The sequence below is a fragment of the Brevundimonas vesicularis genome (assembly GCF_027105095.1).
GTDB lineage: Bacteria > Pseudomonadota > Alphaproteobacteria > Caulobacterales > Caulobacteraceae > Brevundimonas > Brevundimonas vesicularis_E.
The window spans coordinates 560,884-672,297 of record NZ_CP114278.1 but is presented as its reverse complement, the minus strand read 5'-3'; the positions used below and the strand labels follow the sequence as shown (position 1 = coordinate 672,297).

The following is a 111,414-nucleotide window of genomic DNA, read 5'->3' as shown; positions in this document are numbered from 1 at the left end:
GCGTGCCGGTCGTCTACGAGCTGGACTTCAGCGACGCCGCCAATGTCTTCGCCGCCACCAACATGGAGGTCATGCCCGAGGACGTGATCTATGTGCCCCTGGCCGGCGCCGCCGAGATGCGCAAGTTCTTCGAGGTCGTTCAGAGCCTGACCCGCGTCATCTATGACGTGTCGGTGACCAGCACGCTCAACAACTGACGTCATGGCCAGACGGCGGACGCTGCTTTCGGGACTGTTTTCACGCAAGTCCCCGGCTGCGCCCGCCGAGGACACGACAAACCCGTTCGAGCGGCCGACCGAGCTTGAGCCGGAAGAACCCGACGCCCTGAGCCTGGCCTTGGCGGAAATCGAAGCCGGGGCGCTGGAAATCTACGCCCAGGCCGGCCTTCCCACTCAGCCGGGCCACTATCGCCGCGATCCCGACACGGCGGACTGGATTTTCATCGCCCGCCAGATCGAGCCGTCAGAACGCTTCGCCTTGGCCCTGCGCTATCCGCCCGAACAGGGCTGGCGCTTCGCCCGGCTGGAGGATTTGGGCGCGCGTTCGGGCCGTGAAGATGTTCAGGCCGCTTCGCGTCTCATGGCTGATGTCGCGACCTTGCGGGCGTCTCGACGCACCGTCCTCACCCAAGATCATCTGCTGACCGTCCTGGAGCTAGGCGCCGCTTGGCGCGCCTTGCGCGATGCGCAGGCTTTTCGCACTTCCCGTCTGACCCTGTCCGTCCCAGAGCCCGCACGTCCAAAGGCGCTCAAGGGCGACAAGCCGCCGAAGCCGCGCTAGAGAGCCCGCCTCCCCGAACTGCAGGCCCCTCCATGTCCGACGCCCCCGAACAGCCTCCCGAATTCCAGCCCGTCGGTCGGATCATCGCCATGCCCGCAGACACCAACCCCGAGGGCGACATCTTCGGCGGCTGGCTGCTGGCCCAGATGGACCTCGCGGGCGCGACCCCGGCGTTCGAACTGGCCTGCGGGCGCTGCGCCACCGTGGCCCTGGACGGCATGGTTTTTCACCAGCCCGTCTCGGTCGGCGACGAGGTCAGCATCTACGCCCATGTCATCGGCTCGGGCCGCACATCCATCCGCGTCCAGGTCGAGGCGTGGAAGCGAGCGCGGGGCCAGCCCCAGGCCGCGTCGGTGCGCGTGACCCAGGGCGTCTTCACCTATGTGGCCATCGACGAGAACCGCAAACCTCGCCCTCTGCCCGGCAAGGCGTAAAGCGCGGCAAGGGGCGCAAATCTTGACCTTGCGCCGGGGCGGGCCTACGTCCCGGCCATGGCCATTCGACGCATCCTCACCATCGACAACGCCGCCGACCTGGCGATCCTGAAGCAGGTATCCAAGCCCGTCGCGGCCGTGGACGACGCCGTCCGCGCCCTGATGGATGATATGCTGGACACGATGTACGACGCGCCGGGCATCGGCCTGGCCGCCGTGCAGATCGGCGCTCTGGACCGGGTGATCGTCATGGACCTGGGCGACAAGGACGGCGTGGTCTGCGAGACCGAGGAAGAGGCGGCCGAGAACGCCGAGGCGCGCAAGAACCCGCGTTTCTTCGCCAACCCGGAAATCCTGTGGACCTCGGACGAGCTCTACACCTACGAAGAGGGCTGCCTGTCGATCCCCGAGTATTTCGACAAGGTGGAACGCCCGGCCCGCGTCCGCATTCGCTATCTGAACCGTGACGGTCAGTCGGTGGAGGAAGAGGCCGAGGGTCTCTACGCCGTCTGCATTCAGCACGAGATGGACCACCTTAACGGCGTGCTCTTCATCGACCATCTGTCGCGTCTCAAGCGGGACCGCGCCGTGACCAAGGTCAAGAAGGCCGCCCGCGACAGGATCGCCGCCTGATGACCAAGATCGTCCGCCCCGAACGTATAGAACGCGCCGCACGTCGTATCGCGCCGTCCATCCCGCGCGGCCGCTCGCTGATCATCGACTCCTCGGGCCGTCGTCGCCTGACGCGCAGCCAGAAGGTCGGCGTCGCCGGCGTCGCCACCCTGGCCGGTGTGGCCTTGCTGGGCGTTGTCGCGGGCCTTCTGCTCGACCGTCTGCTCGATTTCGACGACGCCCTGGACGCGGGCGGCGAATGGGACGAGGGCGGCGGCGTCTTCACCCGCTGGCAGTAGGCGGCCTAAACCACTTTCCTGGAGAGCATGATTCACGCTCCGGCCTGAACCGCATTGCGGTTCCGTCCGAAACGATCATGCTCTAAAGGCGTGCCCATGCGCCTTGCCTTCATGGGAACTCCCGACTTCGCCGTGCCCTCCCTGGCCGAGCTGATCGCTTCGGGTCACGAGATCGTCGCCGTCTATTCGCAGCCGCCACGCCCCAAGGGCCGGGGCCAGAAGCTGACGCCGTCGCCCGTTCACGCCTTCGCCGAGACCATGGGCCTGCCGGTCTTCACGCCCGAAAGCCTGAAGGACGCCGAAGCGATCGACACCTTCAGAAGCCTGGATCTCGATGCGGCCTGCGTCGTCGCCTACGGCCAGATCCTGAAGACCGAGGTGCTGGAGGCGCCACGCCTGGGCTGCCTGAACCTGCATGGCTCGCTGTTGCCGCGCTGGCGCGGGGCCGCCCCGATCCAGCGGGCCATCATGGCTGGCGACAAACAGACCGGCGTCCAGATCATGCAGATGAGCCTGGGTCTTGACGAAGGCCCCATCGTGCTCAGCGAACTGATGGACATTCTGCCCGACGACACGGCCGCTAGCCTGTCCGAACGGATGGCCCATGTCGGCGCGGGCCTGTGGCCCCGCGCGCTGGCCGCCATCGACCGGGGCGGGGTCACGCCGTCCGAACAGGTCGGAGAGCCGACCTACGCCAAGAAGATAACCCCGGCCGAGGCTAGGATCGACTGGAGCCGCCCCGCCGCCGAGGTGGACGCCCACATCCGCGGCCTGTCGCCCTTCCCCGGCGCCTGGTTCGAGGCCCCGTCAGAGGCTGGCCGCGTGCGGATCAAGGTGCTGCTGTCGGCCTTGGCGGACGGATCGGGCGCGCCCGGAACCGTGCTGGACGACGCCCTGACGGTGGCCTGCGGCGACGGCGCCGTGCGTCTGATCCGCGTTCAGCGCGAAGGCAAGGCGGCGCAATCGGCCGACGAGATGCTACGCGGCTTTGCCCTGCCGGCCGGGACCAGCCTAAGCTGAGAGGTTGAACTCGCGACCCAGGATCTCCCAAAGCGCCTTTGCGCTTTCAGAAGTCAGTTGGAAAGTTTGGCTCTGGCTGTTCGCTTTCGCTCTATCTGCTGATCCAAGTGTATCGATCTGCAAGAACGAGCGCCCATCGCGCCTGAACACGCCATAGTGGCCCACAACGTGAGTTGGGTGCAGCTTAAGCTCCCGCTCTCGATCTAGCGGTTGAAACTGGTCGATGACGGCCATGTGGAGTCCTGAGTGCCTAGGTATAAACTTACTATCGAATACGACGGCACGGCCTACAACGGCTTCCAGGCGCAGGACGGCCAGCCGACAGTTCAGGGCGCGCTGGAGGCGGCCATTTACGCCTTCTCCGGCGAACGAATCCGCATCGCCGCCGCCGGCCGCACCGACACCGGGGTCCATGCGACGGCCCAGGTCGTCCATGCCGATTTGGAACGTGACTGGCCGGTCGATACGGTGCTGAACGCCATGAACGCGCATCTTGTGCGCCAGGACGTCTGCGTCCTGTCGGCTGAACACGCGCCTGATCCCGACTGGCACGCCCGCTTCTCCGCCACCGGCAGGGGCTATCTGTACCGCATCCTGAACCGCCGCCCCCAGCCGGTGCTGGAACGGGACCGGGTCTGGCACGTCAAGAAGACCCTGGACGCCGAGGCCATGCACCACGCGGCCCAGGTCTTGGTCGGCCATCACGACTTCACCACCTTCCGCGACGTCGGCTGTCAGTCCAAATCGCCGGTCAAATCGCTGGACGTGGCGCGCGTGTCCCGCTTCGGCGAAGAGGTACATCTGGTGTTCCAGGCCCGCAGCTTCCTGCACCGCCAGGTTCGGTCCATGGCCGGCACACTTGTCGAGGTGGGGCTGGGTCGCTGGAGCGCCCGCGACGTCAAGGCCGCGCTGGAGGCGAAGGACCGCGCGCGGTGCGGTCCCGTCGCCCCCTCGGCAGGGCTCTATCTCAGCGGCGTGCGCTACGACTGAATCCGCCAGTCAGCCGCGCTGCTGCACCAGCACCTCGGCGATCTGGACCGCGTTCAGGGCCGCGCCCTTCCTCAGATTGTCGTTCGAGACGAACAGCGCCAAGCCGTGCTCGACGGTCGGATCGGGGCGCACACGCCCGACGAAGACCGGGTCCTGACCCGATGCTTCCAGCGGATTCGGCACGGCCGTCACCACCACGCCGGGCGCCTGGGCCAGCAGGTTCAGCGCTTGAGCCGCCGACAGCGGGCGCTCGAACTCGACATTGATCGACAGCGAATGGCCGGTGAAGACCGGCACCCGCACGCAGGTGCCTGAGACCGGCAGGCCGGGGATTTCCAGGATCTTGCGGCTCTCGTCGCGCAGCTTCAGCTCCTCGTCGGTATAGCCGTCTTCGCCCAACGTGTAGTTCAGGGCCACGACGTTGGCGGCGATCGGCACGACCCACTTCTCGGGCGCGCCGAAGTCCACGGCCCCGCCGTCGCGGGCCAGGGCCGCACCCTGCCCCACGGCAGCGCGCGACTGGTCCTCCAGCACGCGAATGCCCTCGATCCCGCCGCCCGAGACGGCCTGATAGGTGGAGACCGTCAGACGCTTCAGCCCCGCCGCGTCGTGCAGGGGCTTCAGCACCGGCATGGCGGCCATGGTGGTGCAGTTGGGGTTGGCGATCATCCCCTTGGGCAGGTGCGCCAAGGCGTGGGGGTTCACCTCGGCGACTACCAGCGGCACTTCGGGGTCAGAGCGCCAAGCCGAAGAGTTGTCGATCACCACCGCCCCGGCGGCCGCCACCTTGGGCGCCAGGGCCTTGGACGTCTCGCCCCCCGCCGAGAAGAAGACGATGTCCAGACCGGCATAATCCGCCGTCGCCGCATCCTCGACCACGATGTCGTTGTCACCGAAGCGGATGGTCTTGCCCGCCGACCGGGCCGAGGCGAACAGGCGCAGCGAAGCCAGCGGGAAGTTCCGCTCGGCCAACAGGCCGCGCATCATCTCGCCGACGAGGCCGGTTGCGCCGACGATGCCCACATGGGGCGGATTGGACGGGGAAAAGGACATGAAGGCGTCTCCTGGGAAGGGTGGAGGCGCGGGGTTCAGCCGGATCGACCGCCCCGCGCATCGACGGGGCTTGGGATCGGGGTTGTCGCTAGACCGTGCGCGCACCCGAAACCGCCCCGCCGAAGCCGGTGGTTTTCAGGGTCATCGCTTTGGTCAGGCGCTGCGTCACGGCGACGCTCTCTAAGGGTGAGAACCGGTCGTGTAAACGGCCGATCACGGAAACATCGACGGCGCAAGCATGATCGCGGGCTTGCCTGCGCAACAAAGCCGTCGATTTCACTTCCGTCTCGTCATCCTCAGCCTTGCCCCTAGGATGACGGAGCCGAACGGTCTCGTATCAGACCTTCGACAGGATCAGCGTACCGTTGGTGCCGCCGAAGCCGAAGCTGTTGGACATGACGTGGGTCAGTTCGCCGTCGTGGCGCTGGCGCAGGATCGGCATGCCTTCGAACGCCGGATCGAGATTTTCGATATGGGCGCTTTCGGCGGCGAAGCCGTTCTTCATCATCAGCAGGCAGTAGATGGCCTCTTGGGCGCCGGCTGCGCCGAGCGAGTGGCCGGTGAGCGACTTGGTCGACGAGATCATCGGCATCTGGTCGCCGAAGACGGCGCGCACGGCCTCCATCTCCTTGGCGTCGCCCACGGGCGTCGAGGTGCCGTGTGGATTCAGGTAGTCGATCGTCGGATTGCCGGCCTGTTCCAGCGCGATCTTCATGCAGCGCTGGGCGCCCTCGCCCGAGGGGGCGACCATGTCGTAGCCGTCGGCGTTGGCGCCATAGCCGGTGACTTCGGCATAGATGGTCGCGCCGCGCGCCTTGGCCCGCTCGTATTCTTCCAGCACCACGATGCCCGCGCCGCCGGCGATGACGAAGCCGTCGCGGTTGGCGTCATAGGCGCGGCTGGCGACCGACGGATTGTCGTTAAAGTCCGACGACATGGCGCCCATGGCGTCGAACATGTTGGACATGGACCAGTCGATGTCCTCGCAGCCGCCGGCGAAGACCACGTCCTGCTTGCCCCACTGGATCTGTTCGACACCGGCGCCGATGCAGTGGGCCGACGTCGCGCAGGCCGAGCTGATCGAATAGTTGATGCCGCGCATCTGGAACCAGGTCGACAGCACCGCCGACGGGCCCGACGCCATCGCCTTGGGCACCGCGAACGGGCCGATGCGCTTGGGCGCGCCCTTTTCGACCGTGATCGCGGCCGCCTGCAGGATCACCTGAGTCGAAGGGCCGCCCTCGCCGACGATCAGGCCGATCCGGTCATCCTTGATCTCATCCGCCGTCATGCCCGACGACTTCAGAGCCTCTTCGAAGGCGATGTGGCCCCAGGCGGTGCCGTTGGCCAGGAAGCGCGCGGCGCGACGGTCGACCAGTTCTTCCCACGGACCGATCTTGGGCGGCGCCCAGACCTGGCTGCGGAAGCCGTATTTGGCGTGGTCGGGGGCATGAACGACGCCCGAACGGGCTTCGCGCAGGGACTGGGTGACCTCCTCGGCGCCGTGGCCGATGGAAGAGACGATGCCCAGGCCGGTGACGACGACACGACGCATGGTGTTTCCTTCTTGATGCTTCCTGGTCCGAGGACCGTCCGCCTTGTTCGCGGTTATATAGGGGCGTTAACCGCCCGCCGCCTCATCCTTGGCGCCGAACAGGCCGACCCGCATGTCGTTGCAGGTGTAGATGACCTGGCCGTCGGCCTCCAGCACGCCGTCGGCGATGCCCATGACCAGCTTGCGGTTGATGACGCGTTTTAGGTTGATCTTATAGACCACCTTCTTGATGTCCGGGGTGACCTGGCCGGTGAACTTGACCTCGCCGACGCCCAGGGCGCGGCCGCGACCGGGACCGCCGATCCAGCCCAGATAGAAGCCGACCAGCTGCCACATGGCGTCCAGGCCCAGGCAGCCCGGCATGACGGGGTCGCCGATGAAGTGGCACTGGAAGAACCAGAGCTCGGGATGGATGTCGAGTTCGGCCTCGACATAGCCCTTGCCGTGCTCGCCGCCGTCCGCATTGATCGTGGTGATGCGGTCGAACATCAGCATCGGCGGGGCGGGCAGCTGGGCGTTGCCGGGACCGAACAGCTCGCCGCGGCCCGAGGCCAGCAGGGCCTCATGATCGAAGGACGAAGGATATTGGGACTGGGTCAAGGCGCTTCCGTTTCTTGATACGTTGCGCGCGGGTTACACGACCGCGCCGCTTCGCTCAACAGCGTGCGGTCAGTTGCGACCCGTGCCCGCGGGGCGATTGGCGTTGCACAGCGCCCGCTCCTGGGTGCCGAACACCGCCCGCTGGGCCACGAAACCCTCCAGTCGTCGCGCCCGGACCTTGCACCATCCCTCTTCGCATTCGTCCAGCATCACCAGGGCGCGCGGCGACAGGCGCGCGCGCACCGACGCCGTCTCGGATCGGCCCGACCGGATCGGCACTTCCTGGGCCGTGGTGTTGAAGACATAGCGCCGGCCCGATGACACCGTGCGGTGAATCCAGGCCACGGCGCCGTCCGGGTCGCAGATCTTGCGCCATTCGGTCGTCTCGGCGATCACCTGAACCGGCAGGCCGGCGGCCCGGTATTCCCACAGGATCGGATAATCCAGGCCCGGCCCCTGGCGCGCGCGGACGTGGGAGGACTTCAGCGAAATCCAGCGCGGCACCTCAAGCCCGGTGGGCGTCGGGCGGCCGTCGGGCATGGTCGCGCCGGCGCTGGCCATCACGCCGAGGCCGAGAACGGCTCCAACGAGGGCGATGCGGCGTCGCAGGCTTTGGAAGATGGCGGCGGCTTTGCTAGACACTGGATTGGAACGACCCGTCGCGCGGGCCTTGATCCGTCTGAATCGCCGCCCGCTAACCAAGGCCGAGAATGTCCCCCCGCAAGCTTAAGGTCGTATTAACCAGACGCCTGCCCGACGCGGTCGAAACGCGGATGCGCGAGCTGTTCGACGCCGAGCTGAACCTGAAGGATCAGCCGATGGACCGCGCCGCCTTGCAGGCCGCCGTCCAGCGCGCCGAGATTCTGGTGCCGACCATCACCGACGTCATCGACGCCGACCTGATCAATGGCGCAGGCGAGCAGTTGAAGATGATCGCCAACTTCGGCGCCGGTGTGGACCATATCGACGTCGAGGCGGCCGTGGCGCGCGGCGTCATCGTCACCAACACCCCCGGCGTCCTGACCGAGGACACCGCCGACCTGGCCATGAGCCTGATCCTGGCCGTCAGCCGCCGCATCGTCGAGGGCGCCCAGGTGGTGGCCGAGGGACGGTTCGAGGGCTGGACCCCGACCTGGATGTGCGGACGCAAACTGTGGGGCAAGCGGCTGGGCATCGTCGGCATGGGCCGGATCGGCCAGGCCCTGGCCCGGCGCGCCAAGGCCTTCGGGCTTCAGGTCCACTATCACAATCGCAAGCCCGTTCCCGCCCTGATCGAGGAAGAGCTGGGCGCGACCTACTGGGACGATCTGGACCAGATGCTGGCGCGGATGGACATCGTCTCGCTGAACTGTCCGGCGACGAAGGACACCCACCATCTGCTGTCGGCCGAACGCCTGACCCGGCTCCAGCCCCACGCCATCCTGATCAACACCGCCCGCGGCGAGCTGATCGACGAGGCGGCCCTGGCCCAAGCGGTGGCCATGCGCGCCCTTTCCGGCGTCGGCCTGGACGTGTTCGAGAACGAGCCCGCGATCCATCATGGCCTGTTGGGTCAGTCCAATGTCGTGCTCCTGCCCCACCTGGGTTCCGCCACCCTGGAAGCGCGCCAGGACATGGGCGACCGCGTCATCGCCAACGTCATGACCTATCAGAACGGCCACCGCCCGCCGGATCGGGTCATCCCCGCAATGCTTTAGGGCGCAGCCAGCAACCGCTCGGCCGCATCGGGATATTTTTGCGCCAGCCGCGCCGCCCAGTCGGCCTTGAGCGGCAGCGGCGCGCGCACCTCGCGAATGCGGCGCTCGACCAGGGCGGCGGCTTCGCGGTGCGCGGGCCAGTCCATCAGAAAACCCAGCGCCGTCTCGACGTCGGCATAGGTCGCGGCATGGGCCAGGGCGCGATCCAGCGCCTCCACATCGTCGAAGTCCGGCAGGCGCGCCAGATGGGCCCGCAGCAACGGCGCGGACAGGTCGCGTTCGAACATCGCCCAGCGCAGCTCCTGCGCCTCTTCCTTGCGGCCCTCGGCTTCCAGCAGGTCGATCGAGGTCGCCTCCCATGCCGGCGTCAGGACCGGCGGTCCGGCCTGCGGCAATCGCCCGAAGGTCCAGCGCCGGTTGCTCGCCGACGGTTTCAGCGCCGCCTCCAACGCGAGGCGCGCTTCTGGAATGCGATCAGCGACCAGCAGCCGCTTGGCCATCACCGCCGCAAAATCCGGCGAACCTCGCTCCTCCAGCGTCGTCATCGACAGCCACAGGTCCAGATCGCCCGCCCGGTCGGCCAGCCGTCGGACGACCGTCCGCATGCCGCGCGCGTTGGATGCGGTATCGAGATGACCCAGCAGCCTCTTGGCCAGGTCCGCCGTCAAATCATCGCCGCCCGCGCCGATCCAACGGGCGTATTCGAGCGGTTGCCGCGCCACCGCCTCCGCCAGCAGACCCACTGTGCTCTCGTCCGTCCGAACCGCAGCCTCGGCGATCCGCCACATGTCCGCGGCCGCCGTTTCGAACGCGTCGGCCAGTTCGCCCTTCTGATCCTTGACCCGCGTCGCCAGGCCGCGAAACAGATCGAACCAGCCGATCAATCGCTCCAACCCCATCGCCGGCGCAGCCTCGGCCAGGTCCTCGACGATTGCAGCCCGCAGAATCTCCAGATCGCGCAGCAGGTCCGGCCGCTTTCGCCACGACACGCGCGCGCGGCTGGCGGCGATGGTCGTCAATCGCTTGTCGATTTCCAGAGCCAGCAGATCCGGCCCCGCCTCGGCCGCCATCACCAGCCTGAGCCGCCGCTTCAGAATCGCATCCGCATCCGCCGCCTGCATCAGCAGTTCGCCCAGACGCTCAGCCCCTAAGCCGCTGAGATTTGCGGCGTTCAGCCGTTTGGGCGAGGCGGGACGTCGGGCCATCGGGCCTCCTTTTCACAAGTCTGTCGGACCGAACTCACACGGCTGTCGAAAACCGCTGGCAGGGGAGGAACCGTCGTAAACGCGCTTCGTTTCCGGCGTCCTGATCGAGGAAGTGTGCGTTGGACTCCTACTACTGCATCGTCAACCTGCCCGGCGTTCCGGTGCGGGACATCTGCGTCCTCGACGCGACTAACGACACGGCGGCCAATCAGGCGCTTGAGGCGATCGCCCGCAACTGGGTCGGGTTCGAGACCCTGTATCTCTATTGCGGCGAGCGTCTGGTGACGGTGCTAAGCAACCCGGCGCTGGGCTTTGCCCCGCCGCTGCCTGACTTGGATCTGACCGACATCCGTTTCGCGACAGCCGCCTGATCGTCAGGCGCCGCAGACCGGGCATTCCGGATCGGCGGCGACCCGGACGGTCCGCGCCGAGCCCGCCAGACCGTCATAAAGCATGAGCCGTCCCCTCAGGGCCTCGCCCGCGTCGGTGATCAGCTTGATGACCTCCAGCGCCGCCATTGACCCGATCACGCCGGTCAGGGCGCCCACCACGCCGACGCGCGCACAGGTTTCCGCATCCGGCGGAACCTCGGGCACCAAGCATTGATAGCAGGGCTTGCCCGCAAACACCCCGATCTGCCCGTTCCAGCGGCCCAGCGCCCCCGACACCAGCGGCTTGCCCGCCGCAACGCAGGCCGCATTGACCCACAGCCGGGTCTGGAAATCGTCGGTCCCATCCAGAACGATATCGAAGGCTCCGATCCGCGCAGCCGCATTCTCGGCAGTGATCCGCTCGGCGAAGGTTTCGACCGCGACATGCGGATTGAGGCCGACCAGCCGTTCCGCCGCCGCCTCGACCTTCGACCGGCCGACCTGCGCCGTCGAAAAGGCGATCTGCCGCTGCAGATTGGACAGGCCCACCCCATCGTCGTCGATCAGGCCCAGCGTCCCCACGCCCGCCGCCGCCAGATAGAGCGCCGCCGGCGACCCCACGCCGCCCGCGCCAACGATCAGCACCCGCGCGCGCTTCAGCGCCTGCTGCCCCGGCCCTCCAATTTCGGACAGGACCAGATGGCGCGCATAGCGTTCGACTTCGTCTTCGGAAAAGATCACCGCCCTATCTAGCGCCGCAGAGGTTCCGGCGCGAGGGGCGTGGCGCCTATCGCCTCAGGCGGCCATCCGCACGTGTTCGCACAACAGCAGCTTTTCCAGACCCGCGCTGGACAGATCGCTCAGGCGCCGGCCACGCAGAATGTCGGCGGCCTGTTGGGTGCTGAGGGCGCACAGGCGCGCGGGCTCTTGTACCCGTCGCTGCATGACCGGGCGATCATCCAGCACACGGATGTTGCAGTGGCGTGGGTCGTTCCAAAGACGCGACATCAGCCGATCTACGTCCGCGCGCGCACCCTCGATCATCTGTGCAGCCTCGCCTTCGTGGAACAGCATGGCGCTACCGATGTGATCCCGGCGATTGTTCCGCTCCGACACGCCCAGGATTTCAGCGAGCGCCTGAAGCGTGTGGTTCACGCCACCGATCACTTCACTCACGAAAACGACGCGATAAAGCAAAGCTTGGCCCTCGATATCAAAGATCCGCGAAATTGGATTGCGCCTTCTAGCCAATATTGGGGTCAAAATAAGACGGCGTTATCCATAGGCGCGACAGACTTGATGCCGACCGTCCGCCACGCCATCTGATCGTCATGACCCAGACCGCATCCAACTTCCCCGACTGGCACGGCACCACCATTCTGGCGGTGCGCAAGAACGGACGCACCGTGATCGCCGGCGACGGACAGGTCTCGATGGGCCCGACCATCGTCAAGGGCGCGGCGCGCAAGGTGCGGACCCTCGCGGGCGGCAAGGTTCTGGCGGGGTTCGCCGGCGCCACGGCCGACGCCTTCACCCTGATCGAGCGGTTGGAAGCCAAGCTGGAGCAATATCCCGATCAGCTGGCGCGCGCCTGCGTCGACCTCGCCAAGGATTGGCGTACCGACCGCTATCTGCGCCGGCTGGAGGCCATGCTACTTGTGGCGGACAAGTCGTCCATCTTCACCGTGACCGGCGTCGGCGATGTGCTGGAGCCGGAGTATGGCGTCGCCGCCGTGGGTTCGGGCGGCAACTACGCCCTGTCGGCCGCCCGCGCGCTGATCGAGGAAACGGAGTTGGACGCCGAACAGGTCGCCCGCAAGGCCATGAAGATCGCCGCCGAAATCTGCGTCTACACCAACGGCAATCTGACCGTGGAAACGCTCCAGGCCTGATTTGCCGGGTGGGTCAGATCACTTCGGCGATCAGACCGCGAGCCTTGGCCTCCTGGGCCTCGATATACCAGTTGGCGGGGGCGCGTTTCAGCACCTCCTCCATGGTCACCGACGATCCGCGTACCAGGTTCTCGAAGCCTTCGTTCTGGATGGCGATGGAGTGTTCCAGCTCATTCAGCATGGCGTGGACCGAAGCGATGCAGGTCGTCAACGGACCGCTGACGTGCAACTGCGTGTCCATCTTGCGCTCGTGGATCATCACCCGCGCGCCGCGCGTCAGATAGCGGTTCTCCACCGCAAAGAAGCTCATGAAGGTGGCGCCGGCGGAATAGATCGCCGCCTTGCCCAGAAAGACCAGTCGGCGCGACGGATTGATGTCGCTTTGAAAGCGCACATCCTCGCCCATCATGCGCGCCACTTCCGGATCACCGCCCAGGGTCGACAGTTCGATGACGGTCAGGCCGGTGTCGGGTGCTTCCGCCATCTGCTGACGGAACCTCTCGTACATGGCGTAATCGACCGCGCCGGCGAGCAGGATACGGGGCGTATCGAAAGCTTCGGCGGTCAGAACGCCGCTCGGCGCGACGTCCGACATCAAAGCTCGGCCGCTGAGGCGGCGTCGTCGCTGATGGGATAGCCTTGGGCGGTCGCCCACGATCGCGCCTCGCGGATCGAGAAGAAGGCTTGGTTCTGAACGCGCCGCGAACCGGCCTCGTCGATCAGTTCGCACTCCCACCACCGGATCGTGCGGCGATCGGAGGTGTTGCAAGTGCGCGGAACGAGAAGAGCGTGGGGCGTCATGCGCCATCAACGAAAAATCCGCATAGCAGTTCCGTCGGCATAAGGATTTCGTCTTTAAGAACAGACCATTGCGCGACACCGACGGACGCTTCTCGTAGGTCAGCTGTGGTGGAGAATTTGCGATCAAGGGCGCCTTGGCTTAAGCGCGCGCCATGACCGACGCCGCGCCTCCCCGCCCCCTCGCCCGCAACCCGCGCGGCTTCGCCGACAAGCGCGGCCGCGACCTGACCGCCGAGCGGCGCATCGTCGCGCGCGTGTCCGAGGTTTACGAGCGGTGGGGCTTCGAGCCGCTGGAGACGCCGGCCTTCGAATATGCCGATGCGCTGGGCAAGTTCCTGCCCGACGCCGACCGTCCCAACGAGGGCGTCTTCGCGCTTCAGGACGACGCCGGATCGGACGAGCCGGGCGACTGGATGGCGCTGCGCTACGACCACACCGCGCCCCTGGCCCGGTTCGCCGCCCAGACCTGGGAGACCCTGCCCAAGCCGTTCCGCCGCTATGCCTATGGCCCCGTCTGGCGCAATGAAAAGCCCGGCCCCGGCCGATTCCGCGAATTCTGGCAGTGCGACGCCGACACCGTCGGCTCGGACCGGCCCGAAGCCGACGCCGAGATCATCGCCATGGGCTGCGAAGGCCTGCGCGCCGCCGGGCTGGACACCGGCCAGGCCCAGATCCGCGTTTCGAACCGCAAGCTGTTCGACGGCCTGTTCGACGCCGGCGGCGTGACCGAGGCCGGTCAACGGCTGACGGCGCTTCGCGCCATCGACAAGTTCGACCGCCTGGGCTGGGAAGGCGTGGTCCAACTGCTGGGCGAAGGGCGTCTGGACGACTCGGGCGACTACACCAAGGGCGCCCAACTGCCCGCCAAGGTCACGGCCGCCATCGAGGCGTTTCTAGCCTCGGCCAACACGCCCGGCTTGTCGCGGGCCGAGACGCTGGACGCGGTCGCCCGCTCCGGCGACCTCGGCGCGGCGGGCGAGGCGGCGCTGAACGAGCTGGCCGCCATCGACCGGGCGCTGGCCGCCATGTCGGTCCGCCAGGACGCCGTGAAGTTCGATCCGACCATTGTGCGCGGCCTGGAATATTACACCGGTGCCGTCTTTGAGGCCGAGCTGCTGCTCGACACGGTTGACGACAAGGGTCTTCCCGTCCGCTTCGGCTCGATCGGCGGCGGCGGCCGCTATGACGATCTGGTCGCCCGCTTCACCGGTCAGAGCACGCCGGCGACCGGCTTCTCCTTCGGCGTCTCGCGCCTGGCCTCGGCCCTGCGCGCGGCGGGACGGGGCGCCGAGGATGCCGTGCGCGGCCCCGTGGTCGTCATCGTCTTCTCCGAGGACGACATGGCTCATTATCTGACCGCCGTCGCCGAACTGCGCGCCGCCGGAATCGCCGCCGAGCTTTATCTGGGTCGCGCCGGCATGAAGGCGCAGATGAAATACGCCGACCGACGCGGCGCCCCGGCTGTCGTCATTCTGGGCGGCGACGAAATCGCCGTCGGCGAGGTCACGATCAAGGATCTGGACGCCGGCCGCGCCGCCGCCGCCGCCATCACGGACAACGACGCCTGGAAGGCGGAACGCCCCGGCCAAATGAAGATACGCCGCGAAGGCCTGGTCGCCGCCATCAAGTCCATTATCGAATAAGCCTCGATAATGACGCGCCTCTGAAATGGGTTATCAGTGATAAGTCGAAGAAAGTTCGACTCTTGCCAAACCGGCCGTTGACGACCGACCGGCCCTTGCGTCAAATGACCTCACTCGAGGGCAAGCGTTGCTCAAGCGCGCAGCACTCGAAGGCGTTTCGGGGAGGAAACGTCCGCTCTTTAAAGAGCGCGAAAGCCCGCTGCGATGTATCCCCCGCAGCGGGCTTTTTCGCGTCTGAAGCCCAGACAAACTGCCCTGGAACCTCGACCAATTCTCGATGGGGCGTCGAGATCGAGCAGCCCGGTCTCGATATGAAAAAGGCCGGGGCGAACCCCGGCCTTTCCATTCTGGGACAAAAGTCGCCTTACCAGAGACGAACGCGTTCCTCGGGCGTCAGATAGTAATTCGTGCCCGGCTGAACGTCGAAGGCGTCGTACCAGGCGTCGACGTTGCGCAGCGGACCGATGACGCGGAACTGGGCGGCCGAGTGCGGGTCGGTGGCGACCTGCTGCTTCAGCGCCTCGTCGCGGTACTTCGACTGCCAGACCTGAGCCCAGCCATAGAAGAAGCGCTGGTCGCCGGTCGTTCCGTCGATCACGGGCGCCGGCTGGCCGTTCAGCGACAGGTGATAGGCCTCAAGACCGACGGCCACGCCAGACGCGTCGCCGATGTTCTCGCCCATCGTCAGGCCAGGGTTGATGTGATAGCCCGCGATCGGCTCGTAGGTCGCATATTGCGCGCCCAGACGCGCCGTCAGGGCCTCGAAGTTGGCCTTGTCTTCCGGCGTCCACCAGTTGCGCAGCACGCCGTCGCCATCGGACTTGGAGCCCTGGTCGTCGAAGCCGTGGCCGATCTCATGGCCGATCACGCCGCCGATGCCGCCATAGTTGACCGCCGCATCGCCGTTCGGATCGAAGAAGGGCGGCTGCAGGATCGCGGCCGGGAAGACGATCTCGTTGTTGGCCGAGTTGTAGTAGGCGTTAACGGTCTGCGGGGTCATGCCCCACTCCGACTTGTCGACCGGCTCGTTCAGACGGGCCAGATCATAGTTCCACTCGAACAGGCCGCGGCGCTCGGCGTTGCCGACCAGGTCGTTCGCGCGGATATCCAGACCGGAGTAGTCACGCCACTTGTCGGGATAGCCGATCTTGACGGTGAATTTGCGCAGCTTCTCCTGCGCCGCCGCCTTCGTCTCAGTCCCCATCCAGGTCAGGTTGTCGATCCGGTGCGACAGGGCGGTGCGCAGATTGGCGACCAACTCTTCCATCTTGGCCTTGGATTCGGCCGGGAAATACTGGGCGACGTAGAGCCGGCCCGTAGCCTCGCCCAGCGACCCTTCGGCGAAGGAGATCGCGCGCTTTTCACGAGTCCTCTGCTCAGGCTGACCCGACAGGTCGCGCGAACGGAACGCCCATTGGGCATCTGCGAAGCGTTTCGACATGAGGGGCGCCATGTCGTCGGCGGTGTGGAAAGCCTGCCAGGCCTGCAGAAGTTCGACCGGCGTCTCAGCGTAGATGGCCGCAATCTTGGGCATGGCCGTATCCTGACGCACGATCAGGCGCGGCACGCCGCCCAGCTTGGCGGCGTCGTAATAGGCCTGCCAGTCAAAGCCCGGCGCGTCCTCGGCTAGTTTGGCGATGGTGAACTCGTTGTAGGTCCGGTCGCGGTTGCGGTTCTCGACCGGGGTCCAGTGGGCTTCAGCGATCTTGGTTTCGAGTTCGACGATCTCGGCGGCCGTGGTGAACGGCTTGTCCCACCCCGCCATAGCCAGGATTTGACCGACATAAGTCGTGTAAAGGTGCTTCTTGTCCGCGTAGCGGGCGTCCAGATAGTAGTCGCGGTTCGGAAGGCCGATGCCCGACTGGCCCGTCGAGACGACGTAGCGAGTGGGCTGTTTCGCATCGATGGTGATGCCGGTGCCGAAGAAGGACGAGCCGAAGCGGCCGACCGTCTGGCCCATATAGACGGCCATCTTGTCATGGCTGTCGGCGGCGCGGATCGCGGCCAGATAGGGTTGCAGCGGCTGGGCGTCCAACTGCTCGATCCGCGCCTCGTCGATGTAGGAGCGATAGGCGTCAGCGACCTTGGCCTCATCCGATCCGGGCGCCAGATCGGTGCGGTTGGCTAGGCCCAGCACCAGTTCCTTCATGCGGTTGTCCGACAGTTCGCGCAGCAGGGCGAACGAGCCGTAGCTGGTGCGGTCCGACGGAATGACCAGCTTTTCCAGCGCCTTGCCGTTGGCGTATTGGAAGAAGTCGTCGCCCGGCTTCACCGAGGTGTCGCGGCCGGCCATGTCGAAGCCCCAGGTTCCGTAGCGGGGCGCCTCTGTCCCCTGCCAGCCGGCCGCCGTCTCTTCGCCCGAGAACAGCGAAACGATGGTGCAAGCGTCGTCGATGCAGGCGTGGTCGTGACCGATATCCTGAGCCAGAACCGTGCTGGCGGGCAGAAGAAGGGCGCCGACGGCGGCCCCGATAAGCAGACGTTTCATCACTATGTCCCTGTTCCCACCCGGCATTTGGATGGCTCGGCGCGGACCCTAATCCCGCGAGGGGGGGTGTCGCCTTAAAAAAAGTTCATGATTCCGATGCGGCCTCTCGCCACAGCGCCGAGATCAGGGTCAGATACGTGGACGCAAGGAGGGCGGATGCACGGTCAGGGCGGCGACTATAAGGATCTGGTGGTCTTTCTGGCGGCCGCCGGCGTCATCGTGCCCCTGGTCAATCGGCTGAAGGTCAGCCCCGTCCTGGGCTTCCTCGCTGCGGGCGTTTTGCTGGGGCCGGACGGCCTGGGCCGGTTCGCGCAAAGCCTGTCCTGGCTGTCGTGGCTGACCATCGGCGATCCGGGCCAGCTGGCGCAGTTGTCGGAACTGGGCGTCGCCTTCCTGTTGTTCATGATCGGTCTGGAGCTGTCGTGGGAGCGGCTGCGCGCCATGCGCCGTCTCGTGTTCGGCCTGGGCCTGATGCAGGTCGTCGTCTGCACCGCCGTGCTGGCGGGCGGCTTCATGCTGATGGGCCAGACCCTGGCCAGCGCCGTGGTGCTGGGCATGGGGCTGGCCCTGTCCTCAACGGCCGTGGTCATGCCTGTGCTGGCCGAGCGGGGGCGGCTGAAGGGGACCGTCGGCCGTTCCACCTTCGCCATTCTGCTGGCCCAGGATTTGTCGGTGGCCCCGATCCTGATCACCGTCACCGTCCTGGCGGCCCTGGCCCAGCAGGGCGGCGCGCTGGATCCGGCCATCCTTGGGCGCGCCCTGTTCACCCTGGTTCCGGCCGCCATCGGCCTGGGTCTGATGGTGTTGCTGGGGCGGGTCGTGCTGCGGCCGATGTTCCGGTCGGTGGCCAAGGCGCGCAAGGCCGCTCAGGGCGGCGAACTGTTCGTCGCCGCCTCGCTGCTGGTGGTGGTCGGGGCCGGTCTCGCCGCCCAGGCCAGCGGCCTGTCGATGAGCATCGGCGCGCTTCTAGCCGGCGTGCTGCTGGCCGAGACCGAGTTCCGGCGCGAGGTCGAGGTTTCCATCGAACCGTTCAAGGGGCTTCTGCTGGGCGTCTTCTTCGTCGGCGTCGGGCTGGGTCTGGATCTGGACGCCATCGCCGCCGATCCGGTCGGCGTCTTCGGCCTGGCCCTGGCCCTGACGGTCGTGAAGACCGGCGTCATCTTCAGCCTGGCGCGTTTCTGGGGCCTGGGCGCCCGCCCGGCGCTGGAGACGGCGCTCGTTCTGGCTCCGGCGGGCGAGTTCGCCTTCGTGGTCTTCGCAACCGGCCTGGTCGAAGGCCTCGCGCCGCCGCAGCTGACCAACACCGTGGCCCTGTCGGCGACCGTCAGCATCTTTTCGATCCCCCTGCTCGCCCTGCTGGGCCAGAAGTTGGCGCGCAAGTCGTCCGCCGCAGGCCAGCCCGTCGAGCTTCCAAAGCTGGAGGCGGCCGACGGCGCTGTCATCATCGTCGGCTTCGGCCGCGTCGGCCGGTTGATCGGGGAAATGCTGAAGGCGCACGATCAGCCCTTCATCGCCCTGGACACCGATGCGGGCGCGGTCGCCGCCGGCCGTCGTGACGGATTCGATGTCTTCTATGGCGATGCGGGGCGGCGCGAGATGCTCCAGCACTGCGGCGTTCAGTCCACCCGCGCCCTGATCGTCACCATGGACGCGCCGACCAAGGTGGACGAAGTCGTCACCACGGCGCGGTCGATGCGCGACGACCTGATCCTGATCGCCCGCGCTCGTGACGATCAGCACGCCATTCGGCTGTATGGACTGGGCGTCACCGACGCCGTGCCGGAGACGACCGAGGCCAGTCTGCAGCTCGCCGAAAACACCCTGGTCGACTTGGGCGTGCCCATGGGGCTGGTGCTCGCCTCGGTCCACGAACGTCGCGATCAGTTTCGCAAGGCCTTCCAGTCGGCCATCCCGGTCGAACGTCGCAATCGCCCCAGCCGCGCGCTGCGCCACACGCTACGCCCGACGCGCGTTGATCCCGCGGCGGAGTAAAGGAAGCCCCTTACAGACCGTCGCCGGACCCATTTTCGTCATGGTTCCGTGATGCAAGCGCGCCTCTCCATGACTGCATCTGCGGAGCAGAAGCGCCCTTTCGGTTCGATCCAAGGGCTCAGATATTCATTCGAGGTCGCTGCCGGGCCCGCCCCGACCAGAGACCGAAAGTAGAGTAAAAGCCTGATTATATGACAGATACCGTCGCCTCCCTCGCTGTCGAGCCCCGCTTGAACCGCCGCCAGGCCGCCAAGATCCGCACGCGACAAAAGGTTCTGGACGCCGCCCGCTCGCTCTTCGCCGAGCGCGGCTATGAGCCCGCCACGATCCGCGACATCGCCAAGGGCGCGGGCATGTCCACCGGCGCCGTCTTCGCCAACTTCCAGGACAAGGCCGAGCTGTTCGAAGCGGTCCTGACCGAGGACATGACGCGTCTGGCCGAGGTGGTCGAGGCCGCGGCGCCCGAAGGCGAGCCCGTCCGCCAGCGCCTCGTCAGCGCGCTGAGCGCGGGCTATCACTCGTCGCTGGATCAACTGCCCCTGTTCCAGGCCATCGTGGCGCGCTCGTGGTTCCAGCCCCTGGCCGCCGAAATGCGAGCCCGTGCCGCGACCAAGAATCTGCTGCTCGCCATCAGCAACATCCTTCAGGATGCGGTGGCCAAGGGCGAACTGTCCAAGGACGCCGACAGCCGCCTGCTGGTCGAGCTGATCTGGGACGCCTATCTGTCGAACTATCGCCGCGCCGCCTATGACGAATGGGACGCGCAGGCCCTGTCGGACCACATGGGCAAGCAGATCGACGTGATCCTGGCCGGCGCCATCGCCGCCAAATAGGCCAGAGCAAAGCCGCTTTTCGAAAGGCCGGGTCTGCCAGCGCGGGCCCGGCCTTTTTCGTGAGCGTCAGGTCCGGCGTTTCAGGGTGACGTAGAAGGCGCCGTTTCCACCGTGCTTCTGGTGGGCGATGGTGAAGCCCGACACCACGCCGCGCAGTGCGGGCGAATGCATCCATTCCGCAAAGGCCGACCGGATCACCCCGCCGCCCATCCGACCCTGACCGGTGATGACCAGCACCGCCCGCATTCCGCGCGACTGGCAGGATATCAGGAAGCCTCGAAGCTGATCCTCAGCCTCGAACCGGCCGAACCCATGCAGGTCGATGCGCGCCTCGATGGGGTCGCGCTCGCGCGACAGCCGCTGCTTGCGGCGCGGCTCCAGATCCTCGGGCGCGGGCTTGGGCTTGTTCGGCGAGGGTCGCTTTTTCCGCCGGCGGCGCGAGAGCGGTGCGTTTGGGAGACGCCTTGATCAGGAGGCGCGGGCGCTCGATCGGCGTCACTACGATCTCGGGCGGAGTTTCGGCGCCGGGCGTGACGCGGGCGGCCTTGCGCGTCCTCGGCGTCACGACCGATCCGGCCACACGGGTCCAGATGCGACGGTCTTCGGGCGTCAGTCCGTTCTCATCACGGCTCGGGCCCTTTCGCCTCATGCCTCGCCGTCGTCCTCGATGGTGTCGCCTGGGCCGGGCTCATGCGCCAGCAAGTCACCGGGCTGGCAGTCCAGCTCGCGGCACAGGGCGTCCAGGGTGGAGAACCGAACCGCGCGGGCCTTGCCCGTCTTCAGGATCGACAGGTTCGCCACCGTCACCCCGACCCGGTCGGCGAGTTCGGTCAACGACATGCGGCGTTCCACGAGGACGCGGTCGAGCTGGACGCGGATGGCCATGCGGAACTCCTACTTCGAAACGGCTCAGATCGTCAGTTCGGATTCGCGACGCAGGCGCGCGCCCTCGCGGAACACCTCCGCCAGCACGAAGACGATGAGCACGGAAAAGATGGGGGTCAGCAGTTCGCCGAAGCCCTGCGGGTCCATCACGCCGGGCGCCAGACGCTTGGCGACGAAGCCTTGGGCCACCCAGACGCCGCCGGTCACGACCGCCAGGGTCAGGCCGATCTGGCGCAGACGGCGCACGTTATCGGGCTGGAAGGGGTCGCCCATGGTCAGGGTGCGGATGATGCGGCGCAGGCTGCGCAGGATCAGCATGAACCCGCCGAAGTAGGCGGTCGCGGCGCCCAAACCGAACAGCAGCAGGGTGCGCGTCAGCGGCAGTTGCTTGCCGCCGGAATCCCCGCTGACGGTGATGTTCACATTGTCCAGGGGAATGAAGATCGCGGCGATGACCAGCAGCAGCAGGACACCGGTTATCAGCCAGAGAAGGATATAGGCGACGTCCAGCACCACCTTCAGCACGCTGGACACCGAACCTGGGCCGAGCGCCTTGATCGGCGCGCCCAGCCAGCTCGGAACACTTGCCTCGCCTCGCTTCAGCAGATTTGGCGGCAGGGGCAGGCGCATGGTCTTTGTGATCTCAAGCCGGGGAAGGCGGGGCGATGGCCACGCGGGGTCCGGCGAACCCGCGCGCGGCGCTATACATCGCGGTCTTCATGCAGGTCGTCAAAGCTCCAGTGATCGAAAAGAGAGGGATCAAAGGGCTTGGAACAGGGTGACGACCAGGGCGGTGGGCAGGGCGGCGATCAGAACGGTGCTGACAAAAGCAGCGCCGACCTTGTCGAGCCACATCGAGGTGTTCATCGTATGCATTGTGGTTCTCCGTCTTTCTTGTTTAGGCGATTATCGCCGTTTGGATTTGTTAGCCGCATGATCGTTCCCGGTTTTCCGGAAGTCCTGAACGCTGCGACCTCGTTCCGGACGATCAATAGATAGGCCGTGCGGACGAAAAAGGCACGTTACATATCGTTTAACGATATTAAACTTTGGCAATAGACTGTTTCAGGAACGTGATCGACGATGAATCTCAAGATTATCAAAGGGATGCGGATCGTCGTGGCGACGCACAACGCCGGCAAGATTCCTGAAATCTCGGCGCTGCTGGGCGGAAATTACGAACTCGTCACCGCAGGCCAACTGAAACTGCCCGAACCCGACGAAACGGAGAGCACCTTCACCGGCAACGCCATGCTGAAGGCGCGCCACGCGGCGGAACTGTCGGGCGAGGTTTCGCTGGCCGACGATTCCGGCCTGTCGGTCGCGGCGCTGGATGGCGCGCCGGGCATCTTCTCTGCGCGCTGGGCCGGGCCGGGCAAGGATTTCGCCGTCGCCATGAAGAAGGTCGAGGAGCGGCTGGAAGAGATCGGCGCGACGGACCGAACCGCCTGGTTCACCTCGGCCCTGGCGGTCGCCTGGCCGGACGGCCCCTGCGTCGTGGTCCAGGGCGAGGTTCACGGCCAGCTGACCTTCCCCCCACGCGGGGATCGCGGATTCGGTTACGACCCGCTCTTCATTCCGACTGGCGGCGACCGGACCTTCGGCGAGATGGAGCCGGCGGCCAAGGACGCCATCAGCCACCGCACCGTCGCCTTCGCCAAGCTGAGAGCCGCCCTGATTGACTGATCCGCTTGATCCGGGATCGGACGTCGGCCTCTACGTCCATTGGCCCTATTGCGCGCGCATCTGCCCCTACTGTGATTTCAACGTCGTGCGCGATCGCGGGCGCACCGAGGAACAGGCCGGGCTGGTCGAGGCGATCCTGGCCGATCTGCGTGCCCAGAGGAATCTGACAGGCCCGCGACGGCTGGCCTCGATCTTCTTCGGCGGCGGCACGCCGTCGCTGATGGCGCCCGACGCCGTCGCGCGCATCGTGGCGGCGACCCGCGATCTGTTCCCGCCCGCCGGCGACATCGAGATTACGCTGGAGGCCAATCCCACGGACGCCGAGGCCGGCCGGTTCGCCGCCCTGGCCGACGCCGGGATCAACCGCTTGTCGATGGGGGTTCAGGCGCTGGACGACGCCGCCCTGCGTTTTCTGGGTCGCGAGCATTCGGCGGCCGAGGCCCTGCGCGCGGTCGATCTGGCCCGCCGCGCCTTCGACCGCCTGTCCATCGACCTGATCTACGCCCGCCCGGACCAGAGGCCTGAAGATTGGGCCGCCGAATTGACGGCGGCGCTGGCGCTCGGGTTCGAACACGTCTCGCCCTATCAGCTGACCATAGAGCCGACGACCGCCTTTGGTCGGGCCTTCGCACGCGGAACCCTGACCCCGCCGGACGAGGACCGGGCCGCATCCCTCTACGAAACCACCCAGGATGTCCTCTCGGCCGCCGGCTTCGAAGCCTATGAGGTGTCCAACCATGCGCGCGGTCCCGCCGCCCGGTCGTCGCACAATCTGCATGTCTGGCGCGGCGGCGACTATCTGGGTGTCGGCCCCGGCGCCCATGGCCGGCTGACGCTGGACGGCGTCAGGACCGCGACCGTCGCCCACCGCCGCATCGCCGACTATGTGGCGGGCGTCTCGGGCCTCACGCCTTGGTCCGAGCGCGACGCCCAGACCCCAGTCGACGCCGCCGAAGAACGTTTGCTTCTGGCCTTGCGCACCACCGAAGGCGCGCCTGTCGCCCTGCTGTCAGCGCGCGGCCTGTCGCCTGAAGGCGCGCCGGTCGCGGACCTGATCGCCGACGGATTCCTGATGCTGAAGGCCGAGCGACTGATCGCCACCGAGCGCGGCCGCCCGGTGCTGGACGGCGTGCTGAAGGCGCTGCTGACCTAGGCCTTCTTCAGCCCCAGCATTCCCAGCCAGCCGCCGCTGGTCAGCAGAGCGACGTCCAGCAGGGCCAGCGGCAGCGGCGTCGAAACCGGCGCGGCGATGAAGCGCGAGCGCCAGTCCGGGCCGAACTTGGCCTTGTAGCTGCGCAGACCCTGGAAGCCATAGAGCGCCCCGCCCTCCTCGAACACCAGGGCGCCGACGCGAGCGAAGACCGGCGCGATGCGACGATCCTCCAGCCCAGCCAGCGGCGCCATGCCCAGGTCGAAGCTGGCCAAGCCCTCGGCCTTGGCCCACTGGGCGCAGCGAATGAACAGATAGTCCATCACCCCATGCGGCGCGTCCGGCCGATGGCGCATCAGATCCACCGCCGCTTCGTCCGGCGAGGTCAGCAGATTGGCGAAGGCGACGATGCGGCCGCCCTCCTTGACCACCGCCAGCGGCGTCAGGTCCAGATAGTCGACGTCGAAGCGCCCCAGGGAGAAGGATTTCTCCGACCCCTCGTGCATGGCGAGCCAGGCGTCCGAAATCTCGCGCAGTTCGTCCGCGATCGCTGCGGCCGAACCGGGCGGTAGAACCTCGAACAAGGAGCCTTCACGCTCGGCGCGATTGATGGCCGTGCGCAGATTCTGCTTGCCCTTGCCCTCCAAAGAAAACCGGTGGGCGTCGATCACGGCCGTCTCGCCGACCTTTCGCACCGCCAGCCCCATGGTCGCCAGATCACCCAGCACCTCCTCGCTGACCGAATAGAAGACCGCCGCCCCGCCATAGCTGTCGGCCATCTCGGTGAAGGACCACAGCAGCTCCAGCCGCTCGCTCTTCAGCCCTGCCGGTTCGCCCATGGCGATCCAGCGCCGGCCTCGCACGCGATAGGCCAGGAAGCTGGAACCCGATGGGCTGAACATCAGCGCCTTGTCGCCCAGCATGGCAAGCCAGGCCTCTGGTGTCGCCCTATTCGCCGCCTGCAACGCCTGGAGCGCGCGATCGATGTCAGCCTTGCTGGCCGGACCATGACTGTGGGCGCCCGGCGAACTCAACAGCGAGCGGCCGGCCACCACCAGCGTCAGGATCGCCAGAACCAGCCCGGCCCGCAGGAAACCCGACGCCTGACGATCGCTGAGGAAGCGCCACCACAGCTCGTCATTGTAGGCCACGTCGCGATAGGCGAAGAAGCCCAGCCACAGCATGGCCGCCACGACCGCCGTCAGCAGCAACAGCCAGCTGGGCCGCAGCGGCTCGCTGAGCCGCGAGCGCCGGTTGAAAGCCGTGCGGCACGGCGCCAGCAGGGCGGCGACGACCAGCAGATCCGTCGCCTGCTGCCAGTCCAAACCCTTCAGCACCGAAAACACCGCCCCGGCCGCCAGGACCAGCAGGGCCGCCCAATAGGCGCCGCGCCGACGCCGCCACAGACCGGCCGACAACAGCAGAAGAAGGAAACCGGCGATGCTGCCGACGAAGTGCGACAGGTCGATCAGGATCGGGGACACCACGCCGGTCAGCTGACGCAGTCGACCGTCGAACTCGGGCGTCACGGCAGAGGCCAGCATCAGCGCGCCTGCGCCGAAGGCCAGCACAGCAAAGATCTGAGGCGTCAGCTCGAAGGCCAGTCCCGCCAGTCGGCGGATCAGACCGGATGTATGCCGGGGGCGGCTGGACAAACGTGGCCTCTCGAATCGCGGATCGCCCGAACATAGACCAAGAATCGTCCAACCGGGGCGCTGCCAAGGTCATTTCGGGGCACACGAAACAATCCGTAACAGGGGGAGTATATAGGGGTGCGGGCGTCGGGCCCGTGCAACTGGGGATGACCCATGAATATCAAGACCGCTCTTCTGGTTGGCGCCGCCGCCGCTTTCATGACCGTCGCGCCGGCTCTGGCGCAAGAAGCCACGCCCGCTCCCGCCGCCGCGCCTGCCGCCGCTGCGTCCTCGCAGCAATCGCTGTCGCTGAACCCCGGATCGAGCGTTTCCGGTCCTGATGGCGAGCTGGGCAAGCTGGAAGGCGTTCAGAACAATGCCGAAGGCAAGCAGGAACTCACCGTTCGCGGCGCCGACGGCCAGCTTCGCGCCGTGCCGCTGAGCGGAATCCGCCAGGAAGGAACCGGCGTCGTGGTGGCGTACACCAAGGCCGAGTTCGACGCCGCCGCTCCGATCGCCGGCGCCCCGGCGGCTCCGGCGGCAACTCCCGCCCCGGCTTCTGATCCGATGGCCGAACCGACGGCTGAGCCCGCCGCCGAGCCCACGGACCCCACCACTGCGGAACCCGCTACGACGGAACCGGCTGCTCCCGCCCCGGACAGCGCCACGCCAGCTCCGACCGAGCCGCAATAAGACAGTCTTCCAAGGCTGGATGATCAAGGGCGGTCGGGTTTCCCGGCCGCCCTTTCGTCTGCCCGCAATCCAGCCCTGACAATGACGCAGCAAAAAGGGCGGCTCGCGAGAGCCGCCCTTTTCCTTATCGACCTACTGCCGGATCAAGCGCGACGCTTGACCAACCCCAACAGGAACAGCAGCAGGCAGGCGCCCAGGAACGCCACGATCAGGGTGACGAAGTTGAAGCCGCCAACCGGCGTACCGAAGACGTTTGCAGCGATGAAGCCGCCGATCAGAGCGCCGATGACGCCGACGATCAGGTTCGTCAGCAGGCCGTGATTGCGACCCATGACCTTTTCAGCCAGCCAGCCGGCGACGATGCCGATGACGAGCCAACCAATGATTCCGAGACCCATGCTGTGGTTCCTTCCTTTAAAAGCCAAGCTGTTGCAGTAAATGCGGCTCGGGCCATACGGTTGCGTCCTGGCTCCAACCTCGCCGCAATAAGGCCGAATTCGCCTCCGGCGCGATCCGGCACGACGATTGCCGTGGTCGACGCGTGTCGTCCCGCATCGGGACAGACGTTGAGACGAGGATCACCGTCATGGCCGACGACATCGACCTTCATCTGGGCCGCCGCCTGCGCCGCCGTCGCCGCCTGCTTGGCCTGACCCAGCAGCAGTTGGCTGTTCAGGTCGGCATCCGCTTTCAGCAAATCCAGAAGTACGAATGCGGCGCCAACCGCATCTCCGCCGCGCGCCTGTGGCAGTTGGCCGAGGCGCTCGAAACGCCCGTCGCCTATTTCTACGATGGCCTGGCCGAGGCGATTGAGGCCGACGCACCGACGCCCAAGGGCGGCGAGGTCTTTTCGCGCAAGGAAACGCTGGATCTGATCCAGGCCTACTATCAGTTGGACGAACGGCCCCGCCGGCGTTTGCTGGATCTGGCCAAATCCCTGCATGCGGACGACGCGGCCGCCGCCTGATCTGCGCGTCTCCCTGATCTGCACGTCTCAAGGGGCGCCCATGCCGGCGAAAGCGCGATAAGGGAGCGCCATGACCGAATACGAAGCCTTCGCCATCGAACTGGCGCGTGAAGCCGCGCGCGTGACCCTACCCTTCTTCCGCTCGGACATCGGGCATGAGGACAAGGGCGGCCCGGCCGGCTTCGATCCCGTCACGGAAGCCGACAAACAGGCCGAGGCCGCCATCCGCCGCCTGATCGCCGCCCGCTATCCCGACCACGGCGTCATCGGCGAGGAGTATGGCGAGGATCGGCCGGACGCCGAGCACGTCTGGGTGCTGGATCCCATCGACGGCACGCGCGCCTTCATTTCAGGCCTGCCGCTGTGGACCACGCTGATCGCCCTTCGCACGGCCGGCAAGCCGACCGTCGGCGTCATCGCCCAGCCCTATCTGGACGAAATCTTTATCGGCGGCCCGTCCGGCGCGCGCCTGTTGCGCGGCGACGTCGAGACGCCGCTGGCCGTGCGATCCTGCGAGAAGCTGACCCACGCCGTCATCTCGACCACGGACCCCGACATCTTCAACGGCGCGGAACTGGGCGCCTGGACCCAGGTGCGTGCGACCGCTCGCCTGGCGCGCCTGGGCTGCGACGCCTACGCCTACGCCATGGTGGCGGCGGGCAAGATGGATCTGGTCGCCGAGACCAGCCTGAAGCCCTGGGACTGGTCCGCCCTCGTGCCTGTCATCGAGGCGGCGGGCGGCAAGGTCGTGAACTGGCGCGGCGCAGCGCCGGACGACAGGGGCCAGGTCCTGGCCGTCGGCGACGCGCGCCTGATCGACCAGGCGCTGGTGACGCTGAAACGCGCGGCCGCCTGAATCTACGAGCTGGCGCATATTGACGCAGGTCGAGAGACGGCGTCAGGGTGCGGACGGTTGAGGGGACGGATTTCGATGGCTGGGCAGTCCAAACTGGTTGTCGGCGTCGACGCGCCCTGGGTCACGAGCTGGACCGGAGAAGAGATTACGGGCGCCGCACCATGCCGAACCGTCGGCGGTCGTCTCGCCCTGATGCAAGGCCAGCGCGCCCGGCGCCGGCAAGCCGCAATATTCAAAGAACCATCTGGTCCGACAACGTCTCACGGTCGCGCGCATGCTGTGCCCTATGTGCGGCGAGCCGACTGAGGAAGGCGATCGCTGGACCCAGATCGCCGCGCGACGATGCGCCGGTCAGCTCAGGGCGCGCGGCGGTCAGGTTCGCGCCGACATCGCCGACGACCGGGTCATGATCGACGCCGGCTCGATCGCGCCCCTGCACCGTCGCTGCGTCGACCGCTCGATGAAATACTGCCCGCACCTGCGCGCCAGCGACGACGTGATGGTCATGCGCTTCCCGCGCGAGTGGATCGTTCTTCCCCTTCTGGTGAAGGCCGAGACCGGACCCGGCGTCGCCGTCGCCTTCCTGCAGCTATGCGGCGTCACCCAGACGATCGACCGACGCTGGCGCGCCGAGGGGCTTACAGGAGTTTAACTGGTTCAATCCCGCGCCTGCGGTCCACAAATAGCGAGACGATTGCTTACGGAGCGGGACGAAGATGGATCGGCGCCTCATGTTGAAGGCCGCGCTGGGGGCTGCGGTGACACCTGCGATAGGCAGGGCAGCGTGGGCGGCCGAACCCGATCACGACGTCACTTTCCTGAACGATTTCGATGAGTTGTGGGAGACCCTGCGGGATCGCTACTGCTTCTTTTCCGACAAACGCACCGATTGGGATCACGTCCGAGCCTTGTATCGTCCGATGGCGCGATCGGCGGAGTCCGACGAAGCCTTCGCCGAGGTTCTACGTCGCACCCTGGCCGAACTCTACGATCCCCATACCTCGCTGGCGGACCCGCCCGCCGGTTCTCCAAGATTGCCGATTTCGGATCTGATCGCCGATTGGCGTAACGGCCAGGCCGTGGTGACCGCCATAGACGAAGACAGCGTGGCGTCTGAGGTCGGCCTTCGTCTCGGCGACGTGATCCTGACCGTGGACGACCGCCCGGTCGCGGCGGTGGCCCACGATCTGCTGCCGAAATGCCTGAGCCGGCCGGATCAGGCGGCCCAGGCCTATGCCCTGAACAGCGCCATCGCCGGCCGTCGCGGTCAGCCGCGTCGCTATCAGGTGGCGACCGGATCAGCCTCGCCGCGCGACCTGCTGCTTCCGATCCGCCAATCTGCACCCAAGCCGAATGTCGAATGGCGCAGGCTGGACGACCGCGTCGGTTATGTCGCCATTCGCAGCTTTGCTGACGACGCAGTGACCGAAAGCTTTGATCAGGCCCTGGCCGAGTTCCGCGACGCGCCTGGCCTGATCATCGACGTGCGTGACAACGGAGGGGGCGATACCGCCATCGCGCGCCCGATCATGGGCCGGTTCATCAGTGAGACGAAGCCCTACGCCCAGATGCGGCGGCGGCAGGGGCGAGGCCTCGGCGACTTCTGGACCGAGACGGTCGAGCCGCGCGGGCCCTTCACCTACGTCCGCCCTGTCGTGGTCCTGACGAACCACTGGAGCGGCAGCATGGCCGAGGGTTTTCCCATGGGCATGCGGGGGCTGGGTCGCGCCACGGTCGTCGGCACGCCCATGATGGGGCTGGGCGCGGCGGTCTTTCCCATCACCCTCGACCGCACCGGCGTCAAAGCCCAGTATTCCGCCGAACCCGTCTATGACGTGAAAGGCCAGCCCCGTTAGCTGATGCAGCCGGACGTGACTGTGCCCGAAGGCGAAGACATTCTGGCGGCGGGCCTTCGCGTTCTGGCCGCCGCGCCAGCCGCCTAGCTGACCGACGACATCTCCGCCGTCACGTCCGCAGTCCTCGCCGCCGGGTCCGTGACCGCGTCGGCCGCAGGCGCAACCAGATCGGCCATGGCGTCGAATTCGTTCAGGAAGACCGCGCGCAGGTCGTCGGCCTCCATGATGACCTCGTGCTTGGCGCCGGCGACCTCGACGTAGCGACCGCGCGGGATGCGTTTGGCGGCCCATTGGTTGGTCTGTTTCCACACCACGTCGTCGGCGCTGGCCTGGACGATCACGACCGGCGCCTTGACCGCCTTCAGGGCCTTGGGCTTCAGCGCGCGCTCGCCGGCGTCCAGCGCAAAGGCCAGCCAGCCATAGGTCGGACCGCCGATGGCCAGGTGCGGACAGGCGTAGAGCTGCTGACGCCACATCTCATAGCGGGTCTCGTCCGAGGTCAGGGCGTCTTCGGCGAAGTTGTGGTCGAACGGATCGTCGGGGTCGCCCAGGATATAGTCGCCCGCCTGGCCGTGGCGGATGTTCCAGCGCACCACCAGCTTGACCGACCACATCGACCGTTTGCCGGTCTTGATGCGCAGCATGGGGCTGGACAGGACTGCGCCGGCGAACCGGTCCTCGCCGCTCTCCAGCGACAACAGGTTCAGGCACGCGCCCATCGAATGGCCCACCATGATCCAGGGCTTGGGGCACTGGTCCTCATAGGCGTTCAGCAGGCGGTTGTAGTCGTCCAGAAACTCCTCGACCGCACGGGCGTGACCCTTCAGCCGGTCGGGCAGCAGGCGGGCCGACAGCCCTTGGCCCCGCCAGTCGTGGGTCAGCACGCACCAGCCGCGCGCCAGGAAGTTGCCGATCACCTCATAGTATTTCTCGATCGGCTCGGTGCGGCCGGGGCTGAGCACGACGGTGCCGAGCACCTTGTCCGCAGCGAGATGAGACGGCTTCCACAGCCCGGCGCGCAGGCGCATTCCGCCCGCGCCGCGAAACCAGTCGCCCTTTCCGCCGGGCGGCGGGGCGGCGCCGGGAACCCCCATCAGCGGGGCGTTGGCGGCGAAGGCTTGGGCGCGGTTCACTCGGGCTTCCTGAACTTCAAGGTCATGCGATCGCTCTCGCCGATCGCGTCATATTTGGATCGGTCGAAGGCGGGGTCCGCCGGTTCGCCGCGCGGCGCCGTCAGGCGCGTGGGCGCCAGGGTGTCGACGCCGAACGGGTGATCCTTGGTGTCTTCCGGATTGGCGTTGATCTCGGACGCCTCGACGAAGACGAAGCCCGCCTCAGCCGCCAACTGGCGCACGAAGGCTTCCTGCACATAACCGTTGGCCGCGACCGGGTCCTGATCCTGCGCAGGGGCTAGCCGGTGCTGTTCGATGCCCAGGATACCGCCGGGGCGCAGGGCGGCGAAGGCGTCGGCGAAGGCCTTCTCCGCAATGCCCGCCGCCATCCAGCCATGCAGGGTTCGCATGAACAGGCACATCTCGGCCGTGCCCGCCGCGATCACCGGGCCGGACCCCGCGCCGAAGACCGAAAACTGCGGTTCCCCATAGAGCTTCTTGTCGCTGGAGAACCGGGTGCGGAAGGCGGTGTTCAGCACGGCCTGCGCCGGATCGGCGGTCGGCCCCTCGGGGAACAGGGCGGCGACATAGGTTCCCGCCCCCTTTGCCAGATAGGGGGCCAGGATTTCGGTGTACCAGCCGCTGCCGGGCCAGAACTCCACCACCGTCATCTTGGGTTGGAGCCCGAAGAACCGCAGCGTCTCCATCGGGTGACGGAAGGCGTCGCGCGCCTTGTCCTGGGCCGAGCGCCACGACCCCTCGACCGCCCATTCCAGCGAGCCTTCCGGCGGCCCTGCGGGTGTGGGCGGCGCGGCGGGCGCCTTTGCGGCCTCGTCCTTGCGCCCGCAAGCCGCCACGCCGGTCAGCCCCAGCGCCGCAGCGCCGCTCAGCAGAAACCGACGCGACAATCCGCTCGCGCTCGCCAGACGATCAGCCATTCAAAACCTCCGCAGGACGCCGGGACCCGCGTCCGACGCACCCTGACGCCTTGGGCTTAATCGGGTTCGCAGGTCCGGTCAAAACGCAAGACAGCCTATTCGGGCTTGCGGAAACGCAGGGTCATCCGATCGCTCTCGCCGATGGCGTCGAAGGCGGCGCGTTCCTCGGGCGTCAGGGTGCGGCCCGACGGGTCGTTGCGCGCAGCCGACTGGCGGATCGGCGGCAGGGTCCAGACCCCGAACGGGTGATCGTGGTCGTCCTTGGCATTGGCGTTCAGTTCGCTGCGCGCCTCCAGCACGAAGCCGGCGTTGCGCGCCTCATGGATCACATAGCTTTCAGGCACATAGCCGGTGGAGGCGACGTCAGCGACATTCAGACCCTCCGCGCTGCGGTGCTGTTCGACGGCCAGCACGCCGCCGGGCTTCAAGGCCTTGAAGAAGGCCTGCAGATACGGCTGGGTCCGGTCGTTACGCGACCAGTTGTGGAAGGCGCGAGCCACCAGGATGAAGTCGGCGGTTCCGTCCGCCACGCCCATGCTTTCCAGCGGGCGATTGACCGGCACATAGCGACCGGCGGTTGCCGCCGCATAGGGCTCCAGAATGTGCCGCCACCAGCTGGCGCCGCCCGGCTCGATCTCCACAACCGTCATGCCCGGCGTCAGCCCCCAGAAGGTCAGGGATTCATACGGATGACGATAGACGTCGCGCGCCCGGTCGGCGGCGGGCCGGGTCTCGGCCGCGATGGCGGTCTGCAAGGCCGTGTCGTCGGAGAACGTCGGCATGGCGCTGGACAGGGCCGAACGCGGCGGTGTCCACGCGCCCTGGGTCTGGGGCGACTGTTGAGCCAGGGCGGGGGCGGCGGACAGCAGGACGGCGGCGAGGCCGTAGACGGCAAGGCGCATGATCGAGGGCTCCAGGTTCAGGTCGTTCTCCATAGGCAGGCGGGCCGCCCGCGCAAATGAACTTCGCGAGACACAGGCGGATTTGACGCAAGCAAAAATCGTCCGGACGGGACCCTTGACGCCGTTTCGTCGGTTCCCATCTCGGCTTCCGAGGACGCCGATTTCGGGTTCTCCAGACTGACGGCGCCGGTTTCGGGTCGTCGATCTGATCTCCTACCGTCCGGGCCAAAACGCCGGGCGGCTCAACCTTGCTGATCCTCAGGAGGATGCTGATGCGTACCTATGATTTCACCCCGCTGTACCGTTCGGCCGTCGGCTTCGACCGTCTGGCCAATCTGCTGGAAAACGCCTCGCGCGCGACCAGCCAGGACACGGGCTATCCCCCCTACAACATCGAGACCACGGGCGAGAACGCCTATCGCATCGAGATCGCCGTCGCCGGCTTCAGCCCCGACGAGCTGAACATCGAGGTGAAGGAAAACCTGCTCACCGTGACCGGCCGCAAGACCGCCAACGACGATACGGCGACGCAGAAGACCTATCTGCATCGCGGCCTGGCCGAGCGCGATTTCGAGCGCCGGTTCCAGCTGGCCGACTATGTCGTCGTCAACGACGCCAACCTGGTCAACGGCCTGCTGTCGATCTCGCTGAAGCGCGAGCTGCCCGAGGCGCTGAAGCCCCGCCGTATCGAGATCGGCGCCGGCCAGCCGCTGATCGAAGGCCAGGCCGAAAAGAAGGCTGAAGCGGCCTAAGCCGTTTCAAGGCGAACTATGAAAGGGCGGCGTTCGCGCCGCCCTTTTTTATGCCGCCAGGTGCGAGAAGGCGGCGACGACTTGTTCATAGGCCGGGCGTTTGAACGGCACGATCAGGTCGCAGGCGTCCGACAGCGGCCCCCAGCGCCAGGCGTCGAACTCGATCTCGTCGTCGGCCGCCAGATCGATCTCGGCCTCGTCGCCGGTGAAGCGGAAGGCGAACCACTGCTGCTTTTGACCCTTGAAACCGCGCCAGGCCTTGGCGTTGTTTATGGCTTCGGGCGGGAAGTCGTACAGGATCCAGTCGTCCGTCCGCGCCAGCAGTTCGATCGAGGTGACGCCGGTTTCCTCACGCAGTTCGCGGCGGGCGGCGGCTTCCAGATCCTCGCCCGCATCGACGCCGCCTTGCGGGAACTGCCAGTTATGCGGGCCGGGCGTGGCGTGCCGCTGGCCGTACCAGACCAGACCCTCGCGGTTGAACAGCACGACCCCCACATTGGGGCGATAGGCGTCGAGACTGGACACTAGCGTCCCGGCCGCATCGACATGGACGAGGCCGGCGCCAGTTGCAGGCCGCGTTGTTCCAGACCGGCGGTCCAGCGGGCGGCGGCTTCGACCGTCACCGGATAGCTGAAGCCGGTCCCCAGGGCCGAGCCGCGCAGCTTGGCCTGGGCTTCCAGACCGTTCAGGGCGGCGACAATGGCGGCGGGCGACTGGGTCCGGTCGATGACGCGGTCCGCGCTGGCCCGCGCCCAGGCGCCCGGTCGACGCTGGAACGAGCCGTCGTCCAGGAAGGCGACGCCGCGCTGGCGCAGGACGCTCAGGAAGGCGTTCATGCCGGTGTCCGACCCGGCGAACCGGTCGCCCAGGTAGTTGGTCACGCCGAAATAGCCCGTGGCGCGGCTCAGCAGCCAGTCCATCTTGGCGGTCACGTCATCGGCGCCGCCGTCGGCCAGCAGCGTATAGGGGCCGGGGTCGTTGTCGGGATAGCCGGTCGGCTCCATCGGCATTTCCAGCATGACCTCATGGCCCTGTGCGCGCGCCTGGTCGATCCAGCCCTGCAGATTGTCCGCATAGGGCACGAAGCTGAGCGTGACCTCCGGCGGCAACCGTTCGATGGCCGCGCGGGTGGTGACGGCGTTCAGGCCCAGGCCGCCGACGATCAGCGACACGCGCGGCTTTCCGTTCGGACGGAACGGGCGAGCATAAGCCTGGGCCGGCACGCGGCCGTCCGGCGCGATCATCGGCAGGGGACCGTTCGATCCGGGCTGCGACAGACCGGCGATGGGGGCCTTTGCCAGGGGCGAGGCGGCGTGGACCGGCGCCGTGATCGGCGCCCCCTGACCCGAGACGCTGCCGCCGTCCGGCAGGGTGATGACGGCGTCGCCGCCTGCCGCCGGATCGGCACCGCCCGCCAGATTTTGATACAGCCCCATCGCGCCCATGGAGAAGGCTTCGAAACCCGTCGGGGCCGGCGCTGGCGGTGCGGGCGCCTCGCGTTCCAGCGCGACATGGGCCGACGGTGTTCCCGCCTTGGGATCACCCAGCACCGTCAGGAACAGGGCGCTGGTGCTGAGCAGCAGCAAGCCCGCCAGACCCGCGGCAACCGGCGGTCTCTTCAGGGCGTCGACGACAGGCTTCAGGCTCGGGCCGTCCTTGGCGCGCGGGGCGGTCCCGGCGGTGGCGGCGAGTGCGGATTGGCGTTTGGCGAACATGGGCAAGAGTGGAACCGATCTGGAATCCTACGCCCGCATCATCGCGCGCCGTCGGTTAAGAAACCCTAACGGGCGGTTCACCATGATCGACGCGGTGATTTCTGGTAGCGGCTGTCACGGATCGTGCGTTGACGCGGGCGACTTCGCCCTTCCAGATGCCCATCTCCCCGCGCCGACCCCAAGCCGTCCCAGGATATTTGAAATGATGAGCCCCGCCGCCGACGACGCCCTGCGTGACGAAGTTCGACTGCTGGGCGGCATTCTGGGCGACATCATCCGCGACGAGGGCGGTCAGGCCCTGTTCAACCACGTCGAGGCGGTGCGTCAGGCCTCGATCGCCTATCACCGCGACCCGGCCTCACACCCTGCGAAGCGTCTGGAGAAGCTGCTGACCGCCATGTCGGTGGATCAGGCGGCCGGTCTGGCGCACGGCTTCGCCTTGTTCTCGCTGCTGGCCAATATCGCCGAGGACCGCTCGACCCGTCGTCGCGCCCAGAGCCAGGCCGTAGCCGGCGCCCGGCCCGACACGCCCGAAGGCGCGCTGAAGCGTCTGGACGATCAGGGCGTGGGCCGCGAGGCCGTGCGCGCCCTGCTGGATCAGTCGCTGATCTCGCCCGTCCTTACCGCCCACCCGTCCGAAGTCCGGCGCAAGAGCGTCATCGACCGCATCGCCGCCATCACCGACCTGCTGGACACCTGCGACAAGGCCGGCGACGCCTGCACCCTAGACGCCATCGCCGAACCGCTGCGCCGCCAGATCGTCATCCTTTGGGCCACGCGCCTGGTCCGCACCCAGGGGCTGGTGGTGCAGGACGAGATCGACACCGTGGTCTCCTTCCTGGACCGCATCTTCCTGCACGTCGCGCCCAAGCAGTTGTCGGCCTGGCGGCGGTTGCTGGAGGCGCCCGAGCTGAAGCCCTTCATGCGCGTCGGCACCTGGGTCGGCGGCGACCGCGACGGCAATCCGAACGTGGACGCCACGGTGATGGCCGCCGCCTTCCGCACCCAGGCGCGGGCCGTGCTGACCTTCTATCTGGACGAGGTCCACGCCCTGGGCGCCGAACTCAGCCTCGCGGCCGAACTGGCTCAGGTGTCGCCGGAACTCCAGGCCCTGGCCGACGCCGCCCACGATCCGTCGCCCCACCGCGCGGACGAGCCCTATCGCCGCGCCCTGACCGGCGTCTATGCCCGCCTGGCCGCCACCCACGAAAAGCTGGGCGACGCCCCTCCGCCCCGTCGCCCCGCGGTCCAGGCCGAACCCTATCCCGGCCCCGACGCCTTCGAGGCCGATCTGAAGACGCTGCACGACAGCCTGGTGTCGCACCACGGCGGCGTCTTCGCCGACGACCGGCTCAGCGATCTGATCACGGCGGTCGAGGTGTTCGGCTTCCATATGGCGACCCTGGACATGCGCCAGAACGCCGACGTCCATGAACGCGTCGTCGCCGACCTGCTGAAGGTTGCGGGCGTCCAGTCCGACTATCTGGCGCTGGACGAGGAAGGTCGCCTGAAGGTGCTGGCCGCCGAACTGGCCTCGTCGCGCCTGCTGTTCAGCCCCTATGCCGACTATGAGCCGGAAACGCTGAAGGAACGCGCCATCCTTCAGGCGGCCGCAACCGCGCTCGCCGCCTTCGGACCCCAGGCGATCCGCACCCACATCGTGTCCAAGACGGATGCGGCGTCCGACCTGCTGGAAATCTATCTGCTGCTCAAGGAGGTCGGTCTTTACCGACCCGAAGACCCCGCCGCCTGTCCCATCCAGGCCGCGCCTCTGTTCGAGACCATCGAAGACCTTCGGGCCGCGCGCCCCACCCTGGAGCGGCTGCTGCAGGAGCCCTCCGCCCTCGCCGTCGCCAAGGCGCGCGGGGTCCAGGAGGTGATGATCGGCTATTCGGATTCGAACAAGGACGGCTCCTATCTGACCTCGGGCTGGGAGTTGCACGAGGCCTCGCGCGCCCTGGTCGAGGTGACGCAGAAACACGGGCTGAAGCTGCAACTGTTCCACGGGCGCGGCGGCACGGTCGGGCGTGGCGGCGGCTCGGCCTTCGCTGGCGTCCTGGCCCAGCCCGAAGGCACGGTCCAAGGCCGCATCCGCACCACCGAGCAGGGCGAGGTCATCGCCAACAAATACGGCGAGCCGGAAATCGCGCTTCGCAATCTGGACGCCCTGACCTGCGGCGCCATGCTGGCCTCGCTGGGCAAGGGGACGGATCACGCCTTCACCGCCGAACACGGCGCGACCCTGTCGGACCTGTCGGCGCGTTCGATGGCCGCCTATCGCAAGCTGGTCTATGAGACCGACGGCTTCGTCGACTACTACCGCGCCGCCACTCCCATCGCCGAGATCGCCGATCTGAAGATCGGCTCGCGGCCCTCGTCGCGCACCGCCTCAACGCGGATCGAAGATCTGCGGGCCATTCCCTGGGTGTTCAGCTGGTCGCAGAGCCGGGTCATGCTGCCCGGCTGGTTCGGCTTCGGCTCGGCGGTCCAGGGCAAGGACATGGACGAGCTGAAGGCGATGGCCGAGGCCTGGCCCTTCTTCAAGACGCTGGTCCAGAACATGGAGATGGTCATGGCCAAGTCCGACATGACCATCGCCCGCCGCTACGCCACCCTTGTCCCCGACGCCTCTCTGGCTTCGCGCATCTATGGTGAAATCCGCGAGGAGTGGCAGCGCACCCACGACGCCATCCTGGCCATCACCGGCCATGACGCCCTGCTGGGCGGCCAGCCCGAGCTGGACCGGCTGATCCGGCTGCGCATGCCCTATGTCGAGCCGCTGAACCATGTCCAGATCGAACTGATCCGTCGCCGCCGCGCAGGCGACGACGACCCCCGCGTCCGCGAGGGCATCCTTCTGGCCATCAACGGCGTGGCGGCAGGCCTGCGAAACAGCGGCTGACTACAGCCACTTCGTCCGTTTGAACGTCACATACAGCGCCGCGCAGATGGCCGCGATCACGCCCAGGACCGCATAGTATCCGTATTCCCAGCGCAGCTCGGGCATGTGTTCGAAGTTCATGCCGTAGATGCCGGCGATGGCGGTCGGCACGGCCAGGATGGCGGCCCAGGCGGCCAGCTTGCGCGTGATCAGGCCCTGACGTTGCTGCTCCAGCAGATTGGCGACTTCGAACACCGATGACAGGATGTCGTTCAAGCCCCCCAGCCGGCTGTTCACCCGCCGCACGTGGTCGCCCACGTCGCGGAAATAGGGCCGCACGTCCGGATCGATACAGGGCAGGTCCAGAGACTGGAGCCGTCCCAGCACCTCTTCCATCGGCCCCAGAATGCGCCGGAACTTCAACAGTTCGCGGCGCAGGGTGAACAGCCGGCGGATTTCCAGGCGCGACAGAAAGGCGTCCAGCGTCCGCTGCTCCATCTCCAGAACACTGTCCTCGACATCGTCGACGATGGGCGCATAGGCGTCGACGATGAAATCCAGAATGCCGTGCAGGACGAAATCGGGGCCCTTCTTGAGCTGCAAGGGCGAGGCTTCCAGCTGTGTGCGTAAATGGTTGTGGGCGCGGGCCGAGCCATGACGGATGCTGACCACATGGTCGTCGCCGACGAAGGCGTGCGTTTCGCCATAAGCCAGCCGGTCATCGATCTTCATCGCCGTGCGCGCCACGACGAACAGCTCACGGCCATAGACCTCGACCTTGGGCATCTGGTGCGCCGCCAGGGCGTCCTCGACCGCCAGCGGATGCAGCTTGAACCGTTCCACTAGGACGTCGATCTCAGCGTCCGTCGGTTCATAGAGTCCGATCCAGACATACTCGCCCGGCTCCAGCGCCAGCCCCTCGGGCGTCAGCGGCGCCTCCCGCACGCGTTGGCCGTCACGATAGACGTAGGAGGCGACGACGGTCATGCGGGGTTCCGGAATCTGCGCAGGTCTCGACCTGCTCTAGGCCAGGTTTCCGCCAAACGAAACGGCCGGCGGATCACTCCGCCGGCCGTCAGGTTCACGAGTGCGCTCAAGTCGCGCGAAGTGCGGTAGCGCCTTTGATCAGGAAACCGGGAAGCCCCGGACCTTCAGCAGGGCCGCCACGTCCGGGTCGCGGCCGCGGAAGGCGCGATAGGCTTCGGCGCGGTCCGTGGTGTTGCCGGGGGCCAGCATGATCGACTTGAAGCGGCCGGCGATGTCCGGATTGAAGACGTCGCCCGACTCTTCGAAATAGGCCCAGGTGTCGGCGTCCATCGTCTCGGACCACAGATAGCTGTAGTAGCCCGCCGAATAGGCGTCCGACGTGAACAGGTGATTGAACTGCGGCAGGCGGTGCCGCATCACGATCTCCTTGGGCATGCCGATCCGCACCAGGCTGGCCTTTTCGAACGCGTCGATGTCGGTCGGCGGCACGGCCTGGGTGTGCAGGTCCATGTCGACGATGGCCGAGGACAGATAGCTGACCGTCGCATAGCCCTGGTTGAAGGTGGCGGCGGCCTCGATCTTGTTGACCAATTCGGCCGGCATGGCCGCGCCTGTCTGATAGTGCTTCAGATAGCCGTCCAAGATCGGGCGGCTCAGCACCCAGTGCTCGTGCACCTGCGACGGATATTCGACGAAGTCGCGCGGCGTGTTGCCGTACGACGGATAGGTCACCACCGACGACAGATAGTGCAGGGCGTGGCCGAACTCGTGGAACAGGGTCTCGGCGTCATCCAGCGAGATCAGAACGGGCTCGCCCGGCTCCGGCTTGGTGAAGTTGTTGTTGTTCGAGGCCAGAATGACCTTGGAGCCGTCCAGCTGCGAGAAGGACCGATAGGTGGTCATCCAGGCGCCCGAACGCTTGCCCGGACGGGCGTAGTCGTCGGTGTAGTACAGACCGATCAGGCGACCATCGCGGCTCTTGTCATAGACCTCATAGGCTTCGACGTCGGGCTCGAACGTCGGCACCGATCCCTTTGGCAGCTTCTTGAACTGGAAGCCGTACAGGCGCTCGGCCATAGCAAACGAGCCGGCGCGGACCGCGTTCAGCTCGAAGTAGGGCTTCAGCTGGTTATGATCCAGGTCGTACTTGGCCTTGCGCACCTTCTCGGCGAAGTAGAGGTAGTCCCACGGCTCGATGTCGAAGCCGGCGATCGCCTTCATGTCGGCGACTTCCTCGGCGACGCGGGCCTTGGCCGGCGCCCAGACGCGGTCCATCAGGGCCTGAGCATTGGCCGGGGTCTTGGCCATCGTGTCCTGCATGCGCAGTTCGGCGTGGTTGCGATAGCCCAACAGCTCGGCGCGCTGGTCGCGCAGCTTCACGATCTCGGCGATGGTCGAGTTGGTGTCGTTGGCGTCGCCGTTGTCGCCGCGATTGACGAACTTCTTCCAGACCTGCTCGCGCAGGGCGCGGTCGTCGGCGAAGGTCAGGAAGGGATCGACCGCCGAACGCGTGTTCAGGATCGCCCAGCCTTGCAGGTTGCGGCTGCGCGCGGCGCTGGCGGCGGCCGCCTTGTTGGAGTCCGGCAGGCCTCGCACGCCGGCCTCGTTGGGAATCAGCGTCCAGGAATTCTCATCGGCGACGACCTTCTGGCCAAAGCGGGTGAAGGCGTTGGACAGGGCGGTGTTGATCCGGCCCAGTTCGGCCTTGCCGGCCGCGTCCAGATTGGCGCCCGAACGGATGAAGGCGTCGCGGCGGCGCTCGGCCAGACGCTTCTGCTGGGCGCTGAGGCCCGCCGCGTCCGCAGTGTCGGCGACGGTCTTGACCCGCTGGAATAGCTTCTCGTTGAAGGTGATCTCGTCCGAGGCGGCCGACAGCAGCGGCGACAGCTCGGTGTCGACCGCGTCATAGGCTTCGCCGCCGATGTTGGAGGTCATCACGCCATAAACGTTGGCCGCCCGGTCCAGCGGCTCGCCGGCCAGCTCCAGCGCCGCCATGGTGTTGGCGAACGTCGGGGCCTCGGGGTTGTTCGCGATGGCTGCGATGTCGGCGCGTTGTAGTTCGATGCCTTCCAGCATGGCTTCGCGCAGCTTGGCCGGCGTCACCTTGTCGAAGGGCGGAACGCCATCATACTTCCCGGTCCAGGCCTGCAGCAGCTCGGCGCGCGGCGTCTGGCTAGGCAGGACGGCGCGGGCGATGCGCGCTTCCTCGGCGACGCTGGCGGCGGACGGCGCCGCAGCGGACCCGCCCGAGGTCGCGCCTGTGGAAGCGCAGGCCGACAGGGCCATCAGGCTGCCGCCCGCGATGAGAAGCTGGCGTCTATGCATGGAATGCTCCGAAACAAGATCATGGTCAGCGCTACACTTAGGCGCATGGATCGCCCCCGTCACCTGACGCGGGGATAAACTTGTCGCCAATCCGGTTGGATACGTCGTCGCACTGTTCTAAAGCCGGGCCATGGCTATTGGCGTTTTCGACTCCGGCGTGGGCGGCCTGACCGTCCACCGCGAACTGACCCGACGCTTCCCCCAGCGGGACTTCGTCTATCTGGCCGACCAGGCCCACGCCCCCTATGGCGGGCGCGGCGGCGAAGACATCGTCGAACTGACGAAAACCGGCTGCGAAAGGCTGTTCGAGGCCGGCGCCTCCGTCGTGGTCCTGGCCTGCAACACCGCCAGCGCCATTGCTCTTCGCCGCCTGCAACAGACCTGGCTGCCGGGTCTGCGCGAGCGTCTGGGCCGCGCGGTCAACATCCTGGGCATCATCGTGCCGACCATCGAGGCGGCGACCGGCAAGCCCTGGAGCTTCGAGGCCGAGCGCCCGCAGGAGGGCGAGAAGGTCGCCTCCATCGACATCACCGGCGTCTTCTGCACCGCCGCCACGGCCATCAGCCGCGTCTATGAGATCGAGATCGACAAGCGGCGCGAGGACATCGCCGTCTTCTCCGAGCCCTGCCCCGGCCTGGCGGGTCTGATCGAACTGGGCGCGCCGCCGGAGGAGCTGAAGGTGGTGATCGACGACCACGTCGACGCGCTGCGTCGCCGTATCGGCCGCCACCCGGACAAGGCCATTCTGGGCTGCACCCACTATGAGATCGTCGCCGAACTGTTCGCCCAGGCTCTGCCGGCCGGCACCGTTCTGATCGAACAACCGACGGCGGTGGCGGATGCGCTGGAGCGCTATTTCAAGGCGCACCCCGAATACGATCTGGGCGACAGCGGGCGTCGCGACTTCCTGACCACCGGCCAGGCCGGACCGCAGTCGGAATTGGTGTCCCAGTTCTGGGGCGCGCCGGTGACGTTCGAACAGGCGTGAGGGCTCAGCAGCCCGGACAATCCGGCAGCGGCTCGGTCTCCAGCTGCAATGTCGTATGGCCGATGGCGTAGCGCTTCGCCACGGCCTGGGCCTCGCAGATCAGGGCCGCCGTGTCCGCGCGGTCGTGGACCAAATGGGCGGTCAGGGCCGTCTCGGTCGTCGACAGCCCCCAGACGTGCAGATCATGCACGGCCCGCACGCCCGGCAAGCCGACCAGCGCCTGCTCCAAAGCCGGCACGTCCACGCCCGTCGGGGCGCCGTCCATGGCCAGATTGACCGAGTCCTTCAGCAGGCCCCAGGTCGACCACAGGATCACGACCACGATCGCCAGGCTGACAACCGGATCGACCACCGACCAGCCGGTCATCATGATCAGCCCGCCCGCCAGCACCACGCCCAGCGACACGCCCGCGTCAGCCATCATGTGCAGATAGGCGCCGCGCGCATTCAGGTCGTGCTGCGACTTCATGAACAGCAGCGCGGTGCCCAGGTTGATGACGAACCCGATGCCGGCGACCGCCATGATGACGCCCGAGCCGACCGGCGCAGGCTCGTTGAACCGCCGTACGGCCTCGAACGCGATGGCCCCGCAGGCGAAGATCAGCAGCAGCGCATTGCCCAGCGCCGCCAGCACCGTCGCCTTGCCGAAACCATAGGTCCGCCGACCGCCCGCCGCCCCATGCGCGCCGCGTCGCGCCAGCCAGGCCGCGCCGCCCGCCATGGCCAGACCCAGCACGTCCGACAGATTATGCCCGGCGTCGGCCAGCAGGGCGGTGGAATCCGCGATCACCCCTGCGCCGAACTCGCACGCCACGAACAGCAGATTGACCACCAGGCCGACGGCATAGCGCCAGTCGCCGGTGTCCACCGGGCCATGGCTGTGGCCGCCGTGGCCGTGGCTGTGTCCGTGGTGGCTGTGGGAATGCCCGTGGCCATGATCCGCATGATCGTGGTCATGCCGGTGGCTGGGGCTGTGGTCGTGCGCGGCGTTCATGGCTCGCCTATACGCCCTCTGGCGAAACAGCCAAGCCGCTACATGATAACGCATTGAATGTTATCACATAATATCGCTTCAGTGTTGGTGCATGGCGACAACGAGGCCGAGGGCGATCAGGGCCACGCCCAGCACCGCCCCCTCATACCGCGCCCACCGTTCCAGCCGTAGGATCGAGGCGCCGGCGCTGGCCAGGGCCGTGAAGACCGCCATGCCGGCGATGGTCCCCGCCGCGAACACCACCGTCAGCAGCGCCAAGGCCCCAAGGCCCGCCGAGGCCGACGACAGATAGATGGGCAGCAGCACTTCACCCGGCGAGATCGCCATCATGGCGACCAGACCCAGGAAGGCGGCCTTGTCGGACACGGCCGGCTCGGGCGTCTCGACCGCAGGCCCGCCGGCCATGGCCGGACGCCTCAGAGTCGCTCGCGCCAAATAGAAGGCGCCGAACAGGAAAAGCAGCACCGCCGCCAAGTGAGGCAGCACGCCCTCAATCCACTGATCCAGCGCCAGACCCGCCGCCACGATCAGACCACCGACCACCGCTGTCGTGGCGATGTGCGCCAGGCCCGCCGCCGTCACCGCCATCAGGATCCGCGACGGTCGCCAGCCTTGCGCCCGCCCAACCAGGGTGAAGGGCAGCCAGTGGGTCGGCAGGGCCGCATGCAGAAAGGCCGCAACAAAGCCGCCGCCCAGCAGGGAAAACATGACGGACTGTTCGGGACCGAGGGACATGACCGGCCTATAGCGTGTTACTTTATAACAGTCGAGCGGAAATCGACTCTTTAGAGCCAATCGGCGAACGGCTCGCGGTCCAGCATCTCTTCATAGGTCGGGCGTGGCCGGATCACGGCCCACTGATCGCCATCCACCAGCACCTCGGGGATCAGGGGCCGGCTGTTGTATTCGCTGGACATCACCGCGCCGTAGGCCCCCGCGCCGGTGAAGACGATCAGGTCTTCGGCCTCCAACGGCGGCAGCGCGCGGTCACGCGCGAAGGTGTCGCCCGTCTCGCACACCGGCCCGACCACGTCGTAAGACGTCGCCGCACCCCCGCGCGGATTGACCGGCTGGATGTCGTGGAAGGCGTCGTACAGCGCCGGCCGCATCAGGTCGTTCATCGCCGTGTCCAGCACCAGAAAGCGCCGTCCGTCCGAGCGTTCGTTGACCTGGATCACCTGGCTGAGCAACACCCCGGCGTTGGCGGCCAGCAGTCGGCCCGGCTCGAACGCCGCCTCGACATCCAGCCCGTTCAGAACCCGCGCGGCCATGGCGACATATTCAGCCGGCGACGGCGGCTCGGTCCCGCCGGAATAGGGCACGCCCAGCCCGCCGCCCAGATCCAGCCGGGTCACGGCATGACCCTGCGTCCGCAGTTTGCGCGTCATGTCCGCCAAGACCTCGAAGGCGGCCTCCAGCGGTTTAAGGTCGGTGATCTGGCTGCCGATATGACAGGCCAGTCCGACGGGCGTGACATGGGGCGAGGCCGAGGCGCGGGCATAGAGGTCCATCGCTTCCTCGACCGGCACGCCGAACTTGTCGCTCTCGCCGCCCGTGGTGATCTTGGCGTGACCGCCCGCGCCCACGTTGGGATTGACCCGCACGGCGATGGCGGGAGACGCATCCATCATGGCTGCAACGGCGATCAGCCGATCCAGCTCGGCGCCGGATTCGACATTGATCTGACGCACGCCGACGCTGATAGCGAAAGCCATTTCCACATCGGTCTTGCCCACGCCGGAGAAGATGATCCGGTCGGACGGCACGCCGGCGGCCAAGGCGCGGCGGATTTCGCCCTCGGAGACGGTGTCCGCGCCTGACCCCAGTTTCGCCAGGGTCGCCAGCACCGACAGGTTGGAGTTGGCCTTGACCGCAAAGGCGATCAGGGCCTCGCCCAAAGCGTCCCGATGCGCATCGGCGGCAGCGCGCAGCAGGCCGTAATGCCGCTTCAGCGTCGCGGTCGAATAGACATAGGCCGGCGTGCCGACCTCGTCCGCGATCAGCTCCAGCGGCACGCCCTCGGCATGGAGGGTGCCGTCCTTCAGGTCGAAATGGTGCAACTTACCGCGGGTCGTTCTGAGCGGCGCCGGCGCCGATCGGGTTGGACGGGCCGCCGTCGATCGGCACGCTGCTGGACGGACGGTTGATCGTCGCCGGCTCGGGCAGACCCGGCGCGCGGCTGCTGCGCGGCGCACGCTCGGTCTCGCGCACCGGCGATTCCAGATCGGCCATCCGGCCGCAGGCGGAGGTCAGAAGGGCGAACGCGCCCGCGAGGATCAGAGATTTTTTCACAGGCGGGCTCTCCAGTCGGCGATGCGCGCACGGACCTGTTCCGGCGCGGTTCCCCCATAGCTTTGGCGGCTTTGGCACGAAGCCTCGGCGGTCAGCACCTTGTAAACCGCTTCGGTAATCCCCGGCTCCAGTTTCTGCATTTCTTCCAGCGGCAGTTGCGACAGATCCACGCCCAGCCCCTCCGCTCGCTTGACCGCCGCGCCCGTCACATGGTGCGCCTTCCTGAACGGCAGGTTCAGTTCGCGCACCAGCCAGTCGGCCAGGTCCGTCGCGGTCGAAAAGCCCGCGCCCGCCGCCTGGGCCATCCGTTCGGTATTCGGTTGCAGGGCCGACACCATCGCCGTCATCGCGACCAGGGCCAGATCCAGAGCGTCGAACGCCTCGAACACCGGCGGCTTGTCCTCCTGCATATCCTTGGAATAGGCCAGCGGCAGGCCCTTCATCACCGTGGATAGGGCCACCAGCGACCCCATGATCCGGCCGGTCTTGGCCCGCACCAGTTCGGCGGCGTCGGGGTTGCGCTTCTGCGGCATGATCGACGAGCCGGTCGTCAGGTCGTCGGGCAGGCTGGCGAAACCGAACATCGGCGTCATCCAGATCACGATCTCCTCGGCCAAACGCGACAGATGCCCCACCGTGATCGAGGCGGCCGCGAGGCTTTCCAGCGCGAAGTCGCGGTCCGACACCGCATCCAGCGAGTTCGCCATCGGCCTGTCGAAACCCAGATCCGCCGCCGTCGCCTGACGATCGATGGGGAAGGGCGAACCGGCCAGGGCTGCGGCCCCAAGCGGACTTTCGTTCATCCGAGCGCGGGCATCGGCGAAACGTCCGGCATCACGGCCGAACATCTCGACATAGGCCATCAGATGGTGACCCAGGGTCACGGGCTGGGCGGTCTGCAAATGGGTGAAGCCGGGCATCAGGTCGCCGGCATGCTGCTCGGCGCGCGTCAGCAGCGCAGCCTGCAAGGCCTTCAACTGCGCGACCGAGCGATCGCAGGCGTCGCGCACCCACAGGCGGAAATCGACGGCGACCTGATCATTGCGGCTGCGCGCCGTGTGCAGCCGGCCCGACGGCTCGCCGATCAGTTCATTGAGGCGCGCCTCCACGTTCATGTGGATGTCCTCGAACTGGTCGCGGAACGGGAAGGTCCCGGCCTCGATCTCGGACTGGATGACCTCCAGCCCCCCCAGGATCGCGTCCGCATCGGCCTGCGCGATGATGCCCTGCTTGGCCAGCATGCGGCAGTGGGCCCGCGATCCGGCCAGATCCTGACGCCACAGGCGCTGGTCCACGCCGATGGAGACATTGATCGCCTGCATGATCTCGGCGGGGCGCGACGAAAAGCGTCCGCCCCACATGTCTTGACCCGCGGGCTTCACCGGCGCAGTCGAACCGCCGGATGGATTGGCGTCAGAAGAAGGTGTTTCGGTCATGAGCGGCTCAAGAAAGGCGATCTGGGCGGTCGTCGGCGCGGTCGTCGTCGTCAGCACCATCGCCGGCGCCGGCGGCATGGCGATGTCGCTATACGCCAATCATCGTCAGAAGGCGCAAGTCGAACAGACGACAACCGCCGCTGCGGCGCCAAAAAGCGACCTGGCGCGCTTCGCGGTCGGATCCCTGGCCGCCCTGTCGACCCCGGCCGAGACCAACTCAGCGCCCGAATACGCCTTCCGCGACCGCACCGGCACGGCCGTCCGCTTCTCGGCTTTCCAGGGCAAGGTCGTGGTCGTGAATCTTTGGGCGATGTGGTGCGCGCCCTGCAAGGCGGAGATGCCCACGCTTCAGGCGCTGGCGAAGGCCTATGAGACGAACGAGGATCTGGTTGTCCTGCCGATCAACGTGGACGCCACACCCGAAGCCGCAACCGAGGCGAAACGCTTCTTGGCCGACCACGCGCCCCTGCCCTTCTACAGCGACGCCAAGTTCCAGCTGCCGTTCGAGTTTCCCGGCAAGGGCGCCATGCCGCAGACCATCGTCCTTGATCGTCAGGGCCGCATCCGCGCCGTCATGAGAGGCGAGGCGGACTGGTCCAGCCGGGAAGCCCGCGCCCTGATCGATGCGATCCTGGCGGAAGGCGGCGCACCGCCCTCCGCCTGATCGGCTTTAGTTGTTGTTGGCCGGCACGCGCTGGTCGGTCGCGGGATTGATCGCGCCGGGCTTGCCCTCGGCCGCCGCCTCAGCCTGTTCGGTTTCCAGCTTGTCAGCGACCTTGCCGGCCCCGCTCTCGACCGCCTGCGCCGCCTTCATCGCGCCGCCCTCGATCACTTCGCCGGCCTGAGACGCGACATCGGCCGTCTTGTCGGCCGCAACCTCGGCGTGCACCTCGGTCTTTTCCTGCTCGGCCTGGGTGCAGGCGGCAGCACCCAGCGTCACAGCGGCGACGGCCGCCATCAAGGCTTTGGTTCGGATCGTCACGACGAAACTCCGGTCAAGGTTGAAAGCTCGACCGAAAAACGCAGCACAACGGCGCAGGTTGCAGCGGGTGCGAAGTGGTGACTGGAGGCGGGATCGAACCGCCGACCTGTGGGTTATGAATCCACCGCTCTAACCATCTGAGCTACCCAGTCCCGGGCCCTGCACGCGGCCAGGGCCAGCGCGAAAGAGGCGTGCCTATATCGCCGTCGGGCGCGCGGTTCAAGTCGTCTCGCACCAGAACCTGCGGCGATAGAGCGCAAGACGGTCTGAGCCAGGAACAGTAACGCTGGCCTCGCCGTTTCGTAACGACCGCCTAAAGCCCAGCCGGAGCTCGTCCTTCATGCGCCTGATCGTCGCCGCCGCCTCGACATCCCTGCTCGTTCTCGCCGCCGCCTGTGGCGCAAATAGCGAGAGCGCCGGCGCTGCGCCTCAGGCCGGAGCGCCGCTGGAGACCCGGCCGGCGAACAATCCCGATCAGCAACCGGCCTTCGCCGGCCAGACCCGCGCGCCCGGCGTCAAGACCGAAAAGGCCATGACCCACACGGTGGTCGCATCGGGCCTTGTCCACCCCTGGGGTCTGGCCGCCCTGCCCGACGGCCGCTGGCTGGTCACCGAAAAGCCGGGCCGTCTGCGCATCATCACCGCCCAGGGCCAGGTCGGCGAACCGGTCGCGGGCCTGCCCGCCGTCGATGCGCGCGGTCAAGGCGGCCTGCTGGATGTGATCGTCGGACCGAGCTTCGCGCAGGATCGCATGATCTATTGGAGCTATGCTGAACCCCGTGAGGGCGGCAACGCCACCTCGGTCGCGCGCGGGCGCCTGTCGGACGACGGATCGCGCGTCGAGAACGTGCAGGTCATCTTCCGCGCCATGCCCGTCTATGACGGCGACAAGCATTTCGGGTCGTCCCTGGCCTTCGCGCCGGATGGCAAGTTGTTCATCACCTTGGGTGAACGCTCGGACAAGCCCATGCGGCCCCAGGCGCAGGATCTGGGCTCGCACATGGGCAAGACCATCCGCATCAACGCCGACGGCACGGTCCCGCAGGACAATCCCTTCGTCGGCCGCGCCGGCGCCCTGCCGGAAATTTGGAGCCTGGGACACCGCAACGTTCAGGGTGTCGCGGTTCAGCCGGTAACGGGCGCCATCTTGACCATCGAACACGGCACGCGCGGCGGCGACGAGGTCAATATAGACAAGGCCGGCGCCAACTACGGCTGGCCGGATGCGGCCTACGGCGTCGAATACGCCGGCGGTCAGATCAATACCGGCGCGACCCAGGCGCCGGGCACCGAACAGCCCGTCTATTACTGGGATCCGGTGATCGCGCCCGGCGGCGCGACCTTCTATCAGGGCGCCATGTTCCCCGGCTGGGACGGAAACCTGCTGGTCGCGGGCCTGAAGGAAAAACACATTGCGCGTCTGGTCATCCAGAATGACCGCGTGGTGGGCGAAGAGCGCCTGCTGACAGACCTGGGCGAACGCATCCGCGACGTCGCGGTGGGCGCCGACGGATCGGTCTGGGCCATCACCGACGAGCAGAACGGCAAGCTGGTCAGGCTGTCGGCGACGCAGTAGTCTTCGAGGGCCGGGAGGCTATGCGGAGCGGTTGACGCTCCAAAGGGAGCAGTGAACGATGCGCCTCTTCATTCTATCCGCCGCCGCCATCCTGCCGCTGCTTTCGGGCTGCGGCACAATGGGGGCGACGAACACCTATCAGCAGGAACTCAGCGCCTTGGAAGCTGCGTGCACGCGTGACCAAGGCATTCTGACGCCGACCGGTGTTCAGACCGCCCGCCCCCAGACCGAATACGCCTGCAAGATCACGGGTGGGGCTACGCGTATTCCGCCTCGCTGACAGCGGGCGCCCGCCCGTCTTTCCCACACTCTCATCGCGCCCATTCGTCGAGGCATCCCCTCAAGCGGCCGCGATCACGCGGCTTATTACTTGACGTTGACGTAAACGTAGGGTTCTTGGCGTCCACGCTTGGAACCGCCCCGTCCGTCGTGCCGCGACCTGCCGTACGTCGAGGCTGGGCCCAAAGATGGAGACGCACTCCCATGGCTGACGCCTATATCTACGACGCCGTCCGCACGCCGCGCGGCAAGGGCAAGAAGGACGGCTCGCTGCACGAGATCACCGGCCTCAGCCTGGCGACCCAGGTGCTGGAAGCCCTGCGCGACCGCAACGACCTGGACACCTCCAAGGTCGACGACGTCATCCTGGGTTGCGTCACGCCCGTGGGCGAACTCGGCGCCGACATCGCGCGTACGGCCGTGCTCTCTGCCGGCTGGTCGCAATATACGGCGGGCGTCCAGATCAACCGCTTCTGCGCCTCGGGCCTGGAAGCCGTGAACATGGCGACGGCCAAGGTGAAGTCCGGCGAGGCCGACTTCGCCGTCGGCGGCGGCGTCGAGGTCATGAGCCGCGTGCCGATGGGTTCGGACATGGGCGCCTGGCCGACCGATCCCTCCTCGGCTTTCCCGACCTATTTCGTGCCGCAGGGCGTGTCGGCGGATATGATCGCCACCAAATACGGCTTCAGCCGCGACGACGTGGACGCCTATTCGGTCGAGAGCCACAAGCGCGCCGCCAAGGCCTGGGCCGAGGGCCGGTTCAAGAACTCGGTGATCGGGGTCAAGGACCAGCTGGGCCTGACTATCCTGGATCATGACGAGACGATCCGCCCGAACACGGACATGCAGGCGCTCGGCGGCCTGAACCCGTCCTTCGCCATGATGGGCGAAATGGCCTTCGACGGCGTGATCAACCAGCGCTACCCCGAGGTCGAGCGCGTCAATCACGTCCACACGCCGGGCAACTCGTCCGGCATCGTCGATGGTTCGGCCGGCGTGCTGATCGGTTCGCTGGAAGCCGGCCAGGCCCTGGGCCTGAAGCCGCGCGCCAAGATCCTGGGCGGCGCCTCGATCGGCTCCGAGCCGTCGATCATGCTGACCGGGCCGGAATATGTGACCCGCAAGCTGCTGGACAAGCTGGGCATGACGCCCGACGACATCGACCTGTGGGAGCTGAACGAGGCCTTCGCCGCCGTCGTCCTGCGCTACATGCAGGCGCTCGACATCGACCACGCCAAGATGAATGTGAATGGCGGCGGCATCTCGATGGGGCACCCGCTCGGCGCCACCGGCGCCATGATCACCGGCATCGCGCTGGACGAGCTGGAGCGCTCGAACAAGTCGACCGCTCTGGTCACCCTGTGCATCGGCGGCGGCATGGGCACCGCCACTGTCATCGAACGCGTCTGATCCGGGAGCAAATGGATATGGAAAACTTCAAGATCGACGTCGACGCCGACGGTATCGCTACGATTGTATTCGACGTTCCGGGCCGTTCGATGAACACCCTGACCGCCTCGGTGATGAAGGAAATCCCCGAGCTGGTCGAACGCATCAAGACCGACGACGCCATCAAGGGCGCCGTCATCACCTCGGGCAAGGCCTCGGGCTTCTGCGCCGGCGCGGATCTGGGCGACATGGCCGGCGGCGTACTGTCGGGCGGCGGCGACCTGCAAAAGGCGTTCGACGCCGGCTGGAAGCTGAACGGCGCCTTCCGTGCGCTTGAAACCTCGGGCAAGCCGATCGCGGCCGCGATCAACGGCCTGGCCTTGGGCGGCGGACTGGAGTTCACCCTGGCGGCCCACTACCGCGTGGTCGAGAACGACAACAAGATCCAGTTGGGCCTGCCCGAGATCAAGGTCGGTCTGTTCCCCGGCGGCGGCGGCACCCAGCGCCTGACGCGTCTGGTCGGCGTCCAGAACGCCATGATGGCGATGAGCGAGGGCAAGTCCTTCCGCCCGAACGACGCCAAGGGCGCCGGCATCGTCCATGAGGTGGTCGAGAAAGGCCAGTCGGTCGAGGCCGCCAAGGCCTGGATCAAGGGTGGCGGCAAGGCTGTCCAACCTTGGGACGAGAACTCGTTCAAACTGCCCGGCGGCGGCCCCTATCACCCGGCCGGCATCCAGAACTTCATGGTCGGCAACGCCATGCTGCGCAAGCAGTCCTATGGCAACTATCCGGCCGTGGTGAACCTGATGAAGGCCGTTTACGAAGGCGCCCAGGTGCCGATGGACGCGGCCCTGCGTATCGAGACCCGCTACTTCATCAAGACCCTGATGACGCCGCAGGCCCAGGCCATGATCCGTTCGCTGTTCCTGTCCAAGCAGGAACTGGACAAGGGCGCCGTGCGCCCGGCGGGCGTGCCCAAGTCCGATCCGAAGAAGGTGACCGTCATCGGCGCCGGCATGATGGGCGCGGGCATCGCCTATGTGCAGGCGCTGGCCGGGATCGAAACCGTGCTGATCGACCAGACGCAGGAAGCCGCCGACAAGGGCAAGGCCCACGTCGAGGAGTTGCTGAAGAAGCGCCTGTCGCGCGGTCAGCTGACGCAGGAGAAGTATGACGCCCTGCTGGGTTCGGTCACTGCGACGACGGACTATGATCTGATCAAGGGTTCGGACCTGGTCGTCGAGGCCGTGTTCGAAAACCGCGAGATCAAGGCCGACGTGACCAAGCGCGCCGAGGCGCAACTGGCGGACGGCGCCGTGTTCGGCTCCAACACCTCGACCCTGCCGATCACCGGCCTGGCCGAGGCCTCGGTGCGGCCCGAGGACTTCATCGGCATCCACTTCTTCTCGCCCGTCGACAAGATGATGCTGGTCGAGATCATCCTGGGCGAAAAGACGGGGCAAGCCGCCATCGCCAAGGCTCTGGACTATGTGCTGAAGATCAAGAAGACGCCGATCGTCGTCAACGACAGCCGCGGCTTCTACACCTCGCGCTGCTTCTCCACCTTCCTCATGGAGGGCATGGCGATGCTGGAAGAGGGCTACGGCCCCGCCCTGATCGACAATGTCGGTCGCATGACCGGCATGCCGCGCGGCCCTCTGGAGATGCACGACGACGTCGCCCTGGACCTGTCCTACAAGATCGCCAAACAGACGGCGCTGGATCTGGGCGACAAATACGTCCCGTCGGAAGGCGCCGACATCGTCGCCAAGATGGTCGAGGGCGGGCGTTTCGGTCGTAAGAACGGCAAGGGCTTCTACGATTACGATCAGAAGCCCAAGACGATCTGGAAAGGTCTGGGTGAACTGGCCCCCACCACCAAGGGCATCGACCAGCCGGAAGAACCGACCGCCTTCGCTCAGATCGACGAGCTGAAGACGCGCCTGCTGTATCGCCAGGCCGTCGAAGTGGCCCGCTGCTGGGAAGAGGGCGTCATCGACGATCCGCGCGAAGCGGACCTGGGCGCCATCCTGGGCTGGGGCTTCGCGCCCTGGACCGGCGGTCCGATCAGCATGATCGACGGCATCGGCCTGGCCAAGTTCGTCGAAACCGCAGACCGCCTGGCCGCGACCTACGGCGACCGCTTCAAGGTGCCCGGCTTGCTCCGCGACATGGCGGCGAAGAACGAGACCTTCTACGGCAAGTTCGCCCCGGAGAAGGCCGCCGCCTGATCGGTCGCGAACATCAACAGAAGACGGAACGGGCGGCCTTCGGGTCGCCCGTTTTCGTTTGGGGCGCCCCACCCATTTCGTCATTCCGGGCGAAGAGTAGCGAAGACCCGGAACCCAGCGGCGCGCGAAAGCGCGAACCTGTCGCGGACTCGCTGCTCGACGTCGTGCGGCGGATAGATTTCGCCTTCGGCGCCGCTGGGTTCCGGGTCTTCGGGCCAGGCGGCCCTCCGCCCGGAATGACGAAAGCTTAAAAAAGACCCGCCCGACACGAGGTCGAGCGGGTCGCTCCGCCGCCCTTCGCGGGGTCGGTGGCGGGTCGCTAGGGGCGACGGAGTAGCGGTGAAAAGACCGGACCGAGACCGGGACAAACTTTGACAGTCCGCCCAGCCTCGGAGGCTGGCGTCAGCCTTCCAGGTCCTGGCCTTCGTCCGGCTCGGGCGTGCCCAGCAGTTCGTCGGCGATCTTGTTGGTCGAGGCGCGCACAGCCTTTTCGATCGAGGCGGCGATGTCGGGGTTCTGTTTCAGGAACTCGCGCACATTCTCACGGCCCTGACCGATCCGGGTGGAGTCATAGCTGAACCAGCTGCCCGACTTCTCGATGATGCCGGCCTTGACGCCCAGGTCGATGACCTCGCCCAGTTTGGAGATGCCCTCGCCGTACATGATGTCGAAGATGACCTCGCGGAATGGCGGGGCGACCTTGTTCTTGACCACCTTGACCCGGGTGGTGTTGCCGACCACCTCGTCGCGGTTCTTGATCGCGCCGGTGCGGCGGATGTCCAGACGCACCGAGGCGTAGAACTTCAGCGCATTGCCGCCCGTCGTCGTCTCGGGCGAGCCGTACATGACACCGATCTTGTGGCGGATCTGGTTGATGAACAGCACGATGCATTTCGACTTGGAGATCGAGGCCGTCAGCTTGCGCAGCGCCTGGCTCATCAGGCGCGCCTGAAGGCCGGGAAGGCTGTCGCCCATCTCGCCCTCGATCTCGGCGCGCGGCGTCAGGGCCGCGACGGAGTCGACGACCACAATGTCCACGGCGCCCGACCGAACCAGCGTATCCACGATCTCCAGCGCCTGCTCGCCAGTGTCCGGCTGCGACACCAGAAGATCATCCAGATTGACGCCCAGCTTCTGGGCGTAGACCGGGTCCAGCGCATGTTCGGCGTCGACGAAGGCGGCGACCCCGCCCTTCTTCTGCACTTCCGCGACGGTGTGCAGAGCCAGGGTCGTCTTGCCCGAGGATTCTGGGCCGAACACCTCGATAACCCGCCCGACCGGGAGACCGCCGATGCCCAGCGCCATGTCTAGGCCGAGCGAGCCGGTCGAGACGCTGTCGATCTCGGCGACCACGCCCGCCTTGCCCAGTTTCATCACCGAACCCTTGCCGAAGGCGCGATCGATCTGCGCGATCGCCGCCTCCAGGGCGCGTTGCTTGTCGCCGTCGTCCTTGCCCACCAATTTGAGTGCCGCCTGTGAAGCCATTGCCTTCGTCTCCCTTGCCATGATTCCCGTCATTCAGCTTGGGAGAGACCCGCCTGGACCCGCCCCCGTTTCGTGAGGCCGACTATGTGCATGGTTTGTTCCAGTTCACAAGATGTTCTCATCGATCAAAACGAGAACAACCAAAACCTGCGACCGTTTTTGACGCAGGCTAGAGCGGAAGGCGCAGGCTGAAGCTGGCGCCATCGGGGTCGTAAGTCATGACCGCCGAGCCGTGCAGCGAGCGGTTGATCGTCGAGTCGATCAGCACCGAACCGAAGCCCTTGCGCTGAGGCGGTGACACCGCCGGCCCGCCGCTTTCCACCCAATCCAGCAGCAGATGGCCGTCAGCAAGCGACCAGTCGATCCGCACGCAGCCCGAGGCGTTCGACAGGGCGCCGTATTTGGCGGCGTTCACCGCCAGTTCGTGAAAGACCATCCCCATCCCCAACGTCTGTTGCGCGTTCAGATCGACGGCCGGACCGGTCAGGCGAACCTGTTCCTCGGCATAGGGGCCCAGTTCCTGAGCCAGCATGGCGCGCAGATCGACATGCTCCCAGTTCGCGGCCGTCAGCAGGTTCTGCGTGTTGGACAGGGCCACCAGCCGCGCCTCGAACAGGGCGGTGAAGGTGGCGACATCCGGCGTGCGCCGCGCCGTCTGGTGGGCGATGGACTGCACCGTGGCCAGGGTGTTCTTCACCCGGTGATTCAGTTCGTTGATCAGCAGTCGCTGCAAGCGTTCGCTGTCGGCCAAGGCGGCGAAGGCCTCACGGCGATCGGTGATGTCGGTGATGACGCCCGACATCTTGATCGGCCGGCCCGAACGACTGCGGATCAGGCGTCCCCTCAGATGGATCCATCGGCCAGAGGCCGGCAGACGCCATTCCTGATCATATTCGCCCTCGCCCGCCAAGGCGCGCTCCAGCGCCTGACGATGCAGCGGCAGATCCTCGGGCGACAGACGATCGCCGATCTCGGTGGCTCCGAGACGGCTGTCCGCGTCGATGGACAGGATTTCGCGCGCGCGGCCTGACATCATCGTCGTCTTCATCGGCAGGGTCGCTTCCCAGAAGCCGACGCCGCCCGCGTCCACGGCCGCCAGGACATTGGCGCGCTGATCCACGATCGAGGCCCCCAGCGCGAGAAACAGCAACGTCACCGCCCCGGTCGTCACCGCGACCGCCAAGACCACCGGCGACGCCCCGCCCTCCACCGGCCCGGCGTCGGCGATGGGGGTCAGGATCAGGGCCGCCATGCCGACATGGTGCATGGACACGATGGCCAGACCCAGGATCACGGCGGCGACCGCGCGCCAGGCCAGGCTCCGCTCCTGGCGGGCCGCAATCAGGGCGGCATAGGCGGCGGCGACCGCAACCAGCACCGAGAGGGCGACCAGCACGGGCTGGTAACTCAAGACGGCGTTCGTCCGCATCGCCGCCATCCCGACGTAGTGCATGGCGACGATGGACCCGCCCATCAGCAGGGCCGCCGGCGCCAGTCGCAAGGGGCTGGCCTGCGCCGTCCCCGCCGTCAGGAAGGCCGCGGATGTGCCGGTCGTCGCCAGCAGGAAGGAGACCAGCGTCAGGCCGGGATCATAGAAGACTTCGGCCTCGAACCCCAGCATGGCGATGAAATGCATCGACCAGATGCTGACGCCCAAGGCCAAGGCGGCGACGCCCAGCCAACGCAACCGCGTCGCACCGATCTGATCGCGGGTTCGATTGAACAGATCCAGAGCCGTCCACGCGCCCAGGGTCGCTATCGCCAGCGACAGGACGGTGAACGGATTGACGTGAAGATGGTGCAAGCGCGCCGAGGCCCCGATAAAAGCAGCGGTATGCTTAGCCGGGTTTCATCGCTCGGACGACTGCGAAACGCATCCGGATCAAGCGACCAACCTGGCCCCCACGGCGACCACAACAGCCAGCGCTAGGCTGGCGGCGGCGAAGATCGGCAAGGCCCGCCCCGATCGAGGCGCCAGCGGGCGGACCAGCATCGCGATCATCAGGGCGATCGGCCCCACCGCGCCAGGCATGTCCATGCCGACGCCCAGGAAGACGCCGTGCCCCTGAACCAGCAACCACCCGCCGACCAGGGCTGTGGCGACGACGGCGGGTGCGAAGGACGCCCACGAGCCGAAGCGGGCGCCGATCACCGCCGTCGACGCGGCCGCCAGGGCGGCGATCAGACCGGGCCACAGCAGCAGGAAGGCGGCTTCCGGCGCCGCCGCCTGCACCCCGCCGCCCAGGATCAGGACCAGGACGATCAGCCCCAGCCAGCCGCCCCAGACGGCGTCTGCGTCCTGCGGTTTCGGCCGCCCCAGGCTGAGCGCCAGAGCGATCACCGTCGCCCCCAGGACCGGCAGGCTGAAACCGCCCAGCGCCGCTGCAATCGCGAAGGCCGCCAGGACAACCCCGGCCGCGCCCCATCGGCCCAGCAGGCGTCGCCCTGCGGTCAGCATCAGAACCAGGGCCAGCATGGCCAAGGCCACGGCGATTTCCAGAACCGGCAGGCGACGCAGCAAGGTGTAATAGAGGTCGGCCGAATCCACGCGACGACCGATCGGCCCGGCCAGGACGCGCACCGCCTGTCCCACCACCACCGCGCTCGCCAACAACCACAGACCATCCGCCGCACCCCGCACGACCGACGTCGCCCGCAAGCCCGTGACATGGCGCGCGCCCCAGGCGGCGAAGGCCGTCGCCAGGACTCCCACGGTCAGCAGCAGCCAGCCGATCGCCGGGGAATGCTGCACGACGAACAGGCCGAACACATCCGCATAAACCGCGTTCTGCGTCGCCTGCGGCAGGGTCGGCGCCCGCAGCAGATCATCGACCATCTCGAGCGCCTGGGAGCCGATATGCTGCACGCTGCCCTGATCCAGCGCCTGCGGCGTCGAGGACGGTGAATGGTATTGCGCCGGGCGGCCGATGAAGGCCAGATTGATCCCCGCCAGCCTCCGATCCGCCGCCACGGTGAAGTCCGTGCCATTGGGCATCAGCCGATAGACGAAGATGGCCAGGGCGTTGCTGGACGGCCCGCCCGTCGCCCTCTGGGTTGCCTGAGCATAGCGGGCGATGGTCTGGGCGTTGCCGGGTCCGGTCTCGAACATCATGGCGCGCCCGCCGCCGCCCCGCGCCTCCAGATTGATCACCGCGCCGATGTCGTCGCGCAGCGGATGTTCGCTGAAGAAGGCCCGCGCCCCGTCCAGATTCAGCTCCTCGGCGTCGGTGAACAGGACCAGCAGCGTCCGCTCGGCCCCGCCCCGCGCCTTTATCGCGCGCACGGCCTCCAGAATGGCGGCCACGCCGGAGGTGTCGTCGGCGGCGCCGGGCGAGGTCGGCGAGGTGTCGTAATGCGCCATGATGGCGACGGCAGGCAGGGCCGGATTCCGTCCCGGCAGGACACCGACGATATTGACGGCCTGAACGCCGCCCGCATTTCCACCCTCACGCTCGAGCCGCGCGACGGCGGCGGGCGACAGGGCCCCGGCCTGGAGACTGGGCTGAAGCCCCAGCGCCGTCAGCCTTTGGCCGAGATAGGTCTGAACCTGCCGATGTTCAGCAGAGCCGACGGGATGCGGCGCTCGTGCGATCCGGTTCACGTCCATCATGGCGCGCGCAGCCGAGAACTGGACCGCAGGCGTCGAGGCGGGCAGGGGTTTAGGCGTCTGCGCGGTCAGCACCGCCAAGCCGAGGGCCGCCACAAGGGACGCCAGAAACAACACCCACCGCATATCCAATCCCCCGATCGCTCTGTCCCGCAATCAGCCCCGAACCACCGCTCTGCGCAAGGCGTCCGATCAGCGCCGCACGATGTTCCGAGCCGTCAGATTGCCCGTGGCCCCGTCGCCGTCGTCCGCGCTGGAGCCGAACGGCCAGCCGCGGTCGTCGCCGCAATAGCGTCGTCCGCCCTCGCGCGACCCGATCACAACCGCGCGTGGCCTCAGCCAGCCCGCGCCGCTGAACAGATTGTCCGTAATCTGATTATAGGACGGCGTCTGGTGGCGGATCACGCCGTCCTCGCCGCAGTTGCGGTACAGAAACACCCCGCCCTGTCCGTCCAGCGCCAGCCGGTTGCCGACGATGCGGTTGGCGCCCGACCCGTCCACCGCGATCTGCTCGCGCCCGGTGCGGATATCGAAATCGTTGTCCTGGATCAGCGCCCCTGCGCTCTCGGCGTCCAGATAGACGGCGGTCGAGGTCGAACGGCCCACAAAGCGGGACCGCGTCACGGTGGTGCGCGTCACCCCCGGCCCGACATAGAGAGGAATGGTCCCCACGCCCTCGAACCGAACCCGATCCAAGGTGACGCGGATTGGCGCCGCGGATTGGGCCGCTTGCGTGTGTCCGGCCGTGCGTGACGAGGCCAGCAGGTCGCGCATCGATCCGCCCGCTCCCATGCCCCAGATCCGCACATTGCCGACGACGGTGCAGTTTCGGATCGTCACATCGACCGGCCGCGACCACTGATCGCCCTCGCGGCGAGACCAGACCGCGATGGTCGGGGCGGCGGTCGTCGCCGGGCCCGGCGCGCGGATCGTCCCGCCCCCGCAATCCAGTGAAGCCCCTGAGCTTTCCGCGCCCTCGATCAGCACGCGGCGACGGATATCGACGCCTGACAGTTCGGCTTGGCACGTCAGGCGATACGGCTGCGTCGACGGCGCCGTCAGCGCCGCCACCTCTTGCGGCGTGCACGGCCGGTCGGCCGGGGCCTGGAGGGTCAGCAGGGCGAGAGCCAGCGCCGCCGTCATATCAGGGCAAGGGGATCGCCAAGGCCGCGCGCTCAGCCGCGCAGCCGGGATTGGTCAGGCTGCTGCGACGCGCGGCCGCGAGCTCGGCCCTCGCCGCCGTCATGTCCGCCTGGAAGGACGGGCTGGCGATGGCGCGGGCCGCGACGTCCCGCCCGATCCGTTCGCCGACCGCGACATCGGTCGGATAATGCATGGCGCAGACTAGGCGGCTGACCCCGATCTCGTGGCCGATCCGGCGCACGGCCTCGGCCCGGTCCGGCTGCAGCGCCGCAAAGGCCTCGCCATAGGCCGCCGCGACCGCTGCGCTGCCGGACGGATAGGAGGCGCTGCGTCTCGCTGCCGGCGTGAGGGTCTGGCAGGCGCGGCGACTGGGGTCGTCGCCGACCGGCCGCAGCCGCGCGTGGCGCGCCTTGACGCGTTCGGCCGCACTGTTCGCGTCATGGAAGATCCGCGCCATCACCCGGTCCAGCGCAGGCGTCTCGGCCGATCCCAGCCGCACGCCCAAAGCGCAGTCGAAATGTTGCAGGGCCAGGGGCGGACGCAACTCGGCATGGGCGGTCGCCAACAGCCATCGATCGCCGTCTTCCAGCGCCACAAACCGCGCCGAGGCCGCCTTGTCCGCTAGGTCCGTCGCGCCCCCCTGGGCGGGAGGCGGCGGCGCGGCGTCCGCCAGTTCGATGATTGCCTGATCGCTTAGAAAGCCATCGGTCGGGATCGTAAGCGCCGACCTAGGCGCGCCCGCGCAACCCGCGATCAGCAGCGTCGCCATCGCCGCGCTGAGGGCGGCGGCGCGCTTCACTGACCCGCGCTCCAGCCCAATTGCACGGAGGTTTCCCCGGTCTCGGTCGGCGTGGCGACGACCTGCAAGGAGGCGCCGTTTACAGCGTCGGCCGCCGCGCCATAGGCGCGCGTCTCGCCCTGGTTCATACCGGCGACGGACCGCAGGCCCGCCTTCTCGGCGCGCTCGCGATAGAAGGCGACGACCTCGTCCGGCGACGCGGTGGTGGTGAAGGTGACCAGACTGCCCGGCCCGGACTCGCCGCCAGCGGCCAGCGGCTGCCCGTCCACCTGTGCGCCGGGATAGAGGACCGCGAAGGACGGCGCGCCGTCGGCCGCGGCTGACGCAGCCCCCCCTACAACAGCGGGCGCTTCGGCTGTTGGAGGCGTCGCATCAGCGACGGTCGGCGCTGACGCTTTGGGCGCAGCCTTGGCCTCGACCGATTGGGCCGAACGATCACATCCTGCGAGGCAAAACAGAACCACGACGGCGGAGGCCGCCAAGCGAAGCGTCATCGAGAGATCGTCCTTGGACCGAGAGGGTCAGAGCGCCACCGTGGCGCATGGTTGCGGCGGCGACAAGGCGCCCGCTCAGTCGGCGGCGTCGTCCTGATCCGCCGCGCCCTTATCGGCCAACCCTTCTTGAGCCAGACGCGCATTGATCTTGGCGGAATCGGGGTCGTCATCCGTGCCCGCAGCCGACCCGCCGCGCAGCGAACCCGCCCGCGTGTCCGATCCCGAATCGCTGCCGTCCAGGGCGTCGATCAGCGTATCCGCCTTGTGACCCAGATCCGGCTTTTCGCCCATGTCGGCGGCTTCGCGGGCGTCGTCGCAATCCGCTTCGGGCTTGGTGGGATCGGTGTCGGTCATGACGCAGTCTCCGTTCGTCGAGATGAGTTTAAAGCGCCTGATCCGGTTGCGGTTCCAGACCCTCGCCCTTGAACCCCGAGGGACAGACCCGATCTAGGCGTCATGATCCCCTTTTCAGTTCTCGACCTTTCCCCCATCGTCGAAGGCGGCGACGCCCGACGCGGCCTGGATGAAACCCTGGCTCTGGCCCAGGCCGCCGATCGGCTCGGCTATGAGCGGTTCTGGCTGGCCGAACATCACAACATGCCCGGCATCGCCAGCGCCGCGACCGCCATCGTCATCGGTCATGTCGCGGCGGGGACCGAGCGCATCCGCGTCGGCTCCGGCGGCGTCATGCTGCCCAACCATGCGCCCCTGGTCGTCGCCGAACAGTTTGGCACGCTGGAGACCCTGTTCCCCGGCCGCATCGATCTCGGCCTTGGCCGCGCGCCCGGCACGGACGGCGCCACCGCCCGTGCGCTGCGGCGCTATTTCGAAGGCGCCGACCAGTTTCCGCGCGACGTCGTCGAACTGATCCAGTGGTTCGAACCGGCGTCCGAGAATCAGCCCGTCCGCGCCGTCCCGGGCGCCGGCCTGCGCGTGCCGATCTGGCTCTTGGGCTCCAGCCTGTTCAGCGCGCAACTGGCCGGCCAGCTCGGCCTGCCCTACGCCTTCGCCAGCCATTTCGCACCCGAACTGCTGCTGGAGGCCCTGGCGCTCTATCGCCGCGAGTTCGTCCCCTCGGACCGCTTGGCCAAGCCCCACGCCATGGCCGCGATCAATGTCTTCGCCTCCGACACGGACGAGCAGGGCGTGCGCCTGTCCACCTCGATGCAGCAGAGCTTCGCCCGCCTCTCGACCGGCAAGCCGGGCAAGCTGCCGCCGCCCGTCGACGACATCACCACGATCCTGACGCCGCAGCAGATCGCGGGCGCCAAGGGCCGCCTGCTCTATTCCGCCATCGGCGGTCCCGAGACCGTCAAGCGCCAACTGACCGACTTCATCGCCCTGACCGGCGTGGACGAACTGATGGTCACCGGCATGATGTTCGACAACGCCGCCCGCATCCGCAGCTTGGAGATCGTGGCCGAGGTGCGTGATCAGATGGCGACGAAGCAGGCGGCCTAGAGGCCCTTCAGGAAATTCAGCAGCAGGCAGTTGATCTCGTCCGCCCGTTCCTGCTGAATCCAGTGGCCCGCGCCCGGCACGACGACGGATCGGATCAGGTTGGGCGCCCAGTCCTTCAGACCCGCCTCATGCCCGCCAGCGTAGTGGCGCACCGGGTCGTCCTCGCCCACGATGAACAGGGCGGGCGGGGCGATCTTTTGGTCCTGAACAAAGGCCGTCAGCGACCAGTTCAGGTCCATCGCCCGATACCAGTTCAGGGGTCCTTCGAACCCGCCCGCCGAAAAGGCCTGCACATATTCATCGAAATGCGCCTCGCTCATCCATGGCGGCAGGGTCGCGTCGTCGGCGATGGTGTCGAGCAGGGCCACGCCCTCGGGCATGAAGCCGGTCGATCTGCGATCGGCGGGGGTCGCGCCGTCGTAGGCGTAGAACAGTTTCCTCAGCGCTATCGCTGAATCGGCGTCCAGCGCAAGGTGCGCATCCGGCGCCTGGAACCGGCTGATATAGAGGTCGCCCAGCCCGGCCCGTTTCGAGATGGCGGCCATGGCGGCGGTGGGCGGTCCCTTGGGTCGGCGCGGTTGGAACGGTACCGACAGGCCCGCGACCGCCGTGAACAGATCCGGCCGCAGCAGGGCGCAATGCCAGGCCACCGGCGCGCCCCAGTCATGGCCTATGACCACGCAAGAATCCTTGCCCAGCGACCGGACCAAATCGACCATGTCCCCGACCAGATGCAGGATCGAGTAGGCCTCGACACCTGCCAGCTTGTCGGTCCCGCCATAGCCCCGCATGTCCGGGGCGACGACATGATAGCCCGCCTGCGAGATCGCCTCGACCTGGGCGCGCCAGCTGATCCCCAGTTCTGGAAAACCGTGGATCAGCAGGACCAGCGGCGCGTTGTCATCCTCGAACCCGGCCTCCAGAACCTGTTGGACCAGACCGTCGGTCTTGATATGCCGGGTTCGCATCGCTTCCTCCGACGGCGTTTTCGCCGCTCATTATCGTCAGGACGGACATGACCCGCCTCGTCACCTTTGCGGACGGTACGACCGTTCCCGCCCTCGGCCAAGGCACCTGGGAGCTGGGCGACGACCCGGCCTGGCGCGATGAGGAGCAGCAGGCCCTGGCGCGCGGCATCGACCTGGGCATGACCCTGATCGACACGGCCGAACTGTATGGCGACGGTCGCTCGGAACGTCTGGTGGGCGAGGTCATCGCCGGACGCCGCGATGAGGTCTTTTTGGTCTCCAAGGTCCGGCCCGAGAACGCGTCGGAGATGAAGATGATGCTGGCCTGCGAGAAGTCGCTGGAACGGCTCGGCGTCGAGCGGCTGGACCTCTACTTGCTGCACTGGGAAGGCCATGTGCCGCTGGAGGAGACCGTCGAGGCCTTCCGCGACCTGGTCGACGAGGGGATGATCGCCCGCTGGGGCGTGTCGAACCTGGACCTGCGCGCCATGGAGCAGCTGATGGAGATCGAGGGGGGCGAGGACTGCGCCGCCAACCAGCTGCTCTATAATCTCGCCTCGCGCGGGGTGGAGTTCGACCTCTTTCCGTGGATGCAGGCGCGCGACATGCCGATGATGGCCTATTCGCCGCTTGGGCGGGGCGAACTGCTGGAACAGCCCCTGATCCGCGACATCGCCAATCGCCATTCCGCCAGCCCGGCCCAGGTGGCGCTGGCCGCCGTCCTGCGCCACGACGGCGTCATCGCCATCCCCAAGGCCAGTTCCGTCGAACACGTCGAGGCCAACGCCGACGCTCTGGACATCCAGTTCGACCTGGAAGACCTGGAACGGCTGGATGCGGCCTTCCCGCCCCCGAAACACGCCGTGCCGCTGGATATCATCTAGCCGCCGGAGACGATCGTCAGCCGCCGCGCCCGCTCACCGTCCGCATACGGAATAACCGGTCCGCGACCCCAGACCGGATCGGGCCAGAGACCGTCGTCGCGGCGGCGGCCGACCACATGGACATGCAGTTGCGCCGTCACATTGCCGATGGCGCCGACGTTCAGTTTTTCGACCGCACCCAGCCGCCGAACCAGCGCCCCGGCCCGCACCGTCTCCTCCATCAACACGGCTCGCTGTTCGACGCTGAGGTTTTCCAGCTCCACCGCCCCCTCGACGCGCGGGATCAGGATCAGCCAGGGAAAGCGGGCGTCGTCCTGAAGCCGCACATGGCACAGCGGCCATTCCGCGGCGGCGAGGGAGCCCGCCTCGAAGGCGGGCGCGACCTCGAACCCCATCAGTTCAGTCCGTAGATGACGCAGGCGCTGTCGGTCAGGGTCTGCAACGGCGGTTGCAGCGCCAGACGCGCCGCCTCGATCTGCGCCTCGCTGGGCGCGCCGCCTCCGGGCGGAGGGGGCGGAGCTGGCGGCGCGGCATATTCCATGCGTGCTTGCGACCGTGCGCCCGTCACCACGATATCGTCCACCGTCGTTTCCTGCCCCGCGCCGCTGGCGGCATAGGAAGGCCAGCCCGCCAGGACGTCCGTCTGGCAGACTCGGCCCGACGGATCGATGATCTTGACCCGCCCGAGGGTCGCGCCCGCGTTGGTCGCCGCCGCCTCGGCCCGGCGACGCGCATCCTTCATCGCCTCGGCCTGCAGATTGGCCTTCCAGCTGTTGTCCGGCTCCAGGTTGAAGTTCACCTGTCCGATCGAGGTCGGACGCGAGGCCACGATGGTCGCATAGACACGCTCGATCAGCCGCACGTCGCGCACCGTCACATTGACCGAAGCGTCGGCCTGATAGCGGGCCACGCGGTCGGCGCGGGTGTTGTCGCGCATCACCCCGTTTTCGTCGCGGTATTGGTCATAGAGCGGCCGGGTGGTGACGCTGGTCTCGACCCGAACCTTGTCCGCGCCATAGGCCGACAAGGCTTGGCTCAGCGCCCGCACCTGATCGGCGGCGGCGCGCGAGGCCTCGGCGACACTGCGGTCCACCGACTGGAAGCTGGCCGAAACGAAGGCGCGGTTGGCCTGAATCTCCACCCGCACTTGGCCGACCGAGGCGATTACCGGATCGCGCATCCACCAGGGTGCGGGAATATAGCGGTCGCCGATCGTCGCGGGCGGCGTCTGGGCCAGCACAGGCGTGGCGACCGACGCCAGCAGCAGGGCGAAAGCGAATGAACGGCGCATCGAAATCCTCCGGTTGTCGCCGGACCTTCGCAAGCCTGACCAAGGCCGTAAAGCGAGGTTCTTGCGACAGCCGCGCGAGGGGTCTAGACCGCCCGCACGATTAATCCCCTTTCGCACACGCAATAAACGGAGACATCCATGGCTCGCGCGAAGATCGCCCTTATCGGCGCCGGCATGATCGGCGGAACCCTGGCCCACGTGGCCGCGCGCGAAGCCCTGGGCGACGTGATCCTCTTCGACATCGCCGAAGGCACCCCGCAGGGCAAGGCGCTGGACATCGCCGAGGCCTCGGCCGTCTTCGGCCAGGACGTGGCCCTGAAGGGCGCCAACGACTATGCCGACATCGCGGGCGCCGACGTCTGCATCGTCACCGCCGGCGTGCCGCGCAAGCCGGGCATGAGCCGCGACGACCTGATCGGCATCAACCTGAAGGTCATGAAGGCCGTCGGCGAAGGCATCAAGGCCCACGCCCCCAACGCCTTCGTGATCTGCATCACCAACCCGCTCGACGCCATGGTCTGGGCCCTGCAGAAGTTCTCGGGCCTGCCGAAGGAGAAGGTCGTCGGCATGGCCGGCGTGCTGGACTCGGCCCGCTTCGCCTACTTCCTGGCTGAAAAAACCGGCGTGTCGGTTCAAGACATCCACGCCTGGACCCTGGGCGGTCACGGCGACGACATGGTGCCGATGGTGCGCCACTCGACCGTCGGCGGCCTGCCCCTGCCGGACGCCGTCGCCGCCGGCTTCCTGTCGCAGGACGAGCTGGACGCCATCGTCGAGCGCACCCGCAAGGGTGGCGGCGAGATCGTGGCCCTGCTGAAGACCGGCTCGGCCTTCTACGCCCCGGCGGAATCCGCCATCGCCATGGCCAAGTCCTACCTGCTGGATCAGAAGCGCGTCCTGCCCTGCGCCGTCTGGCTGTCGGGCGAATACGGTCTGTCTGACCTCTACGTCGGCGTGCCCGCCCTGATCGGCGCCGGCGGCGTCGAGAAGATCGTCGAGTTCACCACCAACGACGAAGAAAAGGCGATGTTCGAAAAGTCCGTCGCCTCGGTCCAGGGCCTGCTGCAAGCCTGCAAGGACATCGATTCCTCGCTGGCGTAAGCCGCGCGACGATCGAATGGCGAGGGGCCTGCGGAGCGATCCGCAGGCCCTTTTCTTTCTTCCCTTCTCCCGTGGGGAGAAGGTGGCCCGAAGGGCCGGATGAGGGCCCGCCGGTGGGCCAGCTCGCGCGACCCGACCCTCACCCTTTCGCACCAGAACGACGGCTATCGCCGCCGTGTGCTCAAGCCCTGTCCCACCGGGAGAGGGACATCATTACGGCGCCACATACCCCATCTGGCCCGCAAACTTCGGCAGCAGTTGCAGCCAGACCGTCAGCGGGTCCGCCAGTTGCGCCACGCCTTCGCCCGACAGCACGACGATATCGTACTGCACCGTCGCCGTCGGCGTTTCGGCCGCAGTATGGAAGGCTTTCAGATAGCGGTTGTCGCGGTTCCAGGCGTTCACCTTGTCCAGCGTGGCCCCGGCGCCCGGCACCACCGCGCTGAACTGAACCTCGCCGCAGCCAGACGCCTCGCAGCCATAGAAGAAGACAGCCCAGGTTAGGCCCGCATTGGTCACGGTGAAGAAGGTCAGGCCGTTCTCGGTCTGCACCGGCCCGACGCGCCCGCCCAGCCCGGTGATCCACGTCCCGACCTCGCCCGGCGTCAGACCGCGACTGGCCGCAGCCGGCCCCGTCTGGGCGAACGCTCCTCCCGCCGTCAGCGGCGAAACGGCGAAGGCCAGAGCGGCCATTGAGGCGGGGGCGAAGGCGAGGGGGCGCATGAAGACACTCCGAAGGTCAGCCGATACCCTAGAGCTTCACTCACTCTCGCGCGAGAACCCAGCCAAATTCGTCAGAACAGAAAAATGGACCACCATTCGCCGAACGCGGATTACACCCCTTGCGGAGGCGAAAATGCAACCTTAAGTGCCGATATCAGCAAGGGGAAATACTATGGCTAAAACCAAAAACAATCGCACGCCGGAAAGCGAAATGCGCATAGCCGCGCTGCTTGTAGCCCGCAGCAAGCCAAATGGATTTGCCAGCACGACTGAGGTTAAAGCAGAGGTCGGAAATTATATAACGATCACCCCACAGGATCGCGCGATCTCAAAGACACGCTCCGGCGAGCCTCTTTACTACCAGATTGTAGGCAACGTGGTTTGCCATCAAGGCAGCTCAAGAAGTCCGTTTTCACGCGGGTTCGCAATCCGTCGGAATGATGGACTAGAAATCACGCAAAAAGGTCGCGACTATCTAACGTCTCTCGGGTACTAGAGAATTTTTTCTTATACCCCGGCGGCAACCACAAAAGATCTGTTCGCTGTTCGGCGTCTTTATCCCAGACAAACCATGCGTACGCTGTAGTTCCACTACCGCCTTGTACCGCTCCTGCTGGATAGAAAGTTATCCTTTCGCTAAAGACCCACACCCTGCTAGGCGGCGTGTCCTTAAATATCGTTGACGCTCTATTCGCGCCCTCCAAAAACGCCAACCTGAGTAACAGTGCAAATTTTTTATTTGCAAGCTTTACCCCTTGCCGAACAAATCCTTCCGCAGCGTTGAATGGTGGGTTTGTTACAATGTTATCTGCGGTTTTTGTTGATTCGAGGAAATCTAATCCAACTTCTCCGTAACCTCTATCATACAGATCTGAGCTTATAACTGGCCCTGCCCTTTCGAGGACACGCGACATTGCTCCATCCCCGCACGCGCACTCCCATATTTCGCCCGAAAATTTCTCACTTTCAACAAGAGCATGCGTTGCCCAAGCCGGAGTTGGAAAGAAATCTGGCCCGTTCAGGTCAGCAAATCTCTTCGCTGTTGGCTTAAAGCCGCCGTTCAAATTGTATGTAGCGTCAGCCATCTGCACCTCAACAAAAAGATAACAGAATCAGATATTTATTAAAGCTATAACTTTACAAGTCAAATCAATGCTCAGCCGGATTCACCCCTCATTAGATTGGATCTGCCCGCTCAATCCTGGACGTGCGCCAGCCAGTCCTTGCTCTGCATTTCGTTGAAGCGCGACACGGTGCGCTCGAACTCGAACGCCCCCACCCCTTCGGTATAGAGGGCCTCCGGCTTGGCCGCCGCCAGCACAATCAGCTTGGTCTTGGCCTCATAGAGGGCGTCCACCAGGGTCACCAGACGCCGCGCCTCGTGGTGGTTGGCCGAACTCAGGATCGGCACATCTTCCAGAAACAGGGTGTGGAACCGCTGGGCGATGGCCAGATAGTCCTGCGGCCCCAGCGGCCTGGCACACAGCTCCGCGAACGTCGCCCGCGCCATCGATCCCACGGTGCGCTGCACCACCACATCGCGGCCCAACACGCTCAGGTGCGCCGGCTCTTCCGGTTCGCCCCCCTTCAGCTCGCGCCACAACGCCTCGAACGCCGCGCGGTCGTCCGGCGTGTGCCAGACTTGGGCCGAGGTCATCCGATCCAGCCGCCAGTCCCGCGCCCCGGCCGTCTCCACCACCACGCAGCGCTCGCGGATGATGTCGATGAAGGGCAGGAAGAGCTGACGGTTGATGCCGTTCTTGTAGAGGTCCTCCGGCGCGCGGTTCGAGGTGATGGCCAGCACCACCCGATCCTCGAACAGGGCTTCGAACAGCCGGCCCAGGATCATGGCGTCGGCGATGTCGGTGACCTGCAGTTCGTCGAAACACAGCAGCCGGGCTTCCGACGCGATCAGCTTCGCGATCGGCGGGATGGGGTCGTCGCCCCTGTGGGTTCCGAACACGGCCTTGCGGGTCTTCGCATCCCCCTCACGCCACTGTTTCACCAGATCGTGGATGCGGGCCATGAAGGCGTGAAAGTGCGCGCGCGTCTTTCGCGGCTCCGGCGTCGCCGAGTAGAACAGGTCCATCAGCATCGACTTGCCGCGTCCGGGCGGGCCGTAGAGATAGACGCCCCGCACCTCCGGCGCCTTGCCGAACAGGCCGCGTTTGGCCAGATCGACCTCCAGCCGCTCCAGCGCCGTGATCACGCTCTCCTGCGCCGGATCGGGCGTCAGCACGCCCTCTTCCACGCGGATGTCGTAGGCGTTGCGAATACGGGAGGTCATGAGAGGACTGCTTAAAGCCCGGCACAGTGAAAAGCGATTGCTTCGCGGCTGCGAACGCCTAAATGCACAGCACACACCAAACCGCGCTCAAGCAGCAAGGCTCCGCTGAGCCGAGCGGTAGCGCGTCCGAAGGACCAAGCATCATGGGTTATCGCGTCGCCATCGTCGGGGCCACGGGCAATGTGGGCCGCGAAATGCTGAACATCCTTGAGGAGCTGGAATTCCCCGTCGATGAAATCCACGCCATCGCCTCTCGCAAGTCCAAGGGCGTCGAGGTCTCCTTCGGCGACAAGACCGTCAAATGCCAGGACATCGAACAGTTCGACTTTTCAAAGGTCGACATCGTCCTGATGTCCGCCGGCGGCGCGGTGTCCAAGGAATGGTCCGAGAAGATCGGCAAGGCCGGTCCTATCGTGATCGACAACTCCTCGGCCTTCCGCAAGGACGCCGACGTGCCGCTGATCGTGCCCGAGGTGAACCCCGACGCCATCAAGGATGCGACCAAGAAGAACATCATCGCCAACCCAAATTGCTCGACCATCCAGCTGGTGACGGCGCTGAAGCCGCTGCACGATGCGGCCAAGATCAAGCGGGTGGTCGTCTCGACCTATCAGTCGGTGTCTGGCGCCGGTAAGGAAGGCATGGACGAGCTGTGGAACCAGACCAAAGCCATCTACGGCCTGGGCGACGCCACGCCCAAGAAGTTCCCCAAACAGATCGCCTTCAACGTCATCCCCTACATCGGTTCCTTCCTCGAGGACGGCTCCACCGACGAGGAGAAGAAGATGTCGGACGAGACGCACAAGATGCTGGACCCCGACATCCAGGTCACCGTCACCTGCGTGCGCGTGCCGGTCTTCGTGGGTCACTCTGAGGCCGTGAACGTCCAGTTCGACCGCCCGATCGAACCCGACGAGGCCCGCGCCATCCTGCGCGAGGCGCCCGGCGTGCTGGTCATCGATAAGCAGGAGCACGACGGCTACATCACCCCCGTCGACGCCGCCAGCGAACACGCCGTCTATGTCAGCCGCATCCGCAAGGATACGACCGTCGAGAACGGCCTGAACCTTTGGGTCGTGTCCGACAACCTGCGCAAGGGCGCCGCCCTGAACGCCGTCCAGATCGCCCAGCTGCTGGACGAAACAGGCGTGATCAAGTCGTCGTCGGGATATCGTTCGATCACGGTCTGACGCTCCACCCCGTCATCCTCGGGCTTGACCCGAGGACCGGATGTTCCGCCGCTGGTGCTAACGAGTGACGCACAGGCGCCCGCCGCGCCCGATCCTCGGGTCAAGCCCGAGGATGACGGCGGGGATGAAGGACCCCATGACCGCCTCCCCCTCTCCCAACGACCCCCGCGCCGTCGGCACGGCCATCGCCTGCTACACCCTGTGGGGACTGCTGCCGCTGCTGTTCATGGCGATGGCGGCGCACGGCTTCGGCGCGCCCGAAATCCTGGCGCACCGGGCGGTCTGGTCGGTCTTCGTGGCGGGCCTGGTCCTGCTGCTGGCGGGGCAATGGGGCGAGGCGCGCCGGGTGCTGGCAACCCCCCGCACCCTGGCCTGGCTGGCCCTGTCCGCGCTGCTGATCGGCACAAACTGGAGCCTCTACGTCTTCGCCACCACGCATCACGCGACGCTGGAGGCCAGCCTCGGCTACTATATCAATCCCCTGCTCAACATGGCGGCCGGCGCCGTGCTGTTCCGCGAGAAGATCGACCGCTGGAGCGCGCTGGCCATCGGTCTGGCCGCCATCGGGGTCGTGATCCAGACCATCGCCCTGGGCCATGTGCCGATCATCGGCCTGACCCTGGCCGTCACCTTCTGCGCCTATGCGGTGATCCGTAAGCGCGTGCCCGCCTCGGCCCAGACCGGGCTGTTCGTCGAATGTCTGGTGCTGCTGCCCATCGGCGCGGTCTTTTTGGCCTGGCTGACCACCCACGGTCAGGCGGTCGGGTTCGCCTCGCCCTCCGGCCTGATCTGGGCGCTGGTAAACGGCCCGGCGACCGTGATCCCGCTGGCGCTGTTTGCTTGGTCGGCTCGGCGTCTGCCCCTGTCCACGGTCGGTTTCATCCAGTTTCTGGCCCCGACGCTGCAGTTCGCCTGCGGCGTCGCGACCGGCGAGCCGCTGACCCTGCTGCGGATCGTCTCCTTCGTCTTCATCTGGGCCGGCGCCGGCGTCTTCGCCCTGGCCGCCTTCAATCGCAGCCGCGCCGCGCGCGAGGCGTTGAAGACCACGGCGGAACCGGCGTAGCGTTCGCCCACACGGAGGCGAGGCCATGACGACCGCCCAACCGGGCCCCTGCGAAGGCGGACAGGTCCACGCCGCCGCCGAACCGGCCCATACGCTGTCGGCGGCGCGCAAACGCTGGGTGCTGGCCGCGACGGTGCTGGGATCCAGCCTGACCTTCATCGACGGCTCGGCTCTGGGCGTCGCCCTGCCCGCCGTGCAGCGGGATTTCGCGGCCGGCATGGCGGCGGTCCAGTGGGTGTCGAACGCCTATCTGCTGACGCTGGGCGCCCTGGTTTTGATCGGCGGCGCGGCCGGCGATCGGTTCGGACGGCGGCGGATCTTTCTGATCGGGGTCGCGATCTTCGCCATGGCCTCCATCGGCTGCGCCCTCGCCCCCACCGTCCAGGCCCTGGTCGCCGGCCGGGCGATCCAGGGGATCGGCGCGGCCCTGCTGACGCCCGGCGCCCTGGCGGTGATCGGCGCCACCTTCCCGCCCGAGGAGCGCGGCAAGGCCTTTGGAACCTGGGCCGGGTTCGGGGCCCTGACCGGCATGGTCGGGCCGCTGATCGGGGGATGGCTGGCCGACGCCGCCGACTGGCGCGCCATCTTCTGGATCAACGTCCCGCTGGCGATCCTCACCGCCGTCGTGACCTTGGCCGCCACGCCCGAGAGCCGGGATCCCGACGCGAGCGGTCTAGACGGTTTGGGCGCGCTTCTGGCCGTCGCCGGACTGGGCGCCCTGACTTGGGCCCTGACCGCCGCGCCCGACCTGGGGTTCGCATCGCCCGTCATCCCGGCTGGATTGGTCGTGGGCGCGGCGTTGCTGGCCGCCTTCCTCTGGGCCGAGGCGCGCCAGAGCCACCCGATGATGCCGCTGGGCCTGTTTTCGTCCTCAATCTTCAGCGGCATCAATCTGCTGACCCTGCTGCTCTATTTCGCCCTGGGCGGGGCGATGTTCTTCCTGCCCTTCGATCTGATCCGGGTTCACGGCTGGAGCGCGACCGAGGCCGGCGCCGCCATGCTGCCCTTCGCCGCCGTCATGGGCCTGTTTTCCGGCCTCGCTGGACGGGTCGCCGATCGGTTCGGCGCGCGCCTGTCGCTCAGCGTCGGGCCGGCCCTGGCCGGGATCGGACTGGCCCTTCTCGCTGTGCCTGGGCCGGGCGCGGGCTATGTCGACGGACCGCTGGCGGGGATGACGGTGCTGGGGATCGGCATGACCCTGGCGGTCGGGCCGCTGACGGCGACGGTGATGGGGGCCGTCAAGGCGGGCCACACCGGCGTGGCCTCGGGCGTCAACAATGCGGTGGCGCGCGTGGCCAGCCTTCTGGCTGTCGCCCTCCTGGGCCTGGTGCTGTCGGCGGTCTTCGCCGGGGTCGCCGACCTGCCTGACGCCCGCGCCCAACTGGCCCAAGTCATGTCGGGCGCCGAGATCACGCCCGTCGTCCGCGACGCCTTCCACGCGGCCTTTCGGGCCGTAATCCTGACCTGCGCCGGCTGCGCGGGCTTGGCCGGCCTGATCGGCCTGCTGACCGCGCCCGGCCCGGTTCAGAAGGCGGCATAGAGCGCGTCCAGCAACCGCTTGGGCCGGGGGTCGCCGATCAGGTGCGGCGACTGGCGCGTCATCACATAGGCCGCCGACACCTTTCGCGACGGATCCGCCATGGCCATGGACCCGCCCCAGCCGTAATGGCCGAAGGCGTCGTTCGGCCCGAACACCTTCAGCCCGGCATTGCGCATCAGACCGGCCGCCCAGCTGATCGTATAGGGCAGCACCTTGTCCGGCCCATGAATGCGCTCGCGCGTCAGCTGATCCAGTGTTCCCGCCGACAGCACCGATCGCCCGTCGAGAACGCCGCGATTGGCCACCACCCCAAGCATCTTCGCCAGTCCCAGGGCCGTGCCGTGCAGATTGGCCGAGGGGATTTCCATCTCGCGCCAGGCCGCCGAACCGCGCCCGCCCGGCGCCGAGCCGCGATCCAGGAAGGCCGCCTGTTTGATTGGATCGATGGTCCCCAGGCTGGGCGCCGCCGTGGGTTTGCGCATCTGCGCCACCCGTGCATGCTCGCTTTCCGGCAGGCCGATCCACAGGTCCAGCTCCGCGAAGTCCTGGCGCAGCGCCTGGCCCATCGTCCGGCCGGTCGCCCGGCGATAGACCTCATTGGCCAGATAGCCGACGGTGATCGGGTGATAGCCCGAGGCTGAACCCGGCGCCCACATCGGCGCCTGGGCCGCCAGCCGCGCCAGCACGGCTGGCACGTCGAACCAGATCGTCGGATCGACGGCCTCGGAAAAGCCCGGCAGGCCCGACTGGTGGCTCATCAGCTGGGCGACGGTGACCTCCGCCTTCCCCGCCGCGCCGAACTCGGGCCACAGCGACGCGACCGTTTGGTCATAGTCGATCTGACCCGCCTCGACCGCGCTTGCCATCAGGATGGCCATCACCGCCTTGCCGGTCGAAAACACCGAGGTCAGGGTGGTGTCGGTGAACGGCGTCGTCCTGGCCGTATCCGCATGGCCCGCCCACAGATCGACGACCGCCTCGCCCTCAACCAGCACGCTGAACCGCGCCGCCTGCTCGTTCAGCCCCTCGGGCGCCGCGGTGAAGTTGGCAGCGAAGGCGTCGCGCACGGCCTCATAGCCGGGTGCGCAAACGCCGTGGATGTCGATGAGATCGGTCATGGGCCGGTCCTAGCGCGCCCGCCGCCCACGAAAAAGGCCTCCCGCCGAAACGGGAGGCCTCAAATCGTTCGATCCTTCGACGGGATCAGGCCGCGACGACCTCGGTGGCCTGTTCGGCCAGGATGGTCAGGCCTTCGCCGTTGACGTCGGCGAAGCCGCCGTGGACGTCGTACTGGGTCTTTGAGCCGTTGTTATAGACGGTCACCAGACCCTCGCGCAGGGCGGTCATGAAGGGCGCATGATCCGGCAGAACGCCGAAGTCGCCCTCGACGCCCGGTGCATCGACCTGGTCCACGAGGCCCGAAAAGACCTCGCGTTCCGGCGAGACGAGGGAGAAGTTCAACTTGCCGGCCATAATCAGGCTTCCGACGCCATCTTCTCGGCCTTGGCGACGGCCTCTTCGATGGCGCCGACCATGTAGAAGGCGGCTTCCGGCAGGTGGTCGTATTCACCGGCGACGATGCCCTTGAACGAGCGGATCGTGTCGGCCAGCTCGACGAACTTGCCCGGCGAGTTGGTGAACTGTTCGGCCACGAAGAAGGGCTGTGACAGGAAGCGCTGGATCTTGCGGGCGCGCGACACGACCAGCTTGTCCTCTTCCGACAGCTCGTCCATGCCCAGGATGGCGATAATGTCCTTCAGACCCTTGTACTGCTGCAGCACTTCCTGGACCGAACGGGCGACCTGGTAGTGTTCCTCGCCGATAACCAGCGGGTCCATGATCCGCGAGGTCGAGTCCAGCGGGTCGACGGCGGGGAAGATGGCTTGGGCGGCGATGTCACGCGACAGCATGGTCGTCGCGTCCAGGTGGGCGAACGAGGCGGCCGGCGCCGGGTCGGTGGGGTCGTCGGCGGGGACGTAGATGGCCTGGACCGAGGTGATCGAGCCCTTCTTGGTCGAGGTGATGCGTTCCTGCAGGTTGCCCATCTCGGTGGCCAGCGTCGGCTGGTAGCCCACGGCGGACGGGATGCGGCCCAACAGCGCCGACACTTCCGAACCGGCCTGGGTGAAGCGGAAGATGTTGTCGACGAACAGCAGAACGTCCTTGCCTTCCTCGTCGCGGAAATATTCGGCCTGGGCCAGGCCGGTCAGGGCGACGCGGGCGCGGGCGCCGGGCGGTTCGTTCATCTGGCCATAGACGAGGGCGCACTTGGAGCCTTCGGTCGAGCCGTCGTTCTTGGTCGGGTCCACGTTCACGTTGGACTCGATCATCTCGTGATACAGGTCGTTGCCTTCGCGGGTGCGCTCGCCCACGCCGGCCAGAACCGAATAACCGCCGTACGCCTTGGCGATGTTGTTGATCAGTTCCTGCATGGTCACGGTCTTGCCCACGCCGGCGCCGCCGAACAGGCCGATCTTGCCGCCCTTGGTGTAGGGGCAGATCAGGTCGATCACCTTGATGCCCGTGACCAGGATTTCCGACGCGGTGGTCTGTTCCTCGAACGAGGGCGCCTCGCGGTGGATCGGGCGGTATTGCGTGGTCTGGATCGGACCGGCTTCGTCGATCGGCTGGCCGACAACGTTCATGATGCGTCCCAGCACGCCCGGTCCGACCGGGGTCTGGATGGAGGAGCCGGTGTCGGTCACGGGCTGGCCGCGCGTCAGGCCCTCGGTCGTGTCCATCGAGATGGTGCGGACCATGTTCTCACCCAGGTGCTGGGCGACTTCCAGAACCAGGGTGAAGGGCTCGCCCGTCTTCTGGTCGATGTTCTGGGTGTGCAGGGCGTTCAGGATCGCCGGCAGATGGCCGTCGAACTCAACGTCGACGACGGCGCCGATGACCTGGGCGATCTTGCCCGTGGCGACGGCCGCGCCGGGCGCGGTCGCGGCGACAGGCGCCTTCTTGACGGCGGGCTTCTTGGAGGCGGGTTTCTTGGGGGCGACGGTGTCGGTCATGGTTGGGGTCCGTATCGGAATGTCTGTTCGGTCGGGATCAGAGGGCTTCGGCGCCGGCGATGATCTCGATCAGCTCGGTGGTGATCTGGGCTTGGCGCTTGCGGTTGTATTGCAGCGTCAGGGCGTTGATGAGGTCGCCCGCATTGCGCGTGGCGTTGTCCATCGCCGCCATCTGCGACCCGAAGAAGCCCGCCTGGTTCTCGTACAGAGCGGCCAGGATCTGGGTCGTCAGATTGCGCGGAAGCAGGGTTTCGAGGATTTCCTCTTCCGACGGCTCGTACTCATAGACCGCGCCGTTCAGGTCGATCGGCTGCGCATCGCCCTCGACCACGGCCGGGATCAACTGCTTGCCGGTCGGGACCTGTTGGATCACCGACTTGAACTGGCTGTAGAACAGGGTGACCACATCGGCCTGACCGTCCTCGAAGGCCGTGGCGATCATTTCGGCGACCGGCTGCGCCGAAGGCAGGCCGATGGTCTTGTGTTCCGACAGTTCGAAGGTGTGGATCACCTTGTCGCCGTACAGACGCGACAGCTGGTCCCGCGACTTCTTGCCGACGGCGATGATCTTCACGTCCTTGCCGTTGGCGATCAGGCTGTTGATCCGTTCGCGCGCGGCACGGATGACGTTGGTCGAGAAGCCGCCCGCCAGACCCTTGTCCGCCGTCGCAACCACGATCAGGTGACGCTGGTCGCCGCCCGTGCCGGTCAACAGGCGCGGCGCGTCGGCGCCGGACACGCCGGCGGCCAGGTTGGCGATGACCGAGGCCATCTTCTGCGCATAGGGCCGGGCGCTTTCGGCCTGGTCCTGGGCGCGCTTCAGCTTGGCCGCGGCGACCATCTGCATGGCTTTCGTGATCTTCTGCGTGGCTTTCACGCTTCCGATCCGATTGCGCATTTCCTTGAGGCTGGCCATCCGGCGCTTACTCTCTCAGCTTACCAGACGGGTTCAGGCGAAGGTCTTGACGAAGGCGGCCAGGATGTCCTTCAGCTCGGCTTCGAGGTCCGAGGTCAGGTCCTTCTTGGTGCGGATGCCTTCCAGCAGCGACGCGTGGTTCGCATGGATGCGCGCCAGCAGCTCCTTCTCGAAGCGGCCCACGTCGGCGACGGCGATGCCGTCGATATAGCCGCGCGTGCCAGCGTAGACCGAGACGACCTGCTCTTCCATCGCCAGCGGCGAATACTGCGGTTGCTTCAGCAGTTCCGTCAGACGGGCGCCGCGCGCCAGCAGCTTTTGGGTCGAGGCGTCCAGGTCCGAGCCGAACTTGGCGAAGGCGGCCATCTCGCGATACTGGGCCAGCTCGCCCTTGATCGAACCGGCGACCTTCTTCATCGCCTTGGTCTGGGCCGACGAGCCGACGCGCGACACCGAGATGCCGACGTTCACGGCCGGGCGGATGCCCTGATAGAACAGGTCCGATTCCAGGAAGATCTGACCGTCGGTGATCGAGATCACGTTGGTGGGGATGTAGGCCGAGACGTCGTTGGCCTGGGTTTCGATGATCGGCAGGGCGGTCATCGAGCCCGAACCGTAATCCTCGTTCAGCTTGGCCGAACGCTCCAGCAGGCGGCTGTGCAGGTAGAAGACGTCGCCCGGATAGGCTTCACGGCCGGGCGGACGGCGCAGCAGCAGCGACATCTGGCGATAGGCGACGGCCTGCTTGGACAGGTCGTCGTAGACGATCAGGGCGTGCATGCCGTTGTCGCGGAAGAACTCGCCCATGGCGGTGCCGGCGAACGGGGCCAGGAACTGCAGCGGGGCCGGTTCCGACGCCGTGGCGGCGACGACGATTGTGTACTCCAGCGCGCCCGACTCTTCGAGGGTCTTGACGATCTGGGCGACGGTCGAACGCTTCTGACCGATGGCGACGTAGATGCAGTAGAGCTTGGCGCTCTCGTCGTCGGTCTTGTTGACGTTCTTCTGGTTCAGGATGGTGTCGACGGCGACGGCGGTCTTGCCGACCTGACGGTCGCCGATGATCAGCTCGCGCTGACCGCGGCCGACGGGGATCAGGGTGTCGATGGCCTTCAGGCCGGTCTGCATCGGCTCGTGAACCGACTTACGCGGGATGATGCCGGGCGCCTTGACGTCCACGCGGCGGCGCTCGGTGAACTGGATCGGACCCTTGCCGTCGATCGGCTCGCCCAGCGGGTTGACGACGCGGCCCAGCAGACCCTTGCCGACCGGCACGTCCACGATCTCGCCCAGGCGGCGCACGTCGTCGCCCTCGGCGATGGCGGCGTCGGCGCCGAAGATCACGGCACCCACGTTGTCGCGCTCGAGGTTCAGGGCCATGCCCTTCACGCCGGCCTTGGTGAATTCGACCATTTCACCGGCCTGGACATTGTCCAGACCGTGGATGCGGGCGATGCCGTCGCCGACCGACAGCACGCTGCCGACGTCGGAGACATCGGCTTCGACGCCGAAGTTGGCGATCTGCGACTTAAGGATGGCCGAGATTTCAGCGGCGCGGATGTCCATGACGGGCTCTCTGTTCTTCAGTCTTCTGCGGGTGCGCCGTTCAGGCGCGCATTCTGGGTGGCGGGAGCGCTTTTAGGCGCGCTTGAGGGCGAACTTCATCTGGTCGAGCTTGGTCTTCAGCGAGGCGTCGAACAGTTTCGAGCCGACCTTGACCTTCAGGCCGCCCAGGATCGACGGATCGACGCGCGCGGTCAGTTCCGGCGCCTTGCCCAGGCTCTTGGACAGGGCGGCGGTGATGGCGGCGACCTGTTTGGCGTCCAGCGGCTGGGCCGAGACGACCTCGGCGGCGACGACGCCGGCGTGTTTCGCGTAGCGCGCCTCGAACCCGGCGATCACGGCGGGCAGATCCTTGGCGCGATGGTTCTGAGCCAGCAGACCCAGGAAGTTGGTCGTGGTCTGCTCGAACTTGGCCGTGGCGGCGATGGCCACCAGACCCTTGGCCTGGTCGGGCGCAGCGATGACGGGCGAGGTCGCCAGGCGACGCAGGTCGGCGCTTTCGCTCCAGGCCGCCTTCAGCGACTTCAGGTCGGCGCGGACGGCGTCCAGGCGGCCGGTTTCCAGCGCCAGGTCGAACAGCGCCTGTGCGTAGCGATCGCCGACTTCCGTCGTTCTGAAATCATCAGCCACTGATTAGGGTCCGAGGTCGTTGTGTCAGGGTCGCAACCGACTGCGAGGCTCGCAACGGTCAAAAGCTTGAAATGCTTACGGAAAGCACGACGGAGGCCGTATCCGTGAATACGCCCCCTTCAAGCCGGGCGCCTGATAGCACGGGGTTTCGCCGCTCGCAACATTGCGTGAAGGCGCGCCGATGCCGCAGGGGACAGACGAGGTATCTCGTCTCCTCCCCACGCGTGGGGAGGGGGACCGCGAAGCGGTGGAGGGGTTCTTCAAGTCCCACGGGCGCCGGGGATGCGAAGGAGAGCCCCTCCGTCTCTTCGCTGCGCTTCGAGCCACCTCCCCACGGATGGGGAGGAGACGATACTTAGCCATCGCAATGCCGCTGGTCCGTTGTCAGCGAATCCAATCGCTTGCTGATTTATGTCCCCCGTCTCCCATCCAAGGGGTCAAACGGCCCCATAATGCACCCGTCTCGTCGCATGGAGGGCTCGTAAGGCCTGCGACCTTGCGGCGGCGAGAGCGGATTGAACGGGAGCGGGTCTGAAACGGCTCGCGCCGACAGCGACTCATGGAGCGGTGTCGGAGGGTCGAGGGGGATACTCGATCGCACTCGGGACGGTCCTCGCAGGGACCGCCGACCCGTCGCAGGCTTATGGGGTTAGGCGATAAGACCGCCACCGCTCGGCGCCCCGAGCTTGCAGGCCAACCACACGCGCGGAGCGTCATACCCTTCGTCGAAACGGTACTTAAAAACTCACACTCCGGGCGAAGGCCCGGCGCTCCGCCCAGCCCTCCACCAACTTCGCTGCGATTGCGCGAAGGCGCCGTCGCGTGTCCAGTAGCCTTCCCGACAGACAGGGGGTGCGACCATGACGCCGCACCCCATCGCTTGATCGGAACCTGCATCGGCCCTAGCGCTTTCCGCTCAAGCTTTATCCTCCACCAGGAAACCCCATGCTCGACAGCATAACCCCCTTGCTCTCCGATCCGGCCGCCTGGGCCGCATTGGTGACCCTCATCGTGATGGAGGTCGTGCTCGGCATCGACAACCTGATCTTCATCTCAATTCTGTCGAATAAGCTGCCCGAGCATCAGCGCCAGAAGGTGCGTCGCATCGGCATCGGCTTGGCCCTGGTCATGCGGCTGGCCCTGCTGTCGATCATCGCCTGGCTGGTCGGCCTGGTGCAGCCGGTCTTCACCGTGATGGGCAATGAATTCTCGTGGAAGGATCTGATCCTGATCGCAGGCGGTCTGTTCCTGGTCTGGAAAGCGACCAAGGAAATCCACCACACGGTCGATCCCACGCCCAGCCATGACGTCATGGACAAGAAGGACGTGATGATCATGAACGCGGGCGCCGCGATCTTCCAGATCATCCTCTTGGACATCGTCTTCTCGATCGACTCGATCCTGACCGCTGTCGGCATGACCGAACATCTGCCCATTATGGTCGTCGCCGTCCTGGTCGCCGTAACCGTCATGCTGCTGGCCGCCGACCCCTTGGCCAACTTCATCAACAAGAACCCCAGCGTCGTCATGCTGGCGCTCGGCTTCCTGCTGATGATCGGCATGGTGTTGATCGCCGACGGCTTCGGCTATCATGTGCCCAAGGGCTACATCTATGCGGCCATGGCCTTCTCGGCCGGTGTTGAGGCGTTGAACATGCTGGGTCGCAAATCCGCATCCAAGAAGGAAAAGGCCGAACTGGCCCGCAACGAGGCGAACGCCGCCGAGGCCCGCGCCCAGAAGGCCGAGGCCGAAGCCGCCGCCGAGCGAGGCTGAGGCTCATGATGCGCCTGCCGTCCCGGCTCGCCGGCCTCATCGCCGGTCTGCTGCTGACGACAGGCGTCGCCCTGCCGGTCAGGGCCGAAGTCCCGGTCCAGTCCTACGAGGTCGTGCGGGCCTATCCGCACGACACAGGGGCCTTCACCGAGGGCCTCTTCTTCCACGACGGCGACCTTTACGAGAGCACGGGCCTGTATCCGTCCTTCATCCGCAAGGTGGATCTGGAAACCGGGCGCGTGGAGCGTCAGCGCGACCTGCCGACCATCTATTTCGGCGAGGGCATGACCACGCTGAACGGCAAGCTCTACAGCCTGACCTGGCGCAACCACATCGGCTTTATCTGGAAGCTGGACGACTTCTCGCCCCTGGGCGGCTTCTCCTATCCGGGCGAGGGCTGGGCCCTGACCACCGACGGCCGCCGATTGATCATGAGCGACGGCACCGACCAGCTGCGCTTCCTCGACCCGGAAACCCTCGCCGAGACCGGCCGCGTCTCCGTCACCGCCGACGGAAATCCGCTGGATCAGATCAACGAGCTGGAATGGATCGACGGCGAGGTCTTCGCCAATATCTGGCAGGACAACCGCATCGCGCGCATCGATCCCGAGACCGGCGTCGTCAAGGCCTTCATCGACCTGACCGCCCTGGTCCCCAAGGGCGCGAACCTCGACCCCAACGACGACGTCCTGAACGGCATCGCCTGGGACGCGGCGGGGAAACGCCTGTTCGTCACCGGCAAACGCTGGCCGCAGCTGTTCGAGATTCGGCTGAAATAGTCTCCCAATGGCCCGTCATTCCGGGCGTCCGCAGGACGAACCCGGAACCCAGGGGATCAGCACCAGCCATACAGGCCGTCCACCTGGATTCCGGGTTCCTCGCTTCGCTCAGCCCCGGAATGACGATTGGATATCGCTCAACCGTGCAGGTCGAACCGGTCCAGCTCCATCACCTTGGCCCACGCCGCAACGAAGTCCGAGACGAACTTACCTTGGGCGTCGGCCCCGGCATAGACCTCGGCCAGCGCGCGCAGCACCGCGTTGGAGCCGAACACCAGATCGACACGCGTGCCGGTCCATTTGGCTTCGCCCGTCTTGCGGTCGCGGCCTTCGAAGACGTCCTTGGCGTCCGAGGTCGCCGCCCACTTCACGTCCATGTCCAGCAGGTTGACGAAGACATCGTTGGACAGCACGCCCGGACGCTCAGTCAGCACGCCATGCGTCGCGCCGCGCGTATTGATGTTGATCGCCCGCAGGCCGCCGATCAGCACAGTCATCTCCGGCGCCGTCAGCGTCAGCCGCTGCGCCTGATCGATCAACAGCGACTCGGCGGGCACGGCATAGCGGGCCTTCTGGAAGTTGCGGAAGCCGTCGGCGACCGGCTCCAGATAGCCGAAGGATTCGACATCCGTGTCTGCCTGGCTGGCGTCCGTTCGGCCGGGCGTGAACGGCACGCTGGCGTCGTGGCCCGCAGCCTTGGCCGCATGCTCGACGCCTGCATTGCCGGCCAGCACGATCAGGTCGGCCAAAGAGACCTTCTTGCCGCCCGTCTGCGCCTGGTTGAACTCGGTCTGGATGCGCTCCAGCGTCTTCAGCACCCGGTCCAGCTGTGCGGGCTGGTTGACGGCCCAGTCCTTCTGCGGCGCCAGGCGGATGCGGGCGCCGTTCGCCCCGCCCCGCTTGTCCCCGCCGCGGAAGGTCGAGGCCGAGGCCCAGGCCGTGCCCACCAGTTCGGCGGTGCTCAGGCCCGAGTCCAGCACCTTGGCCTTCAGAGCCGCCGCGTCCGTCGCGTCGATCAGCGGATGATCGACCTCCGGCACCGGATCCTGCCACAGCAGGACTTCGCTCGGGACTTCCGGCCCAACGTAGCGCGAACGCGGTCCCAGATCGCGGTGCGTCAGCTTGAACCAGGCCCGCGCAAAGGCGTCCGCAAAGGCCTGCGGATCGTTCAGGAAGCGGCGGGAGATCGCCTCATAGGCCGGGTCGAACCGCATCGACAGGTCGGTCGTCAGCATCGTCGGCCGCTTCTTCTTGGCCGGATCGTGGGCGTCGGGGATGATCTCGCCCGCGTCCTTGGCCACCCACTGGTGCGCGCCGGCCGGGGACTTCTCCAGCTCCCATTCGAAGCCGAACAGGTTCTCGAAGAAGAAGTTGCTCCACTGCGCCGGCGTCTGGGTCCAGGTGACTTCCAGGCCACTGGTGATGGCGTCGGCGCCGTGCCCCGTACCAAAGCTCGAGGTCCAGCCCAGGCCCTGCGCCTCCAGGCCGTCGCCTTCAGGCTCTGAGCCGACGTGGTCGGCCGGGCCCGCGCCGTGCGTCTTGCCGAAGGTATGGCCGCCCGCGATCAGGGCGACCGTCTCCTCGTCGTTCATCGCCATCCGGGCGAAGGTGTCGCGGATATCGCGCGCCGCCGCGATCGGATCGGGATTGCCGTCCGGCCCCTCCGGATTGACGTAGATCAGGCCCATCTGCACGGCCGCCAGCGGGTTCTCCAGATCGCGCGAATGCCTGTCGCCGTCCGCATTGTCATCGCTGACCAGCACGGCCTCGTCGCCCGGCTTCACGACCCCGTCCGAGCCGTGGGCATAGCGCTCGTCGCCGCCCAGCCAAGTCGTCTCGCGACCCCAATAGACGTCCTGATCCGGCTCCCAAGTATCGGCGCGGCCGCCCGAGAAGCCGAAGGTGCGGAAGCCCATGGTCTCCAGCGCGACGTTTCCGGTCAGGATCATCAGGTCGGCCCAGGAAATAGCCTGGCCATACTTCTGCTTGATCGGCCACAGCAGGCGGCGCGACTTGTCGATATTGACGTTGTCGGGCCAGGAATTCAGCGGCGCAAACCGCTGCTGGCCCCGCCCGCCGCCGCCGCGACCATCGCCGACGCGATAGGTGCCGGCGCTGTGCCAGGCCATGCGGATGAACTGCGGGCCATAATGGCCGAAGTCCGCCGGCCACCAGTCCTTGGAGTCGGTCATCAGGGCGCGCAGATCCGCCTTCAGCGCCTCATAGTCCAGCTTGGAAAAGGCCTCGCGGTAGTCGAACGACTCCCCCAGCGGGTCGGACTTGGTCGAGTGCTGGTTCAGCAGATCGACACGCAGCTGGTTGGGCCACCAATCGCGGTTCTGAACGCCGCCGCCAGCGACCGATCGGGGCGTTCGGCCGGAAAAGGGGCATTTGGCTTCGTCGGTCATGGTGTTTCTCCCTGCTGCTGACGCACGACGGCGAGCGATTTTTCCATCGCCCTGTAGATGACGGGGTCATACGACACGGGCCAAAAGGATAAATCCAATCGATTATCCTTGGCGTCAGCATAGGACGGGCCTATTTCGCTTCCATGCTCCCCACCCTGCGTCAGCTCCAGTATCTCAAGCTCCTGGCCGAACACGGCAGCTTCTCGCGCGCCGCCGAGGCCGCCCACGTCAGCCAGCCCGCCCTCAGCGCCGGGGTGCAGGAGCTTGAGCGCATCCTCGGCGCGCCGGTGGTCGAACGCGCGCGCGGCGCCGTGATCATGACCGCCGTCGGAGCGGAGGCCGTTCGCCGCGCCGAGGACGTCCTGGCCCGCACCGAGGATCTGGTCGAGGCGGCCAAGAACGCCGGGCGTCTGCTGTCCGGCCGATTCCGCCTAGGCGTCATCCCGACCGTGGCCCCCTTCCTGCTGCCCGCCAAGCTCCCGTCGGTGAAGGCCGCCTATCCCAGCCTGAAGCTCTTCATCCGCGAGGATCTGACGCCCCGGCTGATCGCGGCGCTGAAGGCGGGTCAGATCGACGCGGCGGTCATCGCCCTGCCCTATGATGCGCCGGGCATCGCCCACGCCCGCATCGGCGACGACGAGATCATGGCCGCCGCCCCCGCCGACCATGCCCTGGCCGCGCCCGGCCCCATCCGTCCCGGCGCGTTGCGAGCCGAGGATCTGATCCTGCTGGAGGACGGCCATTGTCTGCGCGACCACGCTCTGGCGGCGCTGGACATCGAGGCCCCGCGCGGCGACGACGTTTTTGCGGCCACCAGCCTGCATACCCTGGTTCAGATGGTGGGCTCGGGCCTCGGCGTCTCCTTCCTGCCGAAGATGGCGGTGCAGGCCGGCTTGGCCGACAATCCCTCCGTGGCCATTCGCGCCTTCGAAAACCAGGCCGACGGCGCCCCGCCCCACCGCGAGATCGTCGTCGCGTGGCGCGCCGGCTCCAGCCGCGCCGCCGAGGCCCGGCTGCTGGCTGAGGCCCTGAAGCTAGAGTGAAGCTTGAATGAAACTGGGCTGACACTCGGTTGATCGATTGACCTGAGCACCGAACAGGTCGCTTGGAAGCAGATGGCAACCGAAACCGTCTATATCGTGCAGGCCTATGTCCAGGGCCGGGGCAAGGCGCTGCGCGCAGAACCCCAGGTCGGCTGCAAGGACGCCGCAGAGGCGCGTCGCAAGGCCGAACGGCTCGCGCCCTTGCGTCTGGGCGTCGTCGCCTTCGCCGTCTCGGCCGACACCGAAATGGGTGATTACGACGAAGAGCCCACCATCCTCTTCAAGTCCGGCCAACTCCCGCCGCCGTTCAGCGATCCGGACTGACGGCCAGGCAACCCGCCCCGACAGGTCGCGTTTGCTTTCCTGACAACGGATCGGCGCCGCCCCGGGCGTCCGACCGAAGCTTCAGGACGTCCATGGCCTATCGCACCCTCAATCCCTTCACCGAACAACTGGTCGAAGACTACCCGGAACACACCGACGACGCTGTCGAAGCCGCCTTGGCCAAGGCCGACGGCCTGTTCCATTCGGATTGGTCCAAGGGCGACATCCAGCCGCGTCTCGCCGTGCTGAAATCCCTGTCAGGCCTGCTGACCGACAACCGCGACGACCTTGCTCGCACCATGGCCGAGGAGATGGGCAAGCCCCTGGCTCAGGGGCAGAGCGAGATCGATCTGTGCGGCGGCATCGCCGCCTACTATGCCGAGAAGGCCGCCGACTTCCTCAAGCCCGAAAAGATCGACAGCGAACTGGGCGAGGCCTGGGTCGAGTTTCACCCGATCGGCGTGCTGCTGGCGGTCGAGCCGTGGAACTTCCCGATCTATCAGCTGATCCGCGTGGTGGCTCCCGCCATCGCGGTCGGCAATCCCGTGCTCTACAAGCACGCGGGCATCGTGCCGCGCTGCGCCGCCCGGTTCGCCGAACTGGTGCGCGAGGCCGGCGCGCCCGAAGGCTTCGTCGCCAACCTCTACATCTCTTCTGACAAGGTCGCGGAACTGATCGGCGACGACCGCATCCAGGGCGTGGCCCTGACCGGATCGGAGGGCGCCGGCGCCAAGGTCTCGGCCCGCGCCTCGGAAATGCTGAAGAAGTCCACGCTGGAACTGGGCGGCAGCGATGTCTTCGTGGTGCTGGACGACGCCGACATCGAAAAGGCGGTCGCGGCGGGCGTCGAAGGCCGCCTGTCCAACGCCGGACAGGTCTGCACCGGCTCCAAACGCTTCATCGTCCAAAAGTCCGTCTCCGACGCCTTCATCACCGGCTTCGTCGAAGGCATGAAGACCGCCGTCATGGGCGACCCGCTGGACGAGGCCACCGACTTGGGCCCGCTGTCGTCGGAGGATGCGCTGAAGACCCTGACCAAACAGGTCGAGGAGGCGATCCGGCACGGCGCCAAGGCGATGACCGGCGGCAAGCCCGCCGATCGCACCGGCTTTTTCTACGAGCCGACCGTCCTGACGGACGTCGCGCGCGATAACCCGGCCTTCTATCAGGAGTTCTTCGGCCCGGTGGCCCAGGTCTTCGTGGTCGAGGACGACGACGCGGTCGTGGCCCTGGCCAACGATTCCCACTTCGGCCTGGGCGGCTCGATCTTCTCGGGCGACACGGGCCGCGCCCGCAAACTGGCCTCGCGCATCGAGACTGGCATGGTCTTCATCAACACCACCACGACCTCCATGCCCGAACTGCCGTTCGGCGGCGTCAAACGTTCGGGCTTCGGCCGCGAGCTGGGCGATGTCGGCATAAAGGAGTTCGTGAACCGCAAGCTGGTGGTCGTCAGCGCCGACTGACCACCGCCTTTCGACAAACGGAAAAGGGCCGGCGGATCGCTCCGCCGGCCCTCTTTTTTGTCTGGACGAACCGCGACCTATTCGGCGGCGATCGGTGCTTCGGTTTCCGGGCCGCGCGCCAGGTTGCGCAGCACATAGGGCATGACGCCGCCGGCCAGCAGATAGTCCAGCTCGGTCTGGTTATCAATGCGGCAGCGGACCGGGAAGCGGGCCATCTTTCCGTCCGACGGGCGGAACAGCTCGACCCACAGGTCCTGACGCGGCTTCAGCTTGCCGATATTGGCGTCCGAAAGGCCGCGGATCGTGACGATCTCTTCGCCCGTCAGCCCCAGCTTCAGCCAGCCGTCCTGCTTGAACTGCAGCGGCACGACGCCCATCCCGACCAGGTTCGAACGGTGGATGCGCTCGAAGCTTTCGGCGATGACGGCGCGAACACCCAGCAGACGCGTGCCCTTCGCCGCCCAGTCGCGCGACGAGCCGGTGCCGTATTCCTTGCCGGCGAAGACGACCAGGGGGCGGCCTTCCGACTGGTAACGCATGGCGGCGTCATAGATCGACATGGTGTCGCCGGACGGGAAGTGCTTGGTCACGCCGCCTTCGATCTCGGGCGTGATGCGGTTCTTGATGCGGATGTTGGCGAAGGTGCCGCGCATCATGACTTCGTGGTTGCCGCGACGGGCGCCGTAGCTGTTGAACTCGGCCGCCTCGACGCCGTGGTTGGTCAGATAGACGCCGGCGGGCGACGTCTTCTTGATCGAACCGGCCGGGCTGATGTGGTCGGTGGTGATCGAGTCGCCGAAGATGGCCAGAACGCGGGCCTCGACCACGTCCTGGACGGGGGTCAGGTCCATCGACAGGCCGTCGAAATAGGGCGGGTTGGCGACGTAGGTCGAGCTGTCGTCCCACTCATAGGTCTGACCGCCGGTGACCTTGATGGCCTGCCAGTGCTTGTCGCCCTTGAACACGTCCTTGTAGCGTTTGGCGAACATGGCCGGGGTGACGGACTTGCGCTGGATGTCGGCGATTTCCTGCGTGGTCGGCCAGACGTCCTTCAGGAAGACGTCGTTGCCCTTCTTGTCCTGACCGATCGGGTCCTTGGTGATGTCGATCCGCATCGAACCGGCGATGGCGTAGGCCACGACCAGCGGCGGCGAGGCCAAGTAGTTGGCCTGGACGTCGGGGTTCACGCGACCTTCGAAGTTGCGGTTGCCGGACAGGACCGAGGTCGCGACCAGGGCGTTATCGTTGATCGCCTTGGAGATGGCGGGGTCCAGCGGACCCGAGTTGCCGATGCAGGTGGTGCAGCCGTAGCCGACCAGGTTGAAGCCCAGGGCGTCCAGGTCCTTCTGCAAGCCGGCGTCGGTCAGATAGTCGGTAACGACCTGCGATCCGGGGGCCAGCGAGGTCTTGACCCAGGGCTTGGCCTTCAGGCCCAGCGCATTGGCCTTACGCGCCACCAGACCGGCGGCGATCAGCACCGACGGGTTGGAGGTGTTGGTGCAGGAGGTGATGGCCGCGATGACCACGTCGCCGTCGCCGACGGTGAACTTCTCACCCTCGACCTCGGCGCGCGGGGCGTCGGACGGGCGGGCGAAGACGTCGGTCAGGGCGGTTTCGAACGCCGGAGCGGCGGTGGTCAGTTCGACACGGTCCTGCGGACGCTTCGGACCCGCCAGCGACGGCACGACGGTCGAGATGTCCAGTTCCAGCACATCGGTGAAGACCGGATCTTCCGAATTCTCGTCGATCCACAGGCCCTGGGCCTTGGCGTAGGCTTCGACCAGGGCGACGCGCGCCTTGTCGCGGCCCGTGGCGGTCAGATAGCCGATGGTGGCGGCCGAGACCGGGAAGAAGCCGCAGGTGGCGCCGTATTCCGGAGCCATGTTGGCGATGGTCGCCTGGTCCTCGATGGTCATGTTCGGCAGGGCGTCGCCGAAGAATTCGACGAACTTGCCGACCACGCCCTTCTTGCGCAGCATCTGGGTGACGGTCAGCACCAGGTCGGTCGCCGTCGTGCCTTCGGGCATCGTGCCCGTCAGCTTGAAGCCGATGACCTCGGGGATCAGCATCGGGATCGGCTGGCCCAGCATGGCCGCCTCGGCCTCGATACCGCCCACGCCCCAGCCCAGGACGGCCAAGCCGTTGATCATGGTGGTGTGGCTGTCGGTGCCGACGACGGTGTCGGGATAGGCGACGGTCTTCTTGCCTTCGTCCAGGGTCCAGACGGTCTGGGCCAGGTTCTCCAGGTTCACCTGGTGGCAGATGCCGGTGCCGGGCGGCACGACGCGGAAGTTGTTGAAGGCCGACGAACCCCAGCGCAGGAAGTTGTAGCGTTCGATGTTGCGCTCATATTCGCGCTCGACGTTCTGGCCGAAGGCTTTGGACGTGCCGAAGTTGTCGACCATGACCGAGTGGTCGATGACCAGATCGACCGGCACCAGCGGGTTGATCTTGGCGGCGTCGGCGCCCAAGGCGCTCATGGCGTCGCGCATGGCGGCCAGATCGACCACGGCGGGGACGCCGGTGAAGTCCTGCATCAGCACGCGGGCCGGACGGAAGGCGATCTCGTGCTCGACCGAGCCCTTGTTCTCGATCCAGGCGGCGACGGCCTTCAGGTCGTCTTCGGTGACGGAAACGCCGTCCTCGTTGCGCAGCAGGTTCTCCAGCAGCACCTTCATCGAGCGCGGCAGGCGGGAAATCCCGGTCAGACCGGCTTCCTCGGCGGCGGGAAGGCTGTAATAGGCGTATTTCTTACGCCCGACGGAAAGGTCCTGGCGGGTCTTGAAGCTGTCGATCGACGGCATGGAGAGTTCCTCTGGTCAGCGCCGCCCGACAATCCGGTTGCGCCTTCGCGCGGCAGACGCAGCGGCTCACAGGGCCCCTGCGCGCGCGGCGAAAGCCTGCTGCGGCGACCGTGCCTATAGCCCCGCCGCGCCGCACCGTCCATGTGTCCACACCCCTGACGTGGACATTGAGAAGGGTTCGCAGATTTGGCGCGGCGGGTGAAACCCGATGATCCACACCCTCACCCTCTCCGGCCTGACCGTCTCGCGCGGCGAGCGCCGACTGTTCGACGGCCTGGACCTGACCTTGCGCGCCGGCGAGGTGCTGGCCCTGACGGGCGCAAACGGCGCGGGCAAGACCAGCCTGCTGCGCGCGATCGCCGGCCTTTTGCGCCCTGACGCCGGCACGGTCGCCTTCCAGGATGGCGACGGCAATCGGCTGGACGAACGACAGGCGCGTGGACGCGAAACTCATTTTCTCGGCCATCTGGATGGGCTGAAGGGCGGCCGCACCGCGCGCGAAGAGCTGGGGTTTCAGTGCGACTGGCTGGGCCACACCCAGTACGGCGTCGACCACGCCGTCGAGGCCTTCGGCCTCAAGCCACTTCTGGACCTGGAGGTTCGACGTCTGTCCGCCGGTCAGCGCCGTCGCTTGGCCATGGGCCGGCTGGTCGGATCGCCGCGCGCCCTGTGGCTGCTGGACGAACCGATGGCGCCACTGGACGCGCGTTGGCGCGAAATCTTCGCCGAGCAGATGCAGCGTCATCTGGACGCTGACGGCCTGATCGTCGCCGCCGTCCACGACCCCCTGCCGCTCCCGACCCGCTCTCTCGATCTGGGGGCGCTGAAGTGAGCCGCCACGATGTCGATCAAGAACCCCGTCCGCCCGGCCTGCGCGGCGCGACGCGCGTTCTGCTGGAGCGCGAGCTGGATCTGGCCTGGGGCGGGGGCGGCGGCCCGTTGCTGGCCTGCGGCTTCTTCGCCTGTCTGACCGCCATACTGCCGCTGGCGGCCGGCGGCGATCCGCGCACGCTCGGCCCGGTCGCCGGCGGCGTCGCCTGGTTGGCGCTCGCCCTGGCGTCCCTGCTGTCGCTGGAGCGGCTGTTCGAGCGTGACATGGAGGACGGGGCGCTGGATCTGCTGGCCCTCGGCCATCTGGCGCTGGAGCAGGTCGTCCTGATCAAGGCCCTGGCCCAATGGATCGCCGTCGGTCTGCCGCTCGCCCTGACCGCCCCCATCGCCGCCCTGGCGCTTGGCCTGCCCGCCTCGCTGACGCCGCTGGTCGCTTTGACCGCCCTGATCGGCGGCGCCGGCTTCGCCTTCACCGGGGCGCTGGGCGCCGCCCTTGCGCTAGGCGCCAAGCGTGGCGGGCTGCTGATCGCCGTCGTCGTCCTGCCGCTGTTCATCCCGCCGGTCGTCTTCGGCGCCGGGGCGTTGGAGCGCGCCGGATCAGGCCAGCCGGTCGGCCCGGCGCTGGCCTTGCTCTGCGCCTACGTCCTGTTCGCCGCCGTCGTCGCGCCCTTCGCCGGAGCCGCCGCCGTTCGCAACGCGCAAGGGTGAGCTTGCCCGCCGTCCATTCGTTGCGTAAGCGCTGAACCGATGTTCGGCCTGTCCAATCCGCAGCGCTTCATGGCCTTCACCGGCCCGTTGACGCCCGTTCTGTGGGGGCTCGCCGCCGTGCTGCTGGGCGTCGGCGCCTGGCTCAGCTTCACCGTTCCGGCCGATTATCAGCAGGGCGACACGGTGCGGATCATGTTTGTCCATGTCCCCGCCGCCACCCTGGGCCTGGGCGCCTATGCGGCGCTGGGCGTGTCTAGCTTTTTTGCGCTGGTCTTCCGTCACGCTCTGGCCGACGCCGCCGCCCGCGCCGCCGCCCTGCCGGGCGCCGCCTTCACGGCCCTGGCCCTGTTCACCGGCTCGCTGTGGGGCCAGCCGATGTGGGGGACTTGGTGGGTGTGGGACGCGCGCCTGACCAGCGTTCTGGTGCTGTTTCTCTTCTATCTCGGCTATATGGCGCTGAGAGCCTCGATCGACGATGAGCAGAAGGCCGGGCGCGCCGCCGCCGTCTTGGGTCTGGTCGGCCTGATCAATCTGCCGATCGTGAAATTCTCGGTCGATTGGTGGAACACCCTGCATCAGCCCGCCAGCTTCCTGACCCCCGGATCGTCGGGGCTGGACCCCGTCTATCTGCCGCCCTTCCTGACCATGCTCGCGGCCTATGGCGTGCTTTTCGCGGCCCTGTGGCTGACCGCCATCCGCACCGAGATCCGCCGCCGCCGCGTCATGACCCTGCGCGCCCGTCTGGCTCAGGAGGCATGAAGCCATGCTCGACCTCGATATGACCCCCTATGCCGCCTTCGTCTGGCCCGCCTGGGGCGTCAGCGCCCTGGTGCTGATCGTCCTGACCGTCCGCGCCGTCGTCGCCTCCCGCAAATGGAAGCGCGAACTGGCCCGACTTGAGGCAGACAAAGTCACACACCCAGAAGCAGCGGACACCCACCGCCCTCAAGCAGCGCGAAGCGCGATAGGGCCAAAAGAAACAGGGCTTCACCCGTGAACCGCTGGCTGGCCCTGATCCCGCTGGCGGTCCTCGCGGCTCTGGCGGCTCTGTTCATCGGCTGGTCGCTGAAGCGCGACCCGGCGTTCAAGCCCGACGCCCTGGTCGGCCAGACGATCCCCGAGACGGTCCTGCCCCTGCTGTCGGGCGATCAGGCGGGACCGGGCAATCTGGACCTGAAGACCGCCGGCGTCGGCCGGCCCATGCTGGTCAATGTGTTCGCCTCCTGGTGCGCGCCGTGCCGGATCGAACACCCCAAGCTGCTGTCGCTGAAGGCGCGCGGCGTCGCCGTGGTCGGCATCGCCTACAAGGACGAGCCGGTCGCCACTCGCGCCTTCCTCGACGAACTGGGCGATCCCTATTCCATGGTGCTGGTGGACCGCGAGGGTCGCGCGGGTCTCGACCTCGGCATCTCCGGCGTGCCCGAGACCTTCGCCGTCGACGCCATGGGGCGCATCACCGCCAAACAGTCCGGCCCCCTGCTGGACGACGCCGACATCGACCGACTGGTCGCCTCCATGCAGGCCCCGCCTCGTCCCGCGCCTACGACGCGGTGAGGCCGCGTTAACCCTTTTTCGAGGGTTTCCGTTAACCATGTCGGCATGAGCGCGATTCGTCCCGGCCTGCCGCTGAACACGCCCGCACAGGGCCTCGATCTGCCGAGCGCACGCAGCGCTCAGGCGGCCTTCTTCCGCGCTGCCCTGAACCAGAACGGGATGGATCAGACGGTGCCGCCGAAGGCGCCTGTCCCGGCCGCCGCCGTCATGTCCACGATCCGCACCGCCAACCCGGCCCGCCCCGTCGAGGCGCCGGCGGCTCCGCCGCAAAGGGAGGAGCCGCGCATCCTGCGGCCCGGCTCCTACCTCGACATCCGGGTTTGATCAGTTCCAGCCGCGGCTGGCGATATACTGCTGCAGGGCTTCGATCCGCGCCGCATCGGACGGGTGGGTCGAGGCGAACTGCGGGATGCTGCCCTGACGTTGCGACGCCATCAGTCGCCATAGCGCCACGGCCTCAGACGGCTTGAAGCCGGCGCGCGCCATATAGTCGACGCCCAGACGGTCGGCCTCCAGCTCGTCACGACGCGAATAGGGCAGCAACAGCCCGTACTGGGCCGCCAGACCGCCGTAAGCGTTGACCGCGTCCCCATAGCGCCCGGCCGCGCCGCCGACGGCCGCCAAGCCCAGGCCGGCCGCCGCCTTGCTCGACGCGCGCTCGGCGGCGTGGTTGGCGACGACGTGCGCGATTTCGTGACCGATCACCGAGGCCAGCTGATCGTCATTCTGGACCAGGGCCAACAGGCTGTCGGTCACGCCGATCTGACCCGACGGCAAGACGAAGGCGTTGGGGCTGGTCGCGGGGAAGACGGCGTAATCCCATGTTCGATTACCCAAGCCCGCCGCCTGCACCAGCCGATCGCCGACGCGGCGAATGCGGTCCACCTGAGCGCCGGTCGTCTTGACGCCGGGCTTCGCCACCGCCTCGCGCCAGGCGGCTGCGGACTGCTGGGACAGGGAGGCGTTGTCCACCAGCAACAGCTGATTACGACCCAGAGCCTCGTTATAGGCGCAGGCGGAAAGCGTGGAGGCCGCAGCGGCGGCGGCGAGAAGAAGGGCGGAACGGCGACGAAGACCCACGGCGGACCTCATGAATGGTGAAACGGATTGGCCATCAAATCCCGATGGTCGGCCAAGGTTCCACAGTCACTCCATAGGCGCTGCCCCAAGAAGGTTCCGGCACGCCTCCGCCTCGGCCGCCAGGGCCTTGCGCTTGGCCTCTCCGAACTTCTCCAGCGTGCGGTAGGGCATGGCCAGCCGCGCATTGTCCCGCAGCCGGCCGCGATTGCGTTCCAGAAAGCCCCAGTACAGCCGGTTGAACGGACAGGCCGCGTCGCCGCTCTTGCTCTTCACGTCATAGCGACACGCCCCGCAATAGTCGCTCATCCGGTCGATATAGGCCCCCGAGGCCGCATAGGGCTTGGACCCCACGATGCCGCCATCGGCGAACAGGGCCATGCCGCGCGTATTGGGCATCTCGACCCATTCATAGGCGTCGGCATAGACGCACATGTACCAGTCATCGACCTGATCGGGATGCACGCCCAGCAGCAAGGCCAGATTGCCCGTCACCATCAGCCGCTGGATATGGTGGGCGTAGGCGTTGTCGCGCGTGGTCTTCACCACATCGGCGACACAGGCCATGTCGGTCTCACCGGACCAGTAGAACCAGGGCAGCTTGCGGTCCGCATCCAGGAAGTTGCGCGCCCGATACTCCGGCGCCTTCAGCCAGTAGATGCCGCGCACGAACTCGCGCCATCCCAGGATTTGCCGGATGAAGCCTTCGACCGCATTCAGCGGCGCCTTGCCCGCCCGATAGACCGCCTCGGCGCGCTTGCAGACGTCCAGAGGATCCAGCAGGCCCAGGTTGATCGACGTCGAGATCAGCCCATGCCACATCCACGGCTGACCCTCCGCCATCGCGTCCTGCCAGTCCCCGAACGACGGCAGGACATCCTTCAGGAAGTGCTTCAGCGAGGCTTCCGCCTCGTCCGCCGTGGTGGCCCAGCCGAACCCGTCCAGCGATCCGAAATGGTCGCCGAACAGCCGCTCCACATCCGCAATCGCCTCGCGCGCCACGGCGTTGGGCGGGATGCGCAGGCGATCGGGCGGCGTCACGCCCTTGGCCAGCTTCTTGCGGTTCTCGGCGTCATAGTTCCAGCGCCCGCCTTCCGGCTGATCGCCGTCCATCAGGATGCCGGTCGCGCGGCGCATCTCGCGATAAAAGAACTCCATGCGCAGCTGCGACTTGCCCGAGGCCCAGCGACGAAAACGGTCGTGGCTGCTGATGAAGCGGCGATCCTCGCGAATCTCGACCGGCAGCGCCGCCCCTTCCGCAAAGGCGGCCAGATGCTCGGCCAGCCGCCATTCGCCGCATTCGGTCATCACCACCGCCTCATGGACGCCGTCCTCCAGCGCCCGGGCCAGTTCGCCGGTGATCGAGCCGCTGTTGTCCGCATCGTCGATCCGCACATAGCGCACATTGACGCCCCGCCCCTTCAGCCGCTCGGCGTGATTGCGCATGGCCGCAAAGACCAGAGCCAGCTTCTGCTTGTGGTGCCGGACATAGGTCGCCTCGTCGCGAACCTCGGCCATCAGAACCGTATCGACGTCCGGGTTCAGATCCCTCAGCGCCGAAAGGTCGTCCGACAGCTGATCGCCCAGCACCAGCCTAAGCACGGACATGCGTTATTCCCATCACCGGGCCCATTTGCGAGCGAGAGACTGAAGTCGAGGACGCAGGCGCAGAAACACCCGGTACGCTCTCTCCAACGCCGCAAGAACCCAGGGGATGCGTGCGGCCAGACCCAGCGGGCGCAATAGAGGTATGGCCCGCCACATCGCTGCAAAGGCCGCCGCGCCCGACAGCAGCCGTCCGTTTTCCGTCGCGTGGAATCGCGTCAGCAGCACCTCCCGATCCAGCGGGCAGCTTGCTTGACCGTCCGACACATCGACGAATCGGATCGCGCCGCGTCGATCCAACCGCCGCATCAGGGCGATCTCGCGTCGGCACAGGGGACAGCCGCCATCGTACCAGACAAGCAAGGGGGTCATGACGATCGAAGGCTCTCGGCGATGGCGAACGGGCTCGCCATCCTATACGGCCGTCCTCTACAGTCTGGATCGCAACCCGCCTCGACAGGTGTCCGATGATGATTGAACCCACCGGCCGACATCGCTTGCCGCCGCTCGCCCGCGTTCTGGGTTTCGCCGGCCTGCTGCCACAGGCGGCGGCGGTCGTCGTCCTTCTTGCAGGCGACGCGGACCAGCAGAGCGCCGCCCTCAACCTGGCCTATGCCTACGCCGCGCTGATCTTCAGCTTCTTGGGCGGCGTCTGGTGGGGATTGGCGGCCGCGACGGGCCTGAAGGCGCCCAAATGGGTTTGGATCGTCTCTGTGGCGCCCTCGCTTGTCGCGCTGGCGACCAGCATCTTCCGGATGGCAGGTCCCGATCCGGCCGTGTCGCTGGTCGTGCTAAGCGTCTTCATCGCCGCCAGCGTCCTGGTCGATCTGAAGCTGAAGGCGGCGGGTCTGACGCCCGAGGGCTGGCTGGCGCTGCGGGCGCCGCTGTCGATCGGTCTGGGCGTGCTGACGCTCGCCGCCGGACTGATCTGAAAACTTCTCAGGCAGCGGGTAAAAAAATCGGGGCCTGCCGCAACCGACAGGCCCCTGATTTTATTCGTCTCGACTTGGAGCGGGCGAAGAGATTCGAACTCTCGACCCCAACCTTGGCAAGGTTGTGCTCTACCACTGAGCTACGCCCGCACTCCGTAGGAGCTAGGTGCGCTCCCCGTCGAGGAGGGGGCGTATAGCGGAGGGTTGATCGGTCCTGCAAGAGAGAATTTGCAAAAAGCGATCAAGTCCCGCTCACGCCCCCCGCGCCTCAGCGCGGCGCCAAGCGGATGGCGCCGTCCAGGCGGATGCATTCGCCGTTGATGTACACGTTTCGCGCCAGCTCCAGCACCAGCGACGCATAATCGGCCGGCGTGCCCAGACGGCTGGGGAAGGGGATTGCGGCGGCCAGCGCGTCCTGAATCTTCTGATCCATGCCGGCCATCATCGGCGTCCACATGATGCCGGGCAGAATGGTGTTGCAGCGCACCCCTTCCTGAGCCAGATCGCGCGCGATCGGCAGGGTCATCGCATAGACGCCGCCCTTGGACGCCGAATAGGCCGCCTGGCCGATCTGACCGTCCTGCGCCGCGACGGAGGCGGTGTTGACGATCAGGCCGCGCTCGCCGTCCGCCATGGGCTCCAGGGTCACCATACCCGCCGCCGACTGCGACAGGATCCGGAAGGTGCCGAACAGGTTGACCCGCACGGTGCGCTCGAACTGAGCCATGTCGTGGGCCTTGATCTCGCCGGTGTCCTTCTTGCGCGAGACGGTCTTCTGGCCCGTGGCGATGCCGGCGCAGTTGACGGTCAGGCGCTCCTGGCCATGGGCGGCGCGGGCCTTTTCGAAGGCGGCGGCGACCGAGGCGTCGTCGGTCACGTCCACTTGGCAGAAGACGCCGCCGATCTCGGCCGCGATAGCCTCGCCCTTTTCGGCGTTCAGATCAAACAGGGCGACCTTCGCCCCCGTCGCCGCGATGGCGCGCGCGGCGCCTTCGCCCAGGCCCGAGGCGCCGCCGGTGACCACAGCGGCGATGGTGTTGTCGAGTTTCATCCTGATCGTTCCTATATTGTCGTGAACCTGAGTTTCGATTGAGGATTTAGCGGCCATGACCGCCAAAGCCAAACCCGCCGATCCATCGGATGTCCTGGACCCGAAAAAAGCGCTCGTGCCGTCGGTCGTGAAGATCAACGAGGCCCGCGTGGCCAAGGGTTTCTGGCCCAAGATCCAGCGCACGGCCGCCCGCATCCCCTTTGCGGACCAGGCCCTGGCCGCCTGGTACGCCGCGCGCGATCCGCAGACGCCGATGGCGGCCAAGGGCATGATCTTCGCCGGTCTGGCCTATTTCGTCATGCCCGTGGACGCCATTCCCGACATCTTCGCGGGCATCGGCTATACCGACGATGCGGCCGTCATCACCGCCCTGCTGGCCCTCGTCGGCGCCAACATCAAACGCCGCCACCGCGACCAGGCCGAGGACGCGGTGCAGCGGCTGAAGGCGAAATGAAAATCCTCCCCCGAGAAGCGTAGCGGAACGGGGGAGGGGGACCGCGAAGCGGTGGAGGGGGCGAAGGCGCGCGCTGCGCCAAACGTCTCACATCCAACCCGCTTCCGCCCCCTCCACCACGCTTCGCGCGGTCCCCCTCCCCCGCGATGCGAGGGAGGATTCAGCTCTCGACCGTCACCACGATCTTGCCCAGCGCCTGACGCTCGCCCAGGGCTTTGATCGCCTCGCCGGCCTTTTCCAGCGGGAAGGTCTTTGAGACCCGCGGCCTGATCTTGCCGTCGGCGTACATCTGCATCAGTTCGGCCATGTTGGCGGCGTGGGCCTTGGGATCGCGCATCACCGCCGCGCCCCAGAAGACGCCGATCACCGACACCGACTTGAGCAGCGTCAGGTTCAGCGGCAGGGACGGAATGCCCGCCGGGAAGCCGACCACCAGATAGCGCCCGTTCCAGTCCATGGCCCTCAGCGCCGGATCGGCGTAGTCGCCGCCGACCGCGTCATAGACCACGTCCGCGCCGTCGCGGCCGGTCGCCAGCTTGAACTCGCCGGACAGCTCTTTCTGCGCCGCCTTGTCCATCGGTCCCGACGGATAGATCAGGCCGTTGTCGGCGCCCAATTCGAGCGCGAACTCGACCTTGTCGTTGGTCGAGGCGGCGGCGACCACGCGCGCGCCCATGGCCTTGCCCAGTTCGACGGCGGCGGCGCCGACGCCCCCGGCCGCACCCAGCACCAGCAGGGTTTCGCCCGCCGTCAGCTGCGCCCGGTCCTTCAGCGCATAGTAGCTGGTGCCATAGGTCATGATCAGGGCCGCCGCCTCCTCGAAGCTCATGGCGTCGGGGATGGGGATGACGGTCTCGGCCCGCACCGCCAGCCGCTCGACCAGCCCGCCCCAGCCCGTCACGGCGATGACCCGGTCGCCCTTGCGCACGCCCTTGACGCCTTCGCCCACCGACTCGACCACGCCGGCGACCTCGGCGCCCGGCGAGAAGGGCCGCTCGGGCCGGAACTGGTATTTGTCCTCGATGATCAGGGTGTCGGGATAGTTGATCCCAACCGCCTTGACCTCGATGATCACCTCGCCCGCGTTGGGCGTCGGGTCGAGCACGTCTTCCACGACCAGAGTTTCAGGGCCACCAGGCGTCTTGGACAGAACAGCGCGCATCTTTCCTCCTTGGCCGACATGGCGCGGCCTTCATCGCGACGCTAAAGAGCGCCACGCCCGTTTGAAAGAGGCGATAAGGACAAGGCTCAGGAAGACGACATGACCGCCCTCATCCTCCACGGCGGCGCCGGCGCCCGGCGCGAACGCAACTACGACGCCGAGGTCGTGCATATGCGCGAGGTGGTCGAGGCCATGAAGGTTCGTCTGGACGCGTGCGACAGCGCCCTGGATGTCGCCACCGCCGCCGTCGTCATGCTGGAGGATTCGGGCCTCTATGTCGCGGGCAAGGGCGCGTCCCCCAATCTCGCCGGCGCCTATGAGCTGGACGCCAGCATCATGGACGGATCGACGAAACGCGCCGGGGCCGTCGCCGCCCTGCAAGGGTTCCGCAATCCCGTCGTCGCCGCCCGCGCGGTGATGGAGAAGACGCCTCACGTCATGCTGGTCGGCGAGGGCGCTGGCCTGTTCGCCCACGACCAGGGGCTGGAACCCATCGCCGACGAAGCCGCCTGGTTCACCGGTGCGGGCAAGGGTGAGGACAATCATCCGCCCGGCACGCTCAGTCACGGCACCGTCGGCGCCTGCGTGCTGGACAGTCAAGGCCGTCTCGCCGCCGCCACCTCGACCGCCGGCGTCTTCGGCAAGATGCCGGGCCGCGTCGGCGACACCCCCATCCCCGCCGCCGGAACCTGGGCCGACGCCCACGCCGCGACCTCCTGCACCGGCCAGGGGGAGTATTTCATCCGCGTCGCCGCCTCCGCCCAGGTCGTCTGGCGCGTCGCCGCCGGTCAGTCGCTGGCCGAGGCGACCCAGGCCGTCATCGAAGAGATCGGCCAGATGGGCGGCGACGGCGGCATGATCGCCCTGGACGCGGCCGGAAACATCGCCGCCCCCTTCAACAGCCAGGGCATGAAGCATGCCTGGCTGACCGCAGACGGCCAGATCGGCGTACGGGTCTTCCGCGACTAGGTCTTGGCGGACATCACGTCGGAAAGGGTGGTCAGCAGCAATTTCAGATCGACAGGCTTGCTGACCACCGCATCCATACCCGCCGCCAGATAGCTCTCGACCTGCTCCACCATCGCATTGGCCGTCAGGGCGATGATCGGCGTGCGGACCAACCCCTGGTCGGCCTCGCGTTGCCGGATCGTCCTTGTCGCCGTTGGACCGTCCATGTTCGGCATCTGCACATCCATCAGGATCAGGTCCCAGTCGCGCATTTGCGTCGCTTCGACCGCCTGAAGACCGTCTTCGACGATCTCGACCTCGATCCCGACCTGGCCCAGAAGGCCCCGGATCACCTGCTGATTGACCGGGTGGTCCTCGGCGACCAGCACCCGCAGCGCCCGCTCTGGCTCGGCATCCGGCGCATCCTCACCGGCCTGCACGGGCTGCGCCGGCGTCAGCGGCAGCGTAACGACGAAGGTCGCCCCTTCGCCCGCCTCGCTCTCCACCTCGATCCGGCCGCCCATCAGCTCCACCAGGGTCGCCACGATCGAAAGGCCCAGCCCGGCCCCGTCGCGCCGGTCGACGGCCGCCGCCTCGATCTGGGCGAAGCGCGTAAAGAGCTGCCCGATCTGGTCCGCCGGTATGCCCCGCCCGGTGTCCGACACGCGGAACACCGCCCCGGCGTCCGTCAGCGCGACATCCAGCGCCACCTGCCCCTGTGTCGTGAACTTGATGGCGTTGGACAGCAGGTTGAACAGGATCTGGCGAAGCCGGACCGGATCGGCGCCGACCCAGCCCAGGCCCGGCGACACGACGTGGAAGGCCAGGCCCTTGCTTTCGGCCAAGGGCCGCAGCGTCTCTGCGACTTCGTGGACCAGGGCGTCCGCATCGATGGGCTGCGGTACGATCTCCAGCCGCCCCTCCTCGATCCGCGACAGGTCCAGGATCTGGTTGATCAGGTCCAGCAGGGTGTGGGCCGACCGATCCAGGATCTCCAGTCGCGCCTTCTGCCGATCCTCCAGCGCGTAGCCCGCCATGATCTGCGCCATGCCGATGACGCCGTTCAGAGGGGTGCGGATCTCATGGCTCATATTGGCCAGGAAGCGGGACTTGGCGGCATTGGCCTCGTCCGCCTCCAGACGCGCGCATCGGGCGGCGTCGCGGTCCAGCACGGCCGCCTTATGCGCCGCCTGCACGTCCATCAGCAACGCCTTGTTGCGCTGGTCCGCCGCGAACAGGTCGCACCACAGCGCGTGGGTCGCGCGCGAGATGATAAACAGGATCGTCGCCAGCATGACGAAGGCCGCCGCTACCGCCAGACCGTGCGGCCCCATCAGCGAGGGATAGATGACGACCAGCACCGTCACGCAGATCGGCGCCGCCGCCAGCGCCAATAGCCGAGGCGCCGCGCTGAACTGAACGAAGGCCACACCGATCGACCAGACCTGGATCAGCACCACTACCAGCATCACATCGGCGCGGGGATGGATCAGCCAGGCGATCAGCGGCCCGGACACGCCAAGCGCAAAGCGGACTGCAACAATGAACATCAGCAGCCAAGGCCAGCCGCAAATTGGGGCCTCTACCTTCTGGTATCGCTTCACGCGGCCCTGCGCCCAGGCGTCGAACGCCATGCCGATGAGGGCGAACTCAAACCCGAGCCAAGGCTGACCCAGGGCGGCCAGAATCAGCCCGGCGGCGGCCCAACTGCCGTAGAGAACGGTGGGCGGGGTAACCATATTTTGCAGGACGAAGGCCCAGACCGCGATTTTTTCGTCGGAGACAGAAGTGGCGTTCGCTCGTCTCGGCACGCGTCCTCAGCGGTAGGGGTCGCTTACCCGCGACTAGCGGCGAATAGATCGCCATCGTGGATTTGTCCATGAACGACCTTCGCCGCATCCGGTTCATTACATCTCGGTAAGGTGCATGTCAGCGAAGGGCTGTTAACGTCACGCCGCCCGGCGTTCCGGGCTTCGGAGCCCTTCATGAAATCCCGCCTGATCGCCACCCTCAAAGTCGGGGCAGCCGCCTCCGCCCTCCTTCTCGGCCTCGCCGCCCCCGCCTTCGCAGAGACCGCCGCGCCCGTCGCAGCCGCCGCTCAATCGACCGGTCAGGCGCCGCAGGGTGTGACCGTGCCCCCACTGGGCTTCACCAAGCGCGTCCTGGCGAACGGGCTGGAGGTCTATTCGGCGCGTGACGCCGACACCTCGAACGTCACGGTCCAGGTCTGGTACAAGGTGGGCTCCAAGGACGACCCGGCGGGCCGCTCGGGCTTCGCCCATCTGTTCGAACACCTGATGTTCAAGTCGACGACCAACCTGCCGCCCGAGACCTTTGACCGGCTGACCGAGGACGTGGGCGGCTCCAACAACGCCTTCACCGCCGACGACACCACCGCCTATTTCGAAACCGTCCCCGCCAACCACCTGGAGCGGATGCTGTTCGCCGAGGCCGACCGCATGGGGTCTCTGGTCGTGGACGAGCCGACCTTCGTCGCCGAGCGCGACGTGGTGAAGGAGGAATACCGTCAGCGGATCCTGGCCAATCCCTATGGCCGCCTGTTCGGCCTGTTCGTGCCCGAGACCATCTATCAGGACAGCCCCTATCGCCGTCCGGGCATCGGCTCGATCGAGGAGCTGGAGGCCTCGTCGCTGGAGGACGTTCGCCGCTTCCACGCCACCTACTATCGTCCTGACGCCGCCTATCTGATCGTGGCCGGCAACTTCGATCAGGCCCAACTGGACCGCTGGGTCGATCAGTATTTCGGCCCGCTGAAGAATCCGACCACGCCGATCCCGACCAACAATGTCGTCGAGCCCGAGCCGACGGGTCCGCGCAAAGTCACCTACTATGCGCCGAACGTGCCACTGCCGGCCGCCGTCATCGCGTGGCCGACGGTGAAATACGCTGACGCCGACCGCGCCGCCCTGACCGTTCTGGACGGCATCCTGTCCACCGGCGAATCCAGCCGCCTGTACCGCTCGCTGGTGTATGACAAGCAGATCGCGGCGCAGATCGGTTCGACCCCCGACTTCTCGCAGCAAGCCGGCAATCTGTCCGCCCTGGCCATCATGGCGCAGGGCCATACGGCCGAGGAGGGCATCGCCGCCCTGAACGAAGAGATCGGCAAGCTGCGCGACACGCCCGTCAGCGCGGCCGAACTGGCCGAGGCCAAGAACGAGATCGTCGCCAATACGCTGCGCAGCCACGAGACGGTGGACGACCGCGCCACCGCCCTGGGCTTCTCGCTGATCAACACCGGCTCGGCCGCCGCCGCGGACGACGAGGTCGCCCAGATCCAGGCCGTCACCGTCGCCGACATCCAGCGCGTCGCCCGCAAATATCTGACGCCGCAGCGCCAGTCGACGATCACCTTCCTGGCCGCCGACGACCAGAACCCCGCCTCGGTCCAGAAGATGAACGTGGACGCCCCTGTGAAGGTCGCCGACCTGGCCCCCGCCGGTCCACCCGCGGTCCTCCTGCCCGAGGCGGAGCGCAAGCCCTTGCCCCAGCCGGGCGCCGAGGTCGCGCCCGTGACGCCGACCGTCGCCGACTTCCGCCTCGATAACGGCCTGCGCGTCCTGGTCGCCCCGACCGACGGCGTGCCGCTGGTCTCGGCCCGCCTCAGCTTCGACGCCGGTTCGTCCGATGATCCGACGGGCAAGGCTGGCGTCGCCGCCATGACCGCCGCCCTTTTGACCCAGGGCACCAAGACCAGGACCGCGCCCGAAATCGCCACCCAGATCGAACAGCTGGGCGCCAGCGTGGGCGCATCGGCTGGGGTCGATTTCTCCAACGTCTACGCCAATGCGCCGTCGAACGCCTTCCCGGCGACCGTGGCCCTGATGGCGGATCTGGTGAAGAACCCGACCTTCGCCGGCGAAGAGCTTGAACGTCAGCAGGCCCAGACCCTGGACGGCCTGCGCGTCGCCCTCAGCCAGCCGGCGTCCATCGCCGGCATGACGGTCGGCCGCGTCATTTACGGCGACGCCCCCTACGGCGCGACAATCACCCAGCAGACGGTCCCGGCCATCACGGCGGGCGATGTCGCCGCCTTCCACGCCGCGCGCTACCGGCCATCGGACGCGACCCTGGTCTTCTCGGGCGACATCACGCCGGCCGCCGCCCGCGCCCTGGCGCAACAGGCCTTCGGTGACTGGCGCCCGGCCGGCGCGGCCCCGGCCGCTGCGACCAACCCGGCCGGTCAGCCCCTGGCGCCGCGCATCGTCGTTGTGAACCAGCCCGGCGCCGGTCAGGCCGCAGTCGTCGCCGCCGTTCGCGGCGTGTCGCGCACCGATGCGGACTTCTTCCCGCTGACGGTCGGCAACACCCTGCTGGGCGGCGGCTTCTCGTCGCGCCTGAACCAGGAAATCCGCATCAAGCGCGGTCTGTCCTACGGCGCCTCGTCGTCGCTGGGCGCACGGGCGGATGCGGGCCTGTTCACCGCGTCGACCCAAACCAAGAACGAGACCGCCGACGAGGTCGCCGATCTGATCCTGGCCGAGATCGCCAAGCTGGGAACCGAGACCCCGACCCAGGCCGATCTGGCCCCGCGCCGCGCCACCCTGATCGGCGGCTTCGGCCGCTCGCTGGAGACGGTGGACGGCCTGGGCGCCCTGGTCGCCAACCTGGCGCTCTATGATCTGCCGATGAGCGACCTCGCCGACTACGCCGGCCGTGTTCGCGCCGTCACGCCGGAACAGGTCGAGGCCGCCTTCGCCGAACACCTGCCGGTCAACCGCGCCAGCCTGGTCATCGTCGGCGACGGCTCGAAGTTCCTGGACGATCTGCGCGCCAAACACTCCAACCTCGAAGTCATCGAGGCCGGCGCCCTGAACCTGAACAACGGTTCGTTGAAGTAGAACTGAAACCTGGACGGCCCGTCGCTTCTGCGTGGCGGGCCGTCACGCCTCGTCTGCTAGACCGACAGGCACACCACCTGCGCCACGCGCAGATCGCGCCTCAGCCGGTTGGACACCTGGCCGTAATCCTCGGTCGTGATGGCCTGACCGCGCGCGTCGTCGGCCGGCGTCTGTTCGCCGCGAATGGCCGGCCCGAACGTCTCCGGAGCCGTCGTATAGATCCGGCCCCGTCTCGGCGCCTCCGCGATGGTGACGCCCACGACGCGGCCCTGCGCATCCAGCGCCGGCGCGCCCGACAGCCCAGACAACGTGCCCTCAAGCCCGTTGGTGCGCCCGACCTCGGCCCAGGCCAGCACCGGCTCGTCGCGCGCCCCTCGCCCGAAGACCTTCAAGGTCTCGCGCCCCAGCAGGCGAGACGTCATCTCGCCGGGACGCCCCTGAGGAAAGCCCGGATGGAAGGCGCGCTGGCCCTTGCGCAGCGGCGCCTCGACCGCGACCGGCAAGGCCGCCGGCCCGCCGTCGGTGATCAGCAAGGCGACATCGGCGCGCGGCGCCAGACGGACATCGGCCGCGACCGCTCGCCCCTCGCCGACCACCAGCGCTGGCTTGCGACACCCCTCGACGACATGGCGCGCCGTCACCCAGCGCCCCCGTCCTGCGATGGAGAAGGCCGTGCCCGATGACGGCTTGAACGGCGCCTCGCCCGCATCGACCGTGACGGCGGCGTCGAAGGGCGTGATGGGGCCCAACAGCGCGCCCTCGGCGACATCGGCGTCGGCCTCCGCGACCGGCGGCGCGTCGGCGTTCTCGCGTCGCCCCAGGGACACCGCCAGAAACACGGCCGCCACCGCTCCATAGATGGCCCAGTCCGGCAGGCGGGGAAACTGCATCGCTCCGGCCGATCAACCGGTCAGCGCGGCGGACAGGATGACGGCCGTCGCCAGCTTGGCGCCCAGCAGCACCACCGCCGCCGAAATCTCGCCGTGGCGTATCCGCTCGGGCAGGCCTGTCAGCAACAGGTCCACGACCCGGAAGGCCAGAAGCTGCAGCACCACGGTCGCCACGCCCCAGATGGCGATGTCGCGCACCGAGGTCGAGACCGACAACGATACAGCCAGCGGCACCGCCAATCCCACCAGAATGCCGGCGAAGGCGATGGCGGCGGCGACATTGCCCTGACGGATCAGGGCGACCTCCTTCCACGGCGTCAGCAGCGCATAGACCGTCGCTCCCGCCGCGAGCAGCAGCAGGGTCACGATCAGGTGCATCACCATGACCGGGAAGCCCGAGGCGAAAGCCTGCACCTCAGCGCTGGAAAGGACGTTCGACAAGGAGGGGTCCATGCCCAGACGCCTTGCCCGATTGTCGCCCCAATCCGCAAGCGCGCCGGGGACACACTGCGTGACATTATGTGTCCGAAGGTTGTGTCCTCTCACCAAGCGAGGACACAACGATCAGGCCGCCGCCTGCTCCGCTTTCCGGAGCGCCGAGGCCCGCACCTTCTCGCTCTCGGACTTCAGCTGACCGCAGGCGGCCAGGATATCGCGGCCGCGGGGGGTGCGGATGGGTGACGCGTAGCCGGCCTTGTTCAGGATGGCGGCGAAGCGCTCGATCGTCTTCCAGTCCGAGCATTCGTATTCGACGCCCGGCCAGGGGTTGAACGGGATCAGATTGATCTTGGCCGGAATGCCCTCGATCAGCTTCAGCAGGGCGCGCGCCTCTTCGGGGCTGTCGTTGACGCCCTTCAGCATGACGTATTCGAACGTCACCCGCCGCGCGTTCGACAGGCCCGGATAGGCCCGGATCGCCGCCATCAGCTGGTCCAGCGGGTACTTCTTGTTCAGCGGCACCAGCACGTCGCGAAGCGCATCGTTGGTGGCGTGCAGGCTGATGGCCAGCATGGCCGCCGTCCGGTCGCCCAAGGCCTGAAGCTGCGGCACTACGCCCGAGGTCGAGACCGTGATCCGACGGCGCGACAGGGCGATGCCCTCGTTGTCCGAGATGATGTCGATGGCGTCGGCGACGTGGTCCAGATTGTAGAGCGGCTCGCCCATGCCCATGAAGACGATGTTGGACAGGCGCCGGTCTTCCTTGGGCGACGGCCATTCCTCCAGGTCGTCGCGCGCCACCTGGACCTGGGCCACGATCTCGGCGGCGGTCAGGTTGCGCACCAGCTTCTGCGTGCCGGTGTGGCAGAAGGTGCAGTTCAGGGTGCAGCCGACCTGGCTGGACACGCACAGGGCGCCGGCCCGGCCCACATCGGGAATATAGACCGTTTCGATCTCGATGCCCGGCGCCGTGCGGATCAGCCATTTGCGGGTGCCGTCCTTAGACACCTGGCGTTCGACGACCTCGGGGCGGGCCAGGGTGAAATGCTCGGCCAGCTTGACCTGCATATCCTTGGCGACATTGCTCATGGCCGAAAACTCGGTCACGCCATAGTGGTGGATCCAGCTCCACACCTGGCTGGCGCGCATCTTGGCCTTCTCGGGCGGACAGACGTTCGCGTCGATCAGGGCCTGGCGCAGGCCGGCGCGCGTCAGACCGCTGAGGTTGACGGGCGCCTTGACGGCGGGCGCGTTAGAGACGTGCGAAAGGTCGAGCGTGATGCTCAAGGCGGCGATCCTGCGTGAGGTTGAGCCGGCCTATATAGCACGGATCCCGGCGATTGCATGGCCGGGGCGGATTTGACCGCCTAGAGGCCCACGTCCCAGACGCCGGCGTCGCGCATCCGGGTCTCGCGCGCCTCCTCGGCCCGTCCGCCCATATCCTTGGCCATGCTGCGGATCGCGGTCGAGACGGTGGCCTTGTGCACGCCCGGCACGACGGCGTGGGCGAAGGCGGCGCCGGCCAGACCGAGCAGCTTGAAGCCGAAACCCGCCGAGGCGACCATATGCTGCAGATAGGTCTCGTCGACCTCGCGCGGGTGGTCGCGGAACAGGCGGTCGAACGGGGTCGAGGCCGAACGGGGGCGGTCGATCGTCGTCTGACTCATGGCGGCGGCCTTCCCTGCTTCGTCGGGCCCATGGTCTCGCCGTACGGCTCCGGACGCAACCCCCAACCGCGATCTGTTTATTGGACGTGACCGACACGTCACCTGCCCGCTTCAGACCCATCGTCAGAAGTGAAAACTCGGTCTAGGGTCGGCGCTCGATCAAGGAAATGCCCATGCCGATCCGCCTTTCGCCCGCCTCCTCCATGGCCGTCGCCCTGGCCCTGCTGGCCTCAGCGACGCCGGTGCTGGCGCAGTCGAGCGCGGCGGGCCTGCCGTATGACGCCCGGCGCGGGGTCGTCAGCTTCTCGTCGGGGCTTGAGGGCTCGCTTCCGGCGGTGGTGCAGGTCACGACCCTGGGCCAGTCGCGCGGTCCCAGTTCGGACGCGGCCGATCCCAAACCCCACGCCTCCGGTTCCGGCGTCATCGTCGATGCGGCCGAGGGGCTGGTGATCACCAACAATCACGTCGTCGAGGGCGGGCGTAAGTTCACCGTCGATCTGACGGACGGCCGCCTGTTCGACGCCGTGCTGGTCGGGGCGGACAAGGCGACCGACATCGCCGTGCTGCGCATCACGCCCGACGGTCGGCCGCTGAACCTCAAACAGGTCCAGACGGTGGATTCCGACACCCTGCGCACCGGCGACCTGGCCTTCGCGGTCGGCTATCCGCTGGGCCTGGATCAGACCCTGACCATGGGCGTCATCTCGGGCCTGAACCGCTCAGGCTTGGGCGATGCGGTCGAGGACTATATCCAGACCGACGCGGCCGTGAACTCGGGCAACTCCGGCGGGCCGCTGCTCGATAGCCGGGGCCGGCTGATCGGCATCAACACCTCGATCCTGTCAGGCGGTCTCGGCGGCGGCAATGACGGCATCGCCTTCGCCGTGCCGACGCGGATCATGCTCTACGTCGCCGACCAGCTGAAGAAGAACGGCGAGGTCAAGCGCGGCGCGACCGGGGCCATCTTCGGCTCGCTGAACGCCGAACGCGCGCGCGAACTTCATCTGGGCATCGTACGTGGGGCCGTCGTCGCCGATGTCGCGCCGGGATCGCCGGCCGAACGCGCGGGTCTGCGCCATAACGACGTCATCACCCGAATCCAGGGCCGCCCCGTCGCCAACGCCGGCTCGGTCAACGCCACCATCGGCATCGCCGCGCCGGGCTCGGATCTCAGCGTCTCCTATCTGCGCGGCGGCCGCGAGGCGACCACGTCGCTGGCGGTCGAGACGCCCGCTGATCAGCCCGTGATCGTCGGCGCCCAATCGGTGCTGGCCTATGGGGCGACGCTGCGAGACCAGGACGGCGGCGCCCAGGTCACGGCCGTCGCGGCCGGCTCGCCCGCCGCCCAGGCCGAACTGACAGCCGGCGATGTGATTACAGCCATCGCAGGCGCGCCCGTCGCGGACGCTCGCGCGGCCGCGACCGCGCTGCAGGGCGCGTCGGGATCGGTCGAGGCGACCGTGCTCAGAAACGGAGAGACCCTGAACCTGACCCTGGCGCTTTAGGCGGGTCAGAAGCCAACGTTTCGCTGCTTGGCGGGCACCAGACAGCGAAACGCCCGCCTTGCCAGGGAGGGGGAGGGGAAAGGCAGGGCGGGCGCTCGCTTGGAGGAAGCATCGGCCGCCGGAGCCCGTAAACTGGAAACATCCAGGGGGGCTGGGGGGGCTGTTCAGGATCCGGGACGCTTCCGAACTCCGACGAGCCGATGATCGATATTTCGTTGCGCATACGGGCGGGCGAAGGACCGAAACGGGGCCATTTCGTGTCTGCTTCGATTTCCTGGCCGCCTCTGGCGTCGGGCCGCCAGCGGCCTAAGTTGAACCCATGAGCCTGAACCCTCACGACACGACGCCGGCGCCCGGCCCCGTCTTCTTTGACCGTCGCGAATTGGATCCGATCCTCAGGGTCTATGGCCGCATGGTTGCGCAGGGCGAATGGCGCGACTACGCCATGGTCGGGCACAAGGATTTCGCCGAGTTCGCCGTCTTTCGCCGCAGCGGCGACGCCCCGCTCTACCGCATCGAAAAGCGACCTGCCCTCCAGACCCGCCAAGGGCAATGGGCCGTCATCGGCGAAGGCGGCCAGATCCTGAAACGCGGCCGCGACCTGGCCCAGGTGCTGCGGGTCTTCGACGGCCGCCGGTTTCAGGTGGTGGAGTGATCATTTCACCTCGTCGAAGACATAGGCGAACGATCCCTCCCGCGTGACGAGTTGTCGACCGTTGGGGCCGGCGCGTTCTTCGAAGACATAGCCGTCCGCGCCGGGCGTGATCGACACGAACGAGGTCGCGCCATTGTCGTCGGTTTGGCTGGCCATCTCGCTGCGCCAACCACCGAAGTCAAACACAGTCGACGCGTCTTGCCGATGGACAGTGAGGGGCCCCAAATCCTTGCTGACATAGCGATCGGCCAGTCGTGACGCAGCCTGGGAATCGGCAGGTGCTGTCATCGAACGACGCCCTTCACCCAGACTGGCCTTGAACCTGCGCGCATAGTTTTCGAGGTCCGCCGCGGCGCGCGGTTCGCCGTCGAAAAGCACCTCCAGAAGGCGACCACGGAACACGGCCCGCAACGCCGCCCCTGAATCGGAATTGATCAAGATGACCGCGCCCACGTTCTGATCCGGCAGCCAGATCATGTCCGCCCGATATCCGTATTGGGTTCCGCCGTGATGAACGACGGGCACACCCCAGATTTCGTCGATCTTCA

At 67.0% G+C, this 111,414-nt stretch carries 113 protein-coding genes and 2 tRNA genes (2 of these 115 cut by a window edge); 51 read left to right on the top strand and 64 right to left on the bottom strand.

Translation table 11 applies throughout. The features are described from left to right. From O2K97_RS03265 to fmt, 6 genes are all read left to right on the top strand, one after another. Nucleotides 1–197 carry the 3' end of a polysaccharide biosynthesis/export family protein gene (locus O2K97_RS03265; RefSeq protein ID WP_269220430.1) on the top strand. Its footprint begins 973 nt before the window's first position, so 197 of the gene's 1,170 nt are visible here — the last part of the coding sequence; its start codon lies off the left edge, out of view; the stop codon is at nt 195–197. A gap of 4 nt (nt 198–201) precedes the next feature. Next, nucleotides 202–780, top strand: a complete 579-nt coding sequence (locus O2K97_RS03260) for a hypothetical protein (RefSeq protein ID WP_269220429.1) — start codon at nt 202–204, stop codon at nt 778–780. 32 nt (nt 781–812) lie between these two features. Next, nucleotides 813–1,214, top strand: a complete 402-nt coding sequence (locus tag O2K97_RS03255) for an acyl-CoA thioesterase (protein ID WP_269220428.1) — start codon at nt 813–815, stop codon at nt 1,212–1,214. 57 nt (nt 1,215–1,271) lie between these two features. Continuing rightward, entirely contained in the window at nt 1,272–1,847 is a 576-nt protein-coding gene (def, locus tag O2K97_RS03250; RefSeq protein ID WP_269220427.1) for a peptide deformylase, read from the top strand. Next, complete coding sequence (locus tag O2K97_RS03245) at nt 1,847–2,125, top strand: hypothetical protein (protein ID WP_082854149.1); 279 nt, start codon at nt 1,847–1,849, stop codon at nt 2,123–2,125. The genes def and O2K97_RS03245 overlap by 1 nt, the downstream gene beginning before the upstream one ends. A gap of 96 nt (nt 2,126–2,221) precedes the next feature. Further along, complete coding sequence (gene fmt / locus O2K97_RS03240; RefSeq protein ID WP_269220426.1) at nt 2,222–3,145, top strand: methionyl-tRNA formyltransferase; 924 nt, start codon at nt 2,222–2,224, stop codon at nt 3,143–3,145. Here the strand turns inward: fmt and O2K97_RS03235 are convergent. Then, nucleotides 3,137–3,379, bottom strand: a complete 243-nt coding sequence (locus tag O2K97_RS03235; RefSeq protein ID WP_269220425.1) for a hypothetical protein — start codon at nt 3,377–3,379, stop codon at nt 3,137–3,139. The two genes, fmt and O2K97_RS03235, sit on opposite strands and share 9 nt — an antisense overlap. Nucleotides 3,380–3,391: 12 nt before the next feature. Here O2K97_RS03235 and truA point away from each other — a divergent pair, with 12 nt between their 5' ends. Then, complete coding sequence (truA, locus tag O2K97_RS03230) at nt 3,392–4,135, top strand: tRNA pseudouridine(38-40) synthase TruA (protein ID WP_269220424.1); 744 nt, start codon at nt 3,392–3,394, stop codon at nt 4,133–4,135. A 9-nt stretch (nt 4,136–4,144) separates the two neighbouring features. Here the strand turns inward: truA and O2K97_RS03225 are convergent, their stop codons facing one another. The 5 genes from O2K97_RS03225 to O2K97_RS03205 form a co-directional block, all read right to left on the bottom strand. Continuing rightward, the gene (locus tag O2K97_RS03225) at nt 4,145–5,188 is read right to left on the bottom strand and encodes an aspartate-semialdehyde dehydrogenase (RefSeq protein WP_269220423.1); all 1,044 of its coding nucleotides are present in this window, start codon (nt 5,186–5,188) and stop codon (nt 4,145–4,147) included. 88 nt (nt 5,189–5,276) lie between these two features. Then, entirely contained in the window at nt 5,277–5,468 is a 192-nt protein-coding gene (locus O2K97_RS03220) for a hypothetical protein (protein ID WP_269220422.1), read from the bottom strand. A gap of 57 nt (nt 5,469–5,525) precedes the next feature. Further along, nucleotides 5,526–6,743: a beta-ketoacyl-ACP synthase I gene (gene fabB, locus O2K97_RS03215; RefSeq protein WP_269220421.1), complete on the bottom strand. Its 1,218-nt coding sequence runs from the start codon at nt 6,741–6,743 to the stop codon at nt 5,526–5,528. Between the two features lie 66 nt (nt 6,744–6,809). Further along, a complete protein-coding gene (gene fabA, locus O2K97_RS03210) occupies nt 6,810–7,343 on the bottom strand; it encodes a 3-hydroxyacyl-[acyl-carrier-protein] dehydratase FabA (protein WP_269220420.1) in 534 nt (177 codons plus the stop codon). Nucleotides 7,344–7,412: 69 nt separating this feature from the next. Next, the gene (locus O2K97_RS03205) at nt 7,413–7,985 is read right to left on the bottom strand and encodes an SH3 domain-containing protein (RefSeq protein ID WP_269220419.1); all 573 of its coding nucleotides are present in this window, start codon (nt 7,983–7,985) and stop codon (nt 7,413–7,415) included. 68 nt (nt 7,986–8,053) lie between these two features. On the opposite strand from O2K97_RS03205, the gene O2K97_RS03200 reads away from it, so the two are divergent. Beyond that, complete coding sequence (locus O2K97_RS03200; RefSeq protein ID WP_269220418.1) at nt 8,054–9,040, top strand: 2-hydroxyacid dehydrogenase; 987 nt, start codon at nt 8,054–8,056, stop codon at nt 9,038–9,040. Here O2K97_RS03200 and O2K97_RS03195 read toward each other — a convergent pair. After that, the gene (locus tag O2K97_RS03195) at nt 9,037–10,245 is read right to left on the bottom strand and encodes a DUF6880 family protein (protein WP_269220417.1); all 1,209 of its coding nucleotides are present in this window, start codon (nt 10,243–10,245) and stop codon (nt 9,037–9,039) included. The genes O2K97_RS03200 and O2K97_RS03195 overlap by 4 nt on opposite strands. Before the next feature lie 119 nt (nt 10,246–10,364). Here O2K97_RS03195 and O2K97_RS03190 point away from each other — a divergent pair, with 119 nt between their 5' ends. Next, nucleotides 10,365–10,616: a hypothetical protein gene (locus O2K97_RS03190; RefSeq protein WP_269220416.1), complete on the top strand. Its 252-nt coding sequence runs from the start codon at nt 10,365–10,367 to the stop codon at nt 10,614–10,616. 3 nt (nt 10,617–10,619) lie between these two features. Here the strand turns inward: O2K97_RS03190 and O2K97_RS03185 are convergent, their stop codons facing one another. Together O2K97_RS03185 and O2K97_RS03180 are read right to left on the bottom strand one after the other, a co-directional pair. Continuing rightward, nucleotides 10,620–11,357, bottom strand: a complete 738-nt coding sequence (locus tag O2K97_RS03185) for a HesA/MoeB/ThiF family protein (protein ID WP_269220415.1) — start codon at nt 11,355–11,357, stop codon at nt 10,620–10,622. Between the two features lie 54 nt (nt 11,358–11,411). Further along, nucleotides 11,412–11,771, bottom strand: coding sequence for a BLUF domain-containing protein (locus tag O2K97_RS03180; RefSeq protein ID WP_419466081.1), 360 nt, complete (start codon nt 11,769–11,771; stop codon nt 11,412–11,414). Nucleotides 11,772–11,947: 176 nt separating this feature from the next. Between O2K97_RS03180 and hslV the strand changes: the two genes are divergently transcribed. Next, complete coding sequence (gene hslV / locus O2K97_RS03175; RefSeq protein ID WP_112863320.1) at nt 11,948–12,508, top strand: ATP-dependent protease subunit HslV; 561 nt, start codon at nt 11,948–11,950, stop codon at nt 12,506–12,508. Between the two features lie 13 nt (nt 12,509–12,521). Here hslV and O2K97_RS03170 read toward each other — a convergent pair whose 3' ends face one another. Continuing rightward, nucleotides 12,522–13,103: a ClpP family protease gene (locus O2K97_RS03170; protein WP_269220413.1), complete on the bottom strand. Its 582-nt coding sequence runs from the start codon at nt 13,101–13,103 to the stop codon at nt 12,522–12,524. Beyond that, entirely contained in the window at nt 13,103–13,309 is a 207-nt protein-coding gene (locus tag O2K97_RS03165) for a hypothetical protein (RefSeq protein ID WP_269220412.1), read from the bottom strand. Before O2K97_RS03165 ends, O2K97_RS03170 begins: the two co-directional genes overlap by 1 nt. 152 nt (nt 13,310–13,461) lie before the next feature. Here O2K97_RS03165 and hisS point away from each other — a divergent pair, with 152 nt between their 5' ends. Then, nucleotides 13,462–14,952 (top strand): histidine--tRNA ligase, encoded by a 1,491-nt coding sequence (gene hisS, locus O2K97_RS03160; RefSeq protein ID WP_269220411.1) that lies wholly within the window; start codon nt 13,462–13,464, stop codon nt 14,950–14,952. Nucleotides 14,953–15,316: 364 nt separating this feature from the next. On the opposite strand, the gene O2K97_RS03155 is transcribed toward hisS, so the two are convergent. Next, nucleotides 15,317–17,440, bottom strand: a complete 2,124-nt coding sequence (locus O2K97_RS03155; protein WP_269220410.1) for a M13 family metallopeptidase — start codon at nt 17,438–17,440, stop codon at nt 15,317–15,319. A 156-nt stretch (nt 17,441–17,596) separates the two neighbouring features. Here O2K97_RS03155 and O2K97_RS03150 point away from each other — a divergent pair, with 156 nt between their 5' ends. Together O2K97_RS03150 and O2K97_RS03145 are read left to right on the top strand one after the other, a co-directional pair. Next, nucleotides 17,597–19,432, top strand: a complete 1,836-nt coding sequence (locus O2K97_RS03150; RefSeq protein WP_269220409.1) for a cation:proton antiporter — start codon at nt 17,597–17,599, stop codon at nt 19,430–19,432. Nucleotides 19,433–19,623: 191 nt separating this feature from the next. After that, nucleotides 19,624–20,265, top strand: a complete 642-nt coding sequence (locus O2K97_RS03145; protein ID WP_039243898.1) for a TetR/AcrR family transcriptional regulator — start codon at nt 19,624–19,626, stop codon at nt 20,263–20,265. Nucleotides 20,266–20,331: 66 nt separating this feature from the next. Here the strand turns inward: O2K97_RS03145 and O2K97_RS03140 are convergent, their stop codons facing one another. The 3 genes from O2K97_RS03140 to O2K97_RS03130 form a co-directional block, all read right to left on the bottom strand. Continuing rightward, nucleotides 20,332–20,532 (bottom strand): Smr/MutS family protein, encoded by a 201-nt coding sequence (locus O2K97_RS03140; RefSeq protein ID WP_269221096.1) that lies wholly within the window; start codon nt 20,530–20,532, stop codon nt 20,332–20,334. A gap of 378 nt (nt 20,533–20,910) precedes the next feature. Next, nucleotides 20,911–21,150, bottom strand: coding sequence for a helix-turn-helix domain-containing protein (locus O2K97_RS03135; RefSeq protein WP_017504942.1), 240 nt, complete (start codon nt 21,148–21,150; stop codon nt 20,911–20,913). 24 nt (nt 21,151–21,174) lie between these two features. Beyond that, nucleotides 21,175–21,780 (bottom strand): DUF2975 domain-containing protein, encoded by a 606-nt coding sequence (locus O2K97_RS03130; protein WP_269220408.1) that lies wholly within the window; start codon nt 21,778–21,780, stop codon nt 21,175–21,177. Nucleotides 21,781–22,233: 453 nt separating this feature from the next. Here O2K97_RS03130 and rdgB point away from each other — a divergent pair, with 453 nt between their 5' ends. Further along, entirely contained in the window at nt 22,234–22,836 is a 603-nt protein-coding gene (gene rdgB / locus O2K97_RS03125; RefSeq protein ID WP_269220407.1) for an RdgB/HAM1 family non-canonical purine NTP pyrophosphatase, read from the top strand. After that, nucleotides 22,829–23,989 (top strand): radical SAM family heme chaperone HemW, encoded by a 1,161-nt coding sequence (hemW, locus tag O2K97_RS03120; protein WP_269220406.1) that lies wholly within the window; start codon nt 22,829–22,831, stop codon nt 23,987–23,989. The genes rdgB and hemW overlap by 8 nt, the downstream gene beginning before the upstream one ends. On the opposite strand, the gene O2K97_RS03115 is transcribed toward hemW, so the two are convergent. Further along, complete coding sequence (locus O2K97_RS03115) at nt 23,986–25,641, bottom strand: GNAT family N-acetyltransferase (protein ID WP_269220405.1); 1,656 nt, start codon at nt 25,639–25,641, stop codon at nt 23,986–23,988. The genes hemW and O2K97_RS03115 overlap by 4 nt on opposite strands. Nucleotides 25,642–25,794: 153 nt before the next feature. Here O2K97_RS03115 and O2K97_RS03110 point away from each other — a divergent pair, with 153 nt between their 5' ends. Then, nucleotides 25,795–26,313 carry a hypothetical protein gene (locus O2K97_RS03110; RefSeq protein WP_269220404.1) on the top strand — a complete coding sequence of 173 codons (519 nt, stop codon included), beginning with the start codon at nt 25,795–25,797 and terminating at the stop codon, nt 26,311–26,313. 143 nt (nt 26,314–26,456) lie between these two features. On the opposite strand, the gene O2K97_RS03105 is transcribed toward O2K97_RS03110, so the two are convergent. Beyond that, nucleotides 26,457–26,711 carry a GlsB/YeaQ/YmgE family stress response membrane protein gene (locus O2K97_RS03105; RefSeq protein WP_112863308.1) on the bottom strand — a complete coding sequence of 85 codons (255 nt, stop codon included), beginning with the start codon at nt 26,709–26,711 and terminating at the stop codon, nt 26,457–26,459. Between the two features lie 179 nt (nt 26,712–26,890). Between O2K97_RS03105 and O2K97_RS03100 the strand changes: the two genes are divergently transcribed. The 4 genes from O2K97_RS03100 (at nt 26,891) to O2K97_RS03085 (ending at nt 29,992) form a co-directional block, all read left to right on the top strand. Further along, entirely contained in the window at nt 26,891–27,280 is a 390-nt protein-coding gene (locus O2K97_RS03100) for a helix-turn-helix domain-containing protein (protein WP_269221095.1), read from the top strand. 70 nt (nt 27,281–27,350) lie between these two features. Continuing rightward, on the top strand, nt 27,351–28,136 hold the full coding sequence (gene hisN / locus O2K97_RS03095; protein WP_269220403.1) for a histidinol-phosphatase: 786 nt from the start codon (nt 27,351–27,353) through the stop codon (nt 28,134–28,136). Nucleotides 28,137–28,410: 274 nt separating this feature from the next. Beyond that, the gene (locus tag O2K97_RS03090) at nt 28,411–28,788 is read left to right on the top strand and encodes a hypothetical protein (RefSeq protein WP_269220402.1); all 378 of its coding nucleotides are present in this window, start codon (nt 28,411–28,413) and stop codon (nt 28,786–28,788) included. Between the two features lie 64 nt (nt 28,789–28,852). Beyond that, nucleotides 28,853–29,992: a S41 family peptidase gene (locus tag O2K97_RS03085; RefSeq protein WP_269220401.1), complete on the top strand. Its 1,140-nt coding sequence runs from the start codon at nt 28,853–28,855 to the stop codon at nt 29,990–29,992. An 83-nt stretch (nt 29,993–30,075) separates the two neighbouring features. Here O2K97_RS03085 and O2K97_RS03080 read toward each other — a convergent pair whose 3' ends face one another. The 3 genes from O2K97_RS03080 to O2K97_RS03070 all read right to left on the bottom strand — a co-directional run bounded on the left by O2K97_RS03080 (nt 30,076) and on the right by O2K97_RS03070 (nt 32,944). Then, nucleotides 30,076–31,125, bottom strand: coding sequence for an alpha/beta fold hydrolase (locus O2K97_RS03080; protein WP_269220400.1), 1,050 nt, complete (start codon nt 31,123–31,125; stop codon nt 30,076–30,078). Next, entirely contained in the window at nt 31,122–32,042 is a 921-nt protein-coding gene (locus O2K97_RS03075) for a class I SAM-dependent methyltransferase (RefSeq protein WP_066628098.1), read from the bottom strand. The genes O2K97_RS03080 and O2K97_RS03075 overlap by 4 nt, the downstream gene beginning before the upstream one ends. 95 nt (nt 32,043–32,137) lie before the next feature. Beyond that, on the bottom strand, nt 32,138–32,944 hold the full coding sequence (locus O2K97_RS03070) for a class I SAM-dependent methyltransferase (protein ID WP_269220399.1): 807 nt from the start codon (nt 32,942–32,944) through the stop codon (nt 32,138–32,140). 272 nt (nt 32,945–33,216) lie between these two features. Between O2K97_RS03070 and O2K97_RS03065 the strand changes: the two genes are divergently transcribed. Continuing rightward, nucleotides 33,217–33,696, top strand: coding sequence for an Hsp20 family protein (locus O2K97_RS03065; RefSeq protein WP_026108379.1), 480 nt, complete (start codon nt 33,217–33,219; stop codon nt 33,694–33,696). Between the two features lie 48 nt (nt 33,697–33,744). Here the strand turns inward: O2K97_RS03065 and O2K97_RS03060 are convergent, their stop codons facing one another. Both O2K97_RS03060 and O2K97_RS03055 read right to left on the bottom strand, forming a co-directional pair. Continuing rightward, nucleotides 33,745–34,221 (bottom strand): RNA pyrophosphohydrolase, encoded by a 477-nt coding sequence (locus tag O2K97_RS03060; protein ID WP_269220398.1) that lies wholly within the window; start codon nt 34,219–34,221, stop codon nt 33,745–33,747. Next, nucleotides 34,221–35,411: a divergent polysaccharide deacetylase family protein gene (locus O2K97_RS03055; protein WP_269221094.1), complete on the bottom strand. Its 1,191-nt coding sequence runs from the start codon at nt 35,409–35,411 to the stop codon at nt 34,221–34,223. The genes O2K97_RS03060 and O2K97_RS03055 overlap by 1 nt, the downstream gene beginning before the upstream one ends. A gap of 202 nt (nt 35,412–35,613) precedes the next feature. On the opposite strand from O2K97_RS03055, the gene ppc reads away from it, so the two are divergent. Continuing rightward, on the top strand, nt 35,614–38,313 hold the full coding sequence (gene ppc, locus O2K97_RS03050; protein WP_331276136.1) for a phosphoenolpyruvate carboxylase: 2,700 nt from the start codon (nt 35,614–35,616) through the stop codon (nt 38,311–38,313). Here the strand turns inward: ppc and O2K97_RS03045 are convergent, their stop codons facing one another. Further along, on the bottom strand, nt 38,314–39,279 hold the full coding sequence (locus O2K97_RS03045; RefSeq protein ID WP_269220397.1) for a magnesium and cobalt transport protein CorA: 966 nt from the start codon (nt 39,277–39,279) through the stop codon (nt 38,314–38,316). 138 nt (nt 39,280–39,417) lie between these two features. Next, nucleotides 39,418–41,604 carry a M3 family metallopeptidase gene (locus O2K97_RS03040; RefSeq protein WP_269220396.1) on the bottom strand — a complete coding sequence of 729 codons (2,187 nt, stop codon included), beginning with the start codon at nt 41,602–41,604 and terminating at the stop codon, nt 39,418–39,420. 130 nt (nt 41,605–41,734) lie between these two features. Between O2K97_RS03040 and O2K97_RS03035 the strand changes: the two genes are divergently transcribed. Continuing rightward, a complete protein-coding gene (locus O2K97_RS03035; RefSeq protein ID WP_269220395.1) occupies nt 41,735–42,592 on the top strand; it encodes a glutamate racemase in 858 nt (285 codons plus the stop codon). Between the two features lie 4 nt (nt 42,593–42,596). Here O2K97_RS03035 and O2K97_RS03030 read toward each other — a convergent pair whose 3' ends face one another. From O2K97_RS03030 to argH, 5 genes are all read right to left on the bottom strand, one after another. Next, nucleotides 42,597–43,586 carry a cation diffusion facilitator family transporter gene (locus O2K97_RS03030; protein ID WP_269220394.1) on the bottom strand — a complete coding sequence of 330 codons (990 nt, stop codon included), beginning with the start codon at nt 43,584–43,586 and terminating at the stop codon, nt 42,597–42,599. Between the two features lie 78 nt (nt 43,587–43,664). Further along, entirely contained in the window at nt 43,665–44,321 is a 657-nt protein-coding gene (locus tag O2K97_RS03025) for a hypothetical protein (protein ID WP_269220393.1), read from the bottom strand. A 50-nt stretch (nt 44,322–44,371) separates the two neighbouring features. Further along, on the bottom strand, nt 44,372–45,646 hold the full coding sequence (gene lysA, locus O2K97_RS03020) for a diaminopimelate decarboxylase (protein WP_269220392.1): 1,275 nt from the start codon (nt 45,644–45,646) through the stop codon (nt 44,372–44,374). Between the two features lies 1 nt (nt 45,647). After that, a complete protein-coding gene (locus tag O2K97_RS03015; protein ID WP_017504917.1) occupies nt 45,648–45,878 on the bottom strand; it encodes a hypothetical protein in 231 nt (76 codons plus the stop codon). Continuing rightward, nucleotides 45,875–47,314, bottom strand: coding sequence for an argininosuccinate lyase (gene argH / locus O2K97_RS03010; protein WP_419466080.1), 1,440 nt, complete (start codon nt 47,312–47,314; stop codon nt 45,875–45,877). The genes O2K97_RS03015 and argH overlap by 4 nt, the downstream gene beginning before the upstream one ends. Here argH and O2K97_RS03005 point away from each other — a divergent pair. Further along, entirely contained in the window at nt 47,313–47,978 is a 666-nt protein-coding gene (locus O2K97_RS03005) for a TlpA family protein disulfide reductase (protein WP_112863289.1), read from the top strand. The two genes, argH and O2K97_RS03005, sit on opposite strands and share 2 nt — an antisense overlap. Before the next feature lie 6 nt (nt 47,979–47,984). On the opposite strand, the gene O2K97_RS03000 is transcribed toward O2K97_RS03005, so the two are convergent. After that, nucleotides 47,985–48,296, bottom strand: coding sequence for a hypothetical protein (locus tag O2K97_RS03000; RefSeq protein ID WP_269220391.1), 312 nt, complete (start codon nt 48,294–48,296; stop codon nt 47,985–47,987). Nucleotides 48,297–48,371: 75 nt separating this feature from the next. Continuing rightward, nucleotides 48,372–48,448, bottom strand: a tRNA-Met gene (locus O2K97_RS02995). 188 nt (nt 48,449–48,636) lie between these two features. On the opposite strand from O2K97_RS02995, the gene O2K97_RS02990 reads away from it, so the two are divergent. The 4 genes from O2K97_RS02990 to O2K97_RS02975 all read left to right on the top strand — a co-directional run bounded on the left by O2K97_RS02990 (nt 48,637) and on the right by O2K97_RS02975 (nt 53,771). Continuing rightward, nucleotides 48,637–49,872, top strand: a complete 1,236-nt coding sequence (locus tag O2K97_RS02990) for a PQQ-dependent sugar dehydrogenase (protein WP_269220390.1) — start codon at nt 48,637–48,639, stop codon at nt 49,870–49,872. Between the two features lie 58 nt (nt 49,873–49,930). Continuing rightward, complete coding sequence (locus O2K97_RS02985) at nt 49,931–50,152, top strand: hypothetical protein (protein WP_269220389.1); 222 nt, start codon at nt 49,931–49,933, stop codon at nt 50,150–50,152. Between the two features lie 203 nt (nt 50,153–50,355). Then, nucleotides 50,356–51,561, top strand: coding sequence for an acetyl-CoA C-acetyltransferase (locus tag O2K97_RS02980; protein ID WP_269220388.1), 1,206 nt, complete (start codon nt 50,356–50,358; stop codon nt 51,559–51,561). 17 nt (nt 51,562–51,578) lie between these two features. Beyond that, a complete protein-coding gene (locus tag O2K97_RS02975) occupies nt 51,579–53,771 on the top strand; it encodes a 3-hydroxyacyl-CoA dehydrogenase NAD-binding domain-containing protein (protein ID WP_269221091.1) in 2,193 nt (730 codons plus the stop codon). A 402-nt stretch (nt 53,772–54,173) separates the two neighbouring features. Here the strand turns inward: O2K97_RS02975 and recA are convergent, their stop codons facing one another. The 7 genes from recA to O2K97_RS02940 form a co-directional block, all read right to left on the bottom strand. Beyond that, on the bottom strand, nt 54,174–55,256 hold the full coding sequence (recA, locus tag O2K97_RS02970; protein ID WP_055807377.1) for a recombinase RecA: 1,083 nt from the start codon (nt 55,254–55,256) through the stop codon (nt 54,174–54,176). Nucleotides 55,257–55,425: 169 nt separating this feature from the next. After that, entirely contained in the window at nt 55,426–57,060 is a 1,635-nt protein-coding gene (locus tag O2K97_RS02965; RefSeq protein WP_269220387.1) for an MHYT domain-containing protein, read from the bottom strand. A 78-nt stretch (nt 57,061–57,138) separates the two neighbouring features. Beyond that, on the bottom strand, nt 57,139–58,989 hold the full coding sequence (locus O2K97_RS02960) for a M20/M25/M40 family metallo-hydrolase (protein WP_269220386.1): 1,851 nt from the start codon (nt 58,987–58,989) through the stop codon (nt 57,139–57,141). Between the two features lie 66 nt (nt 58,990–59,055). Beyond that, nucleotides 59,056–60,006, bottom strand: coding sequence for a right-handed parallel beta-helix repeat-containing protein (locus tag O2K97_RS02955; protein ID WP_269220385.1), 951 nt, complete (start codon nt 60,004–60,006; stop codon nt 59,056–59,058). 1 nt (nt 60,007) lies between these two features. Then, nucleotides 60,008–60,805, bottom strand: a complete 798-nt coding sequence (locus O2K97_RS02950) for a PA-phosphatase (protein WP_269220384.1) — start codon at nt 60,803–60,805, stop codon at nt 60,008–60,010. Then, nucleotides 60,802–61,299 (bottom strand): hypothetical protein, encoded by a 498-nt coding sequence (locus O2K97_RS02945; protein ID WP_112863280.1) that lies wholly within the window; start codon nt 61,297–61,299, stop codon nt 60,802–60,804. The genes O2K97_RS02950 and O2K97_RS02945 overlap by 4 nt, the downstream gene beginning before the upstream one ends. Nucleotides 61,300–61,374: 75 nt before the next feature. Then, nucleotides 61,375–61,653 carry a ribonuclease gene (locus tag O2K97_RS02940; RefSeq protein ID WP_112863279.1) on the bottom strand — a complete coding sequence of 93 codons (279 nt, stop codon included), beginning with the start codon at nt 61,651–61,653 and terminating at the stop codon, nt 61,375–61,377. 102 nt (nt 61,654–61,755) lie between these two features. Between O2K97_RS02940 and O2K97_RS02935 the strand changes: the two genes are divergently transcribed. Beyond that, nucleotides 61,756–62,760, top strand: coding sequence for an LLM class flavin-dependent oxidoreductase (locus O2K97_RS02935; RefSeq protein WP_269220383.1), 1,005 nt, complete (start codon nt 61,756–61,758; stop codon nt 62,758–62,760). Here O2K97_RS02935 and O2K97_RS02930 read toward each other — a convergent pair. Continuing rightward, nucleotides 62,757–63,728, bottom strand: coding sequence for an alpha/beta fold hydrolase (locus O2K97_RS02930; protein ID WP_269220382.1), 972 nt, complete (start codon nt 63,726–63,728; stop codon nt 62,757–62,759). The genes O2K97_RS02935 and O2K97_RS02930 overlap by 4 nt on opposite strands. Nucleotides 63,729–63,775: 47 nt before the next feature. Between O2K97_RS02930 and O2K97_RS02925 the strand changes: the two genes are divergently transcribed. Continuing rightward, nucleotides 63,776–64,612: an aldo/keto reductase gene (locus O2K97_RS02925; protein ID WP_055754301.1), complete on the top strand. Its 837-nt coding sequence runs from the start codon at nt 63,776–63,778 to the stop codon at nt 64,610–64,612. Here O2K97_RS02925 and O2K97_RS02920 read toward each other — a convergent pair. Together O2K97_RS02920 and O2K97_RS02915 are read right to left on the bottom strand one after the other, a co-directional pair. Further along, the gene (locus tag O2K97_RS02920; RefSeq protein WP_419466101.1) at nt 64,609–65,010 is read right to left on the bottom strand and encodes an HIT domain-containing protein; all 402 of its coding nucleotides are present in this window, start codon (nt 65,008–65,010) and stop codon (nt 64,609–64,611) included. The genes O2K97_RS02925 and O2K97_RS02920 overlap by 4 nt on opposite strands. Continuing rightward, on the bottom strand, nt 65,007–65,903 hold the full coding sequence (locus O2K97_RS02915) for an SIMPL domain-containing protein (protein WP_269220380.1): 897 nt from the start codon (nt 65,901–65,903) through the stop codon (nt 65,007–65,009). The genes O2K97_RS02920 and O2K97_RS02915 overlap by 4 nt, the downstream gene beginning before the upstream one ends. Nucleotides 65,904–66,041: 138 nt before the next feature. Between O2K97_RS02915 and mdh the strand changes: the two genes are divergently transcribed. Then, entirely contained in the window at nt 66,042–67,004 is a 963-nt protein-coding gene (gene mdh / locus O2K97_RS02910; RefSeq protein ID WP_045809972.1) for a malate dehydrogenase, read from the top strand. A 213-nt stretch (nt 67,005–67,217) separates the two neighbouring features. Here the strand turns inward: mdh and O2K97_RS02905 are convergent, their stop codons facing one another. The 3 genes from O2K97_RS02905 to zapE form a co-directional block, all read right to left on the bottom strand. Then, entirely contained in the window at nt 67,218–67,727 is a 510-nt protein-coding gene (locus O2K97_RS02905; RefSeq protein ID WP_269220379.1) for a YbjN domain-containing protein, read from the bottom strand. 452 nt (nt 67,728–68,179) lie between these two features. After that, nucleotides 68,180–68,812 carry a hypothetical protein gene (locus O2K97_RS02900; RefSeq protein WP_269220378.1) on the bottom strand — a complete coding sequence of 211 codons (633 nt, stop codon included), beginning with the start codon at nt 68,810–68,812 and terminating at the stop codon, nt 68,180–68,182. 110 nt (nt 68,813–68,922) lie between these two features. Continuing rightward, nucleotides 68,923–70,014, bottom strand: coding sequence for a cell division protein ZapE (gene zapE / locus O2K97_RS02895; RefSeq protein WP_269220377.1), 1,092 nt, complete (start codon nt 70,012–70,014; stop codon nt 68,923–68,925). Between the two features lie 143 nt (nt 70,015–70,157). Between zapE and O2K97_RS02890 the strand changes: the two genes are divergently transcribed. From O2K97_RS02890 to O2K97_RS02880, 3 genes are all read left to right on the top strand, one after another. Continuing rightward, nucleotides 70,158–71,204 carry an aspartate-semialdehyde dehydrogenase gene (locus O2K97_RS02890; RefSeq protein WP_269220376.1) on the top strand — a complete coding sequence of 349 codons (1,047 nt, stop codon included), beginning with the start codon at nt 70,158–70,160 and terminating at the stop codon, nt 71,202–71,204. Between the two features lie 136 nt (nt 71,205–71,340). Then, nucleotides 71,341–72,267, top strand: coding sequence for an EamA family transporter RarD (gene rarD / locus O2K97_RS02885; protein ID WP_269220375.1), 927 nt, complete (start codon nt 71,341–71,343; stop codon nt 72,265–72,267). Nucleotides 72,268–72,292: 25 nt separating this feature from the next. Continuing rightward, complete coding sequence (locus tag O2K97_RS02880; RefSeq protein WP_269220374.1) at nt 72,293–73,807, top strand: MFS transporter; 1,515 nt, start codon at nt 72,293–72,295, stop codon at nt 73,805–73,807. On the opposite strand, the gene O2K97_RS02875 is transcribed toward O2K97_RS02880, so the two are convergent. The 6 genes from O2K97_RS02875 to O2K97_RS02850 form a co-directional block, all read right to left on the bottom strand. Continuing rightward, a complete protein-coding gene (locus tag O2K97_RS02875; protein ID WP_269220373.1) occupies nt 73,792–74,925 on the bottom strand; it encodes a serine hydrolase domain-containing protein in 1,134 nt (377 codons plus the stop codon). The two genes, O2K97_RS02880 and O2K97_RS02875, sit on opposite strands and share 16 nt — an antisense overlap. An 85-nt stretch (nt 74,926–75,010) precedes the next feature. Then, a complete protein-coding gene (locus O2K97_RS02870; protein ID WP_039243854.1) occupies nt 75,011–75,280 on the bottom strand; it encodes an ATP synthase F1 subunit epsilon in 270 nt (89 codons plus the stop codon). A gap of 2 nt (nt 75,281–75,282) precedes the next feature. Continuing rightward, entirely contained in the window at nt 75,283–76,821 is a 1,539-nt protein-coding gene (atpD, locus tag O2K97_RS02865; protein ID WP_419466079.1) for a F0F1 ATP synthase subunit beta, read from the bottom strand. A gap of 37 nt (nt 76,822–76,858) precedes the next feature. After that, nucleotides 76,859–77,737 carry a F0F1 ATP synthase subunit gamma gene (locus O2K97_RS02860; protein WP_269220372.1) on the bottom strand — a complete coding sequence of 293 codons (879 nt, stop codon included), beginning with the start codon at nt 77,735–77,737 and terminating at the stop codon, nt 76,859–76,861. Between the two features lie 33 nt (nt 77,738–77,770). Continuing rightward, complete coding sequence (gene atpA, locus O2K97_RS02855; protein ID WP_269220371.1) at nt 77,771–79,303, bottom strand: F0F1 ATP synthase subunit alpha; 1,533 nt, start codon at nt 79,301–79,303, stop codon at nt 77,771–77,773. Between the two features lie 72 nt (nt 79,304–79,375). Beyond that, the gene (locus tag O2K97_RS02850; protein WP_205682338.1) at nt 79,376–79,930 is read right to left on the bottom strand and encodes a F0F1 ATP synthase subunit delta; all 555 of its coding nucleotides are present in this window, start codon (nt 79,928–79,930) and stop codon (nt 79,376–79,378) included. Nucleotides 79,931–80,875: 945 nt separating this feature from the next. On the opposite strand from O2K97_RS02850, the gene O2K97_RS02845 reads away from it, so the two are divergent. Together O2K97_RS02845 and O2K97_RS02840 are read left to right on the top strand one after the other, a co-directional pair. After that, nucleotides 80,876–81,703 (top strand): TerC family protein, encoded by an 828-nt coding sequence (locus tag O2K97_RS02845; RefSeq protein WP_269220370.1) that lies wholly within the window; start codon nt 80,876–80,878, stop codon nt 81,701–81,703. 5 nt (nt 81,704–81,708) lie between these two features. Beyond that, nucleotides 81,709–82,482: a glutaminyl-peptide cyclotransferase gene (locus O2K97_RS02840; RefSeq protein ID WP_269220369.1), complete on the top strand. Its 774-nt coding sequence runs from the start codon at nt 81,709–81,711 to the stop codon at nt 82,480–82,482. 137 nt (nt 82,483–82,619) lie between these two features. Here the strand turns inward: O2K97_RS02840 and katG are convergent, their stop codons facing one another. Next, a complete protein-coding gene (katG, locus tag O2K97_RS02835; protein WP_269220368.1) occupies nt 82,620–84,890 on the bottom strand; it encodes a catalase/peroxidase HPI in 2,271 nt (756 codons plus the stop codon). A 143-nt stretch (nt 84,891–85,033) separates the two neighbouring features. Here katG and O2K97_RS02830 point away from each other — a divergent pair, with 143 nt between their 5' ends. The 3 genes from O2K97_RS02830 (at nt 85,034) to O2K97_RS02820 (ending at nt 87,723) form a co-directional block, all read left to right on the top strand. After that, nucleotides 85,034–85,933 carry a hydrogen peroxide-inducible genes activator gene (locus O2K97_RS02830; RefSeq protein ID WP_205682319.1) on the top strand — a complete coding sequence of 300 codons (900 nt, stop codon included), beginning with the start codon at nt 85,034–85,036 and terminating at the stop codon, nt 85,931–85,933. A 72-nt stretch (nt 85,934–86,005) separates the two neighbouring features. Then, on the top strand, nt 86,006–86,257 hold the full coding sequence (locus tag O2K97_RS02825; RefSeq protein ID WP_269220367.1) for a hypothetical protein: 252 nt from the start codon (nt 86,006–86,008) through the stop codon (nt 86,255–86,257). Between the two features lie 92 nt (nt 86,258–86,349). Next, nucleotides 86,350–87,723: an NAD-dependent succinate-semialdehyde dehydrogenase gene (locus tag O2K97_RS02820; RefSeq protein ID WP_269220366.1), complete on the top strand. Its 1,374-nt coding sequence runs from the start codon at nt 86,350–86,352 to the stop codon at nt 87,721–87,723. Nucleotides 87,724–87,800: 77 nt separating this feature from the next. On the opposite strand, the gene acnA is transcribed toward O2K97_RS02820, so the two are convergent. After that, nucleotides 87,801–90,527 (bottom strand): aconitate hydratase AcnA, encoded by a 2,727-nt coding sequence (gene acnA, locus O2K97_RS02815; RefSeq protein ID WP_269220365.1) that lies wholly within the window; start codon nt 90,525–90,527, stop codon nt 87,801–87,803. A gap of 208 nt (nt 90,528–90,735) precedes the next feature. On the opposite strand from acnA, the gene ccmA reads away from it, so the two are divergent. Genes ccmA through O2K97_RS02785 form a run of 6 tightly spaced genes read left to right on the top strand, consistent with a single transcriptional unit; the run spans nt 90,736 to nt 93,944 of the window. Beyond that, nucleotides 90,736–91,359, top strand: a complete 624-nt coding sequence (gene ccmA / locus O2K97_RS02810) for a heme ABC exporter ATP-binding protein CcmA (protein WP_269220364.1) — start codon at nt 90,736–90,738, stop codon at nt 91,357–91,359. After that, nucleotides 91,356–92,066: a heme exporter protein CcmB gene (gene ccmB, locus O2K97_RS02805; protein ID WP_269220363.1), complete on the top strand. Its 711-nt coding sequence runs from the start codon at nt 91,356–91,358 to the stop codon at nt 92,064–92,066. The genes ccmA and ccmB overlap by 4 nt, the downstream gene beginning before the upstream one ends. Before the next feature lie 39 nt (nt 92,067–92,105). Further along, the gene (locus O2K97_RS02800; protein ID WP_161639844.1) at nt 92,106–92,825 is read left to right on the top strand and encodes a heme ABC transporter permease; all 720 of its coding nucleotides are present in this window, start codon (nt 92,106–92,108) and stop codon (nt 92,823–92,825) included. Nucleotides 92,826–92,829: 4 nt separating this feature from the next. Further along, complete coding sequence (gene ccmD, locus O2K97_RS02795; RefSeq protein WP_269220362.1) at nt 92,830–93,063, top strand: heme exporter protein CcmD; 234 nt, start codon at nt 92,830–92,832, stop codon at nt 93,061–93,063. Continuing rightward, nucleotides 93,060–93,620 (top strand): DsbE family thiol:disulfide interchange protein, encoded by a 561-nt coding sequence (locus O2K97_RS02790; protein WP_269220361.1) that lies wholly within the window; start codon nt 93,060–93,062, stop codon nt 93,618–93,620. The genes ccmD and O2K97_RS02790 overlap by 4 nt, the downstream gene beginning before the upstream one ends. 45 nt (nt 93,621–93,665) lie before the next feature. Beyond that, on the top strand, nt 93,666–93,944 hold the full coding sequence (locus tag O2K97_RS02785) for a hypothetical protein (RefSeq protein ID WP_269220360.1): 279 nt from the start codon (nt 93,666–93,668) through the stop codon (nt 93,942–93,944). Here the strand turns inward: O2K97_RS02785 and O2K97_RS02780 are convergent, their stop codons facing one another. The 3 genes from O2K97_RS02780 to O2K97_RS02770 all read right to left on the bottom strand — a co-directional run bounded on the left by O2K97_RS02780 (nt 93,945) and on the right by O2K97_RS02770 (nt 96,674). Beyond that, nucleotides 93,945–94,700 carry a M48 family metallopeptidase gene (locus O2K97_RS02780; RefSeq protein ID WP_258522584.1) on the bottom strand — a complete coding sequence of 252 codons (756 nt, stop codon included), beginning with the start codon at nt 94,698–94,700 and terminating at the stop codon, nt 93,945–93,947. Nucleotides 94,701–94,766: 66 nt separating this feature from the next. Further along, a complete protein-coding gene (locus O2K97_RS02775; RefSeq protein WP_269220359.1) occupies nt 94,767–96,305 on the bottom strand; it encodes a cryptochrome/photolyase family protein in 1,539 nt (512 codons plus the stop codon). Between the two features lie 12 nt (nt 96,306–96,317). Next, a complete protein-coding gene (locus O2K97_RS02770) occupies nt 96,318–96,674 on the bottom strand; it encodes a thiol-disulfide oxidoreductase DCC family protein (protein ID WP_269220358.1) in 357 nt (118 codons plus the stop codon). Nucleotides 96,675–96,769: 95 nt separating this feature from the next. Between O2K97_RS02770 and O2K97_RS02765 the strand changes: the two genes are divergently transcribed. Continuing rightward, a complete protein-coding gene (locus tag O2K97_RS02765; protein WP_269220357.1) occupies nt 96,770–97,234 on the top strand; it encodes a DUF3429 domain-containing protein in 465 nt (154 codons plus the stop codon). A 75-nt stretch (nt 97,235–97,309) separates the two neighbouring features. Here the strand turns inward: O2K97_RS02765 and O2K97_RS02760 are convergent. Both O2K97_RS02760 and O2K97_RS02755 read right to left on the bottom strand, forming a co-directional pair. Further along, nucleotides 97,310–97,384 (bottom strand) — tRNA-Gly (locus O2K97_RS02760). A gap of 118 nt (nt 97,385–97,502) precedes the next feature. Beyond that, nucleotides 97,503–98,285, bottom strand: a complete 783-nt coding sequence (locus O2K97_RS02755) for an SDR family NAD(P)-dependent oxidoreductase (protein WP_269220356.1) — start codon at nt 98,283–98,285, stop codon at nt 97,503–97,505. A 55-nt stretch (nt 98,286–98,340) separates the two neighbouring features. On the opposite strand from O2K97_RS02755, the gene O2K97_RS02750 reads away from it, so the two are divergent. Further along, nucleotides 98,341–98,739, top strand: coding sequence for a YkvA family protein (locus O2K97_RS02750; RefSeq protein ID WP_055754271.1), 399 nt, complete (start codon nt 98,341–98,343; stop codon nt 98,737–98,739). A 160-nt stretch (nt 98,740–98,899) separates the two neighbouring features. On the opposite strand, the gene O2K97_RS02745 is transcribed toward O2K97_RS02750, so the two are convergent. Continuing rightward, nucleotides 98,900–99,901 (bottom strand): NADPH:quinone oxidoreductase family protein, encoded by a 1,002-nt coding sequence (locus O2K97_RS02745; protein ID WP_269220355.1) that lies wholly within the window; start codon nt 99,899–99,901, stop codon nt 98,900–98,902. A gap of 99 nt (nt 99,902–100,000) precedes the next feature. Between O2K97_RS02745 and O2K97_RS02740 the strand changes: the two genes are divergently transcribed. Further along, nucleotides 100,001–100,870: an isoaspartyl peptidase/L-asparaginase family protein gene (locus O2K97_RS02740; RefSeq protein WP_269220354.1), complete on the top strand. Its 870-nt coding sequence runs from the start codon at nt 100,001–100,003 to the stop codon at nt 100,868–100,870. Here O2K97_RS02740 and O2K97_RS02735 read toward each other — a convergent pair. Then, on the bottom strand, nt 100,867–102,588 hold the full coding sequence (locus tag O2K97_RS02735) for an ATP-binding protein (RefSeq protein WP_269220353.1): 1,722 nt from the start codon (nt 102,586–102,588) through the stop codon (nt 100,867–100,869). The genes O2K97_RS02740 and O2K97_RS02735 overlap by 4 nt on opposite strands. A gap of 246 nt (nt 102,589–102,834) precedes the next feature. On the opposite strand from O2K97_RS02735, the gene O2K97_RS02730 reads away from it, so the two are divergent. Further along, nucleotides 102,835–105,711: a M16 family metallopeptidase gene (locus O2K97_RS02730; protein WP_269220352.1), complete on the top strand. Its 2,877-nt coding sequence runs from the start codon at nt 102,835–102,837 to the stop codon at nt 105,709–105,711. Nucleotides 105,712–105,767: 56 nt separating this feature from the next. On the opposite strand, the gene O2K97_RS02725 is transcribed toward O2K97_RS02730, so the two are convergent. From O2K97_RS02725 to O2K97_RS02710, 4 genes are all read right to left on the bottom strand, one after another. Beyond that, nucleotides 105,768–106,601 carry a S1 family peptidase gene (locus tag O2K97_RS02725; RefSeq protein WP_269220351.1) on the bottom strand — a complete coding sequence of 278 codons (834 nt, stop codon included), beginning with the start codon at nt 106,599–106,601 and terminating at the stop codon, nt 105,768–105,770. 12 nt (nt 106,602–106,613) lie between these two features. Further along, a complete protein-coding gene (locus O2K97_RS02720; protein ID WP_017506264.1) occupies nt 106,614–107,054 on the bottom strand; it encodes a DUF350 domain-containing protein in 441 nt (146 codons plus the stop codon). 111 nt (nt 107,055–107,165) lie between these two features. Continuing rightward, complete coding sequence (rlmN, locus tag O2K97_RS02715) at nt 107,166–108,326, bottom strand: 23S rRNA (adenine(2503)-C(2))-methyltransferase RlmN (RefSeq protein WP_269220350.1); 1,161 nt, start codon at nt 108,324–108,326, stop codon at nt 107,166–107,168. 80 nt (nt 108,327–108,406) lie between these two features. Beyond that, a complete protein-coding gene (locus tag O2K97_RS02710) occupies nt 108,407–108,706 on the bottom strand; it encodes a DUF6356 family protein (protein ID WP_269220349.1) in 300 nt (99 codons plus the stop codon). A 173-nt stretch (nt 108,707–108,879) separates the two neighbouring features. Here O2K97_RS02710 and O2K97_RS02705 point away from each other — a divergent pair, with 173 nt between their 5' ends. Continuing rightward, a complete protein-coding gene (locus O2K97_RS02705) occupies nt 108,880–110,211 on the top strand; it encodes a trypsin-like peptidase domain-containing protein (protein ID WP_269220348.1) in 1,332 nt (443 codons plus the stop codon). A 319-nt stretch (nt 110,212–110,530) separates the two neighbouring features. Next, nucleotides 110,531–110,866, top strand: a complete 336-nt coding sequence (locus O2K97_RS02700; RefSeq protein ID WP_184279866.1) for a DUF2794 domain-containing protein — start codon at nt 110,531–110,533, stop codon at nt 110,864–110,866. On the opposite strand, the gene O2K97_RS02695 is transcribed toward O2K97_RS02700, so the two are convergent. After that, nucleotides 110,867–111,414 carry the final stretch of a serine hydrolase domain-containing protein gene (locus tag O2K97_RS02695; RefSeq protein WP_269220347.1) on the bottom strand. 1,105 nt of this gene lie beyond the right edge of the window, so only the last 548 of its 1,653 coding nucleotides appear in the window; its start codon lies off the right edge, out of view; it ends in the stop codon at nt 110,867–110,869.

Excerpts from the sequence above, each read along its gene's own strand:
- O2K97_RS03025 (WP_269220393.1), bottom strand. The coding sequence starts at position 44,321 with ATGTCCCTCGGTCCCGAACAGTCCGTCATGTTTTCCCTGCTGGGCGGC.
- O2K97_RS03225 (WP_269220423.1), bottom strand. The coding sequence starts at position 5,188 with ATGTCCTTTTCCCCGTCCAATCCGCCCCATGTGGGCATCGTCGGCGCA.
- O2K97_RS02770 (WP_269220358.1), bottom strand. The coding sequence starts at position 96,674 with ATGACCCCCTTGCTTGTCTGGTACGATGGCGGCTGTCCCCTGTGCCGA.
- O2K97_RS02845 (WP_269220370.1), top strand. The coding sequence starts at position 80,876 with ATGCTCGACAGCATAACCCCCTTGCTCTCCGATCCGGCCGCCTGGGCC.
- O2K97_RS03235 (WP_269220425.1), bottom strand. The coding sequence starts at position 3,379 with ATGGCCGTCATCGACCAGTTTCAACCGCTAGATCGAGAGCGGGAGCTT.
- acnA (WP_269220365.1), bottom strand. The coding sequence starts at position 90,527 with ATGCCGTCGATCGACAGCTTCAAGACCCGCCAGGACCTTTCCGTCGGG.
- O2K97_RS02980 (WP_269220388.1), top strand. The coding sequence starts at position 50,356 with ATGGCTGACGCCTATATCTACGACGCCGTCCGCACGCCGCGCGGCAAG.
- O2K97_RS03245 (WP_082854149.1), top strand. The coding sequence starts at position 1,847 with ATGACCAAGATCGTCCGCCCCGAACGTATAGAACGCGCCGCACGTCGT.
- O2K97_RS02785 (WP_269220360.1), top strand. The coding sequence starts at position 93,666 with ATGAGCGCGATTCGTCCCGGCCTGCCGCTGAACACGCCCGCACAGGGC.
- O2K97_RS03170 (WP_269220413.1), bottom strand. The coding sequence starts at position 13,103 with ATGTCGGACGTCGCGCCGAGCGGCGTTCTGACCGCCGAAGCTTTCGAT.
- O2K97_RS03055 (WP_269221094.1), bottom strand. The coding sequence starts at position 35,411 with ATGTTCGCCAAACGCCAATCCGCACTCGCCGCCACCGCCGGGACCGCC.
- atpD (WP_419466079.1), bottom strand. The coding sequence starts at position 76,821 with ATGACCGACACCGTCGCCCCCAAGAAACCCGCCTCCAAGAAGCCCGCC.
- ppc (WP_331276136.1), top strand. The coding sequence starts at position 35,614 with ATGATGAGCCCCGCCGCCGACGACGCCCTGCGTGACGAAGTTCGACTG.
- argH (WP_419466080.1), bottom strand. The coding sequence starts at position 47,314 with ATGACCGAAACACCTTCTTCTGACGCCAATCCATCCGGCGGTTCGACT.
- O2K97_RS02745 (WP_269220355.1), bottom strand. The coding sequence starts at position 99,901 with ATGCGCGCTGTTCTGTCCAAGACGCCTGGTGGCCCTGAAACTCTGGTC.
- O2K97_RS02880 (WP_269220374.1), top strand. The coding sequence starts at position 72,293 with ATGACGACCGCCCAACCGGGCCCCTGCGAAGGCGGACAGGTCCACGCC.
- O2K97_RS02840 (WP_269220369.1), top strand. The coding sequence starts at position 81,709 with ATGATGCGCCTGCCGTCCCGGCTCGCCGGCCTCATCGCCGGTCTGCTG.
- O2K97_RS02725 (WP_269220351.1), bottom strand. The coding sequence starts at position 106,601 with ATGCAGTTTCCCCGCCTGCCGGACTGGGCCATCTATGGAGCGGTGGCG.
- O2K97_RS03065 (WP_026108379.1), top strand. The coding sequence starts at position 33,217 with ATGCGTACCTATGATTTCACCCCGCTGTACCGTTCGGCCGTCGGCTTC.
- O2K97_RS02890 (WP_269220376.1), top strand. The coding sequence starts at position 70,158 with ATGGGTTATCGCGTCGCCATCGTCGGGGCCACGGGCAATGTGGGCCGC.
- hisS (WP_269220411.1), top strand. The coding sequence starts at position 13,462 with ATGACCGACGCCGCGCCTCCCCGCCCCCTCGCCCGCAACCCGCGCGGC.
- O2K97_RS02905 (WP_269220379.1), bottom strand. The coding sequence starts at position 67,727 with ATGCGCCCCCTCGCCTTCGCCCCCGCCTCAATGGCCGCTCTGGCCTTC.
- O2K97_RS02930 (WP_269220382.1), bottom strand. The coding sequence starts at position 63,728 with ATGCGAACCCGGCATATCAAGACCGACGGTCTGGTCCAACAGGTTCTG.
- O2K97_RS03040 (WP_269220396.1), bottom strand. The coding sequence starts at position 41,604 with ATGCATAGACGCCAGCTTCTCATCGCGGGCGGCAGCCTGATGGCCCTG.
- mdh (WP_045809972.1), top strand. The coding sequence starts at position 66,042 with ATGGCTCGCGCGAAGATCGCCCTTATCGGCGCCGGCATGATCGGCGGA.
- O2K97_RS02720 (WP_017506264.1), bottom strand. The coding sequence starts at position 107,054 with ATGGACCCCTCCTTGTCGAACGTCCTTTCCAGCGCTGAGGTGCAGGCT.
- O2K97_RS03035 (WP_269220395.1), top strand. The coding sequence starts at position 41,735 with ATGGCTATTGGCGTTTTCGACTCCGGCGTGGGCGGCCTGACCGTCCAC.
- O2K97_RS02820 (WP_269220366.1), top strand. The coding sequence starts at position 86,350 with ATGGCCTATCGCACCCTCAATCCCTTCACCGAACAACTGGTCGAAGAC.
- def (WP_269220427.1), top strand. The coding sequence starts at position 1,272 with ATGGCCATTCGACGCATCCTCACCATCGACAACGCCGCCGACCTGGCG.
- O2K97_RS02705 (WP_269220348.1), top strand. The coding sequence starts at position 108,880 with ATGCCGATCCGCCTTTCGCCCGCCTCCTCCATGGCCGTCGCCCTGGCC.
- rarD (WP_269220375.1), top strand. The coding sequence starts at position 71,341 with ATGACCGCCTCCCCCTCTCCCAACGACCCCCGCGCCGTCGGCACGGCC.
- O2K97_RS03150 (WP_269220409.1), top strand. The coding sequence starts at position 17,597 with ATGCACGGTCAGGGCGGCGACTATAAGGATCTGGTGGTCTTTCTGGCG.
- O2K97_RS02900 (WP_269220378.1), bottom strand. The coding sequence starts at position 68,812 with ATGGCTGACGCTACATACAATTTGAACGGCGGCTTTAAGCCAACAGCG.
- ccmA (WP_269220364.1), top strand. The coding sequence starts at position 90,736 with ATGATCCACACCCTCACCCTCTCCGGCCTGACCGTCTCGCGCGGCGAG.
- O2K97_RS03045 (WP_269220397.1), bottom strand. The coding sequence starts at position 39,279 with ATGACCGTCGTCGCCTCCTACGTCTATCGTGACGGCCAACGCGTGCGG.
- rdgB (WP_269220407.1), top strand. The coding sequence starts at position 22,234 with ATGAATCTCAAGATTATCAAAGGGATGCGGATCGTCGTGGCGACGCAC.
- O2K97_RS03155 (WP_269220410.1), bottom strand. The coding sequence starts at position 17,440 with ATGAAACGTCTGCTTATCGGGGCCGCCGTCGGCGCCCTTCTTCTGCCC.
- O2K97_RS03030 (WP_269220394.1), bottom strand. The coding sequence starts at position 43,586 with ATGAACGCCGCGCACGACCACAGCCCCAGCCACCGGCATGACCACGAT.
- O2K97_RS02935 (WP_269220383.1), top strand. The coding sequence starts at position 61,756 with ATGATCCCCTTTTCAGTTCTCGACCTTTCCCCCATCGTCGAAGGCGGC.
- O2K97_RS03085 (WP_269220401.1), top strand. The coding sequence starts at position 28,853 with ATGGATCGGCGCCTCATGTTGAAGGCCGCGCTGGGGGCTGCGGTGACA.
- O2K97_RS03130 (WP_269220408.1), bottom strand. The coding sequence starts at position 21,780 with ATGCGCCTGCCCCTGCCGCCAAATCTGCTGAAGCGAGGCGAGGCAAGT.
- O2K97_RS03110 (WP_269220404.1), top strand. The coding sequence starts at position 25,795 with ATGAATATCAAGACCGCTCTTCTGGTTGGCGCCGCCGCCGCTTTCATG.
- O2K97_RS02775 (WP_269220359.1), bottom strand. The coding sequence starts at position 96,305 with ATGTCCGTGCTTAGGCTGGTGCTGGGCGATCAGCTGTCGGACGACCTT.
- O2K97_RS03195 (WP_269220417.1), bottom strand. The coding sequence starts at position 10,245 with ATGGCCCGACGTCCCGCCTCGCCCAAACGGCTGAACGCCGCAAATCTC.
- O2K97_RS02985 (WP_269220389.1), top strand. The coding sequence starts at position 49,931 with ATGCGCCTCTTCATTCTATCCGCCGCCGCCATCCTGCCGCTGCTTTCG.
- atpA (WP_269220371.1), bottom strand. The coding sequence starts at position 79,303 with ATGGACATCCGCGCCGCTGAAATCTCGGCCATCCTTAAGTCGCAGATC.
- O2K97_RS02825 (WP_269220367.1), top strand. The coding sequence starts at position 86,006 with ATGGCAACCGAAACCGTCTATATCGTGCAGGCCTATGTCCAGGGCCGG.
- O2K97_RS02870 (WP_039243854.1), bottom strand. The coding sequence starts at position 75,280 with ATGGCCGGCAAGTTGAACTTCTCCCTCGTCTCGCCGGAACGCGAGGTC.
- O2K97_RS02730 (WP_269220352.1), top strand. The coding sequence starts at position 102,835 with ATGAAATCCCGCCTGATCGCCACCCTCAAAGTCGGGGCAGCCGCCTCC.
- zapE (WP_269220377.1), bottom strand. The coding sequence starts at position 70,014 with ATGACCTCCCGTATTCGCAACGCCTACGACATCCGCGTGGAAGAGGGC.
- O2K97_RS02830 (WP_205682319.1), top strand. The coding sequence starts at position 85,034 with ATGCTCCCCACCCTGCGTCAGCTCCAGTATCTCAAGCTCCTGGCCGAA.
- O2K97_RS02875 (WP_269220373.1), bottom strand. The coding sequence starts at position 74,925 with ATGACCGATCTCATCGACATCCACGGCGTTTGCGCACCCGGCTATGAG.
- O2K97_RS02700 (WP_184279866.1), top strand. The coding sequence starts at position 110,531 with ATGAGCCTGAACCCTCACGACACGACGCCGGCGCCCGGCCCCGTCTTC.
- O2K97_RS02925 (WP_055754301.1), top strand. The coding sequence starts at position 63,776 with ATGACCCGCCTCGTCACCTTTGCGGACGGTACGACCGTTCCCGCCCTC.
- O2K97_RS03255 (WP_269220428.1), top strand. The coding sequence starts at position 813 with ATGTCCGACGCCCCCGAACAGCCTCCCGAATTCCAGCCCGTCGGTCGG.
- fmt (WP_269220426.1), top strand. The coding sequence starts at position 2,222 with ATGCGCCTTGCCTTCATGGGAACTCCCGACTTCGCCGTGCCCTCCCTG.
- O2K97_RS03005 (WP_112863289.1), top strand. The coding sequence starts at position 47,313 with ATGAGCGGCTCAAGAAAGGCGATCTGGGCGGTCGTCGGCGCGGTCGTC.
- O2K97_RS03145 (WP_039243898.1), top strand. The coding sequence starts at position 19,624 with ATGACAGATACCGTCGCCTCCCTCGCTGTCGAGCCCCGCTTGAACCGC.
- O2K97_RS03260 (WP_269220429.1), top strand. The coding sequence starts at position 202 with ATGGCCAGACGGCGGACGCTGCTTTCGGGACTGTTTTCACGCAAGTCC.
- O2K97_RS02945 (WP_112863280.1), bottom strand. The coding sequence starts at position 61,299 with ATGACGCTTCGCTTGGCGGCCTCCGCCGTCGTGGTTCTGTTTTGCCTC.
- O2K97_RS02740 (WP_269220354.1), top strand. The coding sequence starts at position 100,001 with ATGACCGCCCTCATCCTCCACGGCGGCGCCGGCGCCCGGCGCGAACGC.
- recA (WP_055807377.1), bottom strand. The coding sequence starts at position 55,256 with ATGGCTTCACAGGCGGCACTCAAATTGGTGGGCAAGGACGACGGCGAC.
- O2K97_RS03075 (WP_066628098.1), bottom strand. The coding sequence starts at position 32,042 with ATGGCTGATCGTCTGGCGAGCGCGAGCGGATTGTCGCGTCGGTTTCTG.
- O2K97_RS02765 (WP_269220357.1), top strand. The coding sequence starts at position 96,770 with ATGATGATTGAACCCACCGGCCGACATCGCTTGCCGCCGCTCGCCCGC.
- O2K97_RS03135 (WP_017504942.1), bottom strand. The coding sequence starts at position 21,150 with ATGGCCATCCGCGTCCAGCTCGACCGCGTCCTCGTGGAACGCCGCATG.
- O2K97_RS03105 (WP_112863308.1), bottom strand. The coding sequence starts at position 26,711 with ATGGGTCTCGGAATCATTGGTTGGCTCGTCATCGGCATCGTCGCCGGC.
- O2K97_RS02860 (WP_269220372.1), bottom strand. The coding sequence starts at position 77,737 with ATGGCCAGCCTCAAGGAAATGCGCAATCGGATCGGAAGCGTGAAAGCC.
- O2K97_RS02750 (WP_055754271.1), top strand. The coding sequence starts at position 98,341 with ATGACCGCCAAAGCCAAACCCGCCGATCCATCGGATGTCCTGGACCCG.
- O2K97_RS02955 (WP_269220385.1), bottom strand. The coding sequence starts at position 60,006 with ATGACGGCGGCGCTGGCTCTCGCCCTGCTGACCCTCCAGGCCCCGGCC.
- O2K97_RS02755 (WP_269220356.1), bottom strand. The coding sequence starts at position 98,285 with ATGAAACTCGACAACACCATCGCCGCTGTGGTCACCGGCGGCGCCTCG.
- O2K97_RS02960 (WP_269220386.1), bottom strand. The coding sequence starts at position 58,989 with ATGCGGTGGGTGTTGTTTCTGGCGTCCCTTGTGGCGGCCCTCGGCTTG.
- O2K97_RS02940 (WP_112863279.1), bottom strand. The coding sequence starts at position 61,653 with ATGACCGACACCGATCCCACCAAGCCCGAAGCGGATTGCGACGACGCC.
- O2K97_RS02800 (WP_161639844.1), top strand. The coding sequence starts at position 92,106 with ATGTTCGGCCTGTCCAATCCGCAGCGCTTCATGGCCTTCACCGGCCCG.
- O2K97_RS02710 (WP_269220349.1), bottom strand. The coding sequence starts at position 108,706 with ATGAGTCAGACGACGATCGACCGCCCCCGTTCGGCCTCGACCCCGTTC.
- O2K97_RS02990 (WP_269220390.1), top strand. The coding sequence starts at position 48,637 with ATGCGCCTGATCGTCGCCGCCGCCTCGACATCCCTGCTCGTTCTCGCC.
- ccmD (WP_269220362.1), top strand. The coding sequence starts at position 92,830 with ATGCTCGACCTCGATATGACCCCCTATGCCGCCTTCGTCTGGCCCGCC.
- O2K97_RS03165 (WP_269220412.1), bottom strand. The coding sequence starts at position 13,309 with ATGACGCCCCACGCTCTTCTCGTTCCGCGCACTTGCAACACCTCCGAT.
- O2K97_RS03070 (WP_269220399.1), bottom strand. The coding sequence starts at position 32,944 with ATGCGCCTTGCCGTCTACGGCCTCGCCGCCGTCCTGCTGTCCGCCGCC.
- O2K97_RS02735 (WP_269220353.1), bottom strand. The coding sequence starts at position 102,588 with ATGGTTACCCCGCCCACCGTTCTCTACGGCAGTTGGGCCGCCGCCGGG.
- O2K97_RS02975 (WP_269221091.1), top strand. The coding sequence starts at position 51,579 with ATGGAAAACTTCAAGATCGACGTCGACGCCGACGGTATCGCTACGATT.
- O2K97_RS03090 (WP_269220402.1), top strand. The coding sequence starts at position 28,411 with ATGCTGTGCCCTATGTGCGGCGAGCCGACTGAGGAAGGCGATCGCTGG.
- hslV (WP_112863320.1), top strand. The coding sequence starts at position 11,948 with ATGACCCAGACCGCATCCAACTTCCCCGACTGGCACGGCACCACCATT.
- O2K97_RS03200 (WP_269220418.1), top strand. The coding sequence starts at position 8,054 with ATGTCCCCCCGCAAGCTTAAGGTCGTATTAACCAGACGCCTGCCCGAC.
- hisN (WP_269220403.1), top strand. The coding sequence starts at position 27,351 with ATGACCGAATACGAAGCCTTCGCCATCGAACTGGCGCGTGAAGCCGCG.
- katG (WP_269220368.1), bottom strand. The coding sequence starts at position 84,890 with ATGACCGACGAAGCCAAATGCCCCTTTTCCGGCCGAACGCCCCGATCG.
- O2K97_RS02915 (WP_269220380.1), bottom strand. The coding sequence starts at position 65,903 with ATGCGCCGTTCATTCGCTTTCGCCCTGCTGCTGGCGTCGGTCGCCACG.
- fabB (WP_269220421.1), bottom strand. The coding sequence starts at position 6,743 with ATGCGTCGTGTCGTCGTCACCGGCCTGGGCATCGTCTCTTCCATCGGC.